This is a genomic window from Gammaproteobacteria bacterium (assembly GCA_041395445.1).
Classification (GTDB): Bacteria; Pseudomonadota; Gammaproteobacteria; order Xanthomonadales; family Marinicellaceae; genus NORP309.
On record JAWLAO010000002.1, the window covers coordinates 1 to 115343 of the forward strand.

Here is a 115343-nt window from a genome sequence, read left to right on the forward strand (position 1 = left end):
ATGAACATAATTTCTCTTTCCAAACCATAGCATAAAAAACTGCTATCGAATAAAATGCCATGTCACAAATTTAAAAAAACAGGCAAGGATTTTTCATAGCTGATGAGCAGCGGTTTTATACATCTCAATATTCACTCAGAGTTTTCCATTGTTGATTCGACAATCCGGGTCAAGCAAATCGTTGCTCATGCTCAGCAAAACAATATACCGGCTATTGGTGTTTGTGATTTGAATAATATGTTTGTTGCGGTGAAATTCTACAAAGCAGCGGTTTCTGCTGGTATTAAGCCGATTTTAGGTGCAGAAGTGTTGGTTCTGGATGAGCATGAGAACATGTATTCAATGACTTTTTTGTGTATGAATCATCAAGGTTATCTCAATTTAAGCGAGTTGATTGCTCAGGCTCATCAGAATGGTTATTACAAAAACCGACCGATGCTAAGGGAGGAGTGGATTGCGAGTCATCACGAGGGTTTGATTGCCATCAGCTGCAATCAAAGAGGCGATATCGGACAATTGGTTCTTGAGAAAAAGCTGGAACTGGCTTCTGAAAAGATTGAAAAGTGGAAAAGAATTTTTAGCAATCGTTTTTATCTGAGCATTGCCCGAGTGAACCGCTCGGATGAAAAATGGCACAATGAGGCGACAATTTACCTTGCAGCTCATCATGATGTCGCGTTAGTGGCGACCAATGATGCCCGTTTTCTCAAGCCTGAGGACTTTAATGCACACGAAGCAAGAGTTTGTATCAATCAAGGTTTAATAGTCGCTGATCCTCGTAGAGAGAAGAATTACACCCGAGAACAGTTTTTGGCAACGCCTCAGCAAATGCTGGAGAAGTTCGAGGATATTCCACAAGCCCTGCAAAATAATGTTGAAATTGCCAAACGCTGTAATTTTGGATTTGAGTTTGGTAAATATTATCTACCGGCTTTTCCAATTCCTGAAGGCGAAACCGAGGGTGAATATTTCCGCAGAATTACAAAAGAGCGCCTGAAACAATTTTTACAAAAAAACGGAACAGCAAAAGGATTCAGTGAAGAAGATTACTACGCCCGACTGAAATTTGAAGTCGATATTATTCTGCAAATGGGCTTTCCGGGATACTTTTTAATCGTTGCCGACTTCATAAACTGGTCAAAAAATAATGAAATTCCGGTTGGACCGGGCAGGGGTTCGGGAGCCGGATCTTTAGTTGCTTTTGTGCTAAAAATTACTGATTTAGATCCGTTGAAATACGAACTGCTGTTTGAACGATTTTTGAATCCGGAAAGGGTTTCCATGCCTGACTTTGACGTGGATTTTTGCATGGACAGACGGGATGAAGTGATTGAATATGTCACCAAAACCTATGGAGCGAATCAAGTTAGCCAGATTATCACATTTGGAACCATGAGTGCCAAAGCGGTGGTTAGAGATACCGGTCGGGTTTTGGGTTACCCTTATCCGATGGTCGATGGAATTGCCAAATTGATTCCGAATGATTTGGGAATTACATTGCCCAAAGCTCTGGAAGAATCCCGTGAGTTGAGTTTGCTAAAAGAAACTGATGAAGATGCGGGAGAATTGTTGGATATGGCTTTGCAATTGGAAGGCTTGACCCGAAACACCGGAAAACATGCCGGTGGTGTAGTGATTGCTCCAAGCAAACTGAGCGACTTTTGTCCGGTTTATAAGGACAATCATTCGGAAGGAATTCTCAGTCAGTTCGATAAGGACGATGTGGAAACCATTGGCTTGGTGAAGTTTGACTTTCTCGGATTAAGAACTCTGACAATTATCGACAATGCAGTTCGAGCTATCAATGCCACTTATAAGCATCCGGTTGACATCAGCAAAATTCCACTCGATGATAGCAAAACTTTTGAGCTGTTAAAGAAATGCCAAACCACAGCGGTTTTCCAGTTGGAATCCGGCGGTATGAAAGCGTTGATTGAGCGGTTGGTTCCTGACTCGTTCGGTGAAATTATTGCACTGGTGGCGTTGTACCGTCCCGGACCGCTGGATTCGGGAATGGTTGATACCTATGTGGAGTGTAAGCACGGTCGCAAAGAGCCCGATTACATGCACCCTGAAATTGAGGAAATTTTAAAACCAACTTACGGCGTGATCCTTTATCAGGAGCAAGTCATGCGTATTGCTCAGGTGTTGTGTGGTTACTCATTGGGAGCTGCGGATATTCTGCGGAAAGCCATGGGTAAGAAAATTCCCGAAGTGATGAAAAAACAGGAAAAAACATTCGTCGATGGAGCGGTGGAAAACAATGTTGATGAATCCTTAGCCAAATACATTTTCAGTATGATTGAAACCTTTGCCGGCTATGGTTTTAACAAATCTCACTCGGCCGCTTATGCCTTGATTGCCTATCAAACCGCTTGGCTGAAAGCCCATTATCCGGTTGAATTTATGGCATCCGTTTTATCAGCGGATATGGATCACACCGATAAAGTGGTTCATATCATTGAAGACATCAAGTCGATGAAAATCCCTGTTCTCAAGCCTGACATTAACCATTCCGATTATTATTTCAAAGGGACCAAGGAAAAAGACGCTATTGTTTATGGCTTGGGTGCGATTAAAGGTGTTGGTAAAGGTGCAGTTGAAAGTCTGATGCTGGAAAGGCAGAATGACGGCGAGTTCACCTCGATTTATGATTTCTGCGTGAGGGTGGATTTACATAAAGTGAACAAACGAACTTTAGAGGCGTTGATTTTATGCGGTGCTTTTGATGAGTTACATCCGAACAGACAAGCACTCATGCAAGGCATGGAAGGTATAATCAAAGCTGCATTGCAGAAAAATCAGGACGAAGAATCCGGACAATTTGATTTATTTGCCATGTCCTCAGTGAAACAAACCAACGAGATGCCAATCCCGTTACCTGAAATTGATGATTTTGAGGAAAACCAAAAACTATTTCATGAACGAGATATGCTCGGTCACTTCATGAGTTGCCATCCTGTTTCTTTGCTCAGAGAATGGTTATCAGCCATTATTCCACAAACCATCTCATCAGTTTTGGCACAAAAACCAAAAGATATTACACCGACTGATAATGATGAAAATCGCAACCGTAAATTTTCGGGAAAACCTGTTGTTGTTGCCGGATTGATAAATTCCGTCCGAGTCAGAAATGAAAACTCAGCGACGGTTTTGATTTCTGATGAGGAAGCCGAAATTGAAACCACTTTTTTCCGAGAAAGTTATTTTGCCAATCAGGAAAAGATGCTCAAAGATGAAATTGTAATCATCACAGGCGATGCCGGAGTTGATAGTTTTTCTAATCGTTATATCATTCGTGCTAATCAAATTCTCACTCTTAATGAAGCCATCGCGACCTATTGCAGTAAAATCGGCTTCATCACTTCCACACCTGATTATCAAAAATTCTCACAGCAGCTAATCAATTTGATAGAAACTCATGGTAAAGGCAAAGCGCGGATTTATATCCATCACGAACAAAATGGCATTGTTTCAAATATTAAACTCGGCGAAAACTACAAAATTCGTCCTTCGTGGAAACTTTTAAATGAAGCTGGATTATTGCCTCAAGTTGAGAAAGTCATCATTAAATAAAAAAAGCCTGTGGTAGAGTTAAACTCTCCACAGGCTTTAGTTTCATCAAACTTTAGAAGTTATTTATTCTTCGTCAGTTTTATTGATTTTGGCGGAATCTCCGGCTTTCATGATTGAAATATTTTCCGGTTTGAAATATTTCTTCACAGCCATATTCACTTGTAATAGGGTTAAATCTTCGATGGCTTTTTCGAATTTTTTATCCCATTGCATGTTTCTGCCTAAATCTAGGTTTCCTGCAAGAGTACGAACCAAACGACCATCTTTGGCGCGGTCAATGCGAGTGTTTTGCAACATGCCTTTTTTCGCATCATCCAGTTCTTGCTGGGTGAAACCACCTTCAATCACTTTGTCCAGTTCTTCTTTAAAGCCGATTTCCACTTTTTCCAGATTTTCAGGAGCACAGATGGCATACGCACCAAATGTTGCGACTTCATCATAGGAACTGGCATTGAAGAATGAACCGGCACCATAACTCAAACCATCTTGCTGTCTCAGACGATTCGCCAGACGGCTGGAAATAAATCCGCCACCGAACATTTGATTCGCCATTTCCAGAGCCGGATAATCGGGATGATTGTCATCCATCTTGATTTTCACCATCGCTGCGAATGCCGCTCCGGCTTTGTCAGGCGTATTGATAAATTCATTGACACTATCCACTTCCGCCACTTTGTTTGGAATTCGGCTGTAAGGAGTTTGACTGTTCCATTTGCCAAGTGTTGAATTCAGTTTTTCCTGAATGGTATCAATATCAAAGTCGCCGACGACTCCGACGTCTGCATCCTGAGCACCCATGATTTGTGCGTGGAATTGTTTCAAGCTGTCGGTTGTTACCGCATTAATCGCATCAATTTCCTCATCAATGCTCATGGAGTAGCGTGGATGACCCGGTTCAAACGGATTGAGATATTTGCTTAATTGTTTGAAAACCTGTGCTTGAGGTTGCTGTTTTTGCTGTTCTAAAGCGACAATGCGTTCTTGCTTCAATACATCCAGTTCTTTTTGATCAAATACCGGAGTCTTCAGCATTTCATCAACCAAATCGAGAACTTGTGGAAGATTTTCACGAACAGTTTTAACAGAAATAGAAGTTCCGGTTGAGCTTCCATAAACGGATACATCCGCTTTTAATTTGTCAAACTCTGCCTGTAATTGCTCGCGTGAGTATTTCTCAGTTCCACGATTCAGCATGGACGAAGCAAAGCTGCCGATCATGCCTTTGTTGAATAAATTTTCTAAGTTACCAAAGTCGAGATTGATATTGACAACAACAGATTCTCCACGAGTTTTCTTAGGAAGATAAATAACTTTTGCGCCGTTATTCAGATTTTTCAATGTTGTGCGACTGTCAATGTTATCGTGTGTCGGATCAAAGTCTTCACCTTGAGCAATGGCTTCGCGTCCTTTGTATCCGTCCAGCATTTTCGCAATATCATCTTCGCTGAGATAAACTAGAGAGTCAGCACGATCAGGCTCTTGTTCCGGTAAGAATAAACCTAAAGTACGGTTGTCATTGACCAGATACTCTTCTGCAACGCGTTGAACATCTTCCAAGCTCACATTTTCCATGCGGTCGCGATTCAGGAAGAATAATCTCCAGTCACCCATACCAACCCATTCACTCAGATTTTTAGCAATTCTTTCAGAAGATTGGAAACTTAATTCAATTTCTTTGATAATTTTTGCTTTTGCATTTGTTAATTCTTCTTCAGTGATTGAGTTTTCTTTGATGTTTTCCAAAGTTTCGATCATTGCTGTTTCAGCCGGAGCTATGTCATTGTCTTTCGCAACTTGTGCCATGAACGTAACAATTCCCGGCTCAGCCCATTGGAATGGAAAACCAAATGCATTCGCTGCCAATTGTTTTTTAACCAAATTTTTGTGTAAACGTCCAGATTTTTCATCAGAAAGAATATTCGTCAAAATTTCCATTGCCGGGAAGTCTTCATGGCTTCCGGCAGGAATGTGATACATCGATGCCAAAACCTGAACATCGCCCGGACGACGAATAGTCACTTGTCTTTCACCATCCTGAATTGGATCTTGTGTATAAAGTTTTGCCAGTTTTCTATCAGGGCGTTTTAATTTACCGAAATACTTTTTGACTAACTTGATAGTTTCTTCTTCATTGATTTTACCGGCAACAACCAAAACAGCATTATCCGGTTGATAATATTTTCTGTAGAATGCTTGTAAATTGCTGATATCCACATTTTCAACATCGGAGCGTGCACCGATAGTGCTTTTACCATAGTTGTGCCAGTCAAATGCAACGGACATCATACGTTGAATCAAAACACGGATTGGGTTGTTTTCACCATTCTCCATTTCGTTTCTGACAACGGTCATTTCGCTATCCAAATCTTTTCTGGCAATAAAAGAATTCACCATTCTGTCAGACTCCAAGTCCAAAGCCCAGTTTAGATTTTCATCAGTTGCAGTGAATGTTTCAAAATAATTGGTGCGGTCAGTCCATGTTGTTCCATTCGGCTCTGCACCGTGGTCTGTTAGTTCTTTGGGAATATCTTTATGGTTGGGTGTTCCTTTGAAAACCAAATGCTCAAGTAAGTGAGCCATACCGGTTTCACCGTAGTTTTCATGCTTGGAACCAACTTTGTAAGTGATATTTACGGTAATGGTTTCCTGTGTCGGGTCTGGGAATAGCAAAACCTGCAAACCGTTATCCAGTCTGTATTCTGTAATTCCTTCAACCGAAGTAATTTTTTCAACTCCCTTAGGAAGTTTAGCTAACGTCAATTGTGAGACTGAAACCAGTACCAATAATAACGTCAATTTTATCCTGTTTAACATTAATGTTTCCTCAGTTATTTAAAACTTCTGATTTTACCGAAAGATAATGTTTGAAACACTAGTCCATAAGTCATGGATTGCTGATTATTTTGTTTCTTAATGATAGATTTTCCATGACTTGTTAATCAAAAAACATGTCATTCGCCATATTGTTTTTCTAGGAATCATTCAATTATAATAAAAAGTTATCATCTCAAGATTAATGCAAGTTGGGGAGCTTAATATGGAAAAAAATATAATCATTTTATTTATTTTAATAGTTATTGCATGGTGGCTTCTGAAAACACCTTCATTTACGGACTCAGTTACCAATACTGAAATTAAATATCAAATTAGATATCCGACAGGTTCTTCGGATGATGATTTGCCGATAGTTATAGCTCTTCATGGTAATGGAGATACGGTAGAAAACTTTTATAAACATACTTTTGAAGGGTCTGGTGTTCATGCCAGAGTGATTCTGATTGAAGCCCCTGATAAATACTGGCCCTATATACAACACGAACTGCAACGATACAGTTCTACAATAGCATCTTTTGCAGAATATGTTTATCAAGAGTATTCTCCTTCACATAAACCTTTGCTGTTAGGTTACTCAGGAGGTGGAGTTGTTGCTTATTATTCTGCTTTAACTGAATGTAATCGTTATTCATTAATTATGCCGATTTCAGGCATGTTAAGAAAAGATATATTGCCAGACAATATCAATACAGATTATTCATGTAAAGTGAAGGCTTATCACGGAAAGACTGATAATGTCGTCAGTTTTAGCGGGGGTGAATTTGCAATTTCTGAAATACAAAAACACACTAACTCAGCTGAACTTGTAAGTGTGGATGGAGATCATCATGTTATTTTCAGAGATTATAAAAAAATGATTCTTGATGATATCAAATATCAGTTGGTTACTGATTAATTACTGAGTAATTACTATCTCAGCAAGGCTTTAAAAAAATTTCTTTAGTTGCATAGCATCAGGTACAGGGCAAGCTAGCCCTGATAGAAATACCAACTAATTTCGGAACTGAGAAACAATTTGAATTGACTGGATCTCAGAAATTCAAAAAAACAAACAGGCAAATATTCAAAAAGGCATAGCATTTGAATGCCTGTTATTAAATGAGAAATTAGTTGGATACTTTGTTTGAGTTTTATTATATTTTTTTTAACTTATACAATAAATCCAAAGCCTGGCGTGGGGTTAAATCATCCGGATTGATTTGTTTAAGTTCTTTTTCTACGGCAGATTCTTCAGGAATGGCATCGAAAAATGAAGTTTGAACTGGAACGGGTTCATTTGAATGATTATTTTGTTCTAATTGTTTGAGTGTGGACTTGGCATTTTGTAAAACTTTTGAGGGGATTCCTGCCAAAGCCGCAACTTGTAATCCATAAGAGCGTGAAGCCGCACCATTTTTTACGGAATGTAGAAAAACAATGGTATCTTTGTGTTCAATCGCATCCAGATGCACGTTGGCAATGTTATTAATTTGTTCATCCAGCTTAGTCAGTTCAAAATAATGAGTGGCAAATAATGTAAATGACTGGTTAATTTGTGCCAAATGCAATGCACATGCCTGAGCCAAAGCAAGACCGTCATAAGTGGATGTGCCACGACCGATTTCATCCATGAGAACTAACGAATTTTCTGTGGCATTGTGTAAAATATTGGCAGTTTCGGTCATTTCCACCATAAAGGTGGAACGACCTTTGGTGAGATCATCTCCGGCACCAATCCGGGTAAAAATCCGGTCAATTTTGCCAATTTTTGCCGATTTTGCCGGAACATAACAGCCAATCCCTGCCATCAATACAATCAAGGCATTTTGACGCATATAAGTCGATTTACCACCCATATTCGGACCTGTAATAATCAGCATTTGCGTATCTTTATCGAGTTTCAAATCATTTGGCTCAAACGGTGTGTTTTGAATTTGCTCAACAACCGGATGGCGCCCTTTGTGAATTTCGATACAGTTATCATCAGTTAATTGCGGACGACAAAAATCTAAAGTGCTTGCCCTTTCTGCAAGATTGGTAATGACATCGAGTTTTGCAATATTTTGAGCGGTCTTTTGCAAGTAAGCAATATCATCAGCAAATGACTCCAATAATTCCTGATAAAGCTCTTTTTCAAATGCTAAAGATTTTTCTTTGGAGCTGAGAACTTTATCCTCAAATTTTTTCAATTCAGGTGTGGTGTAACGCTCCACTGCTTTCAGGGTTTGACGGCGGATATAATGTTCCGGTGCTTTGTCCGAATGCAGCTTGGAAATTTCAATATAATAGCCGTGCACACGATTGTAGCCGACTTTCAGAGCTGAAATTCCGCTGGAATCTTTTTCTCCTTGTTCAAAATCCAGCATATATTGGCTGGCATCGGTGCTGATTCGGCGTAGTTCATCCAGATCAGAATGATAACCGTTGGCTATCACTCCGCCATCCCGGATCACCATCGGTGGATTCTCTGTGATGGCTTTATCAATCAATTCGATAATATGACTATGTGTTTGCAGGTTATTATTGAGATTATTGATTTCATCATCGTTAATTTGATTGAGCAGTTGTTTAATCGGATCAATTTGTTTCAATGATTGCGATAAAGTTATTAAATCCCGGGGTCGAGCGGTGAGCATGGAAATTCGCGTGCTGATGCGTTCGATGTCACCAATGCCTTTGAGAATGTCCTGAATTTCTATCGTCAAATGATTCTGCATAATTACTGTGATGAGATTCAGACGCTGATTCAGTCTTTCACGATTTTGCAAAGGCTGTTTAATCCAGCGACGCAGTTTCCGTGACCCCATAGCTGTTGTTGTACAATCCAGTAGTTCACAGAGAGTGTGTTTGGTTTCGCCGTGATTGTTGATTTCAATTTCCAGATTTCTTCGTGTTCCTGCATCCAAATGCAGAAATTCATCCAATAATTCGGTTTGAATCGGTTGAATGTGTTTCATCACGGATTTTTGCGTGTGCTCAATGTAATTGAACAAACATCCTAAGGCATTCACTGTCGGCGAAGATTCCTCCAAGCCAAAACCTTTCAAATCCTGCGTATGATAATGCTTGCAAACGACCAGCATGGCGGTGTCTTTATCAAAATCCCACGATGGTCTTTGCGAAAGCGGAAACTGGCTCAATTCATTAATTAAGCTACAATCTTCCTCAAGTAAAATTTCACTCGGAGCCAGTCGTTCCACTTGAGCCAGCAAAGTTTCTTTGTTAGCAACTTCCAGTACGTTCACTCTGCCGGAGCTGAATTCACAGGTTGCCAGTCCGTAACCATTTTTATGGCTAAAAATTGCAATGAGCAGGCTTTCATTGCGGGCATCCATCAAGGCTTCTTCAGTCACGGTTCCTGGAGTAATAATGCGAACAACCTTACGTTCAACCGGTCCTTTGGATGTCTTTGGATCGCCGATTTGTTCACAAATTGCAATCGATTGTCCTTTTTTTACTAATTTTGCCAGATAAGGTTCGACTGAATGATAAGGAACACCACACATGGGAATTGGCTTGTCATTGCTTTTCCCACGATAAGTCAAGGTGATATCGAGCAACTTGGATGCTTCAATCGCATCATCCATAAAGAGTTCATAAAAATCACCCATGCGATAAAACAGCAACATATTCACAAAATCGGCTTTGATTTTGAGGTATTGTTGCATCATCGGAGTGTGTTGTGTCTGACTCATATCACTGAAATATTTAATCCTTGTTTTGAGAAAGTCTTAGTTTGAAAAAAATGTAAGATTTTAACTGATTCATCCGTCTTTTGGGTGATAGAATGTCTAAATCGGAAGAATAATTATAAATCATGAAGAATATTAAAAAAATAATTAAATTCATCAAGGATAACAAATGGGCGTCCATATTATTTGAAATTTCAATCATTGTGGCGATCCTATGGGCTTTTTCCTGGTATCAAAATCGTGGAACTTTAGCAGCAAATGAACAGCCTGCACCAAACTTTAACCTGAAGTCTTTAAGCGGTGAAAATTATCAATTATCAGACCTCAAAGGTAAAAAAGTGGTGGTTTATTTTTTTGCACCTTGGTGCAATGTGTGCCATCTGAGTGCCAGTAACTTGAATGATTTGCGCGAAGCAAGAACGAATGATGAGCTGGAAATACTGGCAGTTGGTTTGAGTTATGAATATCCGGCTGAAATTCAGGATTTTGCCAATGAATTACAATTGAATATTCCTGTCCTTTATGGAACGAATCAACAAATGGAAGATTATCAAATCAAAGGCTTTCCGACCTATTTTGTAATTGATGAAGATGGTCGGGTGACGCACCGTTCCGTGGGTTATTCGACAGAAATTGGTTTAAGATTAAGAACTTAACTGGAGAAGCCAATGAACACAATTCTCGCAACTATGAGATTACCTTTCCTGATATTAACACCGGTTTGTATTTTTCTGGGAGTTTCGATAGCAATTTTTCAAGGGATTCAGGTGAATGTATCAACAGTGATTTTGATTGCATTAGCCGCTCTATCTTCACATATTAGCGTGAATACTCTGAATGAATATTTCGATTTCAAAAGTGGTTTGGATGCAATGACACAACGCACGCCATTCAGTGGTGGGAGCGGAGCTTTGGTTGCCAATCCGCAATCATTGAGCCATGTCTTAATAGTGGGAATGTTTACTTTATTCGTGACTGTTTTGATTGGCTTGTATTTTGTTTATCAACTGGGATTTGAAGTTTTACCGATTGGATTCATAGGAGTCATATTGATTGTGACATACACCTCATGGATTAATAAAAGTCCGTTGATTTGTCTGATTGCTCCGGGTTTAGGCTTTGGAATTTTATTCGTAGTCGGAACGGTTTATGTTTTAAGCGGAGAGTTTGCCCAATTATCATGGTATCTGGCTTTAGTTCCGTTCTTACTGGTGAATAATTTATTATTGCTCAACCAATATCCCGACATCAAAGCCGATCAAAAAGTCGGCAGAAATCATATTCCGATTGCCTATGGTGTGAAAACTGCCAGCATCATCTACACTGTGTTTTCACTTCTGACATTTGGGCTGATTATTGTTCTTGTAACTTTGGGAGTGATTCCGAAACTGAGTTTAATAGCTCTTTTACCTTTCCCATTGGCAATTAATGCCATCAGAGGCGCATTTCGTTATGGTGAACATATTGGCCAATATCCGCAAATTTTGGCAATGAATGTGATTACAACTCTCAGTGTCCCCCTTTTACTTGGAATTTCTCTGCTTTTGTAAATAATTCAGCTGAACTTCCGATGATGAAAAGAGTCGAAAAATTGTAAATAACAATACTTGGGGACAAAAAATGCTTTGGTTACTTCTTACAACTCAACTCAATGTGACAACAGTTGACTGTCAGCAACTTTATCAGCAACACCTGGAAACCGATATGAAACTTTCCTATCAGAAATTCGACCAAACCGAAGGTTCCGGATTCAGAGCACTCGCAAAACAATGTAAAACCGAAGCCGTTCAGCTTGTAAAAGATTACATCAAAGCAAATAATTCCCAAGAAGACTCATTACGCTGGCACATTGCACAACTCTTAGGCGAACTTGGGAATTTTGACGAAGCCATCCAATATGCCCAATCAACAATTAGAACTGAAGAAAGCGATGGCTTTAACTGGAACGACTATGTCCTCGGTTATATTGCCTACTGGCAAAATGATATTAAAACCTTGCAAAAACAAATCGAAACCCTTGAATCCGCATCCGCACACTTTGGCAATGTAATGAATGCCAATCTGTTAAAGACATTTCTGGAAGAGTTAAAAAGCGATAATTGTTGATAAGTGATTCATCGTGTATGTTACTTTTCTTTACTCATTTAAAGCAAAGTAACCAGAACTTTATTTGGAAAGAATTTTGATGACAACTTCAAAGGCGAGAATCATGGATATTTTGAGACAAAACTAATCAATTCATCTGGCATTTTTATTCCATGCGTACTAATATGTAATACATTCAACTACAATAATGTGATTTCTTATGAATATTACCAGCATCCGGATTCCAGAAGAAATGGAAAAGCCATTGGAGGCCCTCTCAAAAAAGCTGGATAGAAGTAAAAGTTATCTGATAAATCAGGCAATTAAGGAGTTTATTGCCCGACAAAGTCTGGAAGACTCCAGATGGCAGGATACGCTGCAAGCGTTGGAGTCTATCATGTCAGGAAATTCCATTGATGAAGAGGATGTCAATGCATGGCTGAATAGTTGGGGTACTAAAAATCGTCTTTCAACACCAAAGTAATGAAGATAAAGTATTCGCCGGAGGCGGTTACAGATCTTCAAAGAGTGGTGGATTTTGTTGAAAAAAAATCCGTATGCTGCCCGTCGAATCGCAATAGATATTCAGGAAGGTGTGGAGAAGTTAAAAATATTTCCGGAAATTGGGCTGTCTGTAATGAGAGCACCAGGTCCATCACAAATTCGTGATTTGTTTATAAACGACTATACTGTTCGTTATCTGATAACTGAAGAAGCGATTTATATATTGAGAAACTGGCATGATAAAGAAAATGAACGAAACTTATAGTATGTACCAGAACCTAAAACAAAAAAGCCATTTTATGGCCAATCCCGAGCATGAAAACGCTGGCAGATTAGCTTCACATTATGCATCAATATGAACGAATACTTAATTGGGATGATATATCACTATCCTAAAGACTATGAAAATTGGTTAAAGGGATATGTGGAAGACTATGAAGCAGCTACTGCTGTCTACATAGACGCACCTAATGAGAAAGCTGCTCTCGATTGGGGTTATGAAATAGCAACTGCCTTATTAAACTTTGTTAATAATTCAGATGGGCTAACACTTGAGCAGTTTCAGCACCATTGCTGGTATATTGAAGATCCTGAAAGTTGTGACTGGTCAAGAATGCTTGATAGTTTTTTACATGTCAAACATGGTGAAATGCCTAATCTGAATAATATGATTGTAAAGTAGAAGTGTATAAATGCTCAACAAGTTGCCATATCCGACTATTTGACGCATCACAGCAAAAACTATCAACAAGTTAGCTTGTACCTACGATGTTATTTGGAGCGGGTTGGTTGGGCTAAGTTTGTATAGCCAATTACCCAATTATCATAGTAATAAATCACAGAATCGTTGGGAGATTGTCTCTTCGCTCAGTATGACGGCGTTTTTTTATCCCCTTTACTCTCACCGAAATATTTCTGAGAATTTGGATTTACGAGGTATTTATGTTTGAGCGAAGCGAGTTCAAATACCTCGCCAAATTTTCGGAAATATTGAGGGAAACCGCAGGTTGAGAGTTCGGGGCACCCTTTTTTGGTTACTTTGTTGGGTGGCAACAAAGTAACATTAAAGAAAGACTATATTCCCAATCAAGTTGGGAATGACTTATTCGAAATTTTCTGATTTAAGTCTGGAATCTGGAATCACCCTTGATTCGGTAAATACCTCACCAACAATCCAAAATCAATTTGATTTAAATCCTTTTCAGGAATTTGCACCGGCAAATCAACCACATATCCTGAACCTGGAGCGTAATCCAACTTTTCGCCTTTTTTGCCAATCATGTCTGTCAAATTGAAATTGACGTTACCTGTCGGAGTCATCAGTTGCAAATTGTCGCCAACCAGAAATTTGTTTTTGACATCAATTTTTAATAAGCCGGCATCTTTGTCATAAGACATGACTTCGCCGACAAATTGTTGTTTGTCGCTACCCGAAAATCCGGATTCGTAGTTTTGGAATTCTTTGGTAGGATGGCGACGGTAGAAGCCTTCGGTAAATCCACGATTTGCCATGCCTTCCAGAGTGTCCATCAATCCCATGTCGAATTCACGACCCGCAAGTGCATCGTCAATGGCTTGGCGATAAACCTGAGTGGTTCTGGCGGCATAGAAGTGAGATTTGGTGCGACCTTCAATCTTTAGCGAATCAATTCCCATGTCGATTAATGTCTTGACATGCTGAACCGCACGCAAGTCCTTGGAATTCATGATATAAGTTCCGTGCTCGTCTTCATAAGCCGGCATCAATTCACCAGGACGACCTTCTTCTTCCAGTAAAAACATCGGATTCTCATCGTCATTTTCATGCGGTTTATGATGGTTTGTTCCAGAGGATTGATGAATCGGAATCACATCACCGGTATCAGATTCTTCAGCTTCCATAGCATTGTATTTCCAGCGACAGGAGTTGGTGCAAGCCCCTTGATTGGAATCACGATGTGTCATGTAACCTGACAATAAACAACGACCGGAATAAGCAATACACAAAGCTCCATGAACAAAAACTTCCAGTTCGATATCAGGACATTCTTGACGAATCTCCCGAACCTCATCCAGAGATAATTCTCGGGATAAAATAATTCGGGTTAAACCCATAGTTTTCCAGAATTTAACCGTTGCAAAATTCACTGCATTGGCTTGTACAGATAAGTGAATCGGCATCTCCGGCCACTTTTCCCGAACCATCATTATTAAGCCCGGATCAGACATAATCAAAGCATCCGGATTCATGGCAATGATTGGTTCCAAATCATTCAAATAAGTTCGGACTTTATTATTATGTGGAGCCAGATTGGAAGCCAGAAAGAACAATTTATTCAGGCGGTGTGCTTCTTCGATACCTTCAGCAAGTCTTTCGACATTTTTGAAATCATTTTCACGCACACGCAAAGAATATCGCGGTTGGCCCGCATAAACCGCATCTGCGCCATAGGCAAATGCATATTGCATGTTTTTATATGTCCCGGCTGGGGATAGGAGTTCGGTAGTTTTCATGGCTGGCAATACTAATGAAGTGGTGCTGATTAGTCAAATTGTTAGTTGATAATTGTTATCATTTGGAGATGTTTTGCATTAAAAGTGAAGATGATAGTATCTTCATTTTTGAAAGAACAAAAAAGCCATGCGAGAAAATTTATGCTAAAATCCCGCCTCTTTTAAATTCATCCGTGTTTTCATGTTATTTCCGCAGTTAAAAGCTCTGGACCAAAGCACTGAAACTCATATCAAGAGTGTCAGGGGTCTGGCTTTGCCTTTATTGTTGGCGGAAATCACCGAAAAGAATGATGGCTTGAATCTGGTCCTCACGGAATCGGCCCATCAGAGTATTGTTCTAGAAGAAGAACTGGAGCTTTGTGCTCCGCAACTGTCCGATCGAATTTTACATTTTCCGGCGTGGGACACCTTGCCTTACGATGTGTTTTCGCCAAACCCGGAAATTATTTCACAGCGTTTGGCTTTTCTTTATCAGATTTGTAACACCATTGAGAATGGCATTCTCATCATTCCTACCAGCAACTTAATGCAACGACTTTGCCCGAAAAATTTCGTCAAAGGCCGGTCGCTTTTTTTACAGAAAAATTCCAAATTTGATATTGCCAAGAATCGGCTGAATTTTGAAAATAATGGTTATCACTGCGTTCCCGAAGTTCGCGAACCGGGTGAGTTTGCTATTCGTGGCGGAGTGGTTGATATTTTTCCAACAGGCGCTCATCAGGCTTTTCGGTTGGATTTATTTGATGATGAAATTGAATCGATCAAAACATTTGATACCGAAACACAACGCTCCATTGAAGAAGTGGAAACAATAAGAATTCTGCCGGCCAATGAATTTCCTTTTGATGATAAAGGCAGAAGTATATTTTTGCAGAAATTCAGGGAGCATTTTAATGTGGACACACATAAATGTTCGATTTACCAAGATGTTCGTAAGCAGGTGCAATTTTCCGGAATTGAGCATTATTTGCCGATGTTTTTTAATGAAACTGCGACTTTGTTTGATTTTTTACCCAAGCAAACCCGAATACTCCACACAGGAAAAACTCAGGCGATTTTAAATACTTGGGACAAACAGGTTCAGGCTCGTTATGAAGAACGCAGACATGATGTTCAGCGACCGATTGTAGAACCTCATGAGTTGTATTTACAGCCTGAAGATGTGATGGAACAATTACAAACCTATCCGGCGGTTTATTTTGATCATGAAGAGAACGCTTTGGATCTTCGCACACAATTACCCAATCGTTTTGTACTTGCAAAACACGAAAATCAGGTGAATTGGGTCAAAAACCAACTAAAAAATGACCATCGAATTTTAATCACAGCTGATTCTTTAGGTCGTTTGGATACCATTAAGCGATTGTTTGTAAAGCAAAATATCATCCTTCAAGAAGCCACCGGAATTTCGGAGTTTTTACATTCAGACATGGAGCTGGCAGTTACCGTTGCTCCAATCGAAAACGGGACTCATTTCTTAGCTGACAAGATAACCATTCTGGATGAAAGTTGTCTGTTTGGTAACAGAGCGAATCGCAGCCGACAGAAAAAACGCTTTAAAGCCAATCCCGATGATGTGATTAGCAATCTCAGCGAATTGCATATTGGTTCGCCGATAGTACATATTGATCATGGTGTCGGACGTTATCAAGGCTTGGAAACTCACAATTTTGACGGTGAAGCTGAGTTTTTGGTTCTGGAATACTTCGGCGGTGACAAACTTTATGTTCCGGTTTCGTCTTTGCATTTGGTTTCACGTTATACCGGAACTTCCGAAGAATCGGCTCCCTGGCATAAATTAGGCGGTGATCGCTGGCAGAAAATTCGTGAAAAAGCCGCCAAAAAAGTTAAGGATGTTGCCGCTGAGTTATTACAGCTTTATGCGATTCGCGAATCTCGTGGCGGTCGAAAAATTGATATTGATGAAAGCGATTATCTGCAATTCTGTCAGGGATTCCCGTTTGAGGAAACCGACGACCAACTCAATGCCATAGATGCGGTGATGAAAGACTTGGAAAGCCCCAAATCCATGGATCGGGTGATTTGCGGTGATGTGGGTTTTGGCAAAACTGAAGTGGCATTGCGTGCTGCTTTTATGGTTGCCAATGATGCTAAACAGGTAGCTATATTGGTTCCAACTACATTGCTGGCAGAACAACATTATGAAAACTTTCTCAATCGTTTTGCCAATTTCCCGATTCGGGTGGAAGTTTTATCCCGATTTGTAAAAAAATCGGAGCAAAACAAAGTCGTAGAAGATTTGCAAAAGGGTAAAGTCGATATTGTGATTGGCACTCATAAATTATTGCAAAAAGACATCAAATTCAAAAATCTGGGCTTGATTGTGATTGATGAAGAGCATCGTTTTGGTGTTCGTCAAAAAGAACAATTGAAGAAACTTCGTGTGGAAGTTGATATCCTCACATTGACAGCAACACCAATTCCACGAACCCTCAATACTGCACTTTCAGGTTTGCGGGATTTATCAATCATTGCGACGCCTCCAAAAGCTCGCTTATCAGTAAAAACGCAAGTGATTGAGTGGGATAATGTGATTATTCGTGAAGCCTGCCAAAGGGAAATTCAACGTGGTGGTCAGGTTTACTTTCTGCATAATGATGTGCGTACCATCGAGCAAATGGCGGAAACCGTGCAAAAACTGGTTCCTCAAGCTCGTGTGCGAATTGCTCATGGGCAGATGCATGAGAATGAACTTCAGCAAACCATGCTTGAGTTTCACAAAATGCGTTTTAATGTTCTGGTTTGTACGACTATCATCGAAAACGGCATTGATATTCCAACTGCAAACACAATTATCATGAATCGTGCGGATAAACTCGGTTTGGCACAAATGCACCAACTGCGTGGTCGTGTGGGGCGTTCGCATCATAAAGCCTTTGCCTATATGCTCATTCCTGACAAAAAGTCCATATCTGCCGATGCCGAAAAACGTCTGGATGCGATTGTTTCGCTGGAAGAATTAGGTTCGGGATTTACTTTGGCAACACACGACCTGGAAATTCGAGGAGCCGGTGAATTATTGGGTGAAGAACAAAGCGGGCAAATCCAAGCAATTGGCTTCAGTCTTTATTGCGAATTGCTGGAACGTGCGGTTAAAGCCTTACAAAAAGGCGACGAACCGGAACTGGAAGATATGAGCATTCATGAAACTGAAATTGAGCTGAATATTCCGGCGCTTTTCCCTGATGACTTTATTCCTGACGTGTTCCTGCGTCTGACATTTTACAAACGTCTCAGTCAATGTGAAAACAAGGATGATGTGACTGAACTCCGTGTTGAGGTCATTGATCGTTTCGGTAAGTTACCTGATCAGGCTGCTAATTTGTTTGAAATTAAATTGCTGCAACTGCAATCGAAACAATTTGATATTCATAGCATTCGACTCGATCAGTATGGCGGTACGGTTAAATTTGATACAAAAAAAGAAGAGTTATTGCGGAAACTCATTCAATTGGTACAAACCAAATATCAAGATTACAAGCCCGCTCCCGACAATTCAATTCGAATGATTGGAGAATTCCCTCAAGCTGAACAACGATTTGAAGCGGTTGAGAAGTTGTTCAACAATTTGCAGAATTGATTTTGACAAGCCTGTGATGACCTTCCAAAACAGGCTTTATCGTTTTAAATAATCTCCGCCACTTCTAAAGCGGCAATTCTTTCTTCTAATGGTGGGTGAGTTGCTAAAAGTTTCTGTAACATCACTTTTGCTCTGCCACCGGTGAAACCGAAAGCGGCCATTTCACCTTGTAGTTTTGAATCATAAGGTGAGCGTTGCAGGGCTTCAAGAGCTCCAATCATGTTTTGCCTGCCGGCAAGTTCGGCTCCGCCACGATCAGCTTTAAATTCACGATGGCGTGAAAACATATTAATAATGATTGCAGCCAAAAACCCTAACAAAATTTGAGCAATCAAAGTGCCGATAAAACTTCCGGCTCTGAAACCGATGTCTCTGGCATTTCCTCGCATGGCTGAACTGATGGCATAACCAATAATTCTTGAAAAGAAAATCACAAAAGCATTTAATATTCCCTGAAGCAAAGCCATTGTCACCATATCGCCATTGGCAACATGGCTGATTTCATGCCCGAGTACTGCTTCCACTTCTTTTTTGTTCATGCGTTCTAAAAGTCCGGTACTCACCGCGACCAATGAATCATTGCGTTTCATGCCGGTTGCAAATGCATTGGGACTGCCATTACGAAATATTCCAACTTCCGGCATTCCAATTCCTGCTTGCTGAGCCTGTCTTCTGACTGTTTCCAGCAACCACATTTCCGTTTCATCCTTTGGATTCTCTATTATGGAAACACCGTAGGCAAACCTTGCCATGCGTTTAGACATTGCCAACGAGATAAACGAACCCACAGAACCCCAAATAATGGCAAAAACAGCCAAAGCGGTGTAATTGAGACCATGTTGGGTCATGTAACCATCCAAACCAAACAATCTCATAACGATGGTTATGACTGCGAGGACAGCAATGTTAGTCAATATAAACAGAATTGTTCTTTTCATAATTTTTACTCAATAACCTTTGGTTAAATATGGTTCTTTATCGTTCTAATTCAATATTTGTAGGTTTGTACAAATAAAAAAAGGAGCTGAATTTAGCTCCTTTTTATTCAAACAATCATGTTTTAATTAATCGTTATTTAATTTTGATAACAGTTTCAATATCTCAAAATACAACCAAACGATTGTAACCATCAAAGCGAAAGCACCGTACCATTCCATAAATTTAGGCGCGCCTTCAGCTGAACCTCTTTCTACCATATCGAAATCTAAAATCAGGCTTAAAGCCGCAATCGCAACAAACAGAACGCTAATTCCGATACTGAATGCACTTCCGTTAGAAAAGCTGTTGACAGCAAAATGAACGCCAAAAAATGAAGCCAGAATGCTGATTCCGTAGAAAATCATAATGCCAAAAATTGCGGTAATGATGATTTTCTTGAACATCGGAGTCGCTTTAATAATACCTGTTTTGTAAGCTACCAACATACCAACGACTGTTGCCATGGTTGCCATAGCGGCCTGAATGGCAATTCCCGGATAAACACTATCAAGCATACCGGAAAGAGCACCAAGAAACACACCCTGGAATGCTGCATAAACAGGACCACCGATGTGTGCCCAGTCAGGTCTTTTCCACAACGCCAGAGAACAAGCAATGGATACAACCAAACTTGTCCAGAAAAATGGCATTAACAATTGTGGAGAAGTCATAACTTTACTCCAGCCCCAGGCACCTGTGAATAATGCAATAACAATCAGAATTCCGGTTTTATTGACCGTTCCGTTGATGGTCATTCTTTGAGAGTTATCAACCACGAACTCATCTGTTGGACCAAGACTCAGATTCTCAGTTTTTTCAAACGCTTTCATAGCAGGATTTGATGATTCAAATTTCATAATTTTCCTCGTAAATTAAAATTAAGCATACTTTAATAATTATCTCACAATTTTTAACATTTTTCAAGTATTAAGTTCACCCATAAATTGTCGATAATACTTAAGTTCTTCAATGGACTCTTTGACATCATCTAATGCCAAATGATTCCCTTGTTTTTGCAACCCATCCAAAACTTTCGGATTCCAGCGTCGAAATAATTCTTTAATACTGCTGACGTCAATTTGGCGATAGTGAAAGTAGTTTTCAAGTGTCGGCATCCACTTTGCCAAAAAACGACGATCCTGACAGATTGAATTTCCACACATCGGCGAACTGTGAATATCGACATGCTCACGCAAGAATTCCAATGTCATTTGTTCAGCGTCCTTTACTGAAATTCCTGAATCCTCCACACGCGTCCATAAACCCGAATTGGTATGATGTTCAGTATTCCAGTCATCCATTTTCTCTAAAATTTCTGTAGGCTGATGAATGGCGATGGCTTCGCCTTCAGCAATGACATTCAATTCTTTGTCTGTTACAACCACAGCGATTTCCAAAATTCGGTCTTTCAGTGGATTAAGTCCCGTCATTTCCAAATCAATCCATATCAGATTATTTTTTTTATCAATCATTAAGCATTCCTTATTAATATTTCGGCATATTCTACCCTAAAGCCAAACAGAACATGTAAAATACTGTTATATGAAGAGATATAGAATTGTTTCCACACAAAAGCAAACCGCTCAAGTTCTTGATGTTAGGGAAAATATCGAGTTGACTTGCTTTTTTCCCAGAAAACTGAAACCTATCTGTGGTGATTTTGTTTCTCTGGAAAATAAAAATGACGAATGGGTTATCAATGAAATTCATCCGTCTCATAATGTTTTTGCCCGTGCCAATCATAAAGGCCAGAAACAACAAATTGCAGCCAATGTCGATAATCAGATTATTGTGGTCGCTGTCGAACCGGAACCAACCCGTGATCTCATCAATCGCTATCTGGTTGCTGCCCATAATTGTGAAATGCAGCCAATCATCATTTTTAATAAAAATGATATCAATGAACACTTCTTTGATGAGGAACAACAAATCTATCAGGATTTGGGATACAAAACTTTCTCAACCAACACCGAAAACCAAAACCAATTTGATGAGCTGCTTGAAATTATGAAAGGCAAAACTTCAATTTTTGTGGGAATGTCCGGTGTCGGTAAATCATCGATTAGTGAAATTATTTTAGGGCAAGAGTTGAAAACCGGTGAAATTTCTAAAAAAACCGGCAAAGGTTCGCATGTCACCTCAGTCACTCAATTATTTAAAATTGACAAGATTGACGGGTATTTAATTGATTCACCCGGTGTGTGGGAGTATGGACTATGGAAAATGGAAGCTCAGGAAATTGCTCATGGATTCCCCGAAATTGAAAAAGAATCCCATCAATGTAAATTCAGCAACTGCACACACACCCACGAACCCAAATGTGCTGTCAAAACAGCCGTCGAAAATAATCAAATTCATCAAAAACGCTATCAATCCTATCTGCGGATTATAGATTCAATGAAATATTGGGAGTAATCAATTGGAAATAAAATTCTGCCCCTATTGCGGTGGTAAAACCGAGAACAAAACACCGAATACCGACGATCATGTTCGTGCTGTTTGCACGGAATGTCATGCCATTCATTATCGCAATCCAAAAATTATTGCCGGTGTGATTATTGAGCATGATGGTCAAATCTTGCTGGCGAAACGAGCTATTCAGCCTCGTTATGGCACCTGGACTGTTCCTGCCGGATTTATGGAACTGGATGAAACGGTTCAAGCTGGAGCAGCCAGAGAATGTTTTGAGGAAACTCATGCTCAAATTAAAAATCAGGAGCTATTTGGAGTTTATAATTCCATCGTAAATTCACAGGTTTATATCATGTTCAGAGCTCAATTAGCTGAATATTTCTTTGAGCCAACCAGTGAAAGCCTTGAAGTTAAATTATTCCAGCCTGATGAAATTCCCTGGGATAACATCTCATTTCCAATTGTCAATTCTGCATTGAAACGCTTTGTTGAAGAAATGCAAAGTGGATTCACAGTCCAACTCGAAGATGTTTATGAGAATTTTGAAGGTTCTATATCGAAAGGATATTTTGATAAAAAATCCTGACAACACACACTTTTCAGAGTTAGAATAAAAAGCAGGTGATTGAGAATTGTTTGAAACCAACAATTATCATCAATTAACTTGAAATTTGAACGAAAATAAATATATTAGCGCTTGCTAATATAATAATCCGGAATATTATGAAACTACAATCAATCAGTTATTTAATGAGCCTTCTTGTGTTTTGTTCTGTGGCTTTGAGCCAAGAAGAAACTTATCTCACCGAACTGCAAACATTGGATGAATATCGTGTTTTAAATGGTGAAATTGAGGCTGTGAACAAAGCGACAGTTTCTGCGCAAACAGCGGGGCGTGTTTCCAAATTGAATTATGATGTGGATGATTATGTTTCAAAAAATTCCATATTGGTTGAATTCACCAATGACGAGCAAAAATCAGGTCTGAAACAAGCTGAAGAGAATGCCAAAGCGGCAAAAATTGCCTTTGAACAAGCGGAAACAGATTATGTGAGAGTGAAAGATATTTATGAAAAAAAACTGGTTGCAAAAAGCCAACTGGATCAGGCTCTTTCCAACCGTAATGCTCTTGAAGCTAAAGCCTCTGCTGCCGAAGCCGCAGTCTTAGCTGCTAAAAAACAATTTGAATACACGGTTATTCGTGCGCCTTACGATGGCATTGTGACCAATCGTTTTGTGGAACAAGGTGAGACCGTTAGTCCCGGCACTCCAATTATGGAAGGTCTCAGTTTGGACAATCTACGGGTCATCACCTACGTTCCGGAAAGTATCATTACCAAAGTGAGAAACAATCCTCATGCCATTATTCAACTGAATGACGGAACTGAAATCACAGCTGACAAAGTGACTATTTTCCCTTATGCCAATCAGACAACCAGAACTTTTAAAGTCAGATTGGATTTAGCTCAAACAGAGAACACTCTTTTCCCCGGAATGTCGGTGAAAATCAAGTTTAAAATTGGTGAAAAACCTGCAATCACGATCCCAGAGTCCGCTGTTGTCACTCGAAGTGAATTGATTATGGCTTATGTTTTGTCTGAAGATGGTGAAATTCTTCCGCGTCAAATTAAAACCGGGATTAAACATGATGGCAAAATTGAAGTGATTTCAGGCATTTCAGAGAATGAAAAAGTGCTGATTAATCCATTGGTGAAGTGAGATGAAATATTCAATTTCAGGTAAACTGGCAGAAAAATTTCAACTCAGCCCAATCACACCTCTTATAGCTTTAGTGGCTGTTTTACTCGGCATTTTTGCGATTTTTATAACCCCCAGAGAAGAAGAACCACAGATTGATGTGACATTCGCCAATGTTTATATTGCTTTACCCGGAGCCAGTGCCAAAGAGGTTGAGAACTTAATTTCCTTTCCTGCGGAACAGGTTCTGGATTCGATTGCTGATGTCAAACATATTTATTCCATTTCTCGTCCGGGATTAGCTATAGTCAGTGTGCAGTTCGAAGTTGGGGTGAAGCGTAAAGATGCAATAGTTCGGCTTTATAATGAAATCCATTCCAATTCAGACTGGTTGCCGGTGTCTTTGGGTGCATCGCAACCATTGATTAAACCAATGGGAATTGATGATGTACCGATTGTGACAGTTACGTTTTGGAGTGAAGATGAATCCGTTGGCAGCTTTGAATTGCAACAGGTTTCACATGCCATCGAAGCAGAAATCAAGCGCATACCAAACACTCGTATTGTTGAAACAACCGGCGGACCACAACATGTTGTGCACGTTCAGTTAAACCCTGAAGATTTAGTCGCTTATAATTTGGACTTTAAATCGATTGAAAACGCCCTAAAAGCGAGTAATTTTGCTACCTATTCGGGAAACGTGATCGAGAACAATCAAGTTCAGCCGGTACAAACCGGAACATTGCTGGCAAATGTTGAAGATATAAAAAATCTGGTTGTCGCAGTAAATAATGGAATGCCGGTTTATTTAACGGACATTGCCACCATCAGCAATACTCCCGACAGTCCGGATAACTATGTTTGGATGACAGGCGGAAAAGCATGGAAAGGTGAGGGAAAACCGGAATTCTCACCGGCCGTGACATTAGCAATTGGCAAAAAAGCAGGTAGCAATGCAGTTGATATTGCCGATGCCGTGATAGCTGCCGGAGAAAAACTTCGAGCCACGCACATTCCTGAAAATGTCAATTTTGAAATCACCAGAAATTACGGAAAGACTGCGGATGATAAGGCTCAGAAGCTAATGACGAAATTGATGTTTGCCACAGCTTCGGTGGTTTTACTGATTTTAGTGGCATTGGGATGGCGTGAAGCGATTGTTGTCGGCTTAGCCGTTTCTATCACTTTAGCAGTCACCTTATTTGCATCATGGGCGTATGGTTTTACGCTCAATCGGGTTTCATTATTTGCCTTGATATTTTCGATTGGTATTTTAGTGGATGATGCGGTTGTCATTGTAGAAAACATTCACCGACATTTATCTCTGGGTAAGAAAAAACTCTCTGAATTGATTCCTTTAGCGGTTGATGAAGTCGGAGGACCTACTATTTTGGCAACTTTCACAGTCATTGCTGCATTGATGCCAATGGCGTTTGTGACGGGTTTGATGGGACCTTATATGAGCCCGATTCCAATTAACGCTAGTATGGGAATGTTGCTATCTTTGATAATTGCACTAATCGTGACACCTTGGCTGTTTGCTAAAATCATCGGTAATAAAGTTCATCATTCCGACTCGGATGGTTCTGGCAAACCGGGTTTCTTTACTAAGGTAATGACTCCTTTTTTAGGAAATAACAAAAAAGGCAAACTCAATCGTTATTTACTGATTTCCGGTGTTGTTTTGATGATGTTTTTATCAGTCATCCTGGTACCGACTCAGCAGGTTATCCTGAAAATGTTGCCTTTTGATAACAAATCTGAAATTCAGGTTGTTGTTGATGCTCCTGAAGGGACAACTCTGGAGACCACAAATCAAGTTATGACTGAGATTGGCAACTATCTTAAAGACGTCGAAGAGGTTGAACATATTGTTGCTTATGCCGGAACAACTTCGCCAATCAATTTTAATGGTTTGGTCAGGCAATACTTCTTGCGTCAGGGAGAAAATGTTGGTGATATGCAAATCACTTTGGTGGATAAACATGATCGTGATAAACAAAGCCATGAAGTGGCGATAAACATCAGACCTGCAATTACTGAAATTGCAAAAAAACACGGCGTTATTGCCAAAATTGTTGAAGTGCCGCCCGGACCACCGGTTCAATCGCCGATTGTTGCTGAAATTTACGGACAATCAGATGCACAAAGAAAGAAAACTGCTCAAAGGATTGAACAAGCTTTTCATAAAGTCAAAGGCATTGTTGACATTGACACATCGATAGAAACAGAAAGCCCGCGTAAAGTTTTCGTAGTTGACAGAGCCAAGGCGGCGACTTTGGGTGTTTCTCAGGCTGATATTGCTCTTGCTATTCAAACCGCTTTGAAAGGAAATGACATCAGTTATTTACACAATAGCAGTAATAAATACAGCGTACCGATTCGCCTTGAAATTCCGGCAAATCGCCAGAATGATTTACAAACATTATTGAGCGTTCCGATTCAAAGTGTCAGCGGTGAATTAGTCGCTTTGGGTGAAGTTGTCCACATTGAACAAAGAAACTGGGAAGATACGATTTATCACAAAGACTTACTTCCGGTGACTTTTGTAACAGCTGATATGTCAGGGTATCAGGATTCGCCACTTTACGGGATGTTTGAACTGGTTGATGAAATCGAAAGCAATACCCAGATTGAGCAAAACTTCATCAACAACCCGGACTTTGTCACTCACTCTATGTTGAAATGGGATGGTGAATGGCAAATCACATACGAAACTTTTCGTGACATGGGGATTGCCTATGCAATTGGTCTGATATTGATTTACCTGCTGATTGTGGCTCAGTTTAACTCGTACTTTGTACCGTTAATCATTATGGCTCCAATTCCTTTAACAATTATCGGTGTCATGCCGGGACATTGGCTTGCCGGATCACAATTCACTGCGACTTCCATGATTGGTATGATAGCGCTTGCAGGAATTATTGTCAGAAACTCCATTCTGTTAGTGGACTTTATTTCAGTTCAAGTTGCCGACGGCATTGCCCTTAAAACAGCAGTGATTGATTCCGCTAAAGTTCGTGCCAAGCCAATTATTCTTACTGGTGTGGCAGCAATGATGGGAGCTTTCTTTATTCTTGACGACCCGATATTTAATGGTCTGGCAGTTTCACTCATCAGTGGAATTTTGGTATCAACCTTGCTCACTTTAATTGTGATACCGGTACTATATTTTTGGTATTTGTCCCGTTTTAGACAGAATAATTAATTTTATTCATTTCACATCTATATCATTGAGAATGCAATTTTTTAAAGAGTTTAAGTTGCATTCTCAAATTCAAAACCAAATTATTTTTTAATAAATATATTTAATTTTACTTTTCTGTAATATCATTCATAAATTAATCTGAGTTTTATTAAATCTTAAAATGATATGTTAGATAAAGTTTTACATGCTCCAATCTATCAAGCTATGAGACAAAATCCTTTGTTTCAAATGCTTGGAGATGAACATATCGAACAAATGCTCACATTTTCATATTGTAAAGAGTATTCACAGGATCAAATTATTTTTCAACAGGGTGAACCTTTAAACTGCTTTTATTACGTTTGCGATGGCGCGGTGAAATTAACACGTAACACGCGAAATGGCGATGAAAAAATAATAGAGGTTGTTTGTCCCGGAAGAACATTCGCTGAAGCTGCAATCTTTATGGGGGTGCCTCAGTATCCTGTTTCTGTTTCTGCGATTAAAAGAAGCACTTTGGTTGCAATCAATGGTAAGGAATTCATTAAAATTCTGAAAAATGATAGTGATCTGACATTGAAAATGCTTGCTCACCTATCAAGGAGATTGCATTGGATGCTATCAGAGCTTGACAAGCTCACCCTACACAATGCATCATTCAGAATTATTGATTATTTTTTATCACACGTCAAAAACATCTCATCAAACGATTATGATTTGGAGCTTGATGTCCCTAAAAGAGACATTGCATCTCGTTTGTCAATTAAGCCGGAAACATTGTCTCGAGTTTTGAAGTCTCTGCAAGAAAGAGGTCTCATAACCATTCAAGATAATCATATTCATTTACATAATATTTTCATGCTCAAGAGAATGGTTGAATTGGAAGAAATTTAGTTTTACATTTTTATCGGCTAAAAGCTCCATTTGACTTACATCAATGCTATTTTATTTTGTGGTTCTAAAATTGTTTCATGTAAATGAGGTAACTCATATCTGATATAACAATTTTGGAGCAGAAAATGAAACATAAAGTACTAACGCTAGCATTAATTGGAGTTTTAAACTCAGGCAGTGCAGCTGATAATTTTTTAGATTCCTTAAGTGAAGGAGAGTCCAGTCTTTCATTTAGATATCGTTATGAAATCGTCGATCAGGACGGATTCGCAAAGAACGCCAATGCGTCAACTTTGAGAACTCGTTTGAATTATAAAACCAGCGAATACAATGGATTTAGCTTCTTCATTGAAGCTGACAATATTCTTGAGGCTTTTGTTGATAATTATGATGCCGGCGCCGGCAATTCACCTGGAAATTCACAATATCCTGTTGTTGCAGATCCGCAAGGAACTGAAATAAATCAAGCATGGATAAATTATAGCTTTTCCGAGAGAGGTCAAGTCAAACTTGGACGTCAAAGAATTCTCCTTGATAACCAAAGATTTGTCGGTGGTGTTGGCTGGAGACAGAATGAGCAGACTTATGATGGAATATCATCAACAATTCCTATCGCTCAGTCAAATTTATTTTTGGCTTATATTAACAACATCAATCGAATTTTTGGAGATGATGTCGCGGCAGGAGATAATGATACAGATACAATTTTGATGAACTGGTCCAATGATTTTCAGGATATTGGTAAATTGACAGCTTATTATTACGATATTGACAATAAAGATATCCCTTCATTCTCCACATCTACTTATGGTGTCAAATTTCAAGGCAAGCTCGATGATTTTAGCTATGGTATCGAGTTATCTGAACAGTCAGATGCTCACAATAATCCGGTTGATTATTCAGCAAGCTATTGGCGTCTAGACGGAAGTTATAAATTCGAAAAAATAGATTTGTTTGGTGGCTATGAAGTTCTTGAAGGTGATAAAAATAATGCCGGAGCGATGTTTAGAACTCCTTTGGCAACATTACATGCATTTAATGGTTGGGCAGATAAGTTTTTGAATACTCCTGCTGATGGGTTGGAAGATACCTTCATAGGATTGAAAGGTAATACTCATGGCTTTGCATGGCAAGCGGTTTATCATGATTTTCAAGCACAAGACTCAAATTTGAACTATGGCGATGAAATTGATTTTTCTATTGGGCGAAAACTCAATAAAAATGTATCACTATTGGTTAAAGCCGCCTTCTTTGATGCTAAAGATTTTGCTACTGACACAGAGAAACTTTGGTTCATGTTGAGTGCAGATTTCTGAGTCTTGTTCTTACCAAAATTGCAAAGAGGTTTTCAGTTATTGAGAACCTCTTTGTTTCCTTATAACAACCAAAAATTAAACTGCTAGATTTGTTGAATTGATTTAGGTCAATTCAATAAATCCCGTTAAGTCATATCATTGCGGTGTTAGTTTGTTAATAGAAGAGGTTCTTATGAAAGAAAAATTCACTAAGGGCATGGCGAGAAATATTTATTACGGGGGTTCTGTATTTTTCCTCCTGTTATTCATAGGTCTCACTGTGGATACTGTTAAGCGGCTTCCGGAAACAGATAATCGTGTCGAGTTGACCGATGTTGTTGCTAAAGGAAAGCTGGTCTGGGAACACAACAATTGTGTCGGTTGCCATACATTATTGGGTGAAGGTGCTTACTTTGCACCTGAATTAGGAAACGTCTATGAGCGTTTTGGAAATAACACTGAAGCCATCAAAGCATTCATTAAATCTCGTCCGGTCAACGGAATACCGGGGCGTAGAAGTATGCCTCAGTTCAATCTGACCGAAGAGGATTTGGAAGCTGTAGCTCATTTTTTAAAATATGCCAATGGGATTAAAACTCATAATTGGCCACCGAATAAACAGGGGTAATAATCATGAAAATGAAATATGAATCACAATCAGTTGCTAAACTGTATTTTATTGCTGCTATTTCTTTATTCGTGGGTCAGATACTGTTTGGTATTATTTTAGGTTTACAATATGTCTGGGGCGATTTTTTATTCCCTTACATTCCGTTTAATATCGCTCGAATGGTACATACCAATTTATTGATTGTTTGGCTCTTATTTGGATTTATGGGTGCAGCATATTATCTTGTCCCTGAAGAGTCCCAAAGAGAGTTACACTCTCCAAAATTAGCAAAAATATTATTCTGGATATTTTTGGTTGCAGGTGCTGTGATTGTTGCTAGTTATCTGTTGATTCCTTATGCGAAATTAGCAGAAATTACCGGAAATGAAGTTTTTCCAACCATGGGGCGTGAGTTTTTAGAACAACCAACTATTGGCAAGATAGGAATAGTTATTGTCGCCTTGGGATTTTTATACAATATTTCAATGACGGTTCTGTCCGGTCGTAAAACGGTTATAAACATGGTTTTACTCACCGGCTTACTTGGTCTGGCAGTCTTTTTCCTTTTTGCGTTTTATGTTCCTGATAATTTGGTTCTTGACAAATACTTCTGGTGGTTTGTTGTTCATCTTTGGGTGGAAGGAGTATGGGAACTAATATTAGCGTCTTTGTTAGCTTTTGTATTGATTAAAGTAACAGGTGTTGACAGAGAAGTGATTGAGAAGTGGTTATATATTATTGTTGCCATGGCTTTAATTACCGGTATCTTGGGAACAGGTCATCACTTTTATTTTATTGGAACAGCCAGTTATTGGTTATGGGTTGGTTCTGTATTCTCAGCGTTAGAACCCATACCATTTTTTATGATGACTTTGTTTGCGTTTAATGTGGTCAACAAACGCCGACGTGACCACCCAAACAAAGTGGCTACTTTGTGGGCACTTGGTACTGGTGTGATGTCTTTTCTTGGTGCCGGAGTCTGGGGATTTCTGCACACATTAGCACCGGTCAATTACTATACACACGGAACTCAAATTACGGCAGCGCATGGCCACATGGCATTTTATGGTGCTTATGTCATGGTGGTATTGACCATTATTTCCTACGCCATGCCTAAAATGAGAGGACGAGAAGCTAATCCCGAGAGAGCACAAGTTGCAGAGATGTGGTCATTCTGGTTAATGACTATTGCAATGGTCTTTATCACTTTATTCTTAACCGGTGCAGGGATTTTGCAAGTTTATCTGCAACGTCTGACTGATACTCCTATGCCTTTTATGGTTGTTCAGGAAAAAGTACAGGTGTTTTATTGGTTAAGAGAAGCTGCAGGTTTGGTTTTCTTGATTGGTCTACTAGTCTATTTAGCCAGCTTTTTCATAAAAGACAAACAACCGTCCCAAACATAGGAGATGGATGTTACGTTTACAAGGAGAAGTTACTAATAAAGTAATGTTCTCCTTGTAAGCAAATACAAAAGTTTTTAAATCAAAACTAAAATTAAGCATGAAAACAATTGAGTTAAAACCCACAAAGCAATCATCATTTTATATTCAGCAACATAATGAGGTTGAGTTATGTACACAGGCCTGGAAAAACCAACTTCCGGTTCTGTTAAAAGGTCCTACAGGTTGTGGTAAGACCCGTTTTGTTCAATACATGGCGGAGAAACTTGGGAGGAAACTGTACACGGTTGCCTGTCATGAAGATTTAACCGCTACAGATTTGCTTGGTCGCCATTTAATTGCAGATGGAAAAACCTACTGGCAGGATGGGCCATTAACAAAGGCAGTTCGTGAAGGTGCGATATGCTATTTGGATGAAGTTGTGGAAGCTAGGAAAGACACAATCGTTGTTATTCATCCGTTAACCGATGACAGGAGAATTTTACCGATAGACAGAACCGGAGAAATACTACAGGCACCAGATGAATTCATGCTTATTGCTTCTTATAATCCGGGTTATCAGAACCTGTTGAAAGGTATGAAACCATCAACAAGACAAAGATTCATTTCAATGAAGTTTGATTATCCGGCAATTAAAGTGGAAACAGAAATCATTAAATCTGAAACCAATGTTGATATTGAAACTGCGCGACAGTTAGCTGAATTAGCAAACAGTTTGAGAGAACTTAAGGACTTTGATTTAGAAGAATCAGCCTCAACTCGTTTATTAATTTATGCAGGGAACTTAATTAAAAGCGGAATTTCAATTTTAGAAGCCTGCCAAACTGCTATTATCGAACCATTGACAGATGATGAAGATGTGATTGAGGCATTAGTAGAAGTTGTAAAAGCCAAGTTTCCGACCTGAAAAAATAAATGCAAACAAAGACCAAAACTTACTTGTCACACGTTATGGTAATTCTTAATCTCCTTTTTCCAATGGTATATCCCTTTATTTTGATTCACTGGTTTCAAAATAAAAAATCCCCAAACGATATGGTTAGAATATCTGTCAAGGAAGCATTGATTCTAGCAACGATCAGTACAATTGTTTTTGTCGCAATTGTAATTTCAGTCCTATTCTATTTTGGATTCAATAGCACTTTCACATTAATTGCCGGCGAAATTTATTATATGGTTTTAGTTCCTTTATTCTTTGTTCCTGCTATTTTAGGTATAACTAAAACTAACTCTGATCAGGTTTACCGCTATCCAGTCATTGGGAAGTTCTGTAAATGATAAAGCGATTAAACAAACGATTAGCTTATCAGGCTGGCTTTTTTATTCTATTTGCATTGACACCGGTTCTTGATATTTTCAGGCTGGACTTAAATTACGGGCACTTCATACTATTTGGGAATGATTTAAAACTCAATTTACAAGATCTAGCTAATGCTGATGCGGATACATTTCTATTTTTTAAACGAATCATTTCTTATGTATTAGGTCCGATTCTGGCTGTTGCTATTGTATTTTTATTAATTGCATGGCGCTGGGGCCGGCTTTATTGTGGTTGGCTGTGCCCTCATTTTACAGTGGTTGAATATATTAATTCTTTCATGAGGATAGCATCAGGAAAACCAAGTATCTGGGAGTCTAAACTTCCCGAAAAACAATTGGATGGCACATCAGCTCCAATAAATAAATGGTGGTGGATTCCTACAATTTTTATGATTGTACTATTTGCATTTATCTGGGCAATATTGGCTTTGACATATTTATTGACTCCATCAGAGATTTACTCCAATTTATGGAATCTAAATTTTACTCGTAACCAGAGTATTTTTTTGATTGCTGTGACAATAGGTTTTGTTATTGAGTTCACCCTCGCAAGGCACTTATTTTGTCGATATGCATGCGCTGTTGGTGTCTTTCAGTCTCTGGTTTGGATGGGAAATAAGAAAGCCATGGTTGTCGGTTATGATTCTGAGCATGCTAAAGACTGTATAAGTTGTGATAAATCATGCGAACACTCCTGTCCGATGAGAGTCAAACCAAGATCAATAAAACGTAAAATTTTTACTTGCACTCAATGTTTTGAATGTATCAACGCATGCACTCGTGTCCAGCAAAAAAATAGCAAGCCTCCTCTTTTGAAAATGTTAATCGACGATTGTGCTTTGGATAAGTCAGAAAGAGACTTTGGTAAAAAAACAGATATTCCAAGCAACTGTTTTGGAGACAAGGAGCAATAGTCATGGAAGAATGGGTTGGCGAAAAATGGCATAATTTTATTATCAGAAAATCAACTTTAAGTTATCCTCAATCTCAGGTAAAACTAAGCGGATTCAAGTCTCAACTCGGAGTTTTTTTTAGAGCCCTTGGTGGAGATAAATCTTACAAAATTGAATCTTCAGTGGCATTAAAGAATTATGGCTATAAAAAATTCTTGCAGAAAATAGCAGGTTCAAACAAAAGAATTGAGTTGCCTCACTTTGGCAGTGAGCAATTTTTCTTGCCCTCAGTGATTTCCTGTTTTAACAATGAAAGCTTAAATAAAGACTTGTATATCTGGTTGACAGCTCTGGCAAGTTTCGGCAAAGAAAAAACCAACAAAGAGACATGGATTATTCGTAATCAGAAATTGTCTCAAGAAGTATTAAATCAATGGCCAGGACTAGAGAAAAAATACAATAAGTTAGTCGCTGAGCACTTAAAACAAAGACTAAACATTGAGAAATTACCTTTGGATCTTCATGCTCTTGAGACAACAATAATTGAGAGCTTGAAAAATCCTTTCAATCAAATTAAGTTTATTCCAAAATCACGATTCACTCCTCAAGTGGTTCCGCTTTGGATATATGATGCTCCTCAACTCAAAAGAAAGTCCAGAACAGAATTGGATAAAACTGTTGATGATTCTAAATATAACGATGTAAATAAACACAATTTCAAAAAAAAATTCAAAGCGGAACAAATTGAAGAGAATCAATCGAAAGGAGGGTTGTTATCATTTCGGCTGGAAAGTCTATTTTCATGGTCTGAATTCATAAATTTAGATCGTTCTCCTGATGATACTAAAGATGATGATGCATTAGATACTGCTGAAGATTTAGATCATTTGAGTCTTACAACAGGAGAAACAAGCCACAAAATTAAGCTGGATTTAGATTTTCCGTCAGAAGAATATGATGATCAAAAGATTTCCGGTGAAATTTTATTACCCGAATATGATTACAAACAGAATGCTCTGCAAGAGGAGTTTTGTTCCTTATTTTTGATGGAATCAAAACTTGAGACCAACAATAACTTACCCGCGTCTCTCAAGAGACAAGCAATTCAACTTCGTCGTCAATTTGATAGGATACGTCCACAAAGACAATGGTTTAACAACCAAATTGACGGTGATGAAATAGACATCAATAGTTACATCAACTTCAATACAGATAAACTACTGGGAAAACTGAATACGGATCCCAAACTTTATAGACAACTAAAAAATACATACAGAGACTTATCGTGTTTACTTTTGGCTGATTTATCTTTATCCACTGATACCTATGCCAACAATGATAAAAAAATAATTGATATCATTCGCGAATCTCTATTTTTATTTGCAGAAAGTCTTAACTCCTGCAATGACCCATTCGCGATAGCAGGTTTTTCCAGCAAGCGCAGAGAACATATACGCTATTATCCAATCAAAGATTTCGAACAAAAGTACAACAATGATGTTGTTGTCAAAATTAATTCCATAAAACCCGGTTATTTCACACGAATGGGCGCAGCAATAAGATACGCCACTTTAAATTTGAAAAAGCAGAAAACGGCTCAGAAACTTTTACTAATTCTTACAGATGGGAAGCCTAATGATTTAGACAAATATGAATCCAGATATGGTATAGAAGACACCAAAAGAGCGATTCTTGAAGCAAAGCATTCCGGTCTGAAACCATTCTGTGTTTCAATTGATCAATACAGTAGTGATTACTTACCTTACATTTTTGGCTCAAAATCGTTTATACATATCAAACGAGTTGAAGAATTGCCACGCAAATTGCCTCTTTTATATCTTCAACTGACAACAAATATATAAATCTCTTCATTTCAAAAAAATGTCAATTGACCTGTATCAATTGAAAATGATTATCAATTGATATAATTCAGGTGTTCAAAAATTATTAAATTAAATGAGACCTTTGCTAGAAACACAAGAAATTTGAAAAAATGTTAAACTACCATAGTTCACAAAATTTATTAAAATCATGTCTTGGAAACAACTTAGCCAATCAAGCTTAGCCGACTCATTAGCTAGTCACCATAAATCCCTTGAAGAACTCGATGATATTCATGAATTACTGGACTGGAGTCGAATTGAAGCTCATCTGAGAGATATGTTTTCATCCAAACGAGGAGAGCCGGCATGGCCTCCGCTATTAATGTTTAAAATCATGTTACTGCAACAATGGTATGGACTGAGTGATGAAGGCATGGAAAAACAATTGGCACGAGATTTATTATTTCGTCGTTTTACCGGACTTGGTTTAAGTGATGGAACACCGGATCATACTGTTATCTGGCGTTTCCATAAACTGATTGGAAAATTAAAACTGGCAGAGGTTTTATTTGAAGAAATCAACCAACAACTTTGTGAACAAAACATTATGATTAGAGCCGGAGGAGTCAGTATTATTGACGCCACAATAATCGAAGCCAAAAACTCTCGTCCTAAAAATGGAAAAAGCGGTGAGAATACACAGGATAAAGATGCTGCTTATACCAGTAAAAAAGGTTCAGATGGCAAGCTCAAAACCACTTATGGTTTTAAACTTCATGGTAACAGTGATGAAGATGCCTTTTTACAAAAATACACCTGTACTGCCGCCAATGAGCATGATTCTAAACAATTTAAGAAACTGCTTACAGGAGAGGAATCTCAAGCTTATGCTGATAGTGCCTATAAAAGCAAGGAACATGATGAGTATCTTCAAAGGAACAAAATAAAAAATGAAATACACGAGCGAGCCCACCGCAACAAGCCTCTGACTGAGAAACAAAGGCTGGCAAATACTTGGAGGTCTCAAGTTAGGAACCGTGTTGAAAGTGTGTTCGGCATTCTGAAGCTACATTATGGCATTGCCAAAGCCAGACATGGAGGATTAATGCAATTACATACATCAATAGGCTTTGCTGCCATGGCATATAACCTTAAAAGAGCGGTAAAAATACAAAATAGTTGTGCCTGAAAAATGGCAAAACACCCCGATTAGCCCTCAAAAAGCTAGTCGGGATTAAGAAAATCGGAACAAATAGTGGTTTTTATCGAAAATCGAAAAAATCAGAAGTTTTAATCAATCAAGCAAAGGTCTCTAAAATAATGACAAATAAATTGATTTTTTTCATCTTAACTTTAAATTTCAGCGAACTTGTGTCAGCAGAAGACAAAGAAAAAGTGGAGCTTGAGCCTGCTACGGTTGTGGCAATAGCAAATAAACAAATAAGACCTATTCAAGATGTTATTGGTGACGTCTCTCTAATCAATTCAGATCAACTGGAATCGCGCCTTAGTGAAGATATGGCAAGTGCGTTAAAATATGAAAGTAGTATTTTCATGGAAGATGCGGGTACTCGCTTTGGCAGTAGTGGTATCAATATTAGAGGTATTGGTAAAAATCGTGTCGCTATTGAAGTCGATGGCACTCCGAGCTCAAATCAATTTTCAATCGGTTCATACTCTCACGCAACTTCTGTTTTTCCCGATATTAGCTTAATAAAAAGCATAGAAGTTTTGAATGGTCCCGCATCCACACTTTATGGCAGTGATGCTATTGGTGGAGTCGTTTCTATCAGAACGTGGAATCCCGAAGATTTGACAAGACTTACTGATTCCAATCATTTCTCTAAGCTCAGACTAGGCTATGAACAAAAAAATCATTCACGCTCTATAACAGGACTTTCAGCTTGGGACAATGATAATAATGGGGTATTGATCTCTTTTACTCAAAGGGATGGGAAAGGACTCATTCCTCATGGCTCTGTACATGATAAAAGAGACTTTTCAGATTGGGGTCAACAAACATTGTTTACCAAGTTTGTACATGCTACTAATCAAAATAATAATTTAGTGTTAAGTTTTAGAGGACAACAAAGAGATTCAACAACACAAATTAACTCCTTTATCGGCATCGAACGCTTTGCCAGAACAACCGGACTGTATGCTGAAGACAACAATAATGATAAAGAAATCAGTTTAAACTACGATTTTGGCTTAAACAGTCGTTGGTTTGATTCCGGGGTGTTTCATGCATACTATGCTGACACAGATTTCAAGCAAGACACTTTTGAGAATCGTAACTCTAGAACCGGAACTCCTTTATTTCAATTCAGAAATTTTGAATATAGTCAAAGTCGTCATGGAGTAGAAATAAACCTTCATAAATCTATCAACTTTGATAATGCAACTCACAATTTAATTTATGGAGTTGAATTTTCTAACGCAGATATCAGTGAGTTGAGAGATGGTTTTGAGGCTAATTTGCAAACGGGAGTTACAATCCCGGCTATTTTGTCTGAAGTTTTTCCCCGACGAGATTTCCCAAACTCAAATGTAAAAGAACTTGGAGTTTTTTTCATGAATGAAATTGTTTTTGATAATGATAAATGGGTATTAATCCCGGCATTGAGATTCGATAGATATAAACTCAACCCAACTCGCGATGAAATTTTTGATGCAAATGGAACGGATACAGAAATTGTCGCTCTTTCAGAGACTGATTTTTCTCCTAAATTAGGGGTACTTTATAATATTAACAATAACTCCAATATCTACTTACAATATGTCAGAGGATTTAGAGCGCCGCCTTTTGATGATGTCAATATCGGTCTGAATATTCCTATGTTTCGGATTCGTGCAATTGCTAATCCAGAATTAAAATCTGAACACTCAAACGGATTCGAAGCCGGTTATCGCGTCTTCAAAGATGAACACGAATTCAAAATCAATGTTTTCCACAATGATTACAAAGACTTTATCGAAACGAAAGCCAGAATTGGAGTTGATCTTGACACCGGTGAATTAATTTTCCAGTCCATAAATATCGAAACAGCAAGAGTTAGAGGGCTGGAAATGGATTATTTATGGCAGTTTCATGAGAGGATGTCTCTGGGATTCAGCTGGGCGTGGACTGAGGGGGAAAACACTCAAACAAAAGAAGAATTGAGTCCAATTTCACCAGCAAAAGCAGTCGTCAATCTAAGTTGGATGTCAGTTGATGCATTATGGAATGCAAATTTATTTATAGTTCACAACCAAAGAAAATCTGTGGCTGATGACAATTTATTTGCAACCCCATCAAATACTGTAGTCGATATTCAGGTTCACAGAAATTTTAAAAACCGAGGGCAGCTTAGCTTTGGAATACTCAATCTGTTTAATGAGAAATATTGGAATTGGCAACAAATCAGAAACTTTGATGCTGAAGATCAAATTATTGATTCATTAACTCAACCTGCAAGAAATGTTTCTTTCGCTTATACCTATTCATTCTAAAAATTGCAATTGACTTACATCAATTATTAGATTGAAAGAGTTATGTACTATAATCCCAAGTAGGCGAAACCTTATTGATTCGCCTGAGTGTCAATTAATTAAATATGGAGGAAATATGAAAACTCTAAAAAACACACTACTTATTGCCAGCCTGGTTGCAGGTTTTAGTGCATGTGGTAGTGATAATAAAACACCAAGTTCCGGTAGTTCAGGCATCAATGCTCACAGAGCTGAAATGATGACAGGTTCTACTGACTTGAAAGCCCAGATTGAGACAGGTCAACAATTATATGAGACACATTGTGTAGCTTGTCATCAAATTACTGGACAGGGGCTTAAAGGAGCATTTCCTCCTTTAGCTGGCTCAGACTACCTTGTTGCAGATAAGAGTCGTGCGATTGGTACGGTCATTAAAGGCTTATCCGGTGAAATTACTGTCAATGGTGAAAAATACAATGCCATTATGCCTAATTTTTCATATCTTAATGATGAGCAAGTTGCAAACATTGTGACGTATGTTGCAAATAGTTGGGGAAATGATGGATTTCAAGTTAGCTCTGCTGAAGTGGCGGCTGTTCGTGCCAGTGGAGCCATTGATGTTCCAACCGGTGAAAAAGCAGATCACCCGGGTGCGAGTAGTACCGAAGCGAGTTATCAAGGTGCACCATCAGGTATAAATCCTAATGATACAGCTCAAATGATTGATTCAGAAGGTCCTGCTATGACAAAAGAGCAATTTGCAAATGCTACAAAAATTTATTTTGAGCGTTGCGCAGGCTGTCATGGAGTTTTAAGAAAAGGAGCTACCGGAAAACCGTTAACCACAGATATCACAAGGGAAAAAGGATCAGACTATCTGAAAACTTTAATTACCTATGGTTCTCCTGCAGGTATGCCAAACTGGGGAACATCCGGAGATTTGACGGATCAGCAAATTACAGATATGGCAAACTTCTTACAGCATGAGCCTCCGATGCCTCCTGAATGGGGTATGAAAGAAATGAAAGAGAGCTGGAAAGTTTATGTTAAACCGGAAGATAGACCGAAGAAAAAAATGCATAAACGCAATATTGAGAACTTTTTCTCAGTGACTTTGCGTGATGCTGGTCAGGTAGCAATTATTGATGGTGATACTTATGAAATTGTCTCAATTCTAAATACCGGGTATGCTGTTCATATCTCTCGTGTTTCTGCGTCAGGTCGCTATGTTTATGTGATTGGTCGTGATGCAAAAACTGATATGATAGACTTGTATATGGATCCTCCTCAAGTGGTTGCTTCAATTAAAGTTGGTTTGGAAGCCCGTTCTGTTGAAACCTCTAAATATCATGGTTATGAAGACAGATATGCCATAGCTGGCTCATACTGGCCACCACAATACACGATTATGGATGGAGACACTTTGGAACCATTAAAAATTGTTTCCACTCGTGGAATGACAGTTGATACGCAAGAGTATCATCCGGAACCTCGTGTTGCTGCAATTGTTGCATCACATCAGCATCCTGAGTTTATAGTTAATGTGAAAGAGACTGGTAAAATATTACTTGTCAATTATTCGGATATTAACAACTTGGCTGTTACAACAATCAATGCAGCTCGCTTTCTCCATGATGGAGGTTGGGACAGAACAAAACGTTATTTCCTCACTGCTGCTAATCAGTCGAATAAAATTGCCGTTATCGATTCCAAAGACCGGAAACTTGTATCCCTGACAGATGCAGATAAAATCCCTCATCCTGGTCGCGGAGCCAATATTGATGATCCCGAACATGGTCCTGTGTGGGTGACATCAGCGCTTGGTAATGAAAAAGTGACATTTATCGGGACAGATCCTGTGGGACATCCGGATAAAGCATGGAAAGTTGTTCGAGTCGTTAAAGGAATGGGAGGTGGTTCATTATTCGTCAAGTCACATCCTAAATCCAATCACTTATATGTTGATGCACCTTTAAATCCTGATACATCGTTTTCACAATCAGTAGCTGTCTTCGATGTTAAGAATCTTAATGCAGGGTTCGAAGTTCTGCCTATTGCCAAATGGGCTGATATTGGTGATGAAGGAGCTCAACGTGTTGTTCAACCTGAATTTAATAGTGCAGGAACTGAAGTATGGTTCTCGGTTTGGAACGGCAAAGATCAAACCTCTGCACTTGTTGTCGTTGATGATAAAACATTAAAACTCAAAAAAGTTATCAAAGATAAGCGTCTGATAACACCTACAGGTAAGTTTAATGTAACAAATACAGTTGAGGATATATATTAAAAAACTGTATGAGTGGTGTGAAAATTATTTACACCCGCCCTCGCAAAACCCCTGATTTATCAGGGGTTTTTTATTCGAAGAATCAAAACCCAATTTTTAGTATATTAGAGTTACGAGAAATCGCTATTTTTTGAAAATGAGTTTAGTGTCAATGAAACACCGAGTCCAAGAACCTGAACTCGGTGTTTTGTTACTTAGATTTACTCTAGTGGTTCAAACCCATCTTCAAATATCAAGTCAGGATATAAACATGATTTAACTTCAATATTATCAATCACCCAACCGGCATCACGACCGACAGAGCCATCACTACCGAGTCTGAATCTGAATTGAACATTTTGTCCGCCATATCCAGTCAAATCAACAACTGATTTAGTCCAGTCTTGTGGATCCCCACACCAACCAAGAAAGTCTTGTCCGGTCAATGGATTAGCAGTCCCTGAAAAAGTACCTGTGTAGGTGTCAGTTAGCATTTTGCTATTATCGAGATAAGTCCAGTTACTTCCACCATCTGTAGAGATTTCTAGAATGCCTCCATCCCAACAATTTGGTGCATTGTCTTCAATGGTTTGATGGTTTTGATACTGGAGTGTCATGTTATGATGTCCGGCAGGTAAAGCAATTTCTGGAGAAATCAGTCTTTGATCAGCAATTGCCGTAGGATCAATCGCATGCCATGCCATTCCTGAACCTCCAAACGGATTTGTTGCATCAATTTGCCATGTATCACCGGTTCCCTCATGAGTCCAAGCACCGGCTCCAGCCTCCACATCATCGGAGAAGTGAGTCATAGGTGTTGCAATATCAGGACAATCACCGGGAGCAGGAGCTGTTGTGAAATTAAATATTTCTGAATAAATACTATCTCCGCATGGGTTGTTGGCAATGACTCTCCAATAATACATTGTATTGGAATCTAGTGGAGTTGTTGGTGCTACAGTCGTACCACTTAATGTGCTCGTAAATACAATAGACGTAAATCCCATATCTGTTGCTATTTCAACAGTGTACTCTTGTGAGTTACTGGAACCACTCCAGTTCAAACTGGGTTGATAATCTACATTGATAGAGTTGTTTGAAGGAGTCAGCAAAGATGGTTGAGATGGAGAGACATCAAAAACACTAAGATTTAGATTTAGTGTTTTATCATCAGTTCCTGCTGCTGTACCCAATAATGTCAAGGGGTAATTTCCGGCTGATGCCATTGGAGTTACATCTATATCCAGAGTCGATGAACCCGGTAAAGGTGTTACCGGATTTGGTGTGAAACTCACAATTGATGAAACGGGTTCTCCTGTTAATGAAAGTGTCACGGGAGAGTCAAATAATGAAATTGAACCTACATTAATATCATAACTTGCTGTATCTCCGGTACACACAGACATGGATGACTCAGGAGAACTTAAATAAAATCCCGGAGTTCCGCATTCATCAAATTTAAAAGCTCCTACGCGAATTTGCCAATTGCCACCGGATGTTTCATAATATTCATTCACATGCCAAAATGTACAATCATCAATTGGGTCAACATTTAGAGAGGTGTAATCACCCCATCTTTGCGAACCTGTTTGACTGCCTGTTCCTTCAACAATTGACTCCTCTCCAAGAGTCATTTGACCTGCGGTATCGCCGGCTAACCTACCTGTGTATCTGATTGCAGGGAACATTGTTGAACTGGAAGCACTGTATGCCAAACCAATATTTCCTTCCTGATCCATTGCAATAGACCCCATCCAGCGATGAATATTATCATTGACACCCGGAGCGTATGTTCCTTCTTGGTGAAGAACCGGTGTTGTATCAGGAGATCTGATTTCCCACCAACGAATTCCACCAATTCCTGTGGATGCTTCAACAGACTGATTAGTGACTAATGATTCATGAGTGCCAAAATTTCTGTATGCTAATCGGTGTAAAGGTCTTTGACGATAAGACTGAATATCTACTAGGTTTGTTGTACCTTGTTGAGGAATACAATTTCTACCACCACCACAAGGAAAAATGGTATCGTAACTTGAAATCGGCAAGGATGTTTCAAGGGTAAAAGTTGAGTTTGCAGGTGTGTCAAAATCAGCATGAAACTCCCAGATGTTTAATCCGTCAAAAGGAGCACCATAGGGACCACCATCGTCCATCGAACCTACAAAATACTGTGGAGAACCATTTGGAGGTAAGTCGAAACCATCAATATCAGCCGGTAACAGCCCATCGCCGACTCTCCAAGGATCTGTTGAACGATCCACAAAAAAGTAAACAACTGTCGGTGTTGGGTTACCGCTTATTAAGTCATCTCTTTTGATCCCATAAGCACCAACCCCGGCATAAGAGCCACCATTGAAATCTCTGGTGGAGAGATAGTATCCATCGCTCCAAATACCGTATTTCGGATAATCAGGGAATAAATCGGTTCCTTGTGTATTTTCATTTAAAATAGCCCAACGATACCATGTACCGGTTGGATCAGGAGATGTTGAAATCGCAATACAGTTAAAAAACTCAGTGTGACTTGGTGATGTAAATTGAGTCAACATCCAGCGGTCGGCAATTTGATCGTATAATACAATCGGGTCACCTGAGTTGTCAGTTTCGCAAAATCCACCAAAACCACTCCAAATGGTGTTATTGGCAGCTGGTCCGAAAACTGAATTCCCTGATTTGTCCAAGATATGAAAAGACAAATTCGTCATTGCAATATAGTGATTAGGCCCAACATCACCCGCCGGATCAGGAGGTGAAACGCCTGATAAATTGGAGAGTGCATTAAAAGATGCTGTTGGTCCCGGAATTGTCGCTCCCAAAGTCGTTTGTAATGTTGGATCAAAACTTAATTGGGTGTTAGGTGATTGTTCAATATTAACAGCACCCGGATCAACGATTAAACCACCTCTGTTTTCAGGTGCGGCGATTGGTTTAGGATACATCAATCGCAATGGCATTGAAATATCAAACTTTGTTGCATGCAACACATTCGGAGTTAGAGCTTGTGATTTATTGGTAGAACTTACCTCTTTGTCTTTCTGAGCAATCACAAAAACGGATTGAAATATCAGTATTAAACTGATAATTATTTTACTTTTCATTTCTTCCTCTTTTTTTACTTAAAATTCATCGATAAATTCTAAGCCAGAAGATTAATATTAGCCACTAAAATATTGGCTAAATATCAATTTCAGAAAGAGACAAGGCTATTTTCTTAGTAGTTTTTATTTTAAAACCTTCAATCCACCAAAATATGGCTGTAAAACTTCTGGAATTGTGATTGAACCATCTTCATTCTGATAGTTTTCCATAACAGCAATAAGGCAGCGACCAACAGCAAGCCCGGAACCGTTCAGTGTGTGGACTAATTGAGGTTTTTCGCCTTCATTATCGCGGAATCTTGTTTTCATGCGACGTGCTTGGAAATCGGTACAAGTCGAGCATGAAGAAATTTCACGATATTTGTTTTCACCCGGTAACCAAACCTCAATGTCATAGGTTTTTGCTGAACCAAATCCCATGTCTCCGGTGCAGAGAACAATGGTTCTGAATGGAATCTGCAATGCTTTTAGAATTCCTTCCGCACAAGCGGTCATTTCTTCCAATGCTTGCTCAGAGTTGTCAGGATGAACAATTTGAACCAACTCCACTTTTTCGAACTGGTGCTGACGAATCATGCCGCGGGTGTCTTTTCCATAACTTCCTGCCTCTTTTCTAAAACAAGGCGTGTGTGCCGTCAGTTTGATTGGCAAATCATCGGCGGCAATAATTGTATCAGCATATAAATTTGTTAAAGGAACTTCAGCCGTTGGAATTAAGTATTTCTCATCAGTTGTAATAAATGCGTCATCAGCAAATTTTGGTAATTGGCCACTACCGGTCATAGTCGCTTCATTCACCAGAAAGGGAACGTAACATTCCTTATAGCCATTTTTTTGCGTATGTGTATCAAGCATAAATTGTGCCAACACACGCTGTAAACGAGCAATAGAACCACTTAAAACTGTGAATCTGGACCCTGATAATTTCGCTGCATTTTCGGCGTCCAGCCAATTATTTTTTACTCCTAAATCCACATGGTCCTTGGGTTGAAAATCAAACTCAGTCGGTTCTCCCCATTTTCTGACTTCGACATTTTCAGACTCATCTTTCCCAACCGGAACATCTTTTAGTGGCAAATTCGGTGTGTAATAAACTATTTTTGCAACTTCCTGCTGAATTTCTTCAAATTTCTGTTTTGCTTCAGATAATTCCTCGCCAATTTGTTTTACTTTATCGAAAAGTGGTTGTGCATCTTCCCCTTTTGCTTTTGCTTGACCAATCGATTTGGAAACAACAGTTCTTTGGTTTTGCAGATTTTCTTGTAAAACCTGATAATGTTTGCGCTGTTCTTCCAGCTCTTTCCAGGCATCAACATCCAGTTGATAACCTCTGGTTGCCAGCGTTTTCGCAGTTTCTTCCAAGTCGTTTCTTAATAATTGAGGGTCGAGCATAATGTTTTTCTTTAATAAATGAATCCAAGGGCGGTATTTTAGCCTTAAGTGGGTGAATTCACAATCAAACCCAATAGTACGCCAAGTATTAAGACACAATTGTTTACAATTCGTAGAGATATTATTGTTTTTATGGATTTATTTATTAAAAGCATCTAATATTACTCATCCCAATTGAATAAAAAAACTAACTGAAAAAGTGAGTGATAATATAAAAAATACTGAATTTGAGATTTTCCCATGGCAAAAAAACTTTGATACGGGAATTGAAATTATTGATACCCAGCATAAAAAGCTGGTGGATATTCTCAATTTGCTTGCATCAAACTTAGCCAATCGTTCAAAAGCAGTTGTTTTAAATAAAATATTTGATGAGTTGGCCGAATATGCTAATTTTCACTTCGAGAGCGAAGAAAAAGTTTGGATAGAATACTTCAAAGACGATATCTGGTATCAACAGCATGAGAAAACCCACGAGAAATTCATCCAGCAAGTACTAAATTTAAAAAAACAAGGGGATAAACTGGAGTTGGATACTGTTATCCAGAATGTTGTTTCCTTACTGACACAATGGCTCACATATCATATTCTCGATACCGATAAGCGCATGGCTTTTGTCGTTCAGGAATTAAAAGCCGGCAAACCTCTGGCAGAAGCTAAAAAAATTGCTGACAAGAAGATGAGTGGTTCCATGCAGGTTCTGATAAATACTATTTTGAAAATGTATGACACTCTTTCAAATCGAACAATGGGGTTCTTAAGAGAGCGAGCCTTGAGACTTCAAGCTGAAGCGGAACTCATGCAAAGCGAAGAACGCTGGAAGTTTATTCTCGAAGGTGGTGTTGAAGGTGTTTGGGATTGGAGCATCCCGGAAAATAAAATATCTCAATTTAAAGATAGTGAAACTATCTTTGACAGAATTAACGAGTTTTCCGATTCAAAATTGAGTTCGTCAAATATTCATCCTGATGACCTCATACAAATGAAGCAAGACTTTGATGATCATTTAAATGGTAAAACTGAGTTTTATATCAATAAACACAGAGTTTTAAGAAGTGAAGTCTGTTCATGGATTCTTTCGCGAGGAAAAATTGTAGCACGCGATCATGAAGGTCAACCTACACGAATGATTGGTGTGAATCAGGACATCACTGAACACCAACTCGCATCTCTGATTTATCAGAAAAGCCGTCAGGGAATGGTGATTGTTTCCGCAAATGAAATCATTGTCAGCGTTAATCCTGCATTTTCTGAAATGTCAGGCTATAAGGATAACGAACTTATTGGGAATAATCTAATCCATTTTTTGACAACAGAAAAGGATGAAAGTTTTTATTACGACATGTGGAAAACAGTCAGGTCAAAGGGAAAATGGCAGGGAACTATCTGGAATCAAAGAAAAGATGAAACTAAATTCCCGCAAGAGATTGAGATTTCAAATATCAAGGATAAAAATGGAAGTGCCAACTATTATCTTCTATTAATCAACGATGTCACTGAAAAAATAAAGTCTGACAAAAAAATATTCTATCAAGCAAATTATGATTATTTAACAGGGATTGCAAACCGTTATCTGTTTCAACAAAATCTGGAACAAGAGATCAGTAACTCTCTGCAAAATAACAAATCCTTTGCGCTTTTATTGATTGATCTTGATAATTTCAAAGATATTAATGACATTAAAGGCCATAACTTCGGTGATCAATTGCTCAAAAATGTCGCAAAGAAAATAAATAAATCGGTTAAAATTAAACACAACATTGCCAGATTCGGAGGTGATGAGTTTACTGTCATCATTCCTGAAACAGATAATCACAGTCAAACTGAAAAAATAGCACAGGAGATTATCAGCAGTTTGCGTCAGCCTTTTACTATTAATGATGAGCAGGTTTTCATAACAGCCAGTATTGGTATTGCTACCTATCCGAATGACGGTGACGATGTATTTACGATTTTAAAACACGCAGACCAGGCGATGTTCAAGGCAAAAGAACAGGGTCGTAACAGATACAGTTACTTCACTCACTCGATGCAGGTAGAAGCAACTAATCGCCAACAAATCGCAATGGAGTTGAGACAGGCCATAAAAAATCGTGAGCTGGAAGTCTATTATCAACCGATTGTTAACTCAGAAACCGGGAAGATATATAAAGCCGAAGCTTTACTTCGATGGAATCACCCAACTGAAGGAATTGTTAAGCCGGAGAAATTCATCCAAATTGCTGAAGATACAGGCTTGATTTTGAAAATTGGCCAATGGACGTTTAAAAAAGTCTGTAAACAATTAAAAAAATGGATTCCAAAGTATGGGGAGAATTTTCAAATTAGCATAAATAAATCCCCTAAACAATTTATCAATCGCTCTGCTTCTTTGAAATGGCTTAAAAGACTGAAAAAAAATAACCTGTCCGGTAAAAATATCGCTATTGAAATTACCGAAGGCCTATTGCTAGATAACAATGAAAAGATTCAAAAACATTTATTGATGTTCCGAGATGCCGGTGTGGATATCTCGATAGATGATTTTGGAACCGGATATTCATCCTTATCCTATCTTAAAAAATTTGATATTGATTTTATTAAAATTGATCGTTCGTTTATTAGCAATTTAGAGAATGAACCTGATAACTTGGCTCTCATTGAAGCAATCATTGTGATGTCCAAGAAATTAGGCATCAAAACCATTGCCGAAGGTGCTGAAACTCAATATCAAAATAATGTTCTCACAAAGTCAGGATGCAACTATATTCAAGGATATTACTACTCTAAACCGATACCCGCCAAAGAGTTTGATAAACTTGTAACTAGACATAATGAGCAGTAACAATTCAATTGTTACAAAATGTTAATTTTTTTTCAATATTGAGAAATGTCAATTAACCTTTCTTAAAAATTGTTTAGTATAACAGTGAGTTAATAGGGTTTGCTCCTTATTAACTGGGAGTTTTACTTTTGGGGGTTAATGATGAAAAAATTAAAGGATAATAACTCAACTGTTCGATTTGCTTTGATTGTGGCAGCAATCTTTTCGGTATTGTTTCCGTATCTTTTATGCACACACACCAAAAAAGGGATGCGTAAAGATTTATCAAATAGTTTACAGACAGTTCTAAAGACAACGGAACAGAATTTGTTGATGTGGATTAAAGCAGAAGAGGCAATCATTAAAAGCTGGTCACTTAATAATGGAATAATTTCTGAAAGTGTTACAAAGTTGCTCAATTCTTCTCAAGAGCATGATGATTTGGTTTCAAATCCCTTAACCATAAAGCTTAGAAATCATTTTAAACCAATATTGGAAAGTGAAGGTTATAAAGGCTTTTTTATCATTACACCGGATTATATAAATATTGGTTCCATGCGTGATGCAAACCTCGGCGATGAAAGTCTCATTGATAAATTACTTCTCGAACGTGCTTTTAGAGGAGAAACATTTTTAACTCTTCCTCAAGAATCTGATGTTCCTTTGCTCAATTCAGCCGGGAAAATGGTGGAAAATTATCCAACTATGTTTTTAGTTTCACCATTTAAAGATAACAAAGGAGATGTGATTGCGGTGATGACATTCAGAATTGACCCTAATCTCGAATTCTCCAAACAGTTATCCCTTGGAAAGATTGGAAACACTGGGGAAACCTATGCTTTTAATAGAAACGCTCAACTACTGAGTAGTATTGGTTTTGAAGAAAACCTCAAAAATATAGGTATTGTTGATAAAGATAAAACCTCCATTCTTGAATTAACAATTCATAACCCTGGAGTTAACTTAGTGGAAGAGGGAAGTATCTTCAACGCTAAGGATTACAATGAAAAACCTTTAACCTTAATGGCTGAAAGTGCCACGAAAGGAGAGTCAGGAGTCAATCTTTTGGGTTATTCTGATTATCGTGGGGTTAATGTAATTGGAGCCTGGAAGTGGAATTCGGAATATAACTTTGGTTTAGCTACAGAAATTGAATTCGAAGAAGCATACTCAACCTTGTTAAGTTTACGATATGCAATGATATTAACCGGGCTGATTGGATTATCTGTCATCGTTGCAGCGTATTTTTATATTCGTTATAGTAAAAATAACAAAAGGCTCTCATTAGAAGATGGTCTGACTGGAATTGCCAATCGCCGAATGCTTGATTTGACACTTAAAAACGAGTTCAATCATTCGATGAGGTATAAGAAACCGTTGTCAATTTTGATGATTGATGTTGATTTTTTCAAATCTTACAATGATGTATTTGGTCACTTGGTAGGAGATGATGCACTCAGAAAAATTGCTGGTCTTATTAAAGATTGTGTTCATAGAAAAAGTGACTTGGTTGCTCGATATGGCGGTGAGGAATTCTGTGTAGTATTGCCTGACACCTCTTCAGAGAATGCCCACCAAATTGCCGAAAAGATCAGGGAAAAAGTTTTTGCAGAAAAAATTGATAGAAATCCGATACAAGGGTTAAAATGGATTACCGTGAGTATTGGAATAAAAACCCTCATTGTTGATGAAGGTATTGATATTCCGATAGTTATTTCACAAGCTGATGCAGCTTTGTATCAAGCTAAAAATGCGGGCAGAAATCGCACTCAGATTTTTGAAAATTGAATCGAAATGGAGAACTACTGATTGTAGATAAATGGTTTTTTGCCACTGTCTGAATGTTTGTCAAGCCATTGTTGGTGCAATTTTTCTTCCTCTTCGGATGCTAAAGTTACTTTTAGTGGTGGCAAATTGTTTAAATCAATGCTAAATCCTTTAATTGTATCTGAATGACTTGTCGCGCCACCCAAATTCAGCTTGGTTTGGCCACCAGTCATTATCAGATAAACATCAGCCAGAATTTCAGAGTCAAGCAACGCTCCATGTAATGTACGCTGCTCGTTGCTGACACCATAGCGCTTACACAATGCATCCAGAGAGTTTCTTGCGCCCGGATGTTTGTTTCTGGCATATTCAAGAGAATCTGTAATCGTGCAAATATCCTGAATTTTCAGGTTTTTTCCGCATAATGCAAATTCGTGATTAATAAAATTTACATCAAACCCGGCATTGTGAATTACTAGTTCTGCACCTTTTACGAACTCAATAAACTCATCAACAATATGTTCAAATAATGGCTTGTCACTGAGAAACTCGGTTGTAATTCCATGAACCTCCAAAGCTCCTGGTTCACTCTCTCGCATAGGGTTGATGTATTGCTGGTAGTTGTTTCCCGTGAGTTCACGATTTATGACTTCGACCGCACCTATTTCAATAATACGATTACCATCGGAAATGTTAATGCCTGTTGTTTCGGTATCCAGCATGATTAGCCTGTTTCCGTTCATTCCTGTGCCCCCAGACTTTTTATTTTTTCTGCTTCCAAGCGAGCGAGTTGATCCACTCTTTCATTCTCATCATGTCCGCTGTGACCTTTGACCCAATGCCAGTTTATTTGGTGTTTCTGCGCCAGTTCATCCAATTGCATCCACAGTTCCTGATTAAGAACCGGCTTTTTATCAGACTTTTTCCAGTTACGCGCTTTCCAGCCCTCAAGCCATTGAGTGAAGCCATCAATCACATACTTTGAGTCGGTATAAAGCTCAATATCGCAAGCTCTGCTTAATGCTTGCAAACCCTTGATGACTGCTGTCATTTCCATTTGATTATTCGTCGTATCAGTCTGACCACCGCTAAACATTTTCTCGGTTTTATTATATCTTAGCAAACATGCCCAACCTCCGGGACCCGGATTTTGTAAACAAGAACCGTCTGTAAACATTTGAATTTTTGCCTTGGTCATTTATAAAAAGAGAATAAAATGGCATTATACTGACATCAGTGTTCCAAACCTATAATTTCGTGATAAATTTTTCATGTCACCAAAAATATGAAACTGACGTATTAATCTAAACAAACGGAGAATTCAGTTATGAAAAAGTCATTCTTATCAATATTTGTAATTATTGCTATTTTAGGATGTTCAAAAGATTCTCAAGGTGAAAATAAACCTTCCGTAAGTGTTCCGGATGGTGTCACTTTTGAACTTAATGTTAGTAATGGACAGGGATTTAATCACGAAAGTCCAAAAGCCAAAGTGCATTCTGCTACTAACAAAATTGTCAGTTTCAAGGCGACCGACTGGTATTTTAGAATTCATGGCTTGGGTCTGGAGGAAGAAGGTGTTTCTGAGACTGAAAGACTTGGAAAAAACAATACCATTCTATCTATGAAAGCTGAGATTAACGGAAAAAAAGTAAAAGTGGGTTGTGATCCTGCCAAGAATCCTAAAGGTTTTTTCAAGCGAACTGAGCTCACAAATGACACTATTTCCGGTGAATTTGAAGTGGAGTTTGTCAGTTGTGATGATTATATGACCGGAAAACCGGTGGATTATCCGAAAGAACCATTTACAGTCACAGGTCGCTTTAATAATTTCCCTCTAAAGAAATAATTAAATATCTTTTTGGATGAAAAGTTTGCTCATCTATCGTAAGATTGTCCGCTGTAAATTTATTTAAACATATAGGGGACAACTATGGGTTTACTCAAAGGTAAAAAAGCCTTAATCGTTGGCGTTGCCAGTGACCGTTCAATTGCTTGGTCGATTGCTGAGGTCTTTCACAGAGAAGGTGCTGAACTGGCTTTCACATATCTGGATGACAAATTAAAAAAACGTGTTGATAAAATTGCAGCACAAACCGGTTCGGAAATTGTACTTCCGTGTAATGTTGCCAGCGATGATGAAATCAATAATGTTTTTAGCGAACTGGAAAAGCATTGGGATGGATTGGATATTCTTGTTCATTCCGTTGGTTTTGCTCCGCGCGAGTTGTTGCAAGGTGACTATTTACAAAACCTGACTCGTGAGGGTTATCACGTTGCTATGGATATTAGTTCTTACTCTTTTGCGGCGCTTGCTAAAGCCGGTAGAAATATGATGAAAGGTCGTGAAGGCTCATTACTCACATTGAGTTATTTGGGTGCAGTCAAAGCCATGAACAACTATAATGTCATGGGTGTTGCCAAAGCAGCATTGGAAGCCAATGTGCGTTATATGGCTCACTCACTTGGAGCTGAAGGAACGCGTGTCAATGGCATCTCAGCCGGACCAATTAAAACTCTGGCAGCTTCAGGAATAGGCAACTTAAAGAAAATGCTCGATCATGTTGCAGAAAAATCACCTTTGAAACGCACCGTTACACAAGAAGATGTTGCCAATGCCGCTACATTCCTGTGTTCTGACTGGGCTCGTGGAATCACCGGCGAAATCACTTATGTGGACTCCGGTTATAACATCATGGGCATGACCGGGATTGATGATGATTGATGAATCATCAATTGGTTTTATCAAAATGAAAAGCAGGTTTTATATCTGCTTTTTTATTGGAAACTTTATAAAACAAAGTTTATATAACATTAAATTTCAAATTTAAGGTCTCCCTGACTCTTTTCATTTTTATAAAAGTTTCAAAATTATACGAATTTACTCACTCAATTTAATTTTTATCTCTAAAATCGTCTTGAAATGATAACGAAGTAATTAAACCTTTTAGAAAGTATGATACATATCAACATTGTAGTTTATGCAGTAATTTTGAATTATAATTTCAGGTAACTTACATCAGAACTAATTGGGGGAAACAACATGAGTCATATTTATAACAACATACTAGAAACAATCGGAAAAACACCCATTGTAAAAATTAACAAACTGGCATCAAAAGGAGTTAATATTTATGCCAAGGTAGAATCATTTAATCCTATGGGTTCTGTTAAGGACAGATTGGCAATCGGAGTGATTGAAGATGCCGAAAAACGTGGAGTATTAAAACCGGGTCAAACAATTGTTGAAGCCACCAGTGGCAATACCGGGATCGCATTAGCTATGGTTTGTGCTCAGAAAGGTTATCCGTTAGTTATTGTTATGGCTGAGAACTTCAGTGTGGAAAGACGTAAAATGATTCGTTTCTTAGGTGCAAAAGTAGTCCTCACTCCCGCACAATACAAAGGCACTGGAATGTTAAATAAAGCCAAGGAACTGGCCGATAAGCACGGTTGGTGGCAACCCAAACAGTTTGAAAATCCGGCAAATGCAGGAATTCATGAAAGAACCACTGCAAAAGAAATTCTTTCCGACTTTGCAGAAATTGGACTTGATTATTTTGTCAGCGGATTTGGCACCGGCGGAACATTAGCAGGAGTATCAAAAGGCTTAAAGACCGGAAGTCCAAATACAAAAATTATCGTGTGTGAGCCTGATAATTCTCAGATTTTAGCCAGTGGAATACCACAACCGATAGATCCTTCAGGAAACTATGAAGAAAGTCATCCGAACTTCAGGCCTCATCTTATGCAAGGTTGGTCACCGGATTTTATTCCAAAATTAACGCAAAATACCGTAGCCAACAATCTCATTGATGGTTACATTGCAGTCGATGGAAATCATGCAATCCAATGTTCAAAAGATTTAGCTCAAAAAGAAGGGATATTTGTTGGAATTACAGCAGGTGCCACCTTTTCAGCGGCTTTGGAAGTTGCCAAAACCGCTTCGGAAGGATCAAATATACTATGCATGTTGCCGGATACAGGTGAAAGATATTTAACCACAGTATTGTTTGATAATATAGCAACAGAAATGACGGATGATGAATATGATATTTCAAAATCAACGGATGGATTCAGATTTGATATTACAGCGGCTGATTGAGTAGAAGAAATCATTCCGAAAGCGAAAGAAACTGCTATCATTGAACTAAATAACATCATAAGTGATACGAGCCAGCCCGTTGTCATGTTTGCGCTTAAATGGTGTGAGTTTTGCGGTTCAGTTAGAAAAGTCCTTGCAAAGTATGGGATAGACTATCAATCGATTGATTTAGATTCCGTTGAATATCAAAAGGATGATAGAGGCAAAGATTTACGTCTGGCATTAAGAAATAAAACCACCTGGAATACCTTTCCACAAATTTTTATCAACGGTGAATTTGTTGGTGGCGGCATTAATTTGTTTGATGGTATTAAAAATGGCAGTATTCAAAAATTACTAGACCAAAATGGAATACAAAAAAATGATTCGACAGTTGACCCTTATACTCAATTACCAACATGGCTGCATCCTCGGGGTAAAGGGTGATGATGATATTGATTGTCATATAAAGATTTGTCCCCAGATAACGCAGATTGGAGCAGATGAACTGCTCACACTCGCTCCCATACTCTGAGACTGTGAAATAACTCATATTAGAATTACAACAAAACATGTTACAATCATATGTGCTAATAATACAAATTTTTACAAATGTCATCATTTTATAAATCAGGAAAGAATCGTCATCAACAATTAATCTTCCCTCCCAGTCTGGATGAATATATAGACTCTGACAATAGTGTAAGAGCGATTGATGATTACATTACACAACTGGATTTTGATAAGCTAGGCTTTCAAGATACAAGGAAAAGCAACCGGTCTGACGGTCAAAAATCTTACAGTCCCAAACTATTAATGAAAATATATCTTTATGGATATTTGAATAAAATCAGAAGTAGCCGAATGTTAGAGCGAGAGTGCAAACGCAACATTGAACTCATGTGGCTTACTTCAGGATTAACACCAACTTACCATACAATATCAGACTTTAGAAAAAACAATCCCAAAGCACTAAGAAAGACATTTAGACACTTTGTTCTGTTATGTAAGAACCTGAGTTTGATTGGAGATGGTCTAAAAGCTGTTGATGGAGCATTTTTAAAAGCCAATGCCTCAAAAAACAAATTACTAATGAAGAAGACAATTGAAAAAGACTTGGTAATTATAGATGAGAAAATTGAAACCTATTTAAAAACTTTAGATAGTTCGGATAAAGAAAAGCAACCATCAAACCTGGCAGATAAATTACCCAGGGATATAGAAAAACTGAAAGCCAGACAACAAAAGCTGTTAGATGATTTAGCGCTTCTTGAGAAACTAAAAAAAAAGCAACATAACCTCACAGACCCGGATGCATCACTAATGAAAAAAGCCTGCTCATAACCTTGTGGCTTACAATACACAAATAACAGTAGATGAAAAATTCAAATTAATAGTAGCCACTGATGTTTCCTCAAGTGGTAATGACTTAGAACAACTTCACAATATGTCAGTTCAAAGCAAAGAGAATCTTGAAGTTCAGGAATTAGACATAGTCGGTGATGTAGGATACTTTAGTGCCAAAGAGATCAAGAAGTGTGTGGATGACAACATCAAAATATCAATACCTGAAGGCAATAAAACTCAAGGTCAAAAAAACAAAGGTAAATATACAAGAGACGCCTTTAAATATGATTCACAAAATGACTGTTATGTATGTCCAAACAATAAGAGCCTCAAAAAAACAATATCGAAACAAACTAAAAATGAAAAACTATACTATAAATATGCAACGACAAACCCGGATTGTAATGGATGTCCATTACGAGAAAAATGCTTGTCATCTAAGGCGTCTTATAAAGTGATTTATAGATGGGAATATGAAGCTGTGGTTGAAAAACATAGGGAAAATATGGCCTTAGAGGAATCAAAAGAAATTATTAAGAAAAGAGGTTCCATTGTAGAGCATCCATTTGGAACAATAAAACGAATGCTCGGTTGGGATCATTATCTTGTTCGGGGCATTGAAAAGGTATCTGGTGAAAATGCATTAATCATGTTTACTTACAATTTTAAGCGAGTATTAAATATACTGGGTATTGATATATTTAGAAAAATGATAAGATTGATGTAAGACCTTTAAAAGGCCATATTCACCTGAGTAAAAAGTCAGTTATTGAAGATAATGACAAGCAAAGCTAAATTTATAGCTAGTAAGAAAATATAAAGTAGTTAATCATAAATTTAGTACAATATAGAAAAATGAGAACAATCCATATTTACGATGATTTTTCTATATGTTATTTCACAGTCTCGGAGCGTGGGAACGAGAAAAATAAGTTGTCAATCTTTTTCACAAGTTCGGGTCTACCTTTAATTTGATAATTATTATCATTTAAAAATCCATTTGTTAATTCATAATCTAAAAAGTCCAATAGGAGAGAAAGATTGTAAGTATGCACTCATAAATAGTGTGATAAAATCAATAAACATTATATGTCACTCACAAGTAGGAGAAATAAGATGGAAAAAGAGAGAAGAATTGCTCTGTTAATTGACTGTGATAATGTCAGCCACAAAGCTATTGATGGGGTGATGAGTGAGTTAGCGAAATACGGTGTTGTAAATATTCGAAAGGCTTATGGGAATTGGAAAAGTCCGCACTCACAGGGTTGGGAAGAAAAGCTTCACCCTTTTGCTATAACTCCTGTACAACAATTTGTATATACCGCTGGCAAAAATGCCACTGATGCAGCAATGATAATCGATGCAATGGATTTACTCTATAGCCAACCTGTTGATGCCTTTGCATTAATGACGAGTGATAGTGATTTTACACCTTTAGCAATGAGAATTTTAACTAGTGGACTCAAAGTTTATGGCTTTGGAGCGAAGAAAACGCCTGCACCTTTTATTTCAGCATGTTCACAATTTATTTTTATTGAAAATTTAATAGGAGTCGAGCAGATTGATTCAGAGGATCAAGAACTTTCTGATAATTCTGGAGCCAGAAAACTGACTAGAAATGAATTAAGGCAGGATAGCGGGTTGGTCAGATTACTTAGAACCGCTGTGGAACAAACAGTTGAGGACGATGGCTGGTCACATCTTGGACAGGTTGGACAGTATATATCAAACAACAGTTCTTTCTCTCCAGTAAACTACGGGTATAAGAAATTAAGCGAGATTATTCGTATTAGTGATTTATTCAAGATAGCAATGAGGAAAAATAATTCTGTCATGTATATCAGAGACGAAAGACAGTAAGAATGAACTACAAATCACGAACTTGGCATTACCCATTAGAAAACGAAACTCAAATTATAGTTTCTTTTGATGGGATGCTGGTAAAATGGGTTAGGGATATTATTGAGAATCCAAATAATCATTTTAAAGCTGAAGATGATCGACGTTGGGGTGTTTATAACGATTGGCATCAAACTTTGGCAAAGTTTCTGAAAAAGCCAAAACTGGATGTTTTACCCGATGAAATGTATCAGGAGATTTGTACACATATCCGCAATAATTTTGATGAATTAGACTTTGAGGAATCCAATCGTCAGTATCTCGAATTACATCCCTCGTATTGGGTTCCTGTGAATGAGGTGATTTATACAGACATTTCTGATGGCGTAAAAAAAGAATATTATTTAATGGATGATTCTATTCTGGTGATGATTTGGGATCACAGCGATGTTTATGATAAGGAGGTTCGTAAAGAAAAGATTTTGTTTTCAGAAATTCTCGACAACCCTGAGGAATATCCTGCAAAAGTTGTCGAGATTGTTCAAAATTTATAGTTTTCTGATTTATTGAATCACTTCATAAACCGGGACATATTCACTTCCGGGAAGTTTCATACGCTTTTGTTCAACGAAGGATTTGAGTAATTTATCCAGTTTTTTCATCAGTTCAGGATTACCTTTGATTTGATAAACACCATGTTTGGCAATTTGCTTTCGTCCAAACTCTTTAACATTGCCTGAAACAATTCCTGAAAAAGCACGGCGCAAATCAGCAGCCAGTTCATTGACCGGTTGGTTTTGATCCAGATTCAGGTTTGCCATGTTTTTATGAGTCGGAACAAAAGGTGATTGATAGTTTTTATCAATGTGTAATTCCCAGTCAAAGTAATAACTGATTTGTTCATTGGAACGAAATTTTTTAACCTTTTTCAAACCTTCAGTCATTTTGATAGCAACCTTTTCAGGATCATCAATAATGATTTCATACAATTGAGCAATTTCATCACCCAAGGCAAAACGAACAAATTCATCAATTTGCTTGAAATATTCGGCTGATTCTTTCGGACCTGTCATGATAAAAGGGAAAGGGGCTTTTCTGTTCTCCGGGTGCGAAAGAATTCCGACCAAATAGAGAATCTCTTCAGCTGTTCCGACGCCGCCCGGAAATACGATAATTCCGTGACCTAGACGCACGAAGGCTTCCAGTCTTTTTTCAATATCCGGCATAATGACCAGCTTGTTGACAATCGGATTCGGTGCTTCTGCGGCGATAATTCCGGGTTCGGTAATACCGATATAACGACCATCGACAATTCTTTGTTTGGCATGACCAACGGATGCTCCTTTCATCGGACCCTTCATCGCTCCGGTTCCGCATCCGGTACAAATATCAGCTCCACGCAAGCCAAGTTGATAGCCGACATTTTTAGTGTATTGGTATTCGTGTTTTTCTATCGAATGTCCGCCCCAGCATACCACCAGATTGGGTTCTTTGCCGTATTGATGAACTTCGGCACGGCGTAACATTTCAAACACCATATTGGTTAACCCTGATGAGCTGTTTTCGTTGAAATTATCTAAATTGCGCTCGGTGCTTTGGAATACGATGTCTCTAAGAACAGAGAATATCGAGTCCCTGATTCCTGAAATCATTTTGCCATCGACAAAAGCCTGTGCCGGTGCATTGATAAATTCCAAATGGATCCCACGTTCTCGAGGTAAAAGTTTCACGTCAAAATCAGGGTATCTGGATAAAACCGCAACGGCATCATCGTCTTTTGCATCACAATTTAAAACTGCCAGACAGCATTTTCTGAAAAGGTCGTGAATTGAGCTTTTACCAACTGCCATCATACGAGTCACTTCATCTCTTGAAAGTAACGTCATATTGCCTCGGGCAGCGATAATGCATCTGTCGATGGTTTTTTCTTGTGATTGATTATTAGAATTGTTTTTATTATTGTTTGCCATTATTTCTCCTTTATAAAGATGGTTTGCGGAATTCAGCACTTTAATGTTTGATTTGAGGTTCCGCAACTTGTCGTTTTTTCTTTCGTTTTTAATTTCGTTATTTTTTAGGGTTGTAATTTTATTGTAACGAATCCCTTTATTTTTGGGCAGACCTACCATATTATGACTTTTCAGCAAAAAATCAAATCTTTTTGATATGACAGAATTAACTTTACTCCTGCTTTTTGGAGTTTTTATCTTGTTTTTTGGTACAAACTCCAAAGCAAGGGATATCGCCAGATCTACCGGAAAACGTGAATGCGTCAATCGTCGTTTTGTGTTTTTGGATGATTCAATCGCTTTGAAATCTCTGAAAGTAAAAACGTTAAATGGTCGTATTGGTTTCATGAGGAGTTATGAATTTGAATTTAATCACTTTGATTTTCAAAGATATCAGGGGAAGATTGAAATGTTTGGTTATCAGATTCTGTCAGTTCAGTTTTTTCATCCCGATCATATTGAATAAATCATTGGAATTTTTCCAATTCAACATTGTCAATTAAATTTAGCAGCTTCGCTGTAGCATGACAGTAATGAAACTGTTAAACTCTCTTTTTTTTTTAACAATTTAGTTTTATGAAATTTCAATCAGCTTTCACTCCGTTAAGGATTTCACTCATCGTATTTATTATTTTGGTCAATTTGGCAGGACTCATGGCATTTAGTTTTCCGGATGCGTCATGGTCAAGAATTACCGGAATTTTGGCGATTGTTTTTATTTTGATGTGTGTTTTTGTCCAGTTGCTAGAGCTTGTCTGGTTGTATAGTTTTAAAAAACAACAGGAAAATCCACAAACCAGAAAATCTTATCAAATGGCAATTAACATCTATTTGATTTTATTTCCAATTGGTTTTTTTATGGTTTACCGGGTGTTGGCGTAGTTAGTGAAAAAACTTTTGCTTTTATTTTGTCTGGTTTATAACTCTGGTTACGCTTTTGTAGTTTATGAAAAAACCCGAATTTGGGATCAGAAAAGTATAAAATTTTACTTTATAGATGGTACTCATCATCAAAAACAACTGGTTAGAAAGCATACAAAACTCTGGCAAAAATATACCGGAATAGAATTTATCTTTTCGAATAATAAACCACCAAATTTTAGTTTTAGCAATTACTTCAGAATTACTTTCAAGGGAGCGGGCAACCACTCAAATATCGGAGCAGTCAACGGCTTAATTCAATTAGCTAATCTGGCAGAAAACGAAATTGAAAACCAACGAATCATTTTACACGAATTCGGACACATGCTGGGGCTCAGCCATGAGCACCAACGATTCGACCGACCCCATGAATTAAATAACAAGGAGCTGATTCGTGATTGCAAACTCAAGCAAAATAAATCCGATTCCTGGTGTGAAAATAATTTTGGTGAAATTAAGCGAGAGGAGGTGTTTGTAAAATCATCTTATGATAGTCAATCTGTCATGCATTATCGTATCTCAGATATCACATCGGACTCAGGGGCATTGGATCGTATTGGTGATGAAGACCAACTGAGTGTTTTATCTTTGACAGATAAAAGATATATCGCCATGCTTTATAACCCTGAACTTTCTGATAAGGATATTTTGAGAATGCATAAACAGGATTTGCAAGATCAAAAGAAATTCATCAAAGAATCTAAACAGAATTATGAACAAAAAATTCTGCAATTGAAGACAGCTTCTTGTAAAGTTTTGGAGACAGGAAAACAAAGCATTGACGGAAAATATTGCAATAACGGTTACATGATAATCGGCAGTGATGGTTATAGTTTTCCTGATGAAAATATGGGTATATGCTACAGCGACTTTGAAACACTCAGAGACAAGATGAATCACTATGGCAATTGTGGGTTAACGATCTCTCAACTTGCAAGTCAGCGACGAAATTGGAATGAAAATTCCAAGGAGTTCGGAAATTGTAAACGTTTAGAAACAGGAGTTACCAATAATCAAGGTTATAGCTGCACAGAAGGTTATTCCTATGTCACCAAAGAAAACGATATGATAGGTGAAAAAACTATGTGTTTGATTTCATCTGATGCCATTTACAAAGAAATGCAAAATAACCAAGTCTGCAATATGAATGCCCGTGATTTCAGAATCTATAAAAAGTTGCAACAAGAACAACTCAAACAAAAGATGAAGACAAAAAGTTGTGAAATTGTGAATTCTGAATCTAAGAGATTCACTTGTCCTGAAGGATTTGAATATCGCATTACCTATCGTGGAAATGTTGACAGCATGGTCAATTCCAGTTGTTATCAATCCCCATATCAGGCAATTCATGTTATGAGAAATCTCTCAGAGTGTAATTGAAGTGTATTTGTTCTATTTCTGACACTTGTGTCAACTGGATATCAAAACTCAGTATTAATAATAATATCAAAGCCGAAATTCAAACTTTGCCTTGTTGTTATCAGGCAAATCAAGTATAATCCCGCGACTTTCAAATTTACTGAAAGAAAATCTGTATCATTCCTTATGAATTAACCGGGTGCTGATTGGCTTTGAGCTTAATTGGTTGTTGTTCAAGAATGGTATATTGTTAAAACCCTAAAACAGGAAAATTAATATGGCTGATGTAAGCGTCAAGCAGCTGCTGGAAGCTGGTGTTCATTTCGGACACAATACCAGATACTGGAATCCAAAAATGGGTAAATATATTTTTGGAGTTAAAAACAAAATTCATATCATCGATTTGGCTCAAACTCAAAGTCTAATGAAAGATGCTTTGAACTATATGAGTTCATTGGCATCTCGCCGCGGTAAAATTTTATTTGTTGGTACAAAACGTGCAGCCAGCAAAGCAATGCAAAGAGAAGCACAAAGATGTGGTATGCCGTATGTTTCTCATCGTTGGTTGGGCGGCATGATGACAAACTACAAAACTGTTAAACAATCAATTGGTCGAATTCGTGAAATCGAAGCCATGAAAGAAGATGGTCGTATGGCAAAATTGATTAAAAAAGAACAGTTGGAATACAAAAAAGAACTGACTAAACTGGAAAAAAGTTTGGGTGGTATCAAAGATATGGCTGGTGTTCCTGATGCAATGTTCATCGTTGATACTCAACACGAGTCAATTGCAATTAAAGAGGCAAACACTTTAGGTATTCCTGTTATTGCGGTTGTTGATACAAACAACTCTTATGACGGCGTTGATTACATCATTCCAGGAAATGATGATGCAATGAAAGCAGTTAATCTGTATGCTGCAACTGTAGCAGATGCGATTCTTGAAGGACGTGCTTCTATGCCAAGTCCTGCTGAAGTTGAAGAAGTAAAGCCAAAAGCAAAAAAAGTAGTTTCGAAATCTAAGGAAGAAAAAGAAGTAAAAACTGAGGACGATGCGGTAGAACAAGCTGATGCACAGGCTGAAGAAAAAACTGAAGCTAAAAAAGTAGCTAAGAAAACGACCAAGAAAAAAGTCGCAAAGAAAACAACTAAGAAAACAGTCGCTAAAAAAGAAGACTAATCTTCTTCGAACAGAAAAGTGATAACCCTTCGGTCACAAACCCTAGGGTTATTTATTAACTGAGATACTAGAAAATTATAATATAACAAGAGGATTTAAACATGAGCATAACAGCTTCAATGGTTAAAGAACTAAGAGAGCGTACCGGTGCCGGTATGATGGAATGTAAAAATGCATTGGTAGCTTCAAACGGAGATATTGAAGTAGCAATCGAAGAAATGCGCAAATCTGGAGCAGCAAAGGCAGCTAAAAAATCAAGCCGTGTTGCGGCTGAAGGTGTCATCAAAATTGCTATTTCAGATGATGGTAAAAAAGTAACAATGGTTGAAATCAATAGTGAAACAGACTTTGTTGCTAAAGATGCTAATTTCCTGTTATTCGCTGATAAAGTAGTCAATGCCGCAGTGCAATCAGGCACGGAAGATGTTGCTGAATTAATGACTCAATCTGTCGAAGGCGGTGATTTAGAGACTGTCAGAGAAGCACTTGTTGCAAAAATTGGTGAAAATATTCAGGTTAGACGCATTACTCAAATGCAAGCAAGCGAAGGTATCTTTGCTCACTATTTGCATGGAGTAAAAATTGGTGTTGTTGTTAATTTAAGTAAAGATGATGCTGAATTAGCAAAAGACATTGCTATGCACATCGCGGCAGTTAATCCTGATTTTGTTAAAGAATCTGATGTCCCTGCTGAAGTTGTTGCAAAAGAAAAAGAAATTTTAATGGCACAAGTTGAAGAAAGCGGCAAGCCTGCTGAAATCGTTGAAAAAATGATTGGTGGCAGATTGCGTAAGTTTTTGGCAGGAATCACATTGTACGGACAAGCTTTTGTAAAAGATCCGGATGTGACAGTAGAAAAATTATTGAAAAGCTCAGGAGCAGATGTGTTATCATTTACCCGTATGGAAGTTGGCGAAGGAATCGAGAAAAAAGAAGATAACTTTGCAGAAGAGGTAATGGCACAGGCTCGTGGAGAGTAATTCATTAAAATATAAACGTATCCTCCTCAAACTCAGTGGTGAAGCACTCATGGGCGAGGAGGATTACGGTATTGATCCTAAAGTAATCAACAGGATTGCAGAGGAAATTCATCAAATACACCAACTCGGTGTTCAAGTTGGTATCGTTATCGGTGGCGGGAATATTTTTCGCGGAGCCGGTCTTGCCAAATCAGGTATTGATCGTGTAACGGGCGATCACATGGGAATGCTGGCAACAGTCATGAATTCATTGGCATTGCAAAATGCAATTGAGAAACAAGGAACGAAAGTTCGAGTGATGTCAGCGATTCAAATTCACGAGGTTTGCGAGGATTATATTCGTCGTCGAGCCATCAGACATCTGGAAAAAGGGAATATTACGGTATTTGCTGCAGGAATCGGAAACCCATTTTTTACAACTGATTCTGCCGCCAGTTTGCGAGCAATTGAAGTCAACGCTGAAGTGGTATTAAAAGCTACCAAGGTTGATGGTGTGTATTCTGCCGATCCGGTAAAAGATAATAATGCCATTAAATATGATACGCTGACTTACGATGAAGTGATTGAAAATAAACTTGCAGTTATGGATACTGCGGCTGTTGTTTTATGTAGAGATCAAGGAATGCCAATTCGTATTTTTAATATGGGTCAATCCGGCGCACTGATGAAAATTGTAAAAGGCGAAAATATCGGAACGATTGTTCAAAATTAATAAAGGTGATGTGATGATTAACGAAATTCTAGAAGATGCAAAAACAAGAATGGGCAAAAGTGTTGAATCTCTGAAAGGTGATTTGGCAGGGGTCAGAACCGGTCGTGCGAATACAGCATTGATTGATGGATTGACAGTCAGTTACTATGGCAATGCGACACCAATCAATCAGGTCGCCAATGTTGCGGTTGCGGATTCCAGAACTTTAACAATCACACCTTGGGAAAAAGACATGGTTGCTCCGATTGAGAAAGCCATAATGACCTCATCTTTGGGTTTGAATCCTGTTAGTGCCGGCATGGTTATCAGGCTTCCATTACCACCATTAACTGAAGAACGCAGAAAGGAAATGGTAAAAGTGGTTCACGGGCATGGCGAGAATTGCAAAATTGCTATCCGTAACATCCGCAGAGATGCGAACCAGCATTTAAAAACCTTACAAAACGAAAAAGAAATCACAGAAGATGAACTTCATGGTTCTGAGCAACAAGTGCAAGAATTGACTAATCAATTTGTTGCTAAAGTGGACTCAGTGGTTCAGGAAAAAGAAAAAGAATTGATGGAAGTCTAGTTCAAGTACTTTTTTGAGCCTGAGCCTTGAATTCTGAAACATCAAAAATCCCGCAACATGTTGCCATTATTATGGATGGCAACGGTCGCTGGGCAACTCAAAGAAATAAGTATCGAACAACAGGCCACAAAGCAGGGGTTGAATCTGTACGCAAAACCATCAAACAAGCATCAAAACTTGGAATCAAATACTTAACTCTTTTTGCTTTTAGCAGTGAGAACTGGTCTCGCCCGCAAAAGGAAGTTTCCCGTTTGATGGAATTATTCACCCGTGCACTGAAAAAAGAAGTTCCCGAATTGCATGAAAATGGCGTTAAACTGAGATTCGTTGGAGATCTTGAGAGGTTTTCAGAAGGCTTAAGAAAACGCATGGAACATGTTTCTGACTTAACATCAAGTAATAATAAAATGACTCTCACTATTGCAATTAACTATGGTGGGCGCTGGGATATAGTTAATGCTGCCAAACAAATTTGTACGCAAGTTCTAAACAATCAATTTGACGCAAATCAGATTGACGAAAAAGTATTTGAACAATTTCTTTGTACCACGGATATACCAAATCCGGATTTGCTCATAAGAACCGGTGGTGAGCAAAGAATTTCAAATTTTCTATTGTGGCAACTCGCTTATTCCGAGTTATATTTTACAGAAGTTTTATGGCCGGATTTTGATGGAAATTGTTTGAATGATGCGATTCTCGATTTTCAACAAAGAGAGCGTCGTTTTGGTAAAACTTCAAAACAAATAAAAGAACAAAAAAATGCTTAAACAACGAATTTTAACTGCAATTTTACTTGGGCCGGCAGTGCTGGCGATTATTTGGTATGGGAACACACTGGCGTTTACCACATTAATTGCATTAATCTCGTTCATGATTTGCTATGAATGGTGCCAGATTGTTCGAAATGCCAAAGTGAATTCCTTGATTGTAGCGACAGTGATTACAACTTGCATTTTCCTATTCGAGTATTCAACATTTATTGTGATTGAAGCAGAAAGGATTTTCATTTCAGCAATCATTTTATGGATGATATGTTTGTTTTGGCTTTTCAATCCACAAGGAGGAAAAGACAAATACACTGTAAAATATGCGTTAGGAGTTGGTGTTTTGCTACTATTTGCAGCGTCAATGTTAACCTTGCATAAAATGAGCCCGAATGGTCATTTGATAACATTGTTTTTATTTTTATTGATTTGGATTGCTGATATTGGGGCTTATGTTTCGGGAAAAAGTTTTGGAAAACATAAACTTGCCAAACAAATCAGCCCGGGAAAAACGATTGAAGGTCTCATCGGTGCTTTGGTATTTACCGCTGTATTTGGTTATTTTGTTGCCGGATGGCTCAATCAGGATTGGTTGTATTTTGTTGTCGCTTTTCCCATCATTGCTGTTGTATCTGTGATTGGAGATTTATTTGCCAGTTTATTGAAAAGACAGGCACAGGTAAAAGACAGTGGTCATTTATTACCCGGGCATGGTGGATTTCTGGATCGATTTGATTCACTAATTGCTGCTTCGCCTTTTTATTTTGCATTTATACATTTTCTGAAGTTGTAAACCGCAATGTCCAATTCCCCAAAAAATCTGGTTGTTTTAGGAGCAACCGGTTCGATTGGTGACAGCACTTTGGATATTATTGCCAGGCATCCTGAGAAATTTAATCTGGTTGCGATTAGTGGTCACAAAAATGTCGATAAATTAACTAAGCTTTGTGAAAAATTTAATCCTCGATATGTAGTGATTTCGGATGAATCGTTATACCTTCAATTAGCTGAAAATATTTCAAATTTAAATATTAAAACCAAAGTTTTGGCTGGTGAAAGTGAACTTGAAACGATTTGCACTTTACCCGAAGTGGATATGGTCGTGGCAGCTATAGTTGGAAGTGCGGGAATGAAACCGGTATTGGCGACTGTAAAAGCAGGTAAAGATTTGTTGTTAGCTAATAAAGAAGCTTTAGTAGTTGCCGGTGATCTGGTCATGTCGGCAGCAAAAAAATCCCAATCGAACATAATCCCTTTGGATAGCGAACATAATGCCATTTATCAATGTTTACCTGATAATTATTCGATTGGAGAAACACCCAAAAGTGTCGATAAAATCATTCTGACGGCTTCCGGTGGACCGTTTTGGAACAAACCAATTGAGGAATTTTCTCATATCACCCCGGAGCAGGCATGTGCGCATCCGAATTGGGATATGGGCAGGAAAATTTCCGTTGATTCTGCAACGCTCATGAATAAAGGTCTGGAAGTGATAGAGGCTTATTGGTTGTTTAATATGCCAATCAACAGAATTGATGTGCATGTTCATCCACAGAGTATTATTCATTCGCTGGTCTGTTTTAAAGATGGCTCCTTGTTGGCTCAACTCGGAGAACCGGATATGCGAATTCCGATTTCTTACGGCTTGGGTTTGGGCGACAGATTGACATCAGGAGCCAAGACCATAAATTTACTTGAGCATGGAAAACTGAATTTTATTGAGCCGGATTATCACAAATTTCCATGTTTGAGATTAGCCAGAGATTCCATTGAATCCGGTGGAACAGCAATGGCGGTATTGAATATTGCAAACGAAGTGGTTGTCGATGCTTTTTTAAATCATAAAATACCATTCACTTCAATTGCAGAAATTAACCAAAAAGTTCTGGAACATGTTAGTATTGAGCCTGTCTCAAGTCTGGAGCAGTTATTAGAATTGGATATTGAAGTCAGAAGTCTGACCTCACAATTAATTGTCAATTAAGAATCATGTTAGAGTTTATCAGTTCAGTTTGGTGGATGATTGTCACTCTTGGAATATTAGTCACTTTCCATGAGTATGGACATTATTGGGTTGCTAAAAAATTTGGAGTCAAAATCCTTAAATTTAGTATTGGCTACGGCAAGTTTTTCTGGTCGCGAAAAGATAAACACGGAACCGAATTCGGTATCGCTCCGATTCCACTAGGTGGCTATGTCAAATTACTGGATACCCGAGATCCGGATGTTATTGTAACTGAAGCCGATAAGAATTTGACTTATAACAGCAAACCGATTTGGCAGAAATCATTGATCATGTTTGCCGGACCGGGTTTTAATTTTATCTTGGCAGTATTGATGTTTTGGATGATGTTTGTTTACGGTAAAAATGAAATTCATCCTACCATCGGCGAGCCACAAAAAATAATGCTACAAGCTGGTGTTTTGGAAAAAGATCAAATCGTTGAACTCAATGGTTACGAAGTAAAAACTTGGCAGGATGTGAGCTTAGAGTTAATAACCAATGGATTGGATAGACAAGACATCAGTATGAAAGTTAAACGTGACGATGGTTATGTTTATGATTTGCAACTCCCGCTTTCAAAGTTGCCCGATGATATTGAAGAGACAGAACTGTTTGATTATATTGGGATTAATCCATGGAGAGTCCCAATCTCCAATCGCGTGGACGGTGTTGCTGAGAGCAAACCTGCTGAGATTGCCGGAATTAAAGCAGGGGACGTTATACTGGAAATTAACGGCGAAGAGACACCGGATTGGTATGCAGTAGTAGAGAAAATCAATAAGTATATTAAGGGTGAATTAAATCTGTTGATTTTACGAAATGGTAATACTTTTAATGTTACTATCTCGCAAAGTGTTTTTGATGAAATTGATAAGAATCGCAGGATTATTGGTATTTCATCAGAACAAACGGATGAGGAGTCCAGAGAGTTTTATCGTTCATTGGTATTCAGTAACTCTTATGGCTTGCTTGATGCTGTACCGGCAGCTTTTAATGAAACTTGGCGAATGATTACAGTTTCAGTAGAAATGATGGGCAAAATTGTCACCGGAAAGGCATCATTAAAGAACTTGTCCGGTCCAATTACCATAGCTCAGGTAGCCAATGATTCCGCATCCAGAGGAGTGGCATGGTTTTTGGGTTTTCTGGGTTTGGTGAGTTTGAGTTTGGGAATTATTAACTTGCTGCCTATCCCAATACTTGATGGTGGGCAGTTGGTATTTTTATTATTTGAAAAGATAAAAGGAGCTCCTTTATCTGAAGAATTTCAATTGAAAGGACAAACAATAGGAATAATTTTTCTACTTTGTTTCATGTCAATTGCATTTTATAACGACATTTTAAGACTGGTAACATAAAATAGTCTGTCGAAATATTAGTGAAGAGTAATCTTCAAATAAAAAATTAATAAAGAAAAGAAATTATGATTAAATCATTATTGTTGATAACACTACTGAGTTTAAGTTCTGTCGGATTTGCATTTGAATCGTTTGAAGTTGAGGATATTCGACTGGTTGGTGCTGACAGAATTTCACATGGAACAATATTTACATACCTGCCAATTGAAAAAGGTGATACTGTCACACAAAGCAGCGTTACACGTTCAATTAAATCCCTATTCAGAACCGGATATTTCAGTGATGTGAAAATTTCAAGAGATGGTTCAGTTTTGGTTGTCAGTCTCACCGAAAGGCCAGCAATCGCATCGATTGATATTGATGGTAATAAAGCAATTAAAACGGAAGAACTTTTAAAAGGCTTGCGTGATATTGGACTTGTTGAAGGTGAGGTGTTTGATAAGTTGCAATTGGATCGTGTGCAAAATGAATTAGTCAGACAGTATTATTCACGCGGTAAATACAATGTAGTCGTTGATGCAAAGGTAAAAGAACTTGATCGTAATCGCGTAAGAGTGAATATCGACATTGATGAAGGCAAAGCTGCAAAAATTAAACACATAAAGGTTGTGGGTAACACGGTCTTTACAGATGAAGAATTAATAGATACATTTGAGTCAGATACAACCAATTTATTATCTTGGTACTCATCAGATGACCAGTACTCAAAAGAAAAACTCAATGGTGATTTGGAAAAACTGAAATCCTATTACATGGATAGAGGTTATATCGACTTTAATGTCGAGTCCGTACAAGTCACAATTAGCCAAGATAAAAAAGCGATATATATCACTATCAATATCAGCGAAGGTAAACAATACACTTTCGGTGAGATGAAGGTGACCGGTGATATGGTGCTTGATAAAGAAATATTCGAAAGATTAATTGTCTCTGAAAAAGGTGAAATTTTTGCTCGAAATTTAACTGAAGCAACCTCTGAAAGAATGAAGTTGGTTCTAGGAAATGTGGGATATGCGTTTGCCGAAATCACTCCTGTTCCGGAAATTGATGAAGAAAAACTTGTGGTTGACATGACTTATTATGTCAGTCCCGGGAAAAGAGTTTACGTCAGAAAGATTAATTTTAACGGTAATATAAAAACTAAGGATGAGGTTTTAAGACGTGAAATGCGTCAGTTTGAAGGTGGTTGGTATTCTAAATCATTAGTAGAGCGTTCAAAAATACGTTTACAACAACAGCCATTTGTCGAAGAAGTTGAAATCGAAACTCCAAAAGTTCCGGGAACAGACGATCAGGTTGATGTCGAAGTCACAATCAAGGAAAGAAACTCCGGACAGTTTACGTTTTCAGTCGGTTACTCTCAGGTGACAGGTATCAATACGGCTGTATCTGTATCGTTACAGAATCTTTTGGGAACCGGCAACACCTTATCATTTGCTGTGAATAATAGTAGTTACTTCAAACAGTTGAATGTTTTCTATGAAAACCCTTATTACACGGATGATGGTATCTCCAGAGGATTTAGTGTGAATTACTCAACTTCAAACTTTGGAGAAGCTAATATTGCTCGATACAGCTCCAGTAACGGTGGTGTAGGAATGCAAATGAGTTTCCCGATTTCAGAGTACGATAGAATATTTACCCGGTTGGCTTATGAAAGAAAATCAGTGAAAGCATTTTTAGGTTCGACGGCATCATTGATATTTTCAGATTTATGTGCTCTTGGCGGATATACCTATTCAACACAACCATTATTACCAACAGGTGTGGAGTGGAATGGTTCAGACTGTTTACCTGAACCACAAGATCAACTGCCTCCAACTGATCCGATAGGAGTCCGTGATGGTGAGTTAATACCTTTTGAAGTGAGAAAGTCGTTCACATTTTTGAAAGCAGAAGCTCGTTGGTCACGCGATAGCCGGAATCGATATTTTAACCCTACAAGAGGTTCATATTATCGATTGGGAGCAGAGTTTTCAACCCCGGGAAGTACGGCCGAGTTTTACAAATTTGAAGCGAAAACAAATAAACTATTTCCGCTCACAGATAACCTGACTCTATCATTGACAGGAGAAATCGGTTACGGTGATGGTTACGGAGAATCCGATAAACTACCGTTCTTTGAAAACTTTTTTGCTGGTGGAGTGAGCTCCGTCAGAGGTTATCGTGATAATACTCTAGGTCCGAAATCATCCGTTTTGATAGACGAGTATCCTGATTTACCATTAACTTCAAAACCGGGTGATCCTGTTGGAGGAAGTTTGAAAACAGTTGGTTCCGTTGAGTTGGTTTTCCCAACTCCATTTGCAAAAGCAGGGAATACAGCTCGCTTGGCATGGTTTTGGGATTTTGGAAATGTATTCAGTAAATTTGATGATTTTGAAGCTCGTGAGTTCAGACATTCGACCGGTTTGGCGTTGAAGTGGCAGGCTCCTATCGGACCGATCATCATCAACTTTGCTTATCCGTTTAATGATGATAAATATGATGATACTGAGACTGTTCAGTTCTCATTTGGTAACACATTCTGATTTAACATTATGGTATGAAACAAGAAGCATCCAAACTTAGTCTGATGAAAGTATTACAACTAATAATTTTGCTTGGGTTTGGTTCTTCAGTTTTAGCACAAGGCAAAATTGGCTTTGTGGATATGGAAACACTGATTAACAGTTCACCACAAATTAATCAGGCTCGAGTCTCAATCACATCTGAGTTTGAACTGGAGTACAGTAAAATAGAGCAACAGGAGTCTGATTTGGAAATTCTTGAAAACAGGATTACCAAAGATGGTGCAATTATGTCTTTTACGGAATTAAGCAAATTACAAGAACGAGCCAGAATTCTTGAAAGACAAATCAGTCGTGCTAAGGAAGACCTAAAAGATGCTATCAACATTCGGAACAATATTGTTTTAGCTAAAGTTGAGGAAGAACTTAATCAAGTGGTTAAACAATATGCCGTTGAAAACGGTTATGATGCTATCCTTATCAATGCAATTTTGTATGTCAATGACAATATGGACATCACTCAGGAAATATTGCAGGTTTTAAAAGAGAAAAGCAACACGAATGGAAATTAGTCTCGGTACACTTGCCAAACAATTTAAACTTGAATTTAAAGGAAATGCTGACAAAGTAATTTCCTCTGTCGGAACACTCGAAAAAGCTCAAAATCATCAAATCAGTTTTCTTTCCAACTCAAAATATTCATCTCAATTGAATCAGACCAATGCAGGAATTGTCATATTAAATCCGCAAAGTTCGGATAAATTTACAGGAAACCAACTGATTTCAGAGAATCCTTATGTGACTTATGCAAAAGTTGCAACATTACTGCAAACAAATACGAATAAACATTCAGAAATTCACCCAACAGCAGTCATAGCTAAAACTGCTAAAATTGGTAAAGATGTAAATGTTGGTCCTTATTCAATTATTGGCGAAAATACAGAAATTGGAGAAGGAACCAATCTTGAAGCCCGGGTAACTATCGGTAATAACTGTAAAATAGGTAAAGACTGTGTTTTTAAACCCAATGTAGTGGTTTCTTGTGATTGCAGTATTGGAGACAGAGTAATATTACATCCCGGAGCAATTATTGGAGCCGAAGGATTTGGTTTGGCACGAGATGTTGAGGGTTGGATAAAAGTTCCACAGCTTGGATCAGTTAGAATTGGCAACGATTGCGAAGTTGGTGCCAATACAACGATTGATCGAGGAACCATCGAAGACACTATTTTAGAAGATGATGTGCGATTGGATAATCAAATACAAATAGCCCACAACGTCCATATCGGAGCTCATACAGTAATGGCTGGTTGCTCAGCAGTTGCTGGTTCTGCAAAAATCGGCAAAAATTGTATGGTTGGTGGTGGCGTTGGAATATTAGGACACCTCGAAGTTTGTGATAATGTCATTTTACAATCCATGGCATTAGTAACACACTCAATCAAACGACCAGGCAGTTACAGCTCAGTTGCTCCAATTCAAGAAACAACAGAATGGCGTAAAAGTGCCGTTCGTTTCAAACAATTAGATAGCATTGCCAGACGACTTGGAAATCTGGAAAAAAAGATTAAATAAAGTATTTAGGGGACATAAATGACTGAAGAAAATAATATGAATGAAGTGGTTGATGTGGAAAGAATTCTTCGTTTACTGCCACACCGCTATCCTTTTTTGTTAGTGGACAAGGTGATTAGCTATAAAAAAGGAGAATCAATTACAGCCATTAAAAATGTAACCTTCAATGAACCTCATTTCACAGGACATTTTCCTAATCATCCGGTGATGCCCGGCGTGCTGATAATTGAAGCAATGGCTCAGGCATCCGGTGTTTTGTCGGGACTATCAATGGAAGAAGGGGAAAGCAATGATAAAATTTATTATTTGGTGAAAGTGGATAAAGCGAAATTTACCAAGACCGTTGTTCCAGGAGACCAACTTCACCTGCATGCAACCATTAAACGGACAATGCGAAATATGGTTCAGTACGCCTGTCATGCAACTGTTGACGGCAAAACCGTGGCTCAGGCTGAATTACTCTGCGCCAGTAAAAGTTAATAAATTATTATGATACATAAAACAGCGATTATTGATTCGACCGCTCAACTGGCAGATGATGTCAAAGTTGGCGCTTATTGCATTATCGAAGGTAATGTGACCATCGGTTCAGGGACTGAAATTAAATCTCATGTCACCATTGGAAAACATACTGAAATCGGTAAAAACAACCGAATCTTCCAGTTTGCATCGATTGGTGAAGAGCCGCAAGATAAAAAATATAAAGGCGAAGAAACCCGAACCATTATCGGTGACAACAATACTATTCGTGAATATGTCACTATCAATCGTGGCACCGTTGATGATCAAGGAGTGACCAAGATTGGCAACAACAACTGGATTATGGCTTATGTGCATATCGCACATGATTGCGTGTTAAAAGATAATATCATCATCGCTAATGGAACAACACTTGCCGGTCATGTGCATCTGGATGACTATGTGATACTTGGAGGATTCACTAAATTGCATCAATTTTGCCGAATTGGAGCTCATGCATTTACAGCAATGGATACAGGTTTTCAAAAAGACTTACCGCCATATATCATGGCACATGGCAATCCGGCAAAACCGAGAACCATCAATATCGAAGGACTCAAACGCCGAGGATTTACCCAAGCTGATATCACTGCAATCAAAAAAGCCTTTCGCTTGCTTTATAAATCTGATTTAATGCTGGAAGAGGCACTTGTTGAAATGCAAAAACTCGCCGATGAACAACAATCCGTTCAGATTATGGTGGACTTCATCAAAGCCAGTACCAGGAGTATTGCAAGGTAGATTACTTTATTCAAAGTAACAAAGAACTATTGATACTTTTCTTGCTTGTCCAAGAAAAGTATCCAAAAGAATGACACCCCAAACTCTCAGCCGTTGGCTTTCCTCAATATTTCTTCAAATTTGGCGTTTGCAAAAACTCACATTGCAAGCAATGTTCAGACACTTGCAAACGTATTTCCAAATTTTTAAAAATATCTCGGTGAGAGTTAAGGGGATATATTTTGTTTTTTCTGTGATAATTGGAATTTAGGGTCATGTTTCTGAGACAGGCATACTTGGTGTTTTTTTTAAATCTTGTGCTAGAATTAGATATATTTTGACATATGGTTTGGGCTTATTGGGTACAACATGAGATTCTCACAAAGAATAGGTAAAAATACAGTTAGACAATCTTTACAAATTGAGTTTATTGATACTACATTAGAAAATCGACTTTGGAATCATTTTCTAAATAACTTTATAGATAAGTTGGATTCTTATAGTACAGATGAAGCTACATCATTCAAAGAATTAGTTTCGAAAATTATTTGGACAGAATTCTTTGAGTTTAAAGTAGATGAAATTCCTTCTAACTACGATAGTTCAGTTAATGTTTCAGGAGTAATTAAATATATCAAAAAAATTAATATAATTTGAAATGTCTGAGAAATACGATTTTATTGAGTTCATTTCTTTTACTTAATAATAAAACCATTAAATCTGAATTTACAAAAGATGCAATGAAACGTTAAAGAGAGAATTAGCAGGGTATCGAATTCTGGATGATAAAATAGTTCAAATAACAACAGAAGAAGAAATTCAGACAATTGAAGAAGCTTTATCATCTACTTCTCCTATGAAACCAGTTGAGACTCACTTAAAAACATCTCTTTGATTTTTTTTTCAAATCGTAAAAATCCAGACTTTCGGAACTCAGTTAAGTGAGTCCATTTCAGCAGTTGAGTCTTTTTGCAAAATCATAATAAATGATGATAAAGCAAACTCTGGGAAGGCGTTAAATCAAATCTGACAATCAGATAAGATTCATGCATTAAAATGCATTTTCCTCTCTTTATGGTTTTACAAATGATGCTGGTGGAATTAGACATGCATTACTTAAAGATGATGTTAAGTTGAAATGGAAGATGCTAAATTTATGCTTGTCTCATGTTCAGCATTCATTAATTACTTAAAGGACAAATGATAAAAGAATCATGGTAATTTATAAACACAGTAGTTGAAGTCTTGAACAATAATAATTGGTAGGCAGGTTGGAGTTGATATACTAAACCCAATATATCAATATTTAGTATGTTCTATATAGATCTATCTACAGAATTTGTATTTTTACTTTTTGCTGGAAGCTTATAAAGCTCCTACAAAACTATTTCAAACTCATAAATACAAATTCGTTATCAAAGTTGCTAATACTTTTTAAAACAATTACTTATACTATCTTACATGATAAGTTTCAAGCGGGTTTCCAAGAGTTACGGTAAAGACAACAAGGCGTTGAAGGACGTCAGTTTTGATGTTGAAGCCGGGGAAATGTTGTTTCTGACAGGACATTCCGGGGCGGGGAAAACAACTATTTTGCGTTTGTTAATGTTAATGCAATATGCCAGTTACGGGCAGATTCGGGTGAATTCAATGGATATTTCGTCATTGCCGGCTTCGCGTATTCCTGCCTATCGTAAGAAAATTGGTATGATTTTTCAGGATCACCGATTGCTGAACAATAAAACGGTTCTGGAAAATATTGCTTTATCTCTACAAATTCGTGGTTATTCGGATTCTGTGAGTTTTAAAAATGCTAGGGCAGCTTTGTCTCAGGTAGGAATTGCTGAGAAGGCCAATTTTTATCCTTTAGAATTATCAAGTGGTCAGCAACAAAGAGTGGGTATTGCCCGTGCGTTTGTATCAAAGCCGGATTTGATTTTGGCCGATGAGCCAACCGGAAATCTCGACCCGGATTTATCATTGGAACTCATGCAAATTTTTGAGAATTTGAACAAACAAGGAATCACTATTGTTATTGCTTCGCATGATTTATTTTTGATTAAAAGACTGCAAAAAAGGGTTCTGGTGCTGGAAAAAGGCGAACTTATTGATGATTTCAGTCCGCAGAAAAATATTTATACACCATGATAGGAAGCAAACACACACCGTCACCAACACTTGCCTATTTTCGCGGGCATAAGCGTGCTGTGCGTGAGGGCTTCTCATTTCCGTGGAAGAAACCAATCCGCTCGATTTTAACCATTGCCACGTTGGCAATTTGTTTTTTCATTCCGTTGTTTTTATGGATGGTTTGGTTGAATTATGATGAATTGAAACAATCATGGCAAACTCAAGGTTCGATTGCCGTGTTTGTTAAGGGTCAGACGGATGAGTCGCAAATCAACCAACTGATTGATGATATTAAAGCCAATCCGGTGGTTGAGTCGGCTCATTTAATCAATACTGATGAAGTGAAACTACAACTTGAAAGTGACAAACAATTATCCAAGTTCACCAAATTAATCAAATCGTATGATTTACCGCAACAAATCGGCGTCAAGACGAAAATATCTCAGGAAAAATCCGACGTTGAAAACCTGGTTAAGATGCTCGAACAACAACCTCAGGTTGAGTATGTGAGTTATGATCAGCAATGGTTGAATCAATTACAAGGTTTAACTTCGACATTATTGAGAATGTCACATGTGAGTGCCTTGCTGTTTTTGGTGATTATCATTGTCATTCTTGGAAATACTATTGGTAACGAGATTGCAGAGCATAAGCAGGAAATCCGATTGTTGGAATTGATTGGTGCCAGTAATGCTCAGGTGCGAAGAAGTTTTTTATACATGGGTGTTTTTCTGGGAATATTTGCGGGGATTCTAGCAGTAGTTTTTCTGTTTGTCAGTTTCTGGTGGCTGGATGATTTAATGTCTTCATTAATGAATAATTTTGGCGTCAATGTAAGTTTGAAAGGATTGAATTTGATACAAGTATTTGCCGTTATTGGAGTATCAATTTTGGTGACGTGGTTTGCAGCCAGAGTGGCATTAACCGGCCAGCGGTTGAATGAAATTATAGACTGATATAACTAATTTTTACTGTATGATAAATGCAATTCAGCATATAATTTAGCAAAAAAACGAGACTGATTATGGCAGAATTAACACAAGAAGAAATTGCAGAAATCAAAGACCATTTTGATTTTTTTGATAATAATGGCAATGGTTTACTTGAGGAGAATGAATTCATTAAACTTTTCAAGGTTTTAGCTCCGGATGCCAGCAGAGAGATGGCAATTCGTGGTTTCCACACCATTGATGAAGATGGAAACGGAACGGTGGAATTTGATGAGTTTCTCGACTGGTGGCAAATGAATTGGACAGTTTTTTAAGGATTTTCAGAAAAGAAATTTAAAACTTGTTTCGTCAATTTGTTTAAAGTTTCCAGTGGTTCTACATCGCTTTTTAACTGTTCAAAAGTTGATAATCTTTCCTTAATTGAGTGAATGAATCGTTGATGTTTCGGAGAGGCTTCGCTTTCAGCTATGACGATTACATTTTTGTCTATTGCACAAGCCTCGGAAACCATATTGATACTGTCAGCAGTTACAACCAAAACCTCACAACAAGTGAGCATGGATAGATAAGGATTCTCGCCATCATCATCTCCTAACCATACATTTCTTGAATTTGAGAAAACCTTTCTGATTCTATTGGATTCGGATTTTGGTGTTCTTCGGGAACCACAAACATAGACATGATGCTCCGGAAAACTCTGAGCGATTTGTTGTTTCATAGATTCGAGCTGCTCGAAAAACTTTGAAAAAGGATTGCCTAAAAACAATCCAACTGATTGCTGGCTGATTTTGGAACAATCAAAATTGGATAAAAATTGAGTCGAAATCGGATGTAAACTTCCTTTGATAGATAAGATATTCCTGCCTTTTTGATTGTCGTGTTCAGGGCAAATTAGCAAGTCATATTTTTCCACACCATCACCCGGATTTAAAATCTGAATATGTATGCATTGCAATAATTTCTTAAAATGCTTACCAACGGCTGCCATTCGCCGACCGCAAGTGATAATCACATCAACGGATTGGGATAAATTAGGTTGAGAGGATTTCCAGATAATATTTCGACCAAACCGAGGAAGTCTTCTGGGGGCAAAACTGAGCCACGGTTGCCTGATTGTACAATGATGAATGGATACATTATCCGAAAGCTGTTCAGCCAGAGAAACTGACTGAATTTCATGACCGGCAATGCTGTCGCTAAAAATCCAGATGTTTTTAAATCTTTTCAATGGCTGTGAATAATTGATGAAATAGTTATTATTGTTATAATACCTTAAAATTGAATCAGAGAGAAAACAATGTCGAAATCACTTGCAAAAAATTCAGCCAATCTGAATAAAGTTTATCATGTTACCAAAGCCGATTTGCCGTTGTCTTGTCCCGGCGAAGATATGAAAACCTGGAACTCTCATCCTAAAGTGTATCTCAGTTTATCGAAAGAGAACCAAGCGACTTGTCCGTATTGTGGAGCTCAATATATTCTGGATGATAAGTAACGGTTGCTATGAGCCATAAGCTCACGGTTATTCAAGTATTACCGGCATTGAATAATGGCGGAGTGGAAAGGGGAACAGTCGAAGTTGCCAATTTTCTCGCTGAGAAAGGTTGCACATCAATTGTAATCTCCTCAGGTGGTAACATGGTAAAAAAGTTATCACCGAATGTGGAACATATTGCACTTGATATTGGTAAAAAATCATTTTTGACATTGCTGAAAATCAAAACCCTGAAAAAAATCTTTCAGCAAAAACAAGCCGATATTGTCCACGCTCGTTCCCGTTTGCCAGCTTGGTTATCCTATCGGGCGATTAAAAGTATCAAAAGTAATCGTCCGAAATTTTTAACTACTATTCACGGTCTTTATTCAGTGAAGCGTTATTCGTCGATAATGGCACGAGGTGATAAGGTGATTACTGTTTCGGAAACCACGAATAACTATGCTAAGGAAAACTATTCACAATTTTTGAAATCCGAGCCGGTGATGATATATCGGGGAATCAATCCGCAAGAGTTTCCTTATGATTTCCAGGCTGACTTTCGGTGGTTGCATGATTTCTATCAAAAACACCATCAATTGGTGGGTAAAAAATTGGTCTTAATGCCCGGGCGATTGACTTCTTTAAAAGGTGTTAAGGATTTGCTGGTTTGGCTCAAACAATGTGATGAGAATTGCAGACTGGTCTTAACTGCGACACCTGATGATGACTTCTATGCGGCAAAATTGCTACATTGGTTCAGAGATAATGGAGTCGAGGATAAAGTGTATTGGCTGGGCTTACAGGATTCTATGGCAGAGATTTATTCAATAGCAGATGTTGTCGTATCCGCATCGAAACGCCCGGAAGCCTTTGGACGAACTGTTTTGGAATCACTATCCGTCGGTACTCCTGCCGTCGGATACAATCACGGTGGAGTGGGTGAGATTCTGGATAAAATGTTTCCCGAAGGGAAAGTCAAATTGGGTGACACTCAACAATTAGCAAATGTGATTGATTCAATATTGAGTAATCAGCCCGAGGTAAAGAACAATCCTCAATTTTTGCTCACAGACATGTTGAACAAAACCTATCAACTTTATTTGGAATCTGCAAATGTCGATTAGCCTTTCCAAATTCACAGTTTATTTATTTTTTTCTGTGTTAGTTCTGCTGCCTTTTTCCAGATTAGCTGAATTGCCAATTCTGATTTTATCAATTCTTGGGGTCTACTCATTAGTGAATCAAGGAGTTCAAGTATTTAAAAAGCCTCAAATCCAGATTTTAAGCATCGTTTATTTGTGTTACTTTTTGATGATACTGCTTTCTGTTCCGGATTCATTCTGGCAGAAAAAAACACTGATTGTTGGAGTATCTAGTCTTCGATTCTATCTGGCAACAATTGCCATACTTGTATTGACTAAAAACCAAGACAGGAAATTAATCATTCCATTTATAACAATTCTTATTGTTCTCTGGACAATAGATGCATTGATTCAGTATTTTGTTGGCTTTGACTTGATTGGAAGAGAAACATATCCCGGACGTTTGAACGGTATTTTCGGAACCGATCAGGTTAAACTAGGTCCTGTGATTGCATTGTTAATGCCAGTTGTGATGATTGGTTTGGTACAGATAAATTCGGTGGTTCGTTGGGTTTTGACATTGGCAATGATAGCTGTGATAATCTTGTCAGGGACACGCTCAGCATGGTTGATGATGATGTTTGTGTTATTTGCTTATTGGTTGCATCATGTTAAAACACGAAGATTTATTTTGTTGATAAAAACAGCTGTGGTTGCCATTGTTTTATTAGTGTCACTATGGTTTATTTCTCCGGAGTTTCAAAATCGCATTGAACGGTCAATGGCGGCTTTGGATGGTTCGCAATCCGGCCTGGATTTTGCATTAGCGAATCGTTTGCCGATTTGGCAAACATCGTGGAATATGTTTTCTGAACATCCAATTAATGGAGTTGGTGCCCATGCGTTCAGAAATGCTTATTCACAATATGCTGAAAGCGATGATATCTGGCAGGAGCAAGGTGGAGTAGGGATGCATGCTCATCATTGGTTGTTGGAAATTTTGTCTGAAACAGGATTGATTGGTTTATTTCTGATGATATTTGCAATGTATCAACTGTTGAAATTTGTTAAGTTAAATTATAAACCTTCAATGTGGTCGTTTATGGTTGCGATTGTGTGTGCATTTTTACCATTCGTGAGTATTTATTCTCTGTTTTCTTCATTTTGGTCGATTTGTATCTGGTTTTGCGGTGCCGGATTGTTAATGGTGAGTCATCAAGATGATTAAAATTTCCGCTGTTATAACCACATTCAATAATGAAGAAACCATTGAAAAATGTTTGCAAAGCCTTGGTTTTGCTGATGAAATTGTGGTGATGGACTCATTCAGTACTGATACAACATTGCAAATCCTCAATAAATATAACTGTGTCATCAAACAGCAAAAGTTTAAAGGATTTTCGCAGCAAAAAAGAGATGCGATTTCTTTAGCAAGCAATGATTGGGTTCTGCTTTTGGATTCCGATGAATTTATGAGTGATGATGGTCAAACAGCTATAGCCGAATTTAAAAATAAATCTCCTGAATTTGATGCTTACAGCTTACCAAGAAGAGAATGGGTTTTCTGGAAGTGGTCACACAGTTGGGTTCGTATGAATCACTTTGTCAGACTTTTTAATAAAAATTTATCGACGATTTCTGACGATTTAGTACATGAATCGGTAAAAACATCCGGTCAATTATCAAAACTCAAAGCGGAAATTTGTCATTTTGGAGAAACTTCAATTTCCAAAAAAGTGGAAAAAATCAATCAATATTCGCAACTGGCAGCCAAGCAGAAATTTCAACAAGGAAAGCGAACTTCTCCTTTAAAATTAGTGTTCTATCCACCTTGGTATTTTTTTCGTCAGTATTTTCTTCGTCGTCAGATTTTCAATGGCTGGGCTGGCTTTATCAATACATCGTTAAACACCAGGTATGCTTTCTTGAAATACGCAAAACTCTATGAGCTTCAAAAGAACAAAGACTAACTTCATCGTCGCATTGGCAAAGTTACTGATGAAGTTGCCGTTATCCTTTATTTTGGCTTTAGGTTATTTTGTTGGCTGGTTATTTTGGTTGATTCCGAATAAAAGAAAGAAAATTGCTCACAGAAATATCGAGTTATGCTTTCCTGACTTATCTTTCAAAGATAGAAAAAAACTTTTAAAACAAAATCTGATATCCAATGGTAAAGGTTTGCTTGAAACAATTTATGCTTATTGGGGAAATACAGAGAAGATTACTGAACGAGTGGAATTTTCCGGATTAGATGTAATTGAGAAGGCACATTCTGAAGGAAATGGTTGTTTATTAATCAGTTGCCATTTGCACCCAATGGAACTGGTGATTCGAGCCATAAATACCACTCTTAGCAAACCGGGACACATGCTTGCTCGTCAACATAACAATAAAATTTTCGAAGAGCATGTCGATATTGCCCGACGAACGCATTGCGAAAAAACCATCGACAAAAAGGATATGAAGAATGTTTTGAAATCGTTGAAAAACAATTATCCGGTGTATTTTTTTCCGGATCAGAATTTTTCCTATCAATTTGAATATATCGACTTTTTTGGTGTACCTGCAGCAACGGTTACGGGTTTGGCAAGATTGGCAAAATCGACCAATGTTCCTGTAATCCCGTGGTTTGGTTTTCGCGGGAAAAATTCCAGCGGGAAAACAATTTATCACGTTGATGTTTTGCCACCATTAGATATTTTTCAGGGAGATGATATTAAGGAAAATTTGTTAAAATTGAATCAATTATTTGAACAACAAATCAATAAGCATCCTGAGCAGTATTTATGGGTGCATCGTCGATTCAAGAATCATCCTAAAGGCAGAAATTACCTTTATAAAAATCTTTAAAACTCGTGAGTGAACTTCACGTTTAATGAGGTTTGGCTATTTTCAGGAATGACATCAATATTAAAGTGAATCACTTCTTCCTCTGAAACTGAAAAAGAGCCGATATAATAAATGGCTTCACCGGCTTCTATGATTTCTTTCACATCAACCGATTTTTCCTGACCTATAAGGTTTTTTGCAGAAACAATGAGTTTAGCTTTTGCGGGTTCCGAAGTATCATTATTTTTTTTTCTGACAGAAATATTAAACAAACCACGGTTAGCAGAGCGTTCAATCTGGTAATTTTTGGCGACTTCAGGTGTTAAAAATGTTGATGGAAAGGCATTATAAAAAACCTGATAGTCTTTATTTGATACTGTATTGCTATCATCAGAGAATGAAACTTGGGAAATGACTAATAATAAAATGACGAGGATACTTTTCATCAGTTATGCAGAAAGTTTAAATTGAAATAATTATAAATAAAAAAGCCGCTTAATTAAATTAAACGGCTTTTTAATCTTAAGAATTATTAATTCTTATTAACCGACCAACTTTTTAATCGCTTCGCCTAAAAGAGTTGGTGATTTTACAGTTGTAACACCTGCTGCTTCGAGTGCTTCGTATTTGGCTTGAGCAGTTCCTTTACCGCCGGCTACAATTGCTCCCGCATGTCCCATGCGTTTACCCGCAGGTGCTGTGACTCCGGCAATGTAAGAAACAACCGGTTTGGTCACATGGTTTTTAATGTATTCAGCCGCATCTTCTTCAGCAGAGCCGCCAATTTCACCAACCATAATGATTCCTTCTGTCGCCGGGTCATCCTGAAACATTTTCAGACAATCAACAAAATTCATCCCTTGAATGGGATCACCGCCAATACCAATACAGGTTGTTTGACCGAGTCCGACTTTAGTGGTTTGGTGAACGGCTTCGTATGTTAAAGTGCCTGAACGAGAAACAATTCCGATATTTCCCGGTTTGTGAATGGGTCCTGGCATGATTCCGATTTTACATTCGCCCGGAGTGATAACGCCTGGACAGTTTGGTCCAACCAACTTAACATCAGGCATAGTTTCCAATACAGATTTCACTTTCATCATATCTAAAACAGGAATGCCTTCGGTGATACAGATAATCACTTTGATTCCGGCATCGACCGCTTCTAAAATTGCATCCGCAGCAAATGGCGGTGGAACCAAAATCATACTGGCATTGGCACTGGTTTGCTTGACGGCTTCTTCAACAGTATCAAAAACAGGTCTGTCGAGATGTGTTTGTCCGCCTTTACCCGGAGTCACGCCACCAACGATTTGAGTTCCGTATTCAATGGCTTGGCTGGAGTGGAAAGTTCCCTGTGATCCGGTAAAACCTTGTACCACAACTTTAGTATTTTTATTGATTAATACGCTCATTCTTTCCTCCTATGCTACTGCTGAAACTGCTTTGGTTGCAGCATCGTCTAAGTCATCAGCAGCAATCACTGCCAAACCACTTTGTTTGAGTAATTCCTTACCTTGCTCGACATTGGTTCCTTCAAGCCTAACGATAATCGGTTGTTCGACACCAACTTCTTTAATGGCATCAATAATACCTTGAGCGATTAAATCACAACGAACAATTCCTCCAAAAATATTGACCAGAATTGATTTGACGTTCGGATCAGAAAGAATAATTTTGAACGCAACTGCGACTCTTTCAGCTGTCGCTCCACCACCAACATCAAGGAAGTTTGCAGGCTCGCCACCTTTGAGCTTAATCACATCCATGGTTGCCATTGCCAATCCGGCACCGTTTACCATACATGCGATATTTCCATCCAGTTTGATGTAGTTGAGGCTATGTTCATGAGCTTCAGCTTCAGCAGGATCTTCCTGTGATTTATCACGAAGTTCGGCTAATTTCTTATGTCTGAATAAGGCATTATCATCCATGCTGATTTTAGCATCCAAAGCAACGACATCGTCATTACCATCGATAATCAATGGATTGACTTCGACCAGCGCCAAATCCAAATCATGGAACATTTTGTGTAATGCCATCATGATTTTTGTTAACTGGTTTGTTTGTTTAGCAGATAATCCCATACTAAAACCAACTTTACGACATTCGTAAGGGAAAAGCCCTTCGAGATTATCGACAGTCACGGTATGAATTTTTTCAGGAGTTGTTTTGGCGACTTCCTCAATATCCACACCGCCGGCTGCAGAAACGACGAATGACAGGCATTTATTCGCACGGTCAACCAATAAACTCAGATAAAGCTCTTGTTTGATTTCAGCCGCTTCAGTAATTAAAACTTCATTCACCGGCAAAGCCATTCCGCCGGTTTGATATGTTTGGATAGTCATTCCAAGCATGTTGCTCGCGTATTCTCTGACTTCATCCATGGTTTTCGCCAGTTTGACACCGCCGGCTTTGCCTCTTCCTCCGGCATGAACCTGAGCTTTTACAACCCACATATTGCCTCCCAGAGATTTAGCTGCATTTAAAGCCTCATCAACAGTTCTGGCAACAATTCCTGCAGGCACGGGAACTCCATATGAGGCAAAAATCTCTTTCGCCTGATATTCGTGAAAATTCATTATGATACCCCTTTTGGTTATGTATTTATGAAAAAAGCGTATTATAACTGATAGTGACTCACAACTTAAACAATAGCTGAGATTCGTTTTAAAATTATATTTTTTTAGCACACCAATCAATCTGTGAATTAAATCGCAAAAACTGATTTATAATTTCATTAAGATAGTTGTTCATTTATTTAGAAAAATCGTGTAAAGTACAGATATTTAAAAGAAAAATATCTTTTTAGGGGCTATGGGAGTTACAATAAATGATGAGTAATGACTCGAAAGTGATGTTAAACGGAACGTTGAAGCGCTTGATTGCATCTTCAGTGATATCTGAAGAAAATGCAATTGAAGCTGTCATCACCTCAAAAAAAAGGCGAATTCCTCTCTTTACCTATCTGGTTGAAAATGATTTGGCACCTGCTGATAAATTGGCAAGTGTTTCTTCAGCAGTTTATGGAGTTCCGTTATTTGATGTTTCGGTCATGGATAGCAAAAGTCTGCCGGTGGATTTGGTGGATGAAAAATTAATTCATAAGCATAGTGTTTTACCTTTATTCAAAAGAGATAAAAAATTATTTCTTGGAATTTCCGATCCGACGAATGTAACTGCAATTGAAGAAATAAAATTCCACACCAATATGGCTGTGGATCCGGTCGTTATCCCTCACGATATATTAACAAGCGTAATTGATGAAGCACTCAGTGAAGCAGAGTCGATGATGGACGAGGAGAACGATGACTCAGGTCTTGAAGATCTGGACTATGAAGATACAACGGAGTTGCATGAAGAGGACAATTCATCCGATAATGATGCCAATGATACTCCGATTGTTAAGTTTGTGAATAAAGTCTTGCTTGATGCTATCAAGCGCGGAGCATCGGATATTCACTTTGAACCTTATGAGAAGAATTACAGAGTCAGATATCGTGTTGACGGAATGCTGAAAACAATGGTCAAGCCACCGGTTGGTATGAGCATGAAAATTGCATCCAGAGTCAAAGTAATGTCAAAATTAGATATTGCTGAGAGGCGTGTTCCTCAAGATGGTCGCATTAAACTGAATCTGTCCAAAACCAAAGCAATTGACTTCCGTGTGAGTACTTGTCCGACTCTTTTTGGTGAGAAAATCGTAATGCGTGTACTGGATGCATCAGCTGCCAAAATGGGTATTGATATGCTCGGTTATGAGCCGGAGCAAAAAGAATTATTTGTGAATGCAATTCATAAGCCTTATGGCATGGTTCTGGTCACCGGTCCAACGGGTAGTGGTAAAACGGTTTCGTTGTATACCGCTTTGAATATTCTCAATGTCGATGGTTCAAACATATCAACTGTTGAAGACCCTGTGGAAATCAGGGTGAACGGAATCAATCAGGTTCAACAAAATGAAAAGCAGGGAATGACCTTTGCTGCGGCGTTGCGTTCATTCCTGCGTCAAGATCCTGATATCATCATGGTTGGTGAGATTCGTGATTTGGAAACAGCTGAAATCGCTATTAAAGCCGCGCAAACCGGTCACATGGTGCTTTCGACCCTTCATACCAACAATGCACCGGAAACCATCAGTCGTCTAATGAATATGGGAATCGCTCCTTTCAATATTGTTTCTGCGGTTTCTTTGGTGATTGCTCAGAGATTGGGAAGACGGTTACATGACTGTAAACAAATCGGCGAATACTCTCCTGAAGTTTTAATTCGAGAAGGCTTTTCCGAAGAAGATGCCAATGAAATTAAAATTTATGACGCTGTTGGATGTCGCAAGTGTAATGGTGGTTATAAAGGTAGGGTCGGCCTTTATCAGGTTATGCCACTGACAGATAAAATTAAAAGGATTATTCTTGCAGAAGGAAACGCGCTGGAAATTGCCGATCAATCAAGAGCTGATGGCATAGCTGATTTAAGAAAATCAGCGCTCCTGAAGGTAAAAAATGGTATCACAAGTTTAGCAGAAGCAAACAGAGTAACGGTAGATTAGAAATATGGCTACAAAACAAAATGCAATAGAAGAATATATTACCTTTACATGGAAAGGTAAAGACAAAACCGGTAAGAAAATTAATGGAGAAATTAAAGCAAAAAGTTTGACGGTCGCTCGTTCAGAGTTACGCCGTCAGAACATTAATGTCAACCAAATTGTCAAAAAGAGAAAGCCACTCTTTTCACAAGGAAAACCGATTAAGGCTCAGGATATTGCCCTATTTTCCAGGCAGTTGGCAACCATGATGGAGTCCGGTGTGCCAATGGTGCAGGCTTTTGAGATTATTGAAGGCGGACAGAAAAACCCGAATATGGCGAAGATGCTTAAAGACATCAAGAATAATATTCAGTCGGGTTTGAGTTTGAGTGAGTCTTTAGGCAAACATCCTCTGCATTTTGATGAGTTATATTGTAATCTGGTTGCTGCCGGTGAAAAAGCCGGTGTGCTTGACGAGTTGCTGGATACGATTGCAACTTACAAAGAACGAACCGAAGAAATTAAAGGTAAAATCAAAAAAGCTCTATATTATCCGGCAGCGGTAATCGTGGTTGCATTTGGTGTGAGTGCTTTGTTACTTTTGAAAGTGGTTCCACAATTTGAAGAAATGTTCAAAAGTTTTGGAGCGGATTTGCCGGGGTTGACACAAATGGTGGTGCATGCATCCGAGGCTTTACAGGAAAACTTTTTACTTTATCTTGGGGTTTTTGTTGGAGTTATTGTTGGTTTTATCCAATTGAAAAAACGGTCATTGAAATTTGCCCATGCACTGGACAGATTGTCTTTGAAACTCCCTATCGTCGGCAATATCCTAAACAACGCAGCAGTTGCTCGTTTTGCCAGAACCTTATCAACAACTTTCAGAGCGGGTGTTCCTTTGGTTGAAGGTTTGGACACTGTTGCCGGAGCTGTGGGCAATGTGGTTTATGGGGATGCCATCAAGAAAATTAAGGAAGATGTGTCTACCGGTCATCAACTCCAATTAGCTATGCAACAAACCGGTATTTTCCCACACATGGTCGTGTCCATGGCAGCAATTGGTGAGGAATCCGGTAATCTGGATGCCATGCTGGCTAAAGTTGCGGATTATTATGAGCAGGAAGTAGCCAATGATGTGGATGCCATGAGTAGTTTGATTGAGCCATTAGTTATGGTGCTTATTGGTGGTTTGGTTGGTGTTATGATTGTGGCGATGTATCTGCCGATCTTCAAGATGGCGGCAGTGATGTAATGGCTTTATTGCAGGCTTTGGAGCAATCGCTACCGGCATTGCTCATTACAACTTTTGTCTTTTCACTTCTTGTTGGCAGTTTTTTGAATGTTGTGATTTATCGCTATCCAAAATCAATGGAGCACGAATGGACTCATGACAGCATTAATCACTTATCCGATTCCTATACCGAATTAAAAACCACTCTTGAAAAATACAAACAGGAAGTCAAACCACCTAGCATCATTTGGGCACGTTCACATTGCCAAAAATGCAATCATCAAATCAAAGCCTGGGAAAATATTCCGGTTATCAGCTTTTTACTTTTGCGTGGAAAATGCTCCAATTGCAAAACAAAAATTTCTAATCGCTATTGGTTAATCGAATTACTCACAGCAATACTAAGCACTTATGTGGTCTATCATTTTGGCTGGTCATTGCAATCAGTTGCAGCATTGTTTCTCACTTGGTATCTGATTGCAATTTCAATGATTGATTTTGATACGATGGTGATTCCTGATTCATTTAGTTTATCATTGTTGTGGCTAGGGTTATTTATCAGTCTTTGGGTGATATTTATCGATTCTGAAGCCTCTATCAAAGGAGCATTACTGGGTTATTTATTACTCTGGTCAATATTCTGGTTGTTCAAATTATTAACCGGAAAAGAAGGCATGGGTTATGGAGACTTTAAATTGCTCGCAGCCGGTGGTGCCTGGTTAGGGATGAAATCAGTCGGAGTGATAGTTATCATGTCATCGGTTGCCGGAGCGGTAATTGGTTCAATTTATCTGGTGCTCAATAAAAATAGCCGTAATAAGCCCATCCCATTTGGCCCTTATCTGGCAGTCGGAACTTGGGTTGCTATGATTTGGGGAGAAAATATCATCAACTGGTATTTTAATATCTCTGGTTTAAACTAAATACACATGAATTTAAAGCATCAATGTTTTACCGTTGGATTAACCGGCGGGATTGCCAGTGGAAAATCAACAGTCAGTGACATTTTTGCCGAGCTCGGTTGTCCAATCATTGATGCTGACATTATTGCCCGAGAAGTGGTAGAGCCGAAAACAGAAGGTCTCAAACAACTCGTTAAAACATTTGGAACCGCCATTCTGAACTCTCATAACGAACTCGATCGAAAAAAACTTCGGAAAATCGTTTTTAACGACGAACAAAAACTCGCAATACTCAACTCAACTCTTCATCCCCTCATCGGTAAAGAAATTGCAAACAGGGTAAAGAACGTTAAACAAGATTACTGTATCGTGGTGATTCCATTACTGTGTGAAAACAGCAATTATCAATGGCTAGATCGAATCCTTGTCGTTGATGTGAGCGAAGATACACAAATCAAAAGGCTCACAGCCAGAGATCATATCACCGAAGAACTAGCCGAAAAAATGCTCGCGAGCCAATGCAATCGAGAACAAAGACTGCAAATTGCCGATGATGTTATCAATAACGAACAAGATCTATCTAAACTTAATAAATTGGTCAGAACCTTGGATAAGTTGTATAAGCAATTAGCTATTAGCTATAAAAAATGATTAAGTTAAAGTCAAGCTGAATTCAGTTCATCATCTTTTATTTTGTCACTTTTGCTCGTGCAAAAGTAACGTAAAAGCACGCCCCGGCATTTAGGCCTAAAGGCTCCCTTCGATATTTGAAATATCCGGCGCTTCATAAACTCGCTACGCTCAGACAGTATGAAGCTTTCTTCCGAATATTTCTGCGCGTCTCAGCGAAATGTAAGGGGTTAAAAAAACACTGCCATACTGAATTTATTAAATTTACATAATAAAATCAGTATGTTAATATAAAAACCTATGAAAATGAGTGCATTAAAATACGCAAAATATTTAATATCTTGCATTGATGAATATACAATAAGTTGTTAGATTTAATAAAACGTAATGAACATCTTTCATGTATTAAGCCAAGGAAAATCACGTTTACATGAACCAAGCATGTCTGCGATGCTTGGTTATCTTCTGGATAGTAACAAAGATCATGGTCTTGGTGACGCATTCGTACGAAAGTTTATAGAATTTCAGGACAATTCTATTCTTAGTAGGATCCTACAAAGAGATTTTATTAATTCCCAAGTTTCTCTTGAAGAACCTTATCGTTTAGATGGCAAAAGAAAAGACATTGATATTCAAATCATTATACTTGATGAAAAGAAAAAAGAAGAACATAGAATAATTATTGAAAATAAAATAAAAACAGGAGCCGCCAACCCTAAACAATTAAAAGAATATTATCAAGCCATACTTGAAGAGGAAAAGAATATAAAAAATTTACATATGATATTTCTTACACCAAACTCAAACTCTACACTTCTATCAAATGAATACAGTAATCTAAAATTAAAAGAAAAACACACACATACAAAAAAATGGATATATTGGAGTGAAAACGATGGTAGTGGTGGCGTTCTATCAATTATAAAAGAAATTCTAAGTCTCGAAATGCAAGGTGCAATTAATCCTATCAACGAGTATATGAGGCACACACTTAAAGCGTTTGTTAACCACTCATCATCGATAACTGAATCGAATGGTAAAAGAACAATGAGAACGGGAGAAGATATAGGTGAAATTATCGATGAGGTTGTAATAAAAATAAATGATGGGAAAGAGTACCGTGTTATACGCAGAGATAGTACACAAATCCAAGTATTTAACAATGAAACAGGTGATAAAGAAGTAGCACGTTATATACTTGCCCAATATATTGATGAAAACAACATTGATATTCATCACTCCAACCTCAATACAAGATCAATCGGGAAAAAGTTTTTTGATTGGCATAAAAAATCTAACAATTAACTCTAGGTGACCTGTAACTCAAGGGTTCTTTTGTGGCTTACGCTATTGCTCTAATTTTCCACAAAAACTCCGCTGAACTAGAACTACCTGAGTAAGGAGTTAAGAAAGCGCTCAACGAAATTTGTGTTTGAAAACAAAAATCTTTTGATTGATACCTTGAATTAGGCTTTCTCCCCAAAGTTAGAGTACTTCGAAACATTTTACTGATTTTAGAGAATCTAATGTGTTGTTTTATATCGCTTTCTTGAACATATGTTCATTAGAATTAGCATCATTAAAATTACAAATCCAACAAAGTTCTTTTACCGCAAAAAATCACTCCACCTCAACCTTATCAATCTCTTTCATCAGCCTATCAGTTTCAATCAATGCAACAATGATTTTTGGTAGTGGAGGATGTCGTTGAAATCGAGAGGTTACGACCGTGGCGGTCTTTGAGCCATTTTTGGGCGGGCTGGTAGCCGCCGATGTAGGATTCCAGGCAACCAATGGAACATTGTCGAAGTACTTTTTTATCATTGATCCATACTTTTCCATGTATCTGATGTGGCTTCATAACCAGGGCTGGTTTTTGTTATTTTCTTTTAATGATGTCACCATCATTACCGCCGTCAATAACTGGATAGCTGGTGATATATTCATTCACAACAGGTGATTCGAGTAGATGAATTTGACGAATTTGACTGCCGAGTTCTACCAGTTTCAGAAAGTTTCCGTATCTTTGGGATAAGGCACACGAGGAAAGTCGATTTTTAAGGAATTCTTTGTATTTTTCACCGATAGCTTGGTGAATGTAGCACCGCATAGATGTAATCCAGAATATCAATCGGGGCGAAACAGACTTTTGCTCCCTTGAGAGGAGTTTTGTTCTTTTCAGGAATAAATTCCAAATTTAATTTTTGGTGATTTGCAAACTATCTGGAAGTTGAGATTTGGAATTCTTTTTGTTTGGGAATCAAGAGATTGTTGACTTTCTGTTTCTGGATAAAGATAAAGAGGAAGTAAATAGTCTTGCCCCCTATTCCCTAGGTAAAATGTTCCATGTGATATAATTTTGTCTGAAACTCTATAAAACTAAAGGTTTCTCCGATAGCCTGTCGATTGCAAATTAATCCAATATTGTTATTTATTATAAAATGTTTTGTAATAGTGAATCTTGGTCTTCCAAGTAATCCATTTGATTTCGATGTTATTGGAATAAATCTATTATCAAAGAATGGTCTGTATTGAATTGGTTCAATAAAAACAACGTTAGACTTAGATCATTTATTGCGTTTTCCATTCCAAGCACCTTCCTTAATTTGGCTATATTTTCTTTTCAAATCGCCTTCATTGAGATACTTCAAATCTTCAACCAATTCGTAGATAGATCGCTTTTATTTTTAATAAGTAATTTATCGTTTTTGTTTGAATACCTAGACTATAAATAGTAAAAATTTCGTTGAGCAATCCCGTTTTGATATGACCCAATTTTTTCATTACCAAAAACATTAAAAAATGAATAATCTTTATTTATGTCCGGGCTCTCCCAGCTAATGGTATTAATGAGTTCTCTGATAAGTATTTATATTTTAATTTCCTGCTACCATAAATGTCTTTATAATAAAAGCAGCAATCTTTTCTATTAGTAGGCTTTTTGATAAATAAATTAATAGAAACACCTTGTTGAATATCAAAAACATTTTCATCCTTTATAGATGCCATTTTCTTAACATCTCCATGTATAAGTCTAAAACATAAATTGTATCGAAGGTTTCAAGTAAAACTTTTCTCATTTGTCTTTGTGTAATTCCATCGAGAAACTGTTGTTTGTAATAAAGGCTAAAATGCGCTGCCATTTCTATCAATATAATGCTGTCCATACCTGATAAACTTAATGTAGTCATCATCTAAATTTATTTTTCTTTCATTTAGGTTTTTCTTATAGTCTGAAATCAAACCTTGAATCAATCACTTTTATTTGAACTGCTCACTGCATATGGTGGATTGCCAATCACACACATCACTGGTGTTTTCGCGTTTGACATGATTGGCTTCACGGGCTTCATCACTGAGCCAACTGGCAAATAATGTGCCGGTGTCGGGATGATATTCTTCCAACGAGTTGGTGAGGTAAACATTAAATCTGGGGTTGGTTTGCGGTTTATAGCCGGTTTTCCTTGAGTAATAAATCCAGTTTGAGATGTGCCATGGCATGGAATGCCATCAGCAATTCAAAACCATTGAGACGAGGAATCAAATGCTCTTCAACATAACCCGACCACGCGCCCTGCATGGCTTTGAACTTTTTGTTGTAAATGTGGCGTATGACTTCTGCCAGAAAGGTGCCTGTTCCGGTCGCAGGGTCTAAAATTTGGACTTTGTGGACTTCTTTCTCATATTGTTTGTAACCGGTTTTGATCTTTGATCAGGAATTTGAGAATCGACAATAATAGTGGTTTTACTGGTGTCTGCCAAACCATCAGCGAGACCGAATTCAGTTTTTAAAATATCATCAACGGCTCGTACTATAAAATTGACTACAGGTTGTGGTGTGTACAAACACCTCTTGCCTTGCGTAATTTCGGATCATAGGTTGCCAGAAAAGTTTCGTAAAAGTGAATAATCGGGTCTTGGGTCTGTGTTCCTTTGCCGAAGTTGGATAAAAGTTGTTTGATGTCAGTTGCCCGAAAAACTTCACCAGGTTATCAACAATTTTGACAATTCGTTCGTCAATATCGGCCCGGCAATTTCATTGAATAATTTTCTCAGAAAAGGATTGGATTTTGGGATGAGTTCAGCAGCTTCCTGACGGCTGAAATCATTGAGTGTTTTATCATGCAAGCGCGCGGCAAACATGCCATAAGCCACCGTTTGAGCATAAATATCGGCAAATCCTTTAGGTTGTAAATCATGAATCAGCATGTCTTTAAAGGTCTTGTATTGATTGATTAGCCATGTGTCTTGTTGAAAGCAACTCTGTTTTTTCATCATGAGTGACAACTTGTTCAATGATGTTCTGTAACAGTCATTAACTTTGCCCGCCATCATTTCTGCCAGTTTTTGCGGAGATTTGATGGTTTGACTGATAAAGATACAGAAGTCCTTAATTAAATCTGTGAATCTTGAGTATTCATCAATGTTGGGGATAATTTTTCCGTTTTCGATGTTTGCCAGTCGAATCTCATGGACTAATTCACCGTTTTCAAAAAACTGAAACCATAAATAATCTGTGATAATTAAGTTATCCAGGGCTTTTTTATAGCGAGTGAATTGCTCTTTATAAACCTTGCTGTTGAGGTCTTTGCCAATATCTTTGGCTTCAATAAATCCAATCGGTATTTTGCGTTTGGTTATAACATAATCAGGATTACCGCAGTCAGTGACTTTTGAGGGTTCGTTGGTAACTTCAACATTTGGAACCAGTGTTTTGATTAACTGCTCTAAATCGCCTCGGTAAGTATGCTCGGTGGAAATTCCAGTGTTAAAATTATTTGTTACTGTCTGGATGTATTGTTCGAGAGTCATTTTTATCTTGAAAACCGTGAGTTTGTTAAATTATACATGAGTTTGAATTTGGTATTGAAATTATTTTAAAATAATAAATCATCCATTATCAAAACCTGCGAATGTTGGAATGATTTTTTAGTGCTTTTGGTTTCTATTTTTCTGGATTGTCTCTCCGCACCTGCTTCGAGCCCTTCGGGTCGCTTCGCGTGGCAAAACGGCTGTCCTGCCGTTTGGTCCCGGGTTAAGCCAGAGGATGACAGGAATAGGATATCTCGGCTACGCTTGATATGACGCTATTCTTTTTTATCCCCCTTTACTCTCACCGAGATATTCTTGCAAATTTGGGAGTACGAGGTATTTATGTCTGAGCGAAGCGAGTTCAAATACCTCGCCAAATTTTCGAAAATATTGAGGGTAGCCAACGGCTGAGAGTTCGGGGCGTGCTTTCTTTTGGTTACTTTGCTTTACACGAGTAAAGAAAAGTAACATTAAAATAACTAGATTCCCGATCGGGGTCGGGAATGACGAAAATAGGGTCACGAATAACGAGTTCTGGTTGAAGATACTTCGAGTTCACTCAGTATGACAGGATAATTTTTACTTCACATAACTCAGAAAGTGTTCAAAGTCCTTATTTTTTCCTCTGACTGTGTTTTCGTATGTGGTTTTGATAAACTGCGTGACTTTGCCTATTTCACCGTTACCGATGGTTTGGTCGTTGATGGTTTTGATGGGGGTGACTTCGACGGCGGTTCCGGTGAAGAAGGCTTCGTCTGCTTGCTGGGCTTGTTCGACGGTGATTTTCTCTTCTTTGACTTTGTAGCCGTAGTGTTTTGCCATTTCGATAATAGTGGCTCGGGTGATTCCGGGCAGAATATGTCCGAGGGATGGTGTGGATAGGACATTGTCTTTGACGATGAAGAAGTTTTCTCCGGCACCTTCGGCGATGTTGTCTTCGTGATCGAGGAACAGTGCTTCGTGATAATGGGTGTTTTGTAGTTCTATCGTGGAGAGAATTCCGCCGACATAATGTCCGCAGATTTTGGCATCAATCACGGTGGATTTGGGGCTGATACGGCGATATTTGCTAACTTTGATGTCAACCATATCGTGTGGTAAATATTTTCCCCACGGCCAATTGGCGATGATGACTTCGACCGGATTGTTTTTGGCGGAGACACCGAGTTCGCTATAACCAAAAAAAGTCAATGGGCGAATATAACCGGAATCCAAACCATTGGATTTGACCGTTTCAACGACTGCCTGACAAAGTTCATCACGAGAGTAGGGCAGTTTCATGCCAATGGTTTCTGATGAATAAATCAGTCTGTCGATATGAGGTTCAAGCCTGAATATTGCCGGTCCTTTGGCAGTGTTATAAAACCGAATTCCTTCAAAAGCGCCTCCGCCGTAGTGCAGAGTGTGTGTCAAAACGTGTGTTGTATCCTGTTCCCAGGGTTTCAGCACACCGTTGTGCCAGATGGTTTCGGTTTTAATCATTGTACAATTTAATTTTGCTCTTCCAGTTTTGCCCAAGAATCCTTTAAGGTCACAATTCGGTTGAAAATTGGCTTGTCTTGTTCGTATGTTTTGTCACGATAAAAATATCCCATTCGCTCAAATTGGTATCGAATGCCATCGGAGTTTTCGACAATATTGGGTTCCAATTTGGCGTTTTCTATGATTTCTAATGAATTGGGGTTTAAATCTTCAAGACCTTTAGGATTAGGTTTATCAAATAGGCGATCATAAAGTCTGACTTCTATATTATCACAATGACGGGCTGAAACCCAGTGAATAGTCCCTTTAACTTTTCTGCCATCGGCTGATTTACCGCCTTTGGTTTCCGGATCATAAGTGCAACGAATTTCAACAACATTGCCGTTTTCGTCTTTAATCGCTCGTTGACAAGTCAGATAGTAGGCATATCTCAAGCGCACTTCTCGACCTTCAGTAAAGCGGAAAAACTTGCGATTGGCATTTTCCTGATAATCATCGGCTTCGATGTAGAGTTCTTTGCAGAAAGGAATTTCCCTTGTGCCGAATGATTCATCTTGCGGATGATTTTGACCAATCAGAAGTTCTTCTTTATCTTCAGGATAATTTTCAATCACTAATTTTAACGGGTTGAGAATTCCCATAATGCGTGGAGCTGTTTCGTTTAAATCGGCTCGAACACTATCTTCCAGCATGGTCATTGGAACGGTTGATGGTTTTTTGGTAACTGTGCTGCGCTTGGCGTAATCACGAATGGCTTTGGGTGTGTAACCTCGGCGACGCATTCCTGAAACTGTTGGCATACGCGGGTCGTCCCAGCCATCTACTTTACCTAGCTCAACCAGTTCGTTGAGTTTTCTTTTGGAGGTGACGGTGAATGTTTGATTCAGGCGGTTGAATTCGATTTGTTGTGGATGACAACCAATGGATATGTTGTCCAAAACCCAGTCATAAAGCGGGCGATGGTCTTCAAATTCCAAAGTACAAATTGAGTGAGTGATGCCCTCAATCGCATCAGAAATACAATGAGTGAAATCGTACATCGGATAAATGCACCAATCGTCACTGGTGCGAATATGATGTTGGCGTTTGATGCGATAAAGCACCGGATCACGCATGTTGATATTTCCGGATTTCATGTCGATTTTGGCGCGAAGCACCATTTTGCCATCTTCAAATTCGCCATTTCTCATGCGTTGAAATAAATCCAATGACTCTTCAACCGGACGGTCACGATAAGGACTATTGGTTCCCGGAGTGGTGAAATCACCACGATTCTGGCGAATTTCTTCCGGTGATTGTTCATCCACATAGGCTAAGTCTTTCTCAATCAGTTCAACGGCATAACCATAAATTTGCTCAAAATAATCCGATGCATGGAGGGTTTTTCCGGCCCAATGAAACCCCAGCCACTTCACATCTCTTTCAATGGATTCGGCGTATTCAATACTTTCTTTGGACGGATTGGTATCGTCAAATCTGAGGTTGCACTCGCCCTGATAATCTTCTGCCAGCCCAAAATTCAGGCAGATTGATTTTACATGGCCAACATGCAGGAATCCATTGGGCTCCGGTGGAAAACGAGTTCTCACGCTTGAGTGTTTGCCATTGGATAAATCCTTATCAATGATTTGGGTAATAAAGTTTTCCGAAACGTTCTTTTCCGTCATTTGAGTTATTGTTTTGCAAAAAGGATGTATTTTACTATCGAAACTGAAATATTCTAGTTATCCAGCCGTTTTCGCAGAGACTTTATTCCCAAATTGGCGGCTCCGCCTAATGAAATACGATTACGAATAGAGTCTTGGTAAGAAATATTGTTTTCAGTTACTTTTGCTGTGCCATAAGCATCACGAAAATTCTTGCCTTTTTTGACTTGTTCCAAAGCATAATCAGTTGCCATCATTTCGGGGCTGATTGCTGATTTCATGACTTCGGGATTAAAATTCATGGCATCAATTAACCCCGGAATTAGTTTCAATACTTGTGTTGTAAATAGCAAAGATTTGACCATTGGCTCTTTGCTCATTTGTAAATCCCGTTGATAGCCGGAAGGTAGCGACATTAAAGATTGAATCTGGCTTATTGAACCTTCAATCACAGATAATGATGCACGCATAAGTTCAACCACATCGGGATTGGCTTTATTCGGCATGATGGATGAACCGGTTGTATAGCTTTTATCCAGTTTTACAAAATTGAATTCATCGGTCATAAACAGGCTCAAGTCCCAAGAAAAACGGCGAATATCCAGCATTACCTGATATATGGTTTGGAGGACAACTAAATCAAATTTTCCTCGTGAGTTTTGGGCATAAACAGGATTAATTTGCACTCTTTCAAATTTGAGTTTTTTAGCGGTAAATTCTCTGGGCAAGTTTAATGGCACACCAAATCCGGCGGCTGTGCCTAATGGTGAAGAATTGATATAGGAAATCGTGGAATCAATCAGCATATTGTCATCAATTAAGGACTCCGCAAAACCTAAAAGCCAAACGGCAACTGTTGTTGGCATGGCTCTTTGCAGGTGAGTGTATCCCGGCATGGCGGTGTTTTTATGTTTTTCTGCAAGGTCTAACAAAGAGGATATGACTTTTTTGTTTAATTCTTTTATTTGTTGCAGATGATGGCGCATAAATAATCGACTGCAAGTTAACACCTGATCATTCCGACTTCTGCCTGTATGTGTTTTCTTGCCTAAACTTCCTAATTGTTCCGTTAGATAAAATTCAATCGCTGAATGTCCGTCTTCATATTTGTTATCCAGAGAAAATTCTCCGGATTGAAATTGTTTTTTTAAGACTTTTAAGGCCTTTTTAACTTTTCTGTATTCCTCAGAAGTGAAAATTCCGATTTTTTTCAAACCCTGAACGTGGACTTTTGTTGCTTCAATGTCAAATACAAACAAGTGTCTGTCCAGCTTGATGTCATTGCCAGCCATAAAATCCATTAAGTCCTGATGAATATTATTTCCATCTTCTCCGCTCCAGAGATAATTTTTGTTTTTCATTAAATGATTCCTGTATTGATTTGTAAATTATATCTCTCCTTTAAAGCCAGATTCATATTTTGAATCGCCTGAGTGGCAGCTCCTTTAAGAAGATTATCAATTGTGACACATAAAACCAGATGATTGTTATCGACTGTAAAACCACCAATATTAACATTGTGAGTATTTTGCACCGATTGAACTTGTGGTATTTCAGCTGAAATATTGATGAGCTCAGCCTCTTTGTAAAATTTTGAATACATTTGAAAAACATCTTCAGGCTTTAAAGCTGATTTCAATTCAACTGAAATTGTCAGATGAATGCCTCTGAAAAACTCAGCGACATGTGGCATGAAATTAACTTTTTGTCCGATGACTTTCGAGATTTCTTTTTCATGAATGTGTCCTGTGAGTTTATAAGCCATGAGATTGTCTTGTAGTTTCTCAGGGTTGTTATTGTCACAAGGTTTGCTGCCGGCTCCGCTGTAACCGGAAATGCCGAAGATGTTTGGTGTTCCTTTGATAAAATCTTTCACAGGGAGTAAACCAAGTTGCCCCGCTGTGGCATAACATCCCGGATTGGCTATAAGATTTGCTGAATTTGCATTCAAAGTACAAGTTTCAGGTTGACAATATTGCCAGTCATTGTCAAAACGAAAATCTGAACTGAGATCAATTATTATTTTATCGCAAGAAAGCTGTTTCCACAGATTATTGTATTTAGCCGCAATGTTGTTAGGTAGTGCCAAGAATAAAACATCAGTATCCAAATCGACTACACTTTCTATTTCATCAGCACGGTATTTTAACTCTTTGTCAGAAAATTTCGGGACGATATCACAAATTTTTGTGCCGTTATATTCTCTTGAGTAAGCAGCAATTAGTTTCGTCATCGGGTGTTTGTCAATCAATTGAATGAGCTCAAAACCGACATAACCTCTGGCTCCGATAATAGCTGTTTGAATGATGTCAGACATGAGCAGACTCCTCCCAACTATCCTGATATTCATGAGCTTTTTGCATGCATTGCATTGATTCGATGTGTTCCATACCAATGCTAAATGAAATCCAGTTTTCATGTTTGCATGAGCAGTCTGATTTTCTAAAATACCATGAGTTTATTGGGTTATTTGATCTGGAACGCCAATATAATTGAGGATAATATTCCAGCATTTTTTCCCAGATGGCTTTGCCCAACCCACGACCTTGAGCCAGAGGAGTGACAGCAAATTTATTCAAATAAGGCTTTCCATTAAAGCCTTTTGTGATGATTGCCAATGCTTGAGCTGTTTCTGATATAAACAGCGATTCCAAATCAAGTGAGTCCAGAAAATCGGGTTTTAGTTTCTTTTTAAAAGTTGATTCAAGCAGACTAATGACTTTTAATTTCAGATTTGCCGGAATCACATCATATTGATTGATACTTTCACCCATAGAAACGAATGTGCCTTTGCCTTTATGTGTGAAAAGCTCCTTTCCAAGTTCAGTAGCAGCTGTTATTGAAACGCTGAGTTTTCTAGGCATGGGTTTCAGTAATTGATAAATTTGCTGAATTTTTAATTTCATGCCTGAATGCAACCATGGCTCATTCATCAGAGATTCGTATTCGCCACCGAGTTGAATGGCTGAAATCAATTGACTATTTTCGTTCAATAATCCTCCGGTTGGAGTGACAAAAATCACCTTTTCAGGGTTGCTTTCCCAAACCAGTTTTCTGATAGCAAAATCAGCATTAATGTTGAAAACATTGCCATTGTCATCCCTGCCAAGGCAGGATAAAACGGGTATTTTTTGTTGTTCCAAGGCGTCATTGATTGGGCTCATGTTGACAAATTTGATTTCGCCGACAAATCCATATTTGTCTTTATTCATAAAGTCACAGGTAAAGACTTCATTGAAAATGCTTTTGATTTCAACCCCGGCTTCTGAGAGTGCTTGGCATAATTTATCATGAACGTCTTTAACAACCGGTTGCATCAATTCAATGGTTTCAGTATCAGTAACCCTTAGTCCGTCAATTTTATTCACGGGCATGTTTCGTATAAGAATTTCCGCATCCAGTTGTGGACCGGCTCCGTGCAGAATGATTGGAGTGAGACCCAGATAATAAAGAAGTGTGATGGACTCTACCAGTTTCTCTAACTGTGTTTCAATGACATTACCACCGACTTTCACAACAGCAAATTTGTTTTGCCTTGAGTTCTTATATTGATCCAAATAATACTTAGCTTCGGTCGAATTACCGAGTTGCAGCAAAACATTTTTAATTAGATTTTTTTTAGTTTCCATGTTTTGACACCTCAAGATAAAAATCAAAAGATTGTTGGAGTTGCGATAAGTAAACCCATTCATCAATTGTATGGGCTTGTTTGATATCACCCGGTCCTAAAACCAGAGCCGGAGAACCTGCCTGTGAAAACAATGCCGCCTCGGTCCAAAAATCCACAGGTTCTGCGACCGTAATATTATTTTGTTCGCAAAACTGAATCGAGCTTAGGTTGCCGTTTTGAGTTGATGGGAGTGCCGGAGCCATCATACCCGCATACCAGTGTGTATCGCTGTTTGAATCCAGAGCCTTTAGTTTTTCATAGATATCGCTTGAGTTACTGCCTGCCGGAACTCTGGCGCTAAAATTGAGTTGCACAGTTTCAGCTATCATGTTGTTTTTTTCGCCACCACTCATGACGCCAACATTGAAACAAATTCCCGCTGGGTTATTTTCAGTAACTTTTTGTTCGCTGAAGTTTAAGGCTTTGGCAAGCCATTTATTGGCTTTATGAATCGCATTTTCCTTCAATGCAATCGCCATTGATGAGTGACCATTTCTGCCAAAGAATTTTGTTTGACACGATAAATATCCACGATGCGAAACGACAGCTTTGGAGTTGGTTGGTTCGGCAACAATGATTTGTTTGTAATGTGATAGATCATTATTATCAATAAAGTGCTGAACACAGCAACCACTCGCACCCTCTTCATCGGTCGTAAATACAACCGCGAGATTTTCAGTATTTTCAGCCAATGTCATTAAACAGGCCGCTGCACCTTTTATATCACAACTTCCTCTGCCATAGGCTTTATCATTTTTTATTGTGAGTTTAAAGGGGTCACATGTCCATTCATCGAGTGTGCTTTTTGTCACCGGAACGGTATCCAGATGGACATTAAATAATAGGGTTGGATTGCCTTTTACTGCATAAAAAATCACATGACCGTCATTCAGGTCAGTTATTTCAACATCAAACTCGAAATGAGAAAAATGTGACTCTAGTTGTTTGAATAAAGCGTCATTTTTGCTAATTTGTCTTGGTGGATTTTGAGTATCCTGCTGAATCAAAAAATCAAGATGTTCAAGAATTTGATTGAGCATTGGCATTTCTCCTTCTCACCGAATTGACCAAAGTGGATGCCTGGCCTGCTAATTTGATAAAACCGATAGCATCTGCCGGCGACCAGTTACAGGATTGGGCATAAACTGATTTGTCATCTTTAACAATATAATCAGAGTCAATGGCTACAGCTGTAATTGTTGCTCCTTCTGTGTAAAGAGTCACTTCGCCGTCAATAAATTTCTGCGAGCTTTTTAGATAGGATTCGAGGTCAGTTTTGTGTGGATCATGAAAATATCCGTAATAAACCAGTTCAGCCCAGCGGTTAGCAATCACGTCTTTGAACTGATTCTGAAATTTGGAATTCACTGCATCCTGAATGGCTTGATGCGCGGTTATTAAAGCATCAATTGCAGGACATTCAAACACAATTCTTCCTTTCAGTCCGATACTGACGTCGCCGGTATAAATGTGTCTGCCAACACCATATTCAGATAACTCTTCATTGAGATAATTGATAATAGAAACTCCATCCAGTTTTTCGCCATTAATACTGACAGCGACACCTTTTTCGAAACCGATTTTTATTGTTAATGGTTTCTTCGGCCAATCTTTAGCTGATTTAAGCCAATGCCATGAATCTTCACCCGGTTGCTGAAATTGATCAATTGAACCTCCTGAAATTGTTACTCCCAGCATATTTTCATTGATTGAATAATTTTTATGTTGTTGAGCAATTTCAATACCTGCTTCATTCAGTTTTTCAATTTCATAATCCCGAACAGCGGAGACTTCTTCCTGTAAATCCCTGATTGGAGCGATGATTGTATAATCTCCCAAAGATTTAACCGTTTGATCAAAGCGAAACTGGTCATTACCCATCGCTGTACAACCATGTGCAAATAAGTCGGTTTTCAGCTCATCGCAAAGCTCAAGGCACTTCTTAACAATCATGTATCTGTCGGAGCATAATAGAGGGTATTCGTTATTCATTCGTGCATGTGACCAGACTAATGGTTTGACAAAACCATTCCAAACATCATGTTGAATGTCGAAACTGTAGTGTTTGGTTGCTCCTATTTTTAAGGCTTTTTGTTGAATTTGAGTAATTTCTTCGTCACTGATTCCACCGGCATTGACGAATACTGAATGCACTTCATAACCTTTGTTAATCAAATCATAAAGACAATAGGTTGTGTCAAGTCCACCTGAAAAGGCTAGAACAATTTTCTGTTTCATATTTTTTCTCCAAACAAATTTAACATCATCGCTTTTTGTGCATGCAGTCTGTTTTCTGCTTCTTCGATAGCCACACAGTAATCACTATCCATGACTGCATCCGTTGCCTTGATATTTCTTCTGAGTGGAAGACAATGACTGAATTTAGCCTGATTGGTCAGTGACATTTTATGTTCATCAACCATGAAATGGGCATATTGACGTCGGATTTTAAATTCTTCCTCGGGGTTTCCGTAGTAGGGTAGTGCTCCCCAACTTTTTGCATAGACAAAATCAGCATTGTTATAGGACTCTTCGATATCGTGTGAAATTGTTAAAGTTGAACCTTGTTGCTGGCAGTTTTCTTCGGCAATCTTTAGATATTTTTTATCCAGTAGATAATCTTTATTGGGACAAAGTAATGTCACATCCATACCAAATTTGGAAGCAATAGATAAAGCCGAGTTTGCAACAGCGGTATTTAATGGTTTTGGGTGGTAAGTCCATGTCAGCAGAAATTTTTTATTCTCAACTTCTCCCAAATGTTTTTTCATTGTCATCATCAAAGCCAGTTCTTGGCAAGGATGAACAATGGTTTCCATGTTGATAATAGGCACACTGGAATACTTTACAAAGGACTTGATGACATTATCCTGTTTATCGTAATCCCAATTCTGAAATTTTGGGAAAGCTCTGATAGCAATCGCATCGACATAAGTTGATAAAACAGCTGCAACTTCCTTGATGTGCTCTTCGGCATCGCCATTCATCACAATTCTTTCCTCAAACTCGATTCCCCAAGCATCTTTTCCGGGTTGCAGGACGATGGCTGTTCCGCCTAATTGTTGTATTCCCAACTCAAAGGAAGTTCGTGTTCTCATGGATGGATTCAAGAACAAAAGAGCAAATGATTTGTTTTTGAAATTTTGGTGGAAAGGGGAATCTTTTAGTTGCTTGGCAACATCAATTAAGCCTTCAATCTCTGACTTCGACCAGTCTTCGGTGTTGATAAAGTTTTTATACATAATAGCTCCGGTATTTAGTCAACAAAAGCCAGAATGTAAAAACCCGGCTTTTGCCGGGTTTTGTAAACTTATTCCTTGAAAATTATAATTCTACACCCCGGCATGTTTCATGCGACGGCGTGCACGTCGAACAACAACAACACAAGCTACTGAAGCAGTGGCTTGTAAATAATTCTGTTGTTTAAACGTGTTTTTCATAATTTAATAATTTAATTCTTGGGTTGAGTCTAACAATCAAAATTTTAATTCACAAGATTTTTTTTAAAATAAATTAAAACGACATCATTTTTAATGCGGTATCAATCATACGGTTGGAAAAGCCCCATTCATTGTCATACCATGAAAACACCTGAACCAGCGTTCCGTTTTTGATATTAGTCAGGCTGGCATCAAAAGTGGAGGATGCCGGATTGTGATTAAAATCGATTGATACCAGAGGTTTATCATTGTAGCCCAAAATGCGAGGCATTTGCTGGCTAGCTTTTAACATAATCGAGTTTACTTCTTCAATTGTTGTTGGTCGGGATGCCTGAAAGACTAAATCCACAATAGAAACATTGATGGTCGGAACCCGCATGGCAAATCCATCCAGTTTGCCATTCAATTCGGGCAATACCAATCCAACCGCTTTAGCAGCACCGGTGCTGGTTGGAATTTGGCTCATTGTTGCTGAACGGGCACGATGTAAATCTGCGTGGGCAGTGTCGGATAAGACCTGATCATTAGTATAAGCATGAATAGAAGTCATTAAACCGGATTCGACACCAATGGCATCATGCAAAGGCTTCACAAGCGGAGCTAAACAGTTGGTGGTGCAAGAAGCATTGGAAACGATTTGGTGTTCCGGTTTTAGTACATTATCATTAACGCCATAAACAATTGTGGCATCGACTTCACCTTTTGCCGGAGCTGATATGAGGACTTTTTTTGCACCAGCGTTCAGGTGCTTGCTTGCCAACTCACGGCTTTTGAAACGACCGGTACAATCCATAACCAAGTCAACTTCCAATTCAGCCCAAGGTAATTTCTCAGGATCGGTTTCGGAATAATATTTGATTTTGTCACCATTGATAATCAATTCATCACTAGTATGATCCACCACAGCATTAAACTTACCATGAGCGGTGTCATATTGGGTAATATGTGCTGAAACATCAATTCCCGCCAAATCATTGACAGCAACGATTTGAATTTCATCTTTTCGATTGTATTCATACAAAGCACGAACAATACAACGCCCGATACGACCATAACCGTTAATTGCAACACGAATTGTCATTCTATTTCTCCTTGATGTTTTCTACTATTTTCTCATACAGATATGAGATATTCAATTATAATAGTCATAGTTATATCATTAAAACATGACAGAAAAATGAAGATTCTTGCAGATGAGAATATTCCTTTGGTGAATGATTTTTTTTCACATATTGGAGAGATAACAACTAAGCCTGGTCGGCAAATATGCAATCAGGATTTGCTTGATATTGATGTTTTGCTTGTGCGCTCTGTGACTAAAGTTGATAAAAATTTATTGCAAAATACTCCTGTTAAATTTGTTGCTTCAGCGACAAGTGGTGTCAATCATGTCAATTTATCAGACTTAAGTACTTTAGGAATTGGATTTGCAAATGCTCTGGGAAGCAATGCCAACTCGGTCGCTCAGTATGTGATTTCTGCAATTTGTTATTGGTGTCAGCAGCAAGATAGAAACATCCATGATGTCACGGTGGGAATTGTCGGCTATGGCAATGTCGGTAAAACTTTGAAAAAATACTGTGATATGTTAGGTATTTTAACAGTTATCAATGATCCGCCATTACAAGATTTAAATCCTCAGCTGATGAAGTTTTCGTCATTACCGGAGTCTCTCTGTTGTGAAGTTGTTAGTTTTCACACGCCTTTGACTTTCGATGGAAAACATTCTACTTATCAGTTTATCAATCAAAATACTTTGCAGTTCCTAAAAAATGATGCTCTTTTAATTAATTCTTCTCGTGGTGAGGTTATTGATGAATTGGCATTGCTTAAATTTAAACAGAAAAACGAAGGTTTACAGCTTATTCTTGATGTCTGGAATGGCGAACCGAATATCAATTTACAACTGTTGAAATATTCCTTATTGGCAACTCCGCATATTGCGGGATATAGCTATGACGGAAAAGTCAGAGGAACGGAGATGATATATCAGGCTTGTTGTGATTATTTTGGAATATATAGAGCAGAAGTTGTAATTGATGACGCAAAGTTTCCAAAGCAAATTTTTGTTGAATTAAATAGTTCAAACTCAATTTTCAAAGATGTGTTATCAGCTTATGATATTGTCAGTGACAGTCAAAAACTGCAAAAAATACTCAATCACCCGGAACTGCAAAGTGGTGAATACTTCGATTCACTGAGAAAAAATTATCCGATTCGTAGAGAATGGCTATATTAATTGCTTAATTTTTTCAGTTGTTTGTCATGCAGTTTTGTGAGAATTAATAAGGAAAGAATCGACCCAAACATTGCCCATGCCATATCCGATTGCGTGTCCCAGACATATCCTTGAGTTCCCAAGAATGCTACAGCTTCATCTCCTGATGCGACAGCAACCCACCATTCGATAAGCTCATAGAAAGCACTGAATGCCAGACAAACACTGACAATTAAATACCTTCTCCACCATACTCCGGAAACAACATTATGCCTGATAAATAATTCTCTGGCTAAAATTGCCGGGACAAATCCTTGAGCAAAATGACCCAGTTTGTCGTAATTATTTCTTGTTAAATCGTAAGTCTCTTTGAGCCAGTCAAACAAAGGGACTTCGGCGTAAGTGTAATGACCTCCAACCATAAGAATAATGCTGTGAATTAATATCAAAATATACAGTAACGGAGTTAATGGAAAGCTTTTGTATGTGAATGCAAGTATGATGATTGCTATAATTGCGGGTAGCACCTCTAAAAACCATGTGAACTTGTCTTTGGGCTCTATGGCTGACCAAATGAGTACAGACGAGAAAATTAACAACCAGATAGTTTTATAGATATGGGATTTCATCATTTTCTATGGTACTCCATAAAACTGTAATTATAGAGATTCTTTTCATCAGTCTGACAATCCAATTGTGAAGCTATTTTCCAGTCAGCAGGATTCCAACTGAAATTGGTGTCTCCATCAAATTGATGATGTATTTTAGTAATGAGTAATTTATTCACATAAGGCATTAGTAATTTGTAAATCATTGCTCCACCAATTATCATCACTTCACCTTCGTAATCATTAATGCTATCCAGTTTATGAATGATTTCAAATCCTTCACGGGTAAACTCGACATTCCTTGTTAGAACCACATTTCTTCTTTGAGGAAGTACAAAGGGAAGTGATTCACATGTTTTTCGACCCATAAGAATGGTTTTATTGAGTGTTTGCTGTTTGAAATATTTTAAATCTGCAGGTAAATGCCAGGGAAGTGAATTATCCTTTCCAATGAGGTTGTTTTCATCCATAGCAACAATAATTGTCAGATTCGTTGTTATTTTCATACTGCAACCGGTGCTTTGATATGAGGGTGAGCCTGATAATCAGTTAATTCAAAATCGTCATATGTAAACTCGAATATATTCTTGATATCAGGATTTATCTTCATAGTTGGTAGAGAATAGGGTGTTCTTGAAACTTGCTCTTTAGCTTGTTCAATATGATTGGAGTAGAGGTGAGCATCACCAAATGTATGAACAAAATCTCCGACCTTTAAGTCACATACTTGTGCCATCATCATGGTAAGCAGTGCGTATGAAGCGATGTTAAATGGAACACCTAAAAAAACATCAGCGCTGCGTTGGTAGAGTTGGCATGATAGCTTGTTATCTGCAACATAAAACTGAAACAGACAATGACAAGGCGGCAAAGCCATGTTTTCAATTTCACCGACATTCCATGAATTGACAATAATACGTCTGGAGTCCGGTGTTTCTTTGATTTGTTGAATGGCATTTTTGATTTGATCGACTTTTCTGCCATCAGAAGTTGGCCAAGAACGCCATTGATAACCGTATACCGGTCCTAAATCACCGTTTTCGTCAGCCCATTCATTCCAAATTCTCACACCATTATCTTGTAAGTATTTGATATTGGTATCACCGGCAAGAAACCACAATAATTCATGAATAATTGATTTAAGATGCAGTTTCTTGGTTGTTACCATAGGAAAGCCTTTGGATAAATCAAAACGCATTTGATAACCAAACAGGCTTCTTGTTCCCGTATTGGTTCGGTCTGTTTTTGTAGCTCCTTGATCCAGGAGAGTTTGCAATAATTGAAGATAGTTTTTCATTTAGTTCAATTCAACTTGAAATTCGATGTTCATTATACTTTAATTTTCCTTTAAAAAATTTGTCAACTATAAAAAAAGGCTATCATTTCTGATAGCCTTTTTCTAATTAATTGTTGTAAGGTTTTTCTATTAACCGAACAGTGACTTCAGTCCTGTTTGAGCATTGCGTTGCAATATCCCTTGAATTTTATCACCTGAAAGGTTTAAAGACTCAGGAAGAATGGCTTTCCTAACCATTGGTCTGTCAACCTTTGACATAAATGCACGTTTCGACAAATCAACTGTTTTGCTTGATTGAATATCATTTTTGTTGTTGTCTCTTAACATTAGGACTTGTGGTCTCAATCTTTTCTCAGGGTTGTGAGAAACAACTAACCCAATAGAATTGTCAGTCAGTTCAACTATAGTACCAGCCGGGTACAAACCAATCGCTTGAATAAAGTCATCAATCAACTTGCTTGAAAACATTTTATCACGTTGTGTGTACAGCCAATCCATTGCTTCCGATGGTGTCATGTACTGACCATAAGATTTTTTGCTTGTAATGGCATCAAACACATCAACCAGTCCGGCAATTTGACCGAAGAAAGGAATTTCAGCTCCAACTAACCCATAAGGATAACCGGAACCATTGAATCTTTCATGATGCGTTTCAACAATAACAAGAGTCCAGTGTTCAACGTTCTTGTCTTTTGCCAACATTTCGACACCTAATTCAACGTGACTGCGAACAATCGCCATTTCTTTTTCAGTAAGTTCTCCAGACTTGTTGAGTAACTCACGTTTAATTTTGGTCTTACCAATATCAGACAATAACACACCTGTCGCCAGAGAAATTAAATCGTCTTCTTCTAATCCCAAGTGACGACCAAAAACAGTTGCTAAAACACTGGATCGTAAAGAGTGATTGTAAGTGTAGTCGCCTTTGTCTTTTAAACGACTCAGCCAAATCATTGTATTTGGGTTGTTAATGACACTTTTAACAACAGATTTGGTCAATTTCTTGGTTTCACTAACATCCAACCCTTTACCAACTCTGAGGTTGAAACTTAATTGCTCGACTGAATATGATAAGTCCGAAAACAAAACTTTGGCATTATCAATTTCTTTCTTGAAAGGTTTGGTAATCGAATCATATTTTCCAATATGAAGAGGAATCTTTTTCAAATCTGAGGCAAAAACATATTTAGATTTTGCTTCTCCACTTTCAGCTTGTCTTTTCTTCTCCTCAACTAAAAGAGGAGAAGGTTTGAAAGGAGTGTTTTCTTTGTATGATTGCGTACCTTTTTCAGCGTCGATATACACATAATCGCAGAATCTTTTAACTTCTTCGATCTCATGTTTAGTACGAATATAAAATCCCTGAAACGGAAAAGGAGTTTCAAGCCAAGATCTATCAAGTTGGCAAACATACATGCCGATTTGAAGATGCGAAACAGAGATTTTATCTTTAGTAATCATAGCTGTTATAAAATGTATTAGTTAGATTCTTTCACCTTGACACAAATTCTAAATTTTTTAAAATTTTGAAAATGTGAACCAATTCAAGTTTTTAAAAGAAATTAATGTTTTCTCAAGATTTTACACAAATTATTTATATTTACAAATACAAAAAATACAAAATGGCAAATAATTATGCCATTCCCTTGATTTTGTTATTCAGACGGCTTTTATGTCTTGCAACTTTGTTTTTGTGAAAGATTCCTTTGTTGGATACTTTGTCAATTGCTTTAACCATTGTGCTGTATAACTCCTGAGCTTTAGCTTTGTCACCGGCTTCGATGGCTTTACTCACGTTTTTTATATATGTTCTGGCTTCTGAACGCAGACCCATGTTGTGGATTCTGCTTTTCGCTGCTTGTCTGACTCTTTTTCTTGCTTGTGCTGAATTAGCCAAAATATTTCTCCAAAAAAATTACTGTTAAAAAAATAAGCGGGGAATTATCGTGTTTATTATCGCTTGAGTCAATGTTTTAGCTATATAAACGACTTATATGGCATATTTATTATACTTAAAGGGAACTTTATATGTTTTTTTTGATGTTTCCATAGACAATCGCCACTAGAGTTTTAAAATTCACGCAGGCAGTTTCTGCCGTGATAATAAATTCAGAAGCCAATAATTTATGAGTCTATTTAAGGCTACAGCCATCGTTAGTATTTTTACATTCATATCACGAATCAGCGGATTTATTCGTGATATGGTTGTTGCGTGGTTGTGGGGAACTTCGATTTGGGGAAGTGCTTTTTTTGTTGTTTTTCAGATTCCAAACTTTATGCGGCGTTTATTTGCTGAAGGATCTTTTTCTTTGGCCTTTGTTCCGGTATTGAACGAAATTAAAGCAACGGGTTCAAAAGCGGATCTTAAGCATTTTATCGACAGAGTCTCAGGAACTCTGATGACTATAGTTATTATAGTCTGGATTGTGATGGAAATATTTGCTCCGCAAATTTTGACCTTATTTGCATATACCTGGGTTGAAGATAAACCGGAAGTTTTTGATGAAGCGGTTTGGATGTTGCGTTTTACCTTGTTTTACTTACCAATGATTACGCTGGTTGCATTTGCCGGCGGAGTTTTAAATGCACACAAAAAATTTGCTTTACCGGCAGCGACTCCAATTCTGCTTAATTTGTCTTTAATTGGTTGTGCAATTTTTTTAAAAGACTCTTTTGATATTTCCGTTAAATCTTTGGCTGTTGGTGTTTTGGTTGCCGGTGTATTGCAGTTGATGGTTCAGATTCCGTCTTTATATCGTTTGGGTTTAATACCCAAATTTATTCCTGATTTTAAGGATTCTAAAATCAAAAAAGTGATGAAATTAATGGTTCCAACCTTGTTTGCGTCTTCAGTGGCACAAGTGAACTTGCTATTAGATACATTGATTGCAACGATGTTGCCGATTGTTGGTGTGAGTTTTTTATATTTCTCCAATCGATTGCTTGAGTTTCCTTTGGGTGTTTTCGTCATTGCAATTTCAACAGTAATTCTGCCGACTTTATCTCGGCAGTTTGCGAAAAGTGAAGATGAAAAATTCCTTAACACTATGAAATGGGCATTGAATTTAGGTTTTTTTATTGCCATACCGGCAGCAGTTGGTTTGCTGGTGTTAGCAAAAGAAGTTGTGGTTACACTTTATCAATACGGCGAATTTAATGCTGAATCAACGGAATTTACCTCGTTGAGTTTAATAGCTTTTATGTTGGCATTGCCGGCTTTTGTTTTGAATAAAATCTTGTTGCCAGCTTATTATTCACGCAAGGATACTAAAACTCCTGTGAAAATTGGTTTGATTTCAATGTTTTCAAATATGGGACTGAATATCCTGTTTGTTTGGCTGATGTGGTATTTGGGTTTTATCGCACTTCATGTGGCTTTGGCTTTGGCTAGTGCGGTTTCTGGTTGGTTGCAGACAATTCTACTCTATAGAAGTTTGAAAAAAAATGGTATTGTTTCCAATGGAGTGATTGATTGGATATTTGTTGTTAAAATCAGTGTTTCCGCAATTGTTATGGCTGGAGTTCTAGTGTTTATTGTTTCAAATTTATCTGAGTGGCAAGTTTATTCTGCAAGTTGGAGAGCTTTTTATTTATTGATGTGTATTTCAATTGGTTTTGCGATTTATTTGCTCTGCTTGAAAGCTCAAAGAGTTAATTTTAAAAATTTGTTAGTTTATCAGAGTTGAATATTTTGAAATTTATTCGTTATCCGCAATTTTGTGACCTTAATAAACCATCGGCTGTAACGATTGGAAATTTTGATGGTATTCATCTGGGACATCAGTATTTAATCAGACAGATTGTCAAACGTGCGAAAAAAGATGGCTTGCAATCAATTGTTGTGACGATGTCACCATTAGCTTCTCAGTATTTTGCCGGAAAAGATAATGTTAAAATCATTACGCCATTCAAACAGAAATTTAAATTATTTAAGGATTTAAAAGCAAATGTCGGCTGTTTTTTGAATTTTAACGACAAATTGGCGCATTTGGAAGCTGAAGAATTTATCCAAGATGTTTTGATTGATGGGCTGAATGCCCAATATATTTTGATTGGTGATGACTTTCGGTTCGGAAAGAAAAGAAAAGGTGATTTTCAACTTTTAAAATCGTATTGTGAAGATAAAAACATTGTGGTTGATAATATTTCAAGTGTGAAAGTTGTTGGTCAAAGAGTGAGTAGTTCACTGGTGAGAGAAAAACTAAAACAAAGTGACTTTGTATCGGTTAAAGAATTTCTAGGAAGAGATTATTCAATCATCGGTAAAGTCAGCAAAGGGCAGCAACTCGGACGGGAATTAGGTTATCCAACCATCAATATCAAGCTAACCAATCAATCACCACCGGTCGAGGGAATATTTTGTGTGTCGGTAAAATTTGACAATGGAAGTCTTCATTACGGAGCTGCCAGTTTGGGTTATCGTCCGACGGTCAATGGTACTGGTAAAATTTTAGAGGTTCACTTGCTGGATTTTGATAAACAGGTATATGGTGAAATTGTTGAAGTTTTATTTCACCATAAATTGCGAAATGAAGTAAAATTCGGTAGCTTAGAAGAGTTAAAACAAAATATTGATGAAGATGTGCGTCAAACACGTCTTTTTTTTTCAAAAACAGATAAGTAAATTTTAAATGGAGCTGTTGCGTGAGCAATGACAATAGATACAAAGAAACTTTAAACCTTCCTCAAACCAGTTTTTCGATGAAAGCCAGTCTTTCGCATAAGGAACCGATTTGGTTGAAAAAGTGCGATGACGAAAAATTGTACGAAAAAATTCAGGAGCACACTCAAGGTCGCCCGCAATTTATTTTGCATGATGGACCTCCTTATGCCAATGGCTCATTACACACAGGACATGCTCTCAATAAAATTCTCAAGGATATTATTGTCAAATCAAAGTTAATGTCGGGATTGTCTTCTCCTTACGTCCCCGGATGGGATTGTCATGGGTTGCCTATTGAAATCCAAGTTGAAAAAAAACATGGAAAGGTGGGTCAAAAAATAGATGCTAAAACTTTTCGTCAGAAGTGTCGAGAGTATGCGGCTCAACAAGTTGAAATTCAAAAAACAGAGTTTAAACGTCTGGAAGTGATGGGTGACTGGAATAATCCTTATCAAACGAAAGATTTTAAATATGAAGCGGATATGGTTCGTGCTTTGGCAAAAATTGTAGAAAACGGACATGTTGAGAAAGGTGTTAAGCCGGTCAATTGGTGTTTTGACTGTGGTTCCGCTTTAGCAGAAGCAGAAATCGAGTATCAGGATAAAGTTTCTCCTGCAGTTGATGTCGCTTATGAAGCAGTTGATGCCGATAAAATTTTTAGTGCATTTGGCATTAAAAGTGATGGAACAAAAGTGGCAATTCCAATCTGGACAACCACTCCCTGGACATTGCCGGCTTCAATGGCTGTGACTATTCATGCAGATTTTGATTATTCACTGGTAAAAGGTCATAAGGATTATGACTTGATTATTGCAGCTGATTTACTGGATGAAATTTGTAAACGTTATGAAATTGATTCTCCAAAAGTTTTGGCAACGGTTAAAGGAGAGCAGTTGGAAAACATAGAACTTCAACATCCTTTTTATGAAAGAACGGTTCCGGTGATTCTTGGAGATCATGTGACAGTTGATGCCGGTACCGGTGCAGTACATACAGCTCCGGGTCATGGTATGGATGACTTTGTAGTTAGTAAAAAATACGGAATTGAAGTTTATAATCCTGTAGGTGGTGACGGAGTCTATTTGCCGAATACTGAAATTTTCGCAGGACAGCATATTTGGAAAGCCAATCAATCAGTCGTGCAGTTACTCGAGGAAAATGGTAAGCTGCTAGCATTCGAAAAACTCAATCACTCTTATCCACACTGTTGG

The 115343-nt window shown here is 38.1% G+C and carries 103 protein-coding genes (1 of these 103 running past the window's edge); 67 read left to right on the plus strand and 36 right to left on the minus strand.

Annotated features, from left to right (window positions below; all coding sequences use genetic code 11):
• Positions 1 to 102: 102 nt before the first annotated feature.
• Positions 103 to 3576 carry a DNA polymerase III subunit alpha gene (gene dnaE, locus R3F25_03355; GenBank protein ID MEZ5495851.1) on the plus strand — a complete coding sequence of 1158 codons (3474 nt, stop codon included), beginning with the start codon at positions 103 to 105 and terminating at the stop codon, positions 3574 to 3576.
• Positions 3577 to 3639: 63 nt separating this feature from the next.
• Here dnaE and R3F25_03360 read toward each other — a convergent pair whose 3' ends face one another.
• A complete protein-coding gene (locus R3F25_03360) occupies positions 3640 to 6390 on the minus strand; it encodes a pitrilysin family protein (protein ID MEZ5495852.1) in 2751 nt (916 codons plus the stop codon).
• Between the two features lie 223 nt (positions 6391 to 6613).
• Between R3F25_03360 and R3F25_03365 the strand changes: the two genes are divergently transcribed.
• On the plus strand, positions 6614 to 7306 hold the full coding sequence (locus R3F25_03365; protein ID MEZ5495853.1) for a hypothetical protein: 693 nt from the start codon (positions 6614 to 6616) through the stop codon (positions 7304 to 7306).
• Between the two features lie 238 nt (positions 7307 to 7544).
• On the opposite strand, the gene mutS is transcribed toward R3F25_03365, so the two are convergent.
• Positions 7545 to 10085, minus strand: coding sequence for a DNA mismatch repair protein MutS (mutS, locus tag R3F25_03370; protein MEZ5495854.1), 2541 nt, complete (start codon positions 10083 to 10085; stop codon positions 7545 to 7547).
• Positions 10086 to 10207: 122 nt separating this feature from the next.
• On the opposite strand from mutS, the gene R3F25_03375 reads away from it, so the two are divergent.
• The 6 genes from R3F25_03375 to R3F25_03400 all read left to right on the plus strand — a co-directional run bounded on the left by R3F25_03375 (position 10208) and on the right by R3F25_03400 (position 13353).
• Positions 10208 to 10738, plus strand: a complete 531-nt coding sequence (locus R3F25_03375) for a TlpA disulfide reductase family protein (protein ID MEZ5495855.1) — start codon at positions 10208 to 10210, stop codon at positions 10736 to 10738.
• Positions 10739 to 10750: 12 nt separating this feature from the next.
• Complete coding sequence (locus tag R3F25_03380) at positions 10751 to 11632, plus strand: prenyltransferase (protein ID MEZ5495856.1); 882 nt, start codon at positions 10751 to 10753, stop codon at positions 11630 to 11632.
• 70 nt (positions 11633 to 11702) lie between these two features.
• Entirely contained in the window at positions 11703 to 12188 is a 486-nt protein-coding gene (locus R3F25_03385; protein MEZ5495857.1) for a hypothetical protein, read from the plus strand.
• 199 nt (positions 12189 to 12387) lie between these two features.
• Positions 12388 to 12651, plus strand: coding sequence for a ribbon-helix-helix protein, CopG family (locus R3F25_03390; protein MEZ5495858.1), 264 nt, complete (start codon positions 12388 to 12390; stop codon positions 12649 to 12651).
• A 57-nt stretch (positions 12652 to 12708) separates the two neighbouring features.
• Positions 12709 to 12936 (plus strand): type II toxin-antitoxin system RelE/ParE family toxin, encoded by a 228-nt coding sequence (locus R3F25_03395; GenBank protein MEZ5495859.1) that lies wholly within the window; start codon positions 12709 to 12711, stop codon positions 12934 to 12936.
• Between the two features lie 90 nt (positions 12937 to 13026).
• Positions 13027 to 13353 (plus strand): hypothetical protein, encoded by a 327-nt coding sequence (locus R3F25_03400; protein MEZ5495860.1) that lies wholly within the window; start codon positions 13027 to 13029, stop codon positions 13351 to 13353.
• Positions 13354 to 13811: 458 nt separating this feature from the next.
• On the opposite strand, the gene yegQ is transcribed toward R3F25_03400, so the two are convergent.
• Positions 13812 to 15164, minus strand: coding sequence for a tRNA 5-hydroxyuridine modification protein YegQ (gene yegQ / locus R3F25_03405; GenBank protein MEZ5495861.1), 1353 nt, complete (start codon positions 15162 to 15164; stop codon positions 13812 to 13814).
• Positions 15165 to 15345: 181 nt separating this feature from the next.
• Here yegQ and mfd point away from each other — a divergent pair, with 181 nt between their 5' ends.
• On the plus strand, positions 15346 to 18765 hold the full coding sequence (gene mfd / locus R3F25_03410) for a transcription-repair coupling factor (GenBank protein MEZ5495862.1): 3420 nt from the start codon (positions 15346 to 15348) through the stop codon (positions 18763 to 18765).
• 44 nt (positions 18766 to 18809) lie between these two features.
• On the opposite strand, the gene htpX is transcribed toward mfd, so the two are convergent.
• From htpX to orn, 3 genes are all read right to left on the minus strand, one after another.
• On the minus strand, positions 18810 to 19703 hold the full coding sequence (htpX, locus tag R3F25_03415; protein ID MEZ5495863.1) for a protease HtpX: 894 nt from the start codon (positions 19701 to 19703) through the stop codon (positions 18810 to 18812).
• 126 nt (positions 19704 to 19829) lie between these two features.
• A complete protein-coding gene (locus tag R3F25_03420) occupies positions 19830 to 20600 on the minus strand; it encodes a Bax inhibitor-1/YccA family protein (GenBank protein ID MEZ5495864.1) in 771 nt (256 codons plus the stop codon).
• 63 nt (positions 20601 to 20663) lie between these two features.
• Positions 20664 to 21215, minus strand: a complete 552-nt coding sequence (gene orn, locus R3F25_03425; protein MEZ5495865.1) for an oligoribonuclease — start codon at positions 21213 to 21215, stop codon at positions 20664 to 20666.
• Positions 21216 to 21285: 70 nt separating this feature from the next.
• Between orn and rsgA the strand changes: the two genes are divergently transcribed.
• From rsgA to R3F25_03495, 14 genes are all read left to right on the plus strand, one after another.
• Positions 21286 to 22158, plus strand: a complete 873-nt coding sequence (gene rsgA / locus R3F25_03430; GenBank protein MEZ5495866.1) for a ribosome small subunit-dependent GTPase A — start codon at positions 21286 to 21288, stop codon at positions 22156 to 22158.
• Between the two features lie 4 nt (positions 22159 to 22162).
• A complete protein-coding gene (locus tag R3F25_03435) occupies positions 22163 to 22741 on the plus strand; it encodes an NUDIX hydrolase (GenBank protein MEZ5495867.1) in 579 nt (192 codons plus the stop codon).
• Positions 22742 to 22878: 137 nt separating this feature from the next.
• Positions 22879 to 23874: an efflux RND transporter periplasmic adaptor subunit gene (locus tag R3F25_03440; protein ID MEZ5495868.1), complete on the plus strand. Its 996-nt coding sequence runs from the start codon at positions 22879 to 22881 to the stop codon at positions 23872 to 23874.
• A 1-nt stretch (position 23875) separates the two neighbouring features.
• Complete coding sequence (locus R3F25_03445; protein ID MEZ5495869.1) at positions 23876 to 27061, plus strand: efflux RND transporter permease subunit; 3186 nt, start codon at positions 23876 to 23878, stop codon at positions 27059 to 27061.
• Between the two features lie 165 nt (positions 27062 to 27226).
• Positions 27227 to 27934, plus strand: coding sequence for a Crp/Fnr family transcriptional regulator (locus tag R3F25_03450; GenBank protein MEZ5495870.1), 708 nt, complete (start codon positions 27227 to 27229; stop codon positions 27932 to 27934).
• 125 nt (positions 27935 to 28059) lie between these two features.
• Entirely contained in the window at positions 28060 to 29250 is a 1191-nt protein-coding gene (locus R3F25_03455; GenBank protein MEZ5495871.1) for an alginate export family protein, read from the plus strand.
• A gap of 172 nt (positions 29251 to 29422) precedes the next feature.
• Positions 29423 to 29857, plus strand: coding sequence for a cytochrome c (locus R3F25_03460; protein MEZ5495872.1), 435 nt, complete (start codon positions 29423 to 29425; stop codon positions 29855 to 29857).
• Between the two features lie 11 nt (positions 29858 to 29868).
• The gene (locus tag R3F25_03465) at positions 29869 to 31245 is read left to right on the plus strand and encodes a cbb3-type cytochrome c oxidase subunit I (GenBank protein ID MEZ5495873.1); all 1377 of its coding nucleotides are present in this window, start codon (positions 29869 to 29871) and stop codon (positions 31243 to 31245) included.
• 97 nt (positions 31246 to 31342) lie between these two features.
• Positions 31343 to 32149, plus strand: a complete 807-nt coding sequence (locus tag R3F25_03470) for a CbbQ/NirQ/NorQ/GpvN family protein (protein MEZ5495874.1) — start codon at positions 31343 to 31345, stop codon at positions 32147 to 32149.
• Between the two features lie 367 nt (positions 32150 to 32516).
• Positions 32517 to 33476, plus strand: a complete 960-nt coding sequence (locus R3F25_03475; GenBank protein ID MEZ5495875.1) for a 4Fe-4S binding protein — start codon at positions 32517 to 32519, stop codon at positions 33474 to 33476.
• A 2-nt stretch (positions 33477 to 33478) separates the two neighbouring features.
• The gene (locus R3F25_03480; GenBank protein ID MEZ5495876.1) at positions 33479 to 35317 is read left to right on the plus strand and encodes a VWA domain-containing protein; all 1839 of its coding nucleotides are present in this window, start codon (positions 33479 to 33481) and stop codon (positions 35315 to 35317) included.
• A 169-nt stretch (positions 35318 to 35486) separates the two neighbouring features.
• Complete coding sequence (locus R3F25_03485) at positions 35487 to 36467, plus strand: IS5 family transposase (GenBank protein ID MEZ5495877.1); 981 nt, start codon at positions 35487 to 35489, stop codon at positions 36465 to 36467.
• 182 nt (positions 36468 to 36649) lie between these two features.
• Positions 36650 to 38770: a TonB-dependent hemoglobin/transferrin/lactoferrin family receptor gene (locus tag R3F25_03490; GenBank protein MEZ5495878.1), complete on the plus strand. Its 2121-nt coding sequence runs from the start codon at positions 36650 to 36652 to the stop codon at positions 38768 to 38770.
• 115 nt (positions 38771 to 38885) lie between these two features.
• Entirely contained in the window at positions 38886 to 41036 is a 2151-nt protein-coding gene (locus tag R3F25_03495) for a cytochrome D1 domain-containing protein (protein MEZ5495879.1), read from the plus strand.
• Positions 41037 to 41236: 200 nt separating this feature from the next.
• Here the strand turns inward: R3F25_03495 and R3F25_03500 are convergent, their stop codons facing one another.
• Positions 41237 to 44116, minus strand: coding sequence for a choice-of-anchor J domain-containing protein (locus R3F25_03500; GenBank protein MEZ5495880.1), 2880 nt, complete (start codon positions 44114 to 44116; stop codon positions 41237 to 41239).
• Positions 44117 to 44239: 123 nt separating this feature from the next.
• Entirely contained in the window at positions 44240 to 45508 is a 1269-nt protein-coding gene (gene serS / locus R3F25_03505; protein ID MEZ5495881.1) for a serine--tRNA ligase, read from the minus strand.
• Positions 45509 to 45707: 199 nt separating this feature from the next.
• On the opposite strand from serS, the gene R3F25_03510 reads away from it, so the two are divergent.
• The gene (locus R3F25_03510; protein ID MEZ5495882.1) at positions 45708 to 48332 is read left to right on the plus strand and encodes a bacteriohemerythrin; all 2625 of its coding nucleotides are present in this window, start codon (positions 45708 to 45710) and stop codon (positions 48330 to 48332) included.
• A 138-nt stretch (positions 48333 to 48470) separates the two neighbouring features.
• Positions 48471 to 50099 (plus strand): GGDEF domain-containing protein, encoded by a 1629-nt coding sequence (locus R3F25_03515; protein ID MEZ5495883.1) that lies wholly within the window; start codon positions 48471 to 48473, stop codon positions 50097 to 50099.
• 14 nt (positions 50100 to 50113) lie between these two features.
• Here the strand turns inward: R3F25_03515 and dnaQ are convergent, their stop codons facing one another.
• Both dnaQ and rnhA read right to left on the minus strand, forming a co-directional pair.
• Positions 50114 to 50821, minus strand: a complete 708-nt coding sequence (gene dnaQ, locus R3F25_03520; GenBank protein MEZ5495884.1) for a DNA polymerase III subunit epsilon — start codon at positions 50819 to 50821, stop codon at positions 50114 to 50116.
• Complete coding sequence (gene rnhA, locus R3F25_03525; protein ID MEZ5495885.1) at positions 50818 to 51255, minus strand: ribonuclease HI; 438 nt, start codon at positions 51253 to 51255, stop codon at positions 50818 to 50820. Before rnhA ends, dnaQ begins: the two co-directional genes overlap by 4 nt.
• A gap of 150 nt (positions 51256 to 51405) precedes the next feature.
• Between rnhA and R3F25_03530 the strand changes: the two genes are divergently transcribed.
• From R3F25_03530 to R3F25_03565, 8 genes are all read left to right on the plus strand, one after another.
• Positions 51406 to 51927 carry a hypothetical protein gene (locus R3F25_03530; protein ID MEZ5495886.1) on the plus strand — a complete coding sequence of 174 codons (522 nt, stop codon included), beginning with the start codon at positions 51406 to 51408 and terminating at the stop codon, positions 51925 to 51927.
• 84 nt (positions 51928 to 52011) lie between these two features.
• Positions 52012 to 52803 carry an enoyl-ACP reductase gene (locus R3F25_03535; GenBank protein MEZ5495887.1) on the plus strand — a complete coding sequence of 264 codons (792 nt, stop codon included), beginning with the start codon at positions 52012 to 52014 and terminating at the stop codon, positions 52801 to 52803.
• A gap of 318 nt (positions 52804 to 53121) precedes the next feature.
• Complete coding sequence (gene cysK, locus R3F25_03540) at positions 53122 to 54183, plus strand: cysteine synthase A (GenBank protein ID MEZ5495888.1); 1062 nt, start codon at positions 53122 to 53124, stop codon at positions 54181 to 54183.
• 84 nt (positions 54184 to 54267) lie between these two features.
• A complete protein-coding gene (locus R3F25_03545; protein ID MEZ5495889.1) occupies positions 54268 to 54609 on the plus strand; it encodes a glutaredoxin in 342 nt (113 codons plus the stop codon).
• 165 nt (positions 54610 to 54774) lie between these two features.
• A complete protein-coding gene (locus R3F25_03550) occupies positions 54775 to 55506 on the plus strand; it encodes a transposase (GenBank protein ID MEZ5495890.1) in 732 nt (243 codons plus the stop codon).
• A gap of 4 nt (positions 55507 to 55510) precedes the next feature.
• On the plus strand, positions 55511 to 56236 hold the full coding sequence (locus R3F25_03555; protein ID MEZ5495891.1) for a transposase: 726 nt from the start codon (positions 55511 to 55513) through the stop codon (positions 56234 to 56236).
• Between the two features lie 389 nt (positions 56237 to 56625).
• The gene (locus R3F25_03560; protein MEZ5495892.1) at positions 56626 to 57369 is read left to right on the plus strand and encodes an NYN domain-containing protein; all 744 of its coding nucleotides are present in this window, start codon (positions 56626 to 56628) and stop codon (positions 57367 to 57369) included.
• 2 nt (positions 57370 to 57371) lie between these two features.
• Entirely contained in the window at positions 57372 to 57902 is a 531-nt protein-coding gene (locus R3F25_03565; GenBank protein MEZ5495893.1) for a hypothetical protein, read from the plus strand.
• Between the two features lie 9 nt (positions 57903 to 57911).
• Here the strand turns inward: R3F25_03565 and ppnN are convergent, their stop codons facing one another.
• Positions 57912 to 59318 (minus strand): nucleotide 5'-monophosphate nucleosidase PpnN, encoded by a 1407-nt coding sequence (ppnN, locus tag R3F25_03570; protein MEZ5495894.1) that lies wholly within the window; start codon positions 59316 to 59318, stop codon positions 57912 to 57914.
• 196 nt (positions 59319 to 59514) lie between these two features.
• Between ppnN and R3F25_03575 the strand changes: the two genes are divergently transcribed.
• The 20 genes from R3F25_03575 to R3F25_03670 all read left to right on the plus strand — a co-directional run bounded on the left by R3F25_03575 (position 59515) and on the right by R3F25_03670 (position 77928).
• Positions 59515 to 59823, plus strand: a complete 309-nt coding sequence (locus R3F25_03575; GenBank protein ID MEZ5495895.1) for a DUF3301 domain-containing protein — start codon at positions 59515 to 59517, stop codon at positions 59821 to 59823.
• A 110-nt stretch (positions 59824 to 59933) separates the two neighbouring features.
• Positions 59934 to 60239: a hypothetical protein gene (locus R3F25_03580; protein ID MEZ5495896.1), complete on the plus strand. Its 306-nt coding sequence runs from the start codon at positions 59934 to 59936 to the stop codon at positions 60237 to 60239.
• 3 nt (positions 60240 to 60242) lie between these two features.
• Complete coding sequence (locus tag R3F25_03585) at positions 60243 to 61658, plus strand: M12 family metallopeptidase (protein MEZ5495897.1); 1416 nt, start codon at positions 60243 to 60245, stop codon at positions 61656 to 61658.
• 256 nt (positions 61659 to 61914) lie between these two features.
• On the plus strand, positions 61915 to 62817 hold the full coding sequence (gene rpsB / locus R3F25_03590) for a 30S ribosomal protein S2 (protein MEZ5495898.1): 903 nt from the start codon (positions 61915 to 61917) through the stop codon (positions 62815 to 62817).
• A 101-nt stretch (positions 62818 to 62918) separates the two neighbouring features.
• On the plus strand, positions 62919 to 63797 hold the full coding sequence (tsf, locus tag R3F25_03595) for a translation elongation factor Ts (GenBank protein MEZ5495899.1): 879 nt from the start codon (positions 62919 to 62921) through the stop codon (positions 63795 to 63797).
• A complete protein-coding gene (pyrH, locus tag R3F25_03600) occupies positions 63787 to 64509 on the plus strand; it encodes a UMP kinase (protein MEZ5495900.1) in 723 nt (240 codons plus the stop codon). The genes tsf and pyrH overlap by 11 nt, the downstream gene beginning before the upstream one ends.
• Positions 64510 to 64522: 13 nt before the next feature.
• Positions 64523 to 65080: a ribosome recycling factor gene (gene frr, locus R3F25_03605; GenBank protein MEZ5495901.1), complete on the plus strand. Its 558-nt coding sequence runs from the start codon at positions 64523 to 64525 to the stop codon at positions 65078 to 65080.
• 26 nt (positions 65081 to 65106) lie between these two features.
• Complete coding sequence (locus tag R3F25_03610; GenBank protein MEZ5495902.1) at positions 65107 to 65850, plus strand: isoprenyl transferase; 744 nt, start codon at positions 65107 to 65109, stop codon at positions 65848 to 65850.
• A complete protein-coding gene (locus R3F25_03615; GenBank protein MEZ5495903.1) occupies positions 65843 to 66640 on the plus strand; it encodes a phosphatidate cytidylyltransferase in 798 nt (265 codons plus the stop codon). Before R3F25_03610 ends, R3F25_03615 begins: the two co-directional genes overlap by 8 nt.
• A gap of 6 nt (positions 66641 to 66646) precedes the next feature.
• Entirely contained in the window at positions 66647 to 67831 is a 1185-nt protein-coding gene (gene dxr / locus R3F25_03620) for a 1-deoxy-D-xylulose-5-phosphate reductoisomerase (protein ID MEZ5495904.1), read from the plus strand.
• Positions 67832 to 67836: 5 nt separating this feature from the next.
• A complete protein-coding gene (rseP, locus tag R3F25_03625) occupies positions 67837 to 69210 on the plus strand; it encodes an RIP metalloprotease RseP (GenBank protein ID MEZ5495905.1) in 1374 nt (457 codons plus the stop codon).
• A gap of 65 nt (positions 69211 to 69275) precedes the next feature.
• Positions 69276 to 71741 carry an outer membrane protein assembly factor BamA gene (gene bamA, locus R3F25_03630; protein ID MEZ5495906.1) on the plus strand — a complete coding sequence of 822 codons (2466 nt, stop codon included), beginning with the start codon at positions 69276 to 69278 and terminating at the stop codon, positions 71739 to 71741.
• Between the two features lie 14 nt (positions 71742 to 71755).
• Entirely contained in the window at positions 71756 to 72292 is a 537-nt protein-coding gene (locus R3F25_03635; protein ID MEZ5495907.1) for an OmpH family outer membrane protein, read from the plus strand.
• On the plus strand, positions 72282 to 73295 hold the full coding sequence (gene lpxD, locus R3F25_03640; GenBank protein ID MEZ5495908.1) for a UDP-3-O-(3-hydroxymyristoyl)glucosamine N-acyltransferase: 1014 nt from the start codon (positions 72282 to 72284) through the stop codon (positions 73293 to 73295). The genes R3F25_03635 and lpxD overlap by 11 nt, the downstream gene beginning before the upstream one ends.
• A gap of 18 nt (positions 73296 to 73313) precedes the next feature.
• Positions 73314 to 73775 (plus strand): 3-hydroxyacyl-ACP dehydratase FabZ, encoded by a 462-nt coding sequence (gene fabZ, locus R3F25_03645; GenBank protein MEZ5495909.1) that lies wholly within the window; start codon positions 73314 to 73316, stop codon positions 73773 to 73775.
• Positions 73776 to 73784: 9 nt separating this feature from the next.
• The gene (lpxA, locus tag R3F25_03650) at positions 73785 to 74555 is read left to right on the plus strand and encodes an acyl-ACP--UDP-N-acetylglucosamine O-acyltransferase (protein ID MEZ5495910.1); all 771 of its coding nucleotides are present in this window, start codon (positions 73785 to 73787) and stop codon (positions 74553 to 74555) included.
• 348 nt (positions 74556 to 74903) lie between these two features.
• Positions 74904 to 75191, plus strand: a complete 288-nt coding sequence (locus tag R3F25_03655) for a hypothetical protein (protein MEZ5495911.1) — start codon at positions 74904 to 74906, stop codon at positions 75189 to 75191.
• Between the two features lie 804 nt (positions 75192 to 75995).
• The gene (gene ftsE / locus R3F25_03660) at positions 75996 to 76682 is read left to right on the plus strand and encodes a cell division ATP-binding protein FtsE (GenBank protein ID MEZ5495912.1); all 687 of its coding nucleotides are present in this window, start codon (positions 75996 to 75998) and stop codon (positions 76680 to 76682) included.
• A complete protein-coding gene (locus tag R3F25_03665) occupies positions 76679 to 77620 on the plus strand; it encodes a permease-like cell division protein FtsX (GenBank protein ID MEZ5495913.1) in 942 nt (313 codons plus the stop codon). The genes ftsE and R3F25_03665 overlap by 4 nt, the downstream gene beginning before the upstream one ends.
• A gap of 68 nt (positions 77621 to 77688) precedes the next feature.
• Entirely contained in the window at positions 77689 to 77928 is a 240-nt protein-coding gene (locus tag R3F25_03670; GenBank protein MEZ5495914.1) for an EF-hand domain-containing protein, read from the plus strand.
• Here R3F25_03670 and R3F25_03675 read toward each other — a convergent pair.
• A complete protein-coding gene (locus R3F25_03675; protein ID MEZ5495915.1) occupies positions 77925 to 78842 on the minus strand; it encodes an ELM1/GtrOC1 family putative glycosyltransferase in 918 nt (305 codons plus the stop codon). The two genes, R3F25_03670 and R3F25_03675, sit on opposite strands and share 4 nt — an antisense overlap.
• A gap of 69 nt (positions 78843 to 78911) precedes the next feature.
• On the opposite strand from R3F25_03675, the gene R3F25_03680 reads away from it, so the two are divergent.
• From R3F25_03680 to R3F25_03700, 5 genes are read left to right on the plus strand one after another with little or no spacing between them, the layout of a single operon-like run.
• Entirely contained in the window at positions 78912 to 79109 is a 198-nt protein-coding gene (locus tag R3F25_03680) for a zinc-finger domain-containing protein (GenBank protein ID MEZ5495916.1), read from the plus strand.
• 8 nt (positions 79110 to 79117) lie between these two features.
• Positions 79118 to 80215 carry a glycosyltransferase gene (locus tag R3F25_03685; GenBank protein ID MEZ5495917.1) on the plus strand — a complete coding sequence of 366 codons (1098 nt, stop codon included), beginning with the start codon at positions 79118 to 79120 and terminating at the stop codon, positions 80213 to 80215.
• Complete coding sequence (locus tag R3F25_03690; GenBank protein ID MEZ5495918.1) at positions 80205 to 81401, plus strand: O-antigen ligase family protein; 1197 nt, start codon at positions 80205 to 80207, stop codon at positions 81399 to 81401. Before R3F25_03685 ends, R3F25_03690 begins: the two co-directional genes overlap by 11 nt.
• Positions 81394 to 82143, plus strand: a complete 750-nt coding sequence (locus R3F25_03695) for a glycosyltransferase family 2 protein (protein ID MEZ5495919.1) — start codon at positions 81394 to 81396, stop codon at positions 82141 to 82143. Before R3F25_03690 ends, R3F25_03695 begins: the two co-directional genes overlap by 8 nt.
• Entirely contained in the window at positions 82118 to 83023 is a 906-nt protein-coding gene (locus tag R3F25_03700; protein ID MEZ5495920.1) for a lysophospholipid acyltransferase family protein, read from the plus strand. Before R3F25_03695 ends, R3F25_03700 begins: the two co-directional genes overlap by 26 nt.
• On the opposite strand, the gene R3F25_03705 is transcribed toward R3F25_03700, so the two are convergent.
• From R3F25_03705 to sucC, 3 genes are all read right to left on the minus strand, one after another.
• A complete protein-coding gene (locus R3F25_03705; protein MEZ5495921.1) occupies positions 83020 to 83448 on the minus strand; it encodes a DUF4426 domain-containing protein in 429 nt (142 codons plus the stop codon). The genes R3F25_03700 and R3F25_03705 overlap by 4 nt on opposite strands.
• 96 nt (positions 83449 to 83544) lie before the next feature.
• Positions 83545 to 84417: a succinate--CoA ligase subunit alpha gene (gene sucD / locus R3F25_03710; GenBank protein ID MEZ5495922.1), complete on the minus strand. Its 873-nt coding sequence runs from the start codon at positions 84415 to 84417 to the stop codon at positions 83545 to 83547.
• 9 nt (positions 84418 to 84426) lie between these two features.
• A complete protein-coding gene (gene sucC, locus R3F25_03715; protein MEZ5495923.1) occupies positions 84427 to 85587 on the minus strand; it encodes an ADP-forming succinate--CoA ligase subunit beta in 1161 nt (386 codons plus the stop codon).
• 251 nt (positions 85588 to 85838) lie between these two features.
• Between sucC and pilB the strand changes: the two genes are divergently transcribed.
• From pilB to R3F25_03740, 5 genes are all read left to right on the plus strand, one after another.
• Positions 85839 to 87554 (plus strand): type IV-A pilus assembly ATPase PilB, encoded by a 1716-nt coding sequence (gene pilB, locus R3F25_03720; protein MEZ5495924.1) that lies wholly within the window; start codon positions 85839 to 85841, stop codon positions 87552 to 87554.
• Between the two features lie 4 nt (positions 87555 to 87558).
• On the plus strand, positions 87559 to 88785 hold the full coding sequence (locus tag R3F25_03725) for a type II secretion system F family protein (protein ID MEZ5495925.1): 1227 nt from the start codon (positions 87559 to 87561) through the stop codon (positions 88783 to 88785).
• Positions 88785 to 89687 carry an A24 family peptidase gene (locus R3F25_03730; protein MEZ5495926.1) on the plus strand — a complete coding sequence of 301 codons (903 nt, stop codon included), beginning with the start codon at positions 88785 to 88787 and terminating at the stop codon, positions 89685 to 89687. The genes R3F25_03725 and R3F25_03730 overlap by 1 nt, the downstream gene beginning before the upstream one ends.
• Before the next feature lie 6 nt (positions 89688 to 89693).
• Positions 89694 to 90317 (plus strand): dephospho-CoA kinase, encoded by a 624-nt coding sequence (gene coaE / locus R3F25_03735; GenBank protein ID MEZ5495927.1) that lies wholly within the window; start codon positions 89694 to 89696, stop codon positions 90315 to 90317.
• A 366-nt stretch (positions 90318 to 90683) separates the two neighbouring features.
• Positions 90684 to 91601 carry a PD-(D/E)XK nuclease family protein gene (locus R3F25_03740; protein MEZ5495928.1) on the plus strand — a complete coding sequence of 306 codons (918 nt, stop codon included), beginning with the start codon at positions 90684 to 90686 and terminating at the stop codon, positions 91599 to 91601.
• Between the two features lie 315 nt (positions 91602 to 91916).
• On the opposite strand, the gene R3F25_03745 is transcribed toward R3F25_03740, so the two are convergent.
• The 16 genes from R3F25_03745 to gap all read right to left on the minus strand — a co-directional run bounded on the left by R3F25_03745 (position 91917) and on the right by gap (position 106427).
• Complete coding sequence (locus R3F25_03745; protein ID MEZ5495929.1) at positions 91917 to 92138, minus strand: hypothetical protein; 222 nt, start codon at positions 92136 to 92138, stop codon at positions 91917 to 91919.
• Between the two features lie 37 nt (positions 92139 to 92175).
• Positions 92176 to 92406 (minus strand): hypothetical protein, encoded by a 231-nt coding sequence (locus R3F25_03750; protein MEZ5495930.1) that lies wholly within the window; start codon positions 92404 to 92406, stop codon positions 92176 to 92178.
• Positions 92407 to 93292: 886 nt separating this feature from the next.
• Positions 93293 to 93490: a hypothetical protein gene (locus R3F25_03755; GenBank protein MEZ5495931.1), complete on the minus strand. Its 198-nt coding sequence runs from the start codon at positions 93488 to 93490 to the stop codon at positions 93293 to 93295.
• Positions 93491 to 93557: 67 nt separating this feature from the next.
• Complete coding sequence (locus tag R3F25_03760; GenBank protein ID MEZ5495932.1) at positions 93558 to 93797, minus strand: hypothetical protein; 240 nt, start codon at positions 93795 to 93797, stop codon at positions 93558 to 93560.
• Entirely contained in the window at positions 93745 to 93876 is a 132-nt protein-coding gene (locus tag R3F25_03765; GenBank protein ID MEZ5495933.1) for a hypothetical protein, read from the minus strand. The genes R3F25_03760 and R3F25_03765 overlap by 53 nt, the downstream gene beginning before the upstream one ends.
• Before the next feature lie 71 nt (positions 93877 to 93947).
• A complete protein-coding gene (locus R3F25_03770; GenBank protein MEZ5495934.1) occupies positions 93948 to 94142 on the minus strand; it encodes a hypothetical protein in 195 nt (64 codons plus the stop codon).
• 135 nt (positions 94143 to 94277) lie between these two features.
• The gene (locus tag R3F25_03775) at positions 94278 to 95108 is read right to left on the minus strand and encodes a hypothetical protein (protein ID MEZ5495935.1); all 831 of its coding nucleotides are present in this window, start codon (positions 95106 to 95108) and stop codon (positions 94278 to 94280) included.
• A 579-nt stretch (positions 95109 to 95687) separates the two neighbouring features.
• Complete coding sequence (locus tag R3F25_03780) at positions 95688 to 96590, minus strand: branched-chain amino acid transaminase (GenBank protein ID MEZ5495936.1); 903 nt, start codon at positions 96588 to 96590, stop codon at positions 95688 to 95690.
• An 8-nt stretch (positions 96591 to 96598) separates the two neighbouring features.
• Positions 96599 to 98257, minus strand: coding sequence for a glutamine--tRNA ligase/YqeY domain fusion protein (locus R3F25_03785; protein MEZ5495937.1), 1659 nt, complete (start codon positions 98255 to 98257; stop codon positions 96599 to 96601).
• A gap of 53 nt (positions 98258 to 98310) precedes the next feature.
• Complete coding sequence (gene argH, locus R3F25_03790; GenBank protein MEZ5495938.1) at positions 98311 to 99597, minus strand: argininosuccinate lyase; 1287 nt, start codon at positions 99595 to 99597, stop codon at positions 98311 to 98313.
• Positions 99597 to 100553 carry an N-acetyl-gamma-glutamyl-phosphate reductase gene (argC, locus tag R3F25_03795; protein ID MEZ5495939.1) on the minus strand — a complete coding sequence of 319 codons (957 nt, stop codon included), beginning with the start codon at positions 100551 to 100553 and terminating at the stop codon, positions 99597 to 99599. The genes argH and argC overlap by 1 nt, the downstream gene beginning before the upstream one ends.
• Positions 100546 to 101865 carry an acetylglutamate kinase gene (locus tag R3F25_03800; protein ID MEZ5495940.1) on the minus strand — a complete coding sequence of 440 codons (1320 nt, stop codon included), beginning with the start codon at positions 101863 to 101865 and terminating at the stop codon, positions 100546 to 100548. The genes argC and R3F25_03800 overlap by 8 nt, the downstream gene beginning before the upstream one ends.
• Positions 101855 to 102946, minus strand: a complete 1092-nt coding sequence (locus tag R3F25_03805; protein MEZ5495941.1) for an acetylornithine deacetylase — start codon at positions 102944 to 102946, stop codon at positions 101855 to 101857. The genes R3F25_03800 and R3F25_03805 overlap by 11 nt, the downstream gene beginning before the upstream one ends.
• Entirely contained in the window at positions 102927 to 104144 is a 1218-nt protein-coding gene (gene argG, locus R3F25_03810; protein MEZ5495942.1) for an argininosuccinate synthase, read from the minus strand. Before argG ends, R3F25_03805 begins: the two co-directional genes overlap by 20 nt.
• Entirely contained in the window at positions 104141 to 105151 is a 1011-nt protein-coding gene (locus R3F25_03815; GenBank protein ID MEZ5495943.1) for an N-acetylornithine carbamoyltransferase, read from the minus strand. Before R3F25_03815 ends, argG begins: the two co-directional genes overlap by 4 nt.
• 268 nt (positions 105152 to 105419) lie before the next feature.
• A complete protein-coding gene (gap, locus tag R3F25_03820) occupies positions 105420 to 106427 on the minus strand; it encodes a type I glyceraldehyde-3-phosphate dehydrogenase (GenBank protein ID MEZ5495944.1) in 1008 nt (335 codons plus the stop codon).
• Positions 106428 to 106523: 96 nt separating this feature from the next.
• Here gap and R3F25_03825 point away from each other — a divergent pair, with 96 nt between their 5' ends.
• Positions 106524 to 107585: a 4-phosphoerythronate dehydrogenase gene (locus R3F25_03825; protein ID MEZ5495945.1), complete on the plus strand. Its 1062-nt coding sequence runs from the start codon at positions 106524 to 106526 to the stop codon at positions 107583 to 107585.
• Here R3F25_03825 and R3F25_03830 read toward each other — a convergent pair.
• The 5 genes from R3F25_03830 to rpsT all read right to left on the minus strand — a co-directional run bounded on the left by R3F25_03830 (position 107582) and on the right by rpsT (position 111366).
• Positions 107582 to 108196 carry a DUF2238 domain-containing protein gene (locus R3F25_03830; protein MEZ5495946.1) on the minus strand — a complete coding sequence of 205 codons (615 nt, stop codon included), beginning with the start codon at positions 108194 to 108196 and terminating at the stop codon, positions 107582 to 107584. The two genes, R3F25_03825 and R3F25_03830, sit on opposite strands and share 4 nt — an antisense overlap.
• Positions 108193 to 108678, minus strand: coding sequence for a dihydrofolate reductase (locus tag R3F25_03835; protein MEZ5495947.1), 486 nt, complete (start codon positions 108676 to 108678; stop codon positions 108193 to 108195). The genes R3F25_03830 and R3F25_03835 overlap by 4 nt, the downstream gene beginning before the upstream one ends.
• Positions 108675 to 109469: a thymidylate synthase gene (locus tag R3F25_03840; GenBank protein MEZ5495948.1), complete on the minus strand. Its 795-nt coding sequence runs from the start codon at positions 109467 to 109469 to the stop codon at positions 108675 to 108677. Before R3F25_03840 ends, R3F25_03835 begins: the two co-directional genes overlap by 4 nt.
• A 129-nt stretch (positions 109470 to 109598) precedes the next feature.
• Positions 109599 to 110930: an HD-GYP domain-containing protein gene (locus R3F25_03845; GenBank protein MEZ5495949.1), complete on the minus strand. Its 1332-nt coding sequence runs from the start codon at positions 110928 to 110930 to the stop codon at positions 109599 to 109601.
• 172 nt (positions 110931 to 111102) lie between these two features.
• Positions 111103 to 111366 carry a 30S ribosomal protein S20 gene (gene rpsT / locus R3F25_03850; GenBank protein ID MEZ5495950.1) on the minus strand — a complete coding sequence of 88 codons (264 nt, stop codon included), beginning with the start codon at positions 111364 to 111366 and terminating at the stop codon, positions 111103 to 111105.
• Positions 111367 to 111595: 229 nt separating this feature from the next.
• On the opposite strand from rpsT, the gene murJ reads away from it, so the two are divergent.
• The 3 genes in view from murJ to ileS are tightly spaced (at most 20 nt apart) and all read left to right on the plus strand, a layout consistent with a single transcriptional unit that may run on beyond the window.
• Positions 111596 to 113155: a murein biosynthesis integral membrane protein MurJ gene (gene murJ, locus R3F25_03855; protein ID MEZ5495951.1), complete on the plus strand. Its 1560-nt coding sequence runs from the start codon at positions 111596 to 111598 to the stop codon at positions 113153 to 113155.
• Positions 113156 to 113160: 5 nt separating this feature from the next.
• On the plus strand, positions 113161 to 114093 hold the full coding sequence (locus R3F25_03860) for a bifunctional riboflavin kinase/FAD synthetase (protein MEZ5495952.1): 933 nt from the start codon (positions 113161 to 113163) through the stop codon (positions 114091 to 114093).
• Positions 114094 to 114113: 20 nt separating this feature from the next.
• On the plus strand, positions 114114 to 115343 hold the 5' portion of the coding sequence (gene ileS / locus R3F25_03865; GenBank protein ID MEZ5495953.1) for an isoleucine--tRNA ligase. Its footprint extends 1584 nt past the window's final position; 1230 of the gene's 2814 nt are visible here — the first part of the coding sequence; its start codon is at positions 114114 to 114116; the stop codon falls past the right edge of the window.

Coding starts and splice junctions, on each gene's coding strand:
- ftsE (MEZ5495912.1), top strand. CDS start 75,996: ATGATAAGTTTCAAGCGGGTTTCCAAGAGTTACGGTAAAGACAACAAG.
- dnaE (MEZ5495851.1), top strand. CDS start 103: ATGAGCAGCGGTTTTATACATCTCAATATTCACTCAGAGTTTTCCATT.
- R3F25_03485 (MEZ5495877.1), top strand. CDS start 35,487: ATGTCTTGGAAACAACTTAGCCAATCAAGCTTAGCCGACTCATTAGCT.
- bamA (MEZ5495906.1), top strand. CDS start 69,276: ATGATTAAATCATTATTGTTGATAACACTACTGAGTTTAAGTTCTGTC.
- R3F25_03825 (MEZ5495945.1), top strand. CDS start 106,524: ATGAAGATTCTTGCAGATGAGAATATTCCTTTGGTGAATGATTTTTTT.
- R3F25_03635 (MEZ5495907.1), top strand. CDS start 71,756: ATGAAACAAGAAGCATCCAAACTTAGTCTGATGAAAGTATTACAACTA.
- R3F25_03800 (MEZ5495940.1), bottom strand. CDS start 101,865: ATGGAAACTAAAAAAAATCTAATTAAAAATGTTTTGCTGCAACTCGGT.
- R3F25_03530 (MEZ5495886.1), top strand. CDS start 51,406: ATGAAAAAGTCATTCTTATCAATATTTGTAATTATTGCTATTTTAGGA.
- R3F25_03840 (MEZ5495948.1), bottom strand. CDS start 109,469: ATGAAAAACTATCTTCAATTATTGCAAACTCTCCTGGATCAAGGAGCT.
- R3F25_03440 (MEZ5495868.1), top strand. CDS start 22,879: ATGAAACTACAATCAATCAGTTATTTAATGAGCCTTCTTGTGTTTTGT.
- R3F25_03480 (MEZ5495876.1), top strand. CDS start 33,479: ATGGAAGAATGGGTTGGCGAAAAATGGCATAATTTTATTATCAGAAAA.
- R3F25_03375 (MEZ5495855.1), top strand. CDS start 10,208: ATGAAGAATATTAAAAAAATAATTAAATTCATCAAGGATAACAAATGG.
- R3F25_03515 (MEZ5495883.1), top strand. CDS start 48,471: ATGATGAAAAAATTAAAGGATAATAACTCAACTGTTCGATTTGCTTTG.
- sucC (MEZ5495923.1), bottom strand. CDS start 85,587: ATGAATTTTCACGAATATCAGGCGAAAGAGATTTTTGCCTCATATGGA.
- R3F25_03785 (MEZ5495937.1), bottom strand. CDS start 98,257: ATGACGGAAAAGAACGTTTCGGAAAACTTTATTACCCAAATCATTGAT.
- R3F25_03470 (MEZ5495874.1), top strand. CDS start 31,343: ATGAAAACAATTGAGTTAAAACCCACAAAGCAATCATCATTTTATATT.
- R3F25_03835 (MEZ5495947.1), bottom strand. CDS start 108,678: ATGAAAATAACAACGAATCTGACAATTATTGTTGCTATGGATGAAAAC.
- R3F25_03445 (MEZ5495869.1), top strand. CDS start 23,876: ATGAAATATTCAATTTCAGGTAAACTGGCAGAAAAATTTCAACTCAGC.
- R3F25_03740 (MEZ5495928.1), top strand. CDS start 90,684: ATGAACATCTTTCATGTATTAAGCCAAGGAAAATCACGTTTACATGAA.
- R3F25_03690 (MEZ5495918.1), top strand. CDS start 80,205: ATGTCGATTAGCCTTTCCAAATTCACAGTTTATTTATTTTTTTCTGTG.
- lpxD (MEZ5495908.1), top strand. CDS start 72,282: ATGGAAATTAGTCTCGGTACACTTGCCAAACAATTTAAACTTGAATTT.
- R3F25_03465 (MEZ5495873.1), top strand. CDS start 29,869: ATGAAATATGAATCACAATCAGTTGCTAAACTGTATTTTATTGCTGCT.
- argG (MEZ5495942.1), bottom strand. CDS start 104,144: ATGAAACAGAAAATTGTTCTAGCCTTTTCAGGTGGACTTGACACAACC.
- R3F25_03750 (MEZ5495930.1), bottom strand. CDS start 92,406: ATGCGGTGCTACATTCACCAAGCTATCGGTGAAAAATACAAAGAATTC.
- R3F25_03495 (MEZ5495879.1), top strand. CDS start 38,886: ATGAAAACTCTAAAAAACACACTACTTATTGCCAGCCTGGTTGCAGGT.
- gap (MEZ5495944.1), bottom strand. CDS start 106,427: ATGACAATTCGTGTTGCAATTAACGGTTATGGTCGTATCGGGCGTTGT.
- R3F25_03360 (MEZ5495852.1), bottom strand. CDS start 6,390: ATGTTAAACAGGATAAAATTGACGTTATTATTGGTACTGGTTTCAGTC.
- htpX (MEZ5495863.1), bottom strand. CDS start 19,703: ATGAAAAGAACAATTCTGTTTATATTGACTAACATTGCTGTCCTCGCA.
- R3F25_03450 (MEZ5495870.1), top strand. CDS start 27,227: ATGTTAGATAAAGTTTTACATGCTCCAATCTATCAAGCTATGAGACAA.
- R3F25_03385 (MEZ5495857.1), top strand. CDS start 11,703: ATGCTTTGGTTACTTCTTACAACTCAACTCAATGTGACAACAGTTGAC.
- pilB (MEZ5495924.1), top strand. CDS start 85,839: ATGATGAGTAATGACTCGAAAGTGATGTTAAACGGAACGTTGAAGCGC.
- R3F25_03390 (MEZ5495858.1), top strand. CDS start 12,388: ATGAATATTACCAGCATCCGGATTCCAGAAGAAATGGAAAAGCCATTG.
- R3F25_03575 (MEZ5495895.1), top strand. CDS start 59,515: ATGACAGAATTAACTTTACTCCTGCTTTTTGGAGTTTTTATCTTGTTT.
- R3F25_03545 (MEZ5495889.1), top strand. CDS start 54,268: ATGTTTGCGCTTAAATGGTGTGAGTTTTGCGGTTCAGTTAGAAAAGTC.
- R3F25_03400 (MEZ5495860.1), top strand. CDS start 13,027: ATGAACGAATACTTAATTGGGATGATATATCACTATCCTAAAGACTAT.
- R3F25_03685 (MEZ5495917.1), top strand. CDS start 79,118: ATGAGCCATAAGCTCACGGTTATTCAAGTATTACCGGCATTGAATAAT.
- R3F25_03665 (MEZ5495913.1), top strand. CDS start 76,679: ATGATAGGAAGCAAACACACACCGTCACCAACACTTGCCTATTTTCGC.
- R3F25_03680 (MEZ5495916.1), top strand. CDS start 78,912: ATGTCGAAATCACTTGCAAAAAATTCAGCCAATCTGAATAAAGTTTAT.
- R3F25_03845 (MEZ5495949.1), bottom strand. CDS start 110,930: ATGATTACTAAAGATAAAATCTCTGTTTCGCATCTTCAAATCGGCATG.
- argC (MEZ5495939.1), bottom strand. CDS start 100,553: ATGTCTGACATCATTCAAACAGCTATTATCGGAGCCAGAGGTTATGTC.
- rnhA (MEZ5495885.1), bottom strand. CDS start 51,255: ATGTTTACAGACGGTTCTTGTTTACAAAATCCGGGTCCCGGAGGTTGG.
- mutS (MEZ5495854.1), bottom strand. CDS start 10,085: ATGAGTCAGACACAACACACTCCGATGATGCAACAATACCTCAAAATC.
- serS (MEZ5495881.1), bottom strand. CDS start 45,508: ATGCTCGACCCTCAATTATTAAGAAACGACTTGGAAGAAACTGCGAAA.
- fabZ (MEZ5495909.1), top strand. CDS start 73,314: ATGACTGAAGAAAATAATATGAATGAAGTGGTTGATGTGGAAAGAATT.
- R3F25_03705 (MEZ5495921.1), bottom strand. CDS start 83,448: ATGAAAAGTATCCTCGTCATTTTATTATTAGTCATTTCCCAAGTTTCA.
- murJ (MEZ5495951.1), top strand. CDS start 111,596: ATGAGTCTATTTAAGGCTACAGCCATCGTTAGTATTTTTACATTCATA.
- R3F25_03760 (MEZ5495932.1), bottom strand. CDS start 93,797: ATGCCATGGCACATCTCAAACTGGATTTATTACTCAAGGAAAACCGGC.
- R3F25_03700 (MEZ5495920.1), top strand. CDS start 82,118: ATGAGCTTCAAAAGAACAAAGACTAACTTCATCGTCGCATTGGCAAAG.
- frr (MEZ5495901.1), top strand. CDS start 64,523: ATGATTAACGAAATTCTAGAAGATGCAAAAACAAGAATGGGCAAAAGT.
- R3F25_03475 (MEZ5495875.1), top strand. CDS start 32,517: ATGATAAAGCGATTAAACAAACGATTAGCTTATCAGGCTGGCTTTTTT.
- orn (MEZ5495865.1), bottom strand. CDS start 21,215: ATGATTGATAAAAAAAATAATCTGATATGGATTGATTTGGAAATGACG.
- R3F25_03615 (MEZ5495903.1), top strand. CDS start 65,843: ATGCTTAAACAACGAATTTTAACTGCAATTTTACTTGGGCCGGCAGTG.
- mfd (MEZ5495862.1), top strand. CDS start 15,346: ATGTTATTTCCGCAGTTAAAAGCTCTGGACCAAAGCACTGAAACTCAT.
- R3F25_03765 (MEZ5495933.1), bottom strand. CDS start 93,876: ATGCAGGGCGCGTGGTCGGGTTATGTTGAAGAGCATTTGATTCCTCGT.
- R3F25_03805 (MEZ5495941.1), bottom strand. CDS start 102,946: ATGCTCAATCAAATTCTTGAACATCTTGATTTTTTGATTCAGCAGGAT.
- cysK (MEZ5495888.1), top strand. CDS start 53,122: ATGAGTCATATTTATAACAACATACTAGAAACAATCGGAAAAACACCC.
- R3F25_03670 (MEZ5495914.1), top strand. CDS start 77,689: ATGGCAGAATTAACACAAGAAGAAATTGCAGAAATCAAAGACCATTTT.
- R3F25_03745 (MEZ5495929.1), bottom strand. CDS start 92,138: ATGGAAAAGTATGGATCAATGATAAAAAAGTACTTCGACAATGTTCCA.
- R3F25_03455 (MEZ5495871.1), top strand. CDS start 28,060: ATGAAACATAAAGTACTAACGCTAGCATTAATTGGAGTTTTAAACTCA.
- R3F25_03755 (MEZ5495931.1), bottom strand. CDS start 93,490: ATGATGACTACATTAAGTTTATCAGGTATGGACAGCATTATATTGATA.
- R3F25_03775 (MEZ5495935.1), bottom strand. CDS start 95,108: ATGACTCTCGAACAATACATCCAGACAGTAACAAATAATTTTAACACT.
- R3F25_03500 (MEZ5495880.1), bottom strand. CDS start 44,116: ATGAAAAGTAAAATAATTATCAGTTTAATACTGATATTTCAATCCGTT.
- R3F25_03535 (MEZ5495887.1), top strand. CDS start 52,012: ATGGGTTTACTCAAAGGTAAAAAAGCCTTAATCGTTGGCGTTGCCAGT.
- R3F25_03725 (MEZ5495925.1), top strand. CDS start 87,559: ATGGCTACAAAACAAAATGCAATAGAAGAATATATTACCTTTACATGG.
- ppnN (MEZ5495894.1), bottom strand. CDS start 59,318: ATGGCAAACAATAATAAAAACAATTCTAATAATCAATCACAAGAAAAA.
- dxr (MEZ5495904.1), top strand. CDS start 66,647: ATGTCCAATTCCCCAAAAAATCTGGTTGTTTTAGGAGCAACCGGTTCG.
- R3F25_03565 (MEZ5495893.1), top strand. CDS start 57,372: ATGAACTACAAATCACGAACTTGGCATTACCCATTAGAAAACGAAACT.
- R3F25_03365 (MEZ5495853.1), top strand. CDS start 6,614: ATGGAAAAAAATATAATCATTTTATTTATTTTAATAGTTATTGCATGG.
- R3F25_03580 (MEZ5495896.1), top strand. CDS start 59,934: ATGAAATTTCAATCAGCTTTCACTCCGTTAAGGATTTCACTCATCGTA.
- R3F25_03695 (MEZ5495919.1), top strand. CDS start 81,394: ATGATTAAAATTTCCGCTGTTATAACCACATTCAATAATGAAGAAACC.
- rpsB (MEZ5495898.1), top strand. CDS start 61,915: ATGGCTGATGTAAGCGTCAAGCAGCTGCTGGAAGCTGGTGTTCATTTC.
- R3F25_03460 (MEZ5495872.1), top strand. CDS start 29,423: ATGAAAGAAAAATTCACTAAGGGCATGGCGAGAAATATTTATTACGGG.
- rseP (MEZ5495905.1), top strand. CDS start 67,837: ATGTTAGAGTTTATCAGTTCAGTTTGGTGGATGATTGTCACTCTTGGA.
- tsf (MEZ5495899.1), top strand. CDS start 62,919: ATGAGCATAACAGCTTCAATGGTTAAAGAACTAAGAGAGCGTACCGGT.
- R3F25_03560 (MEZ5495892.1), top strand. CDS start 56,626: ATGGAAAAAGAGAGAAGAATTGCTCTGTTAATTGACTGTGATAATGTC.
- R3F25_03380 (MEZ5495856.1), top strand. CDS start 10,751: ATGAACACAATTCTCGCAACTATGAGATTACCTTTCCTGATATTAACA.
- R3F25_03780 (MEZ5495936.1), bottom strand. CDS start 96,590: ATGATTAAAACCGAAACCATCTGGCACAACGGTGTGCTGAAACCCTGG.
- R3F25_03730 (MEZ5495926.1), top strand. CDS start 88,785: ATGGCTTTATTGCAGGCTTTGGAGCAATCGCTACCGGCATTGCTCATT.
- yegQ (MEZ5495861.1), bottom strand. CDS start 15,164: ATGAAAACTACCGAACTCCTATCCCCAGCCGGGACATATAAAAACATG.
- R3F25_03420 (MEZ5495864.1), bottom strand. CDS start 20,600: ATGAAATTTGAATCATCAAATCCTGCTATGAAAGCGTTTGAAAAAACT.
- R3F25_03655 (MEZ5495911.1), top strand. CDS start 74,904: ATGAGATTCTCACAAAGAATAGGTAAAAATACAGTTAGACAATCTTTA.
- lpxA (MEZ5495910.1), top strand. CDS start 73,785: ATGATACATAAAACAGCGATTATTGATTCGACCGCTCAACTGGCAGAT.
- rsgA (MEZ5495866.1), top strand. CDS start 21,286: ATGAAGAGATATAGAATTGTTTCCACACAAAAGCAAACCGCTCAAGTT.
- coaE (MEZ5495927.1), top strand. CDS start 89,694: ATGAATTTAAAGCATCAATGTTTTACCGTTGGATTAACCGGCGGGATT.
- argH (MEZ5495938.1), bottom strand. CDS start 99,597: ATGAAAAACAAAAATTATCTCTGGAGCGGAGAAGATGGAAATAATATT.
- sucD (MEZ5495922.1), bottom strand. CDS start 84,417: ATGAGCGTATTAATCAATAAAAATACTAAAGTTGTGGTACAAGGTTTT.
- R3F25_03550 (MEZ5495890.1), top strand. CDS start 54,775: ATGTCATCATTTTATAAATCAGGAAAGAATCGTCATCAACAATTAATC.
- dnaQ (MEZ5495884.1), bottom strand. CDS start 50,821: ATGAACGGAAACAGGCTAATCATGCTGGATACCGAAACAACAGGCATT.
- R3F25_03830 (MEZ5495946.1), bottom strand. CDS start 108,196: ATGATGAAATCCCATATCTATAAAACTATCTGGTTGTTAATTTTCTCG.